Annotated in this window: 106 protein-coding genes, 2 tRNA genes and 4 pseudogenes (2 of these 112 running past the window's edge); 44 read left to right on the forward strand and 68 right to left on the reverse strand. The window is 60.6% G+C overall.

Going from position 1 to position 115,343, the window contains the following annotated elements; genetic code table 11:
- Nucleotides 1-104: the 3' portion of a TonB-dependent receptor gene (locus RM533_RS03380; protein WP_311339805.1), read on the forward strand. It extends 2,368 nt beyond the left edge of the window; the window shows 104 of its 2,472 coding nt (coding positions 2,369-2,472); its start codon lies off the left edge, out of view; the stop codon is at nt 102-104.
- Nucleotides 105-387: 283 nt separating this feature from the next.
- Here RM533_RS03380 and RM533_RS03385 read toward each other — a convergent pair.
- Nucleotides 388-642, reverse strand: a pseudogene (locus tag RM533_RS03385) (transposase); the annotation flags it as partial.
- A gap of 1,112 nt (nt 643-1,754) precedes the next feature.
- Here RM533_RS03385 and RM533_RS03390 point away from each other — a divergent pair.
- Together RM533_RS03390 and RM533_RS03395 are read left to right on the forward strand one after the other, a co-directional pair.
- Nucleotides 1,755-1,928, forward strand: coding sequence for a hypothetical protein (locus tag RM533_RS03390; RefSeq protein ID WP_311339806.1), 174 nt, complete (start codon nt 1,755-1,757; stop codon nt 1,926-1,928).
- A gap of 754 nt (nt 1,929-2,682) precedes the next feature.
- On the forward strand, nt 2,683-3,657 hold the full coding sequence (locus RM533_RS03395; protein ID WP_311339807.1) for a GGDEF domain-containing protein: 975 nt from the start codon (nt 2,683-2,685) through the stop codon (nt 3,655-3,657).
- 38 nt (nt 3,658-3,695) lie between these two features.
- Here RM533_RS03395 and RM533_RS03400 read toward each other — a convergent pair whose 3' ends face one another.
- Nucleotides 3,696-5,486 (reverse strand): AmpG family muropeptide MFS transporter, encoded by a 1,791-nt coding sequence (locus RM533_RS03400; RefSeq protein ID WP_311339808.1) that lies wholly within the window; start codon nt 5,484-5,486, stop codon nt 3,696-3,698.
- Nucleotides 5,487-5,629: 143 nt separating this feature from the next.
- Between RM533_RS03400 and RM533_RS03405 the strand changes: the two genes are divergently transcribed.
- Nucleotides 5,630-6,502 (forward strand): pseudouridine synthase, encoded by an 873-nt coding sequence (locus tag RM533_RS03405; RefSeq protein ID WP_432265018.1) that lies wholly within the window; start codon nt 5,630-5,632, stop codon nt 6,500-6,502.
- On the forward strand, nt 6,499-7,050 hold the full coding sequence (rsmD, locus tag RM533_RS03410; protein WP_311339809.1) for a 16S rRNA (guanine(966)-N(2))-methyltransferase RsmD: 552 nt from the start codon (nt 6,499-6,501) through the stop codon (nt 7,048-7,050). Before RM533_RS03405 ends, rsmD begins: the two co-directional genes overlap by 4 nt.
- A gap of 134 nt (nt 7,051-7,184) precedes the next feature.
- On the opposite strand, the gene RM533_RS03415 is transcribed toward rsmD, so the two are convergent.
- Nucleotides 7,185-7,781 (reverse strand): hypothetical protein, encoded by a 597-nt coding sequence (locus RM533_RS03415; protein ID WP_311339810.1) that lies wholly within the window; start codon nt 7,779-7,781, stop codon nt 7,185-7,187.
- A 180-nt stretch (nt 7,782-7,961) separates the two neighbouring features.
- Between RM533_RS03415 and RM533_RS03420 the strand changes: the two genes are divergently transcribed.
- On the forward strand, nt 7,962-10,232 hold the full coding sequence (locus RM533_RS03420) for an ATP-dependent helicase (protein ID WP_311340154.1): 2,271 nt from the start codon (nt 7,962-7,964) through the stop codon (nt 10,230-10,232).
- 126 nt (nt 10,233-10,358) lie between these two features.
- Here RM533_RS03420 and RM533_RS03425 read toward each other — a convergent pair whose 3' ends face one another.
- Together RM533_RS03425 and RM533_RS03430 are read right to left on the reverse strand one after the other, a co-directional pair.
- On the reverse strand, nt 10,359-11,753 hold the full coding sequence (locus RM533_RS03425) for a DEAD/DEAH box helicase (protein ID WP_311339811.1): 1,395 nt from the start codon (nt 11,751-11,753) through the stop codon (nt 10,359-10,361).
- A gap of 227 nt (nt 11,754-11,980) precedes the next feature.
- Nucleotides 11,981-12,478, reverse strand: coding sequence for a hypothetical protein (locus tag RM533_RS03430; protein ID WP_311339812.1), 498 nt, complete (start codon nt 12,476-12,478; stop codon nt 11,981-11,983).
- 171 nt (nt 12,479-12,649) lie between these two features.
- Here RM533_RS03430 and RM533_RS03435 point away from each other — a divergent pair, with 171 nt between their 5' ends.
- Both RM533_RS03435 and RM533_RS03440 read left to right on the forward strand, forming a co-directional pair.
- Nucleotides 12,650-14,140, forward strand: coding sequence for an FAD-binding oxidoreductase (locus RM533_RS03435; RefSeq protein WP_311339813.1), 1,491 nt, complete (start codon nt 12,650-12,652; stop codon nt 14,138-14,140).
- 158 nt (nt 14,141-14,298) lie between these two features.
- Nucleotides 14,299-15,084 (forward strand): SapC family protein, encoded by a 786-nt coding sequence (locus RM533_RS03440; protein ID WP_311339814.1) that lies wholly within the window; start codon nt 14,299-14,301, stop codon nt 15,082-15,084.
- 200 nt (nt 15,085-15,284) lie between these two features.
- Here the strand turns inward: RM533_RS03440 and RM533_RS03445 are convergent, their stop codons facing one another.
- On the reverse strand, nt 15,285-16,157 hold the full coding sequence (locus RM533_RS03445) for an N-formylglutamate amidohydrolase (RefSeq protein WP_311339815.1): 873 nt from the start codon (nt 16,155-16,157) through the stop codon (nt 15,285-15,287).
- A gap of 225 nt (nt 16,158-16,382) precedes the next feature.
- Between RM533_RS03445 and RM533_RS03450 the strand changes: the two genes are divergently transcribed.
- Nucleotides 16,383-16,760 carry a response regulator gene (locus tag RM533_RS03450; RefSeq protein ID WP_311339816.1) on the forward strand — a complete coding sequence of 126 codons (378 nt, stop codon included), beginning with the start codon at nt 16,383-16,385 and terminating at the stop codon, nt 16,758-16,760.
- Nucleotides 16,761-16,873: 113 nt separating this feature from the next.
- Nucleotides 16,874-16,948: transfer RNA gene (locus tag RM533_RS03455), tRNA-Val, on the forward strand.
- Nucleotides 16,949-17,347: 399 nt separating this feature from the next.
- On the opposite strand, the gene rpmA is transcribed toward RM533_RS03455, so the two are convergent.
- Together rpmA and rplU are read right to left on the reverse strand one after the other, a co-directional pair.
- The gene (gene rpmA / locus RM533_RS03460; protein WP_311339817.1) at nt 17,348-17,617 is read right to left on the reverse strand and encodes a 50S ribosomal protein L27; all 270 of its coding nucleotides are present in this window, start codon (nt 17,615-17,617) and stop codon (nt 17,348-17,350) included.
- Nucleotides 17,618-17,642: 25 nt separating this feature from the next.
- Nucleotides 17,643-18,032, reverse strand: coding sequence for a 50S ribosomal protein L21 (gene rplU, locus RM533_RS03465; RefSeq protein WP_311339818.1), 390 nt, complete (start codon nt 18,030-18,032; stop codon nt 17,643-17,645).
- Between the two features lie 269 nt (nt 18,033-18,301).
- Here rplU and RM533_RS03470 point away from each other — a divergent pair, with 269 nt between their 5' ends.
- Nucleotides 18,302-18,802: a hypothetical protein gene (locus RM533_RS03470; RefSeq protein ID WP_311339819.1), complete on the forward strand. Its 501-nt coding sequence runs from the start codon at nt 18,302-18,304 to the stop codon at nt 18,800-18,802.
- Between the two features lie 19 nt (nt 18,803-18,821).
- On the opposite strand, the gene RM533_RS03475 is transcribed toward RM533_RS03470, so the two are convergent.
- The 15 genes and pseudogenes from RM533_RS03475 to coxB all read right to left on the reverse strand — a co-directional run bounded on the left by RM533_RS03475 (nt 18,822) and on the right by coxB (nt 30,509).
- On the reverse strand, nt 18,822-19,310 hold the full coding sequence (locus RM533_RS03475; protein ID WP_311339820.1) for a molybdenum cofactor biosynthesis protein MoaE: 489 nt from the start codon (nt 19,308-19,310) through the stop codon (nt 18,822-18,824).
- A gap of 4 nt (nt 19,311-19,314) precedes the next feature.
- Nucleotides 19,315-19,557 carry a MoaD/ThiS family protein gene (locus tag RM533_RS03480; protein WP_311339821.1) on the reverse strand — a complete coding sequence of 81 codons (243 nt, stop codon included), beginning with the start codon at nt 19,555-19,557 and terminating at the stop codon, nt 19,315-19,317.
- A gap of 4 nt (nt 19,558-19,561) precedes the next feature.
- Nucleotides 19,562-20,605 carry a GTP 3',8-cyclase MoaA gene (gene moaA, locus RM533_RS03485; protein WP_432265019.1) on the reverse strand — a complete coding sequence of 348 codons (1,044 nt, stop codon included), beginning with the start codon at nt 20,603-20,605 and terminating at the stop codon, nt 19,562-19,564.
- A 77-nt stretch (nt 20,606-20,682) separates the two neighbouring features.
- Nucleotides 20,683-21,054 carry a Rossmann fold domain-containing protein gene (locus tag RM533_RS03490; protein WP_311339823.1) on the reverse strand — a complete coding sequence of 124 codons (372 nt, stop codon included), beginning with the start codon at nt 21,052-21,054 and terminating at the stop codon, nt 20,683-20,685.
- A complete protein-coding gene (locus tag RM533_RS03495) occupies nt 21,054-21,425 on the reverse strand; it encodes a dihydroneopterin aldolase (RefSeq protein ID WP_311339824.1) in 372 nt (123 codons plus the stop codon). The genes RM533_RS03490 and RM533_RS03495 overlap by 1 nt, the downstream gene beginning before the upstream one ends.
- A 2-nt stretch (nt 21,426-21,427) precedes the next feature.
- The gene (locus RM533_RS03500; RefSeq protein WP_311339825.1) at nt 21,428-22,357 is read right to left on the reverse strand and encodes a class I SAM-dependent rRNA methyltransferase; all 930 of its coding nucleotides are present in this window, start codon (nt 22,355-22,357) and stop codon (nt 21,428-21,430) included.
- On the reverse strand, nt 22,357-23,769 hold the full coding sequence (thrC, locus tag RM533_RS03505) for a threonine synthase (protein WP_311339826.1): 1,413 nt from the start codon (nt 23,767-23,769) through the stop codon (nt 22,357-22,359). The genes RM533_RS03500 and thrC overlap by 1 nt, the downstream gene beginning before the upstream one ends.
- An 11-nt stretch (nt 23,770-23,780) precedes the next feature.
- Entirely contained in the window at nt 23,781-24,371 is a 591-nt protein-coding gene (locus RM533_RS03510; RefSeq protein WP_311339827.1) for an SURF1 family cytochrome oxidase biogenesis protein, read from the reverse strand.
- Between the two features lie 152 nt (nt 24,372-24,523).
- Nucleotides 24,524-24,799 (reverse strand): annotated as a pseudogene (locus tag RM533_RS03515) (DUF983 domain-containing protein); the annotation flags it as partial.
- Nucleotides 24,800-24,909: 110 nt separating this feature from the next.
- Nucleotides 24,910-25,731, reverse strand: coding sequence for a cytochrome c oxidase subunit 3 (locus RM533_RS03520; protein WP_311339828.1), 822 nt, complete (start codon nt 25,729-25,731; stop codon nt 24,910-24,912).
- Nucleotides 25,732-25,859: 128 nt separating this feature from the next.
- A complete protein-coding gene (locus RM533_RS03525) occupies nt 25,860-26,411 on the reverse strand; it encodes a cytochrome c oxidase assembly protein (protein WP_311339829.1) in 552 nt (183 codons plus the stop codon).
- A 64-nt stretch (nt 26,412-26,475) separates the two neighbouring features.
- Complete coding sequence (locus RM533_RS03530) at nt 26,476-26,661, reverse strand: cytochrome c oxidase system small membrane protein (protein WP_311339830.1); 186 nt, start codon at nt 26,659-26,661, stop codon at nt 26,476-26,478.
- An 11-nt stretch (nt 26,662-26,672) separates the two neighbouring features.
- Complete coding sequence (locus RM533_RS03535) at nt 26,673-27,593, reverse strand: heme o synthase (RefSeq protein ID WP_311339831.1); 921 nt, start codon at nt 27,591-27,593, stop codon at nt 26,673-26,675.
- A gap of 99 nt (nt 27,594-27,692) precedes the next feature.
- Nucleotides 27,693-29,390 (reverse strand): cytochrome c oxidase subunit I, encoded by a 1,698-nt coding sequence (gene ctaD, locus RM533_RS03540; protein ID WP_311339832.1) that lies wholly within the window; start codon nt 29,388-29,390, stop codon nt 27,693-27,695.
- 24 nt (nt 29,391-29,414) lie between these two features.
- Nucleotides 29,415-30,509 carry a cytochrome c oxidase subunit II gene (coxB, locus tag RM533_RS03545; RefSeq protein ID WP_432265021.1) on the reverse strand — a complete coding sequence of 365 codons (1,095 nt, stop codon included), beginning with the start codon at nt 30,507-30,509 and terminating at the stop codon, nt 29,415-29,417.
- A 232-nt stretch (nt 30,510-30,741) separates the two neighbouring features.
- On the opposite strand from coxB, the gene pyrE reads away from it, so the two are divergent.
- From pyrE to ruvX, 7 genes and pseudogenes are all read left to right on the forward strand, one after another.
- On the forward strand, nt 30,742-31,323 hold the full coding sequence (pyrE, locus tag RM533_RS03550) for an orotate phosphoribosyltransferase (RefSeq protein WP_311339833.1): 582 nt from the start codon (nt 30,742-30,744) through the stop codon (nt 31,321-31,323).
- A complete protein-coding gene (locus RM533_RS03555) occupies nt 31,320-32,063 on the forward strand; it encodes a pyridoxine 5'-phosphate synthase (protein WP_311339834.1) in 744 nt (247 codons plus the stop codon). The genes pyrE and RM533_RS03555 overlap by 4 nt, the downstream gene beginning before the upstream one ends.
- Before the next feature lie 64 nt (nt 32,064-32,127).
- Nucleotides 32,128-32,523: pseudogene (gene acpS, locus RM533_RS03560) on the forward strand (holo-ACP synthase); the annotation flags it as partial.
- Nucleotides 32,524-32,623: 100 nt separating this feature from the next.
- Complete coding sequence (gene lepB, locus RM533_RS03565; RefSeq protein ID WP_311339835.1) at nt 32,624-33,580, forward strand: signal peptidase I; 957 nt, start codon at nt 32,624-32,626, stop codon at nt 33,578-33,580.
- Entirely contained in the window at nt 33,555-34,643 is a 1,089-nt protein-coding gene (locus RM533_RS03570; RefSeq protein ID WP_311339836.1) for an AI-2E family transporter, read from the forward strand. The genes lepB (RM533_RS03565) and RM533_RS03570 overlap by 26 nt, the downstream gene beginning before the upstream one ends.
- A 43-nt stretch (nt 34,644-34,686) precedes the next feature.
- Nucleotides 34,687-35,778: a DUF3089 domain-containing protein gene (locus RM533_RS03575; protein WP_311339837.1), complete on the forward strand. Its 1,092-nt coding sequence runs from the start codon at nt 34,687-34,689 to the stop codon at nt 35,776-35,778.
- The gene (ruvX, locus tag RM533_RS03580) at nt 35,775-36,245 is read left to right on the forward strand and encodes a Holliday junction resolvase RuvX (protein ID WP_311339838.1); all 471 of its coding nucleotides are present in this window, start codon (nt 35,775-35,777) and stop codon (nt 36,243-36,245) included. The genes RM533_RS03575 and ruvX overlap by 4 nt, the downstream gene beginning before the upstream one ends.
- Nucleotides 36,246-36,386: 141 nt before the next feature.
- Here ruvX and RM533_RS03585 read toward each other — a convergent pair whose 3' ends face one another.
- The 5 genes from RM533_RS03585 to argH form a co-directional block, all read right to left on the reverse strand.
- Nucleotides 36,387-36,614, reverse strand: coding sequence for a hypothetical protein (locus RM533_RS03585; RefSeq protein ID WP_311339839.1), 228 nt, complete (start codon nt 36,612-36,614; stop codon nt 36,387-36,389).
- An 89-nt stretch (nt 36,615-36,703) separates the two neighbouring features.
- Nucleotides 36,704-37,480, reverse strand: a complete 777-nt coding sequence (locus RM533_RS03590) for a precorrin-2 dehydrogenase/sirohydrochlorin ferrochelatase family protein (RefSeq protein WP_432265023.1) — start codon at nt 37,478-37,480, stop codon at nt 36,704-36,706.
- A 37-nt stretch (nt 37,481-37,517) separates the two neighbouring features.
- The gene (lysA, locus tag RM533_RS03595) at nt 37,518-38,774 is read right to left on the reverse strand and encodes a diaminopimelate decarboxylase (RefSeq protein WP_311339841.1); all 1,257 of its coding nucleotides are present in this window, start codon (nt 38,772-38,774) and stop codon (nt 37,518-37,520) included.
- A 3-nt stretch (nt 38,775-38,777) separates the two neighbouring features.
- Nucleotides 38,778-39,032 carry a hypothetical protein gene (locus tag RM533_RS03600; protein ID WP_311339842.1) on the reverse strand — a complete coding sequence of 85 codons (255 nt, stop codon included), beginning with the start codon at nt 39,030-39,032 and terminating at the stop codon, nt 38,778-38,780.
- A complete protein-coding gene (gene argH / locus RM533_RS03605) occupies nt 39,029-40,411 on the reverse strand; it encodes an argininosuccinate lyase (protein ID WP_311340156.1) in 1,383 nt (460 codons plus the stop codon). Before argH ends, RM533_RS03600 begins: the two co-directional genes overlap by 4 nt.
- A 43-nt stretch (nt 40,412-40,454) precedes the next feature.
- On the opposite strand from argH, the gene RM533_RS03610 reads away from it, so the two are divergent.
- The 3 genes from RM533_RS03610 (at nt 40,455) to RM533_RS03620 (ending at nt 42,400) form a co-directional block, all read left to right on the forward strand.
- A complete protein-coding gene (locus RM533_RS03610; RefSeq protein ID WP_311339843.1) occupies nt 40,455-41,078 on the forward strand; it encodes a TlpA family protein disulfide reductase in 624 nt (207 codons plus the stop codon).
- Between the two features lie 244 nt (nt 41,079-41,322).
- On the forward strand, nt 41,323-41,748 hold the full coding sequence (gene rnk, locus RM533_RS03615) for a nucleoside diphosphate kinase regulator (protein WP_311339844.1): 426 nt from the start codon (nt 41,323-41,325) through the stop codon (nt 41,746-41,748).
- Between the two features lie 43 nt (nt 41,749-41,791).
- Nucleotides 41,792-42,400 (forward strand): uracil-DNA glycosylase family protein, encoded by a 609-nt coding sequence (locus RM533_RS03620; protein ID WP_311339845.1) that lies wholly within the window; start codon nt 41,792-41,794, stop codon nt 42,398-42,400.
- Between the two features lie 55 nt (nt 42,401-42,455).
- Here RM533_RS03620 and RM533_RS03625 read toward each other — a convergent pair whose 3' ends face one another.
- Complete coding sequence (locus tag RM533_RS03625) at nt 42,456-43,256, reverse strand: META domain-containing protein (RefSeq protein ID WP_311339846.1); 801 nt, start codon at nt 43,254-43,256, stop codon at nt 42,456-42,458.
- Nucleotides 43,257-43,522: 266 nt separating this feature from the next.
- On the opposite strand from RM533_RS03625, the gene RM533_RS03630 reads away from it, so the two are divergent.
- Nucleotides 43,523-43,684, forward strand: a complete 162-nt coding sequence (locus RM533_RS03630; RefSeq protein WP_311339847.1) for a DUF1328 family protein — start codon at nt 43,523-43,525, stop codon at nt 43,682-43,684.
- Between the two features lie 696 nt (nt 43,685-44,380).
- Here RM533_RS03630 and RM533_RS03635 read toward each other — a convergent pair.
- The 4 genes and pseudogenes from RM533_RS03635 to pgi all read right to left on the reverse strand — a co-directional run.
- Nucleotides 44,381-44,587, reverse strand: a pseudogene (locus RM533_RS03635) (hydroxyisourate hydrolase); the annotation flags it as partial.
- A gap of 12 nt (nt 44,588-44,599) precedes the next feature.
- Nucleotides 44,600-44,782: a peptidase associated/transthyretin-like domain-containing protein gene (locus RM533_RS03640; protein WP_311339848.1), complete on the reverse strand. Its 183-nt coding sequence runs from the start codon at nt 44,780-44,782 to the stop codon at nt 44,600-44,602.
- 37 nt (nt 44,783-44,819) lie between these two features.
- Complete coding sequence (gene gor, locus RM533_RS03645) at nt 44,820-46,166, reverse strand: glutathione-disulfide reductase (protein WP_311339849.1); 1,347 nt, start codon at nt 46,164-46,166, stop codon at nt 44,820-44,822.
- 99 nt (nt 46,167-46,265) lie between these two features.
- On the reverse strand, nt 46,266-47,798 hold the full coding sequence (gene pgi, locus RM533_RS03650; RefSeq protein WP_311339850.1) for a glucose-6-phosphate isomerase: 1,533 nt from the start codon (nt 47,796-47,798) through the stop codon (nt 46,266-46,268).
- A 92-nt stretch (nt 47,799-47,890) separates the two neighbouring features.
- On the opposite strand from pgi, the gene lepB (RM533_RS03655) reads away from it, so the two are divergent.
- Genes lepB (RM533_RS03655) through era form a run of 3 tightly spaced genes read left to right on the forward strand, consistent with a single transcriptional unit; the run spans nt 47,891 to nt 50,320 of the window.
- On the forward strand, nt 47,891-48,742 hold the full coding sequence (lepB, locus tag RM533_RS03655; protein ID WP_311339851.1) for a signal peptidase I: 852 nt from the start codon (nt 47,891-47,893) through the stop codon (nt 48,740-48,742).
- The gene (rnc, locus tag RM533_RS03660) at nt 48,742-49,416 is read left to right on the forward strand and encodes a ribonuclease III (protein ID WP_311339852.1); all 675 of its coding nucleotides are present in this window, start codon (nt 48,742-48,744) and stop codon (nt 49,414-49,416) included. The genes lepB (RM533_RS03655) and rnc overlap by 1 nt, the downstream gene beginning before the upstream one ends.
- A complete protein-coding gene (gene era / locus RM533_RS03665) occupies nt 49,409-50,320 on the forward strand; it encodes a GTPase Era (protein ID WP_311339853.1) in 912 nt (303 codons plus the stop codon). Before rnc ends, era begins: the two co-directional genes overlap by 8 nt.
- A gap of 3 nt (nt 50,321-50,323) precedes the next feature.
- On the opposite strand, the gene RM533_RS03670 is transcribed toward era, so the two are convergent.
- The 4 genes from RM533_RS03670 to plsY form a co-directional block, all read right to left on the reverse strand.
- The gene (locus RM533_RS03670; RefSeq protein ID WP_311339854.1) at nt 50,324-51,802 is read right to left on the reverse strand and encodes an MFS transporter; all 1,479 of its coding nucleotides are present in this window, start codon (nt 51,800-51,802) and stop codon (nt 50,324-50,326) included.
- Between the two features lie 87 nt (nt 51,803-51,889).
- Complete coding sequence (gene topA / locus RM533_RS03675) at nt 51,890-54,577, reverse strand: type I DNA topoisomerase (protein WP_311339855.1); 2,688 nt, start codon at nt 54,575-54,577, stop codon at nt 51,890-51,892.
- Nucleotides 54,578-54,668: 91 nt separating this feature from the next.
- Nucleotides 54,669-55,778, reverse strand: coding sequence for a DNA-processing protein DprA (dprA, locus tag RM533_RS03680; RefSeq protein ID WP_311339856.1), 1,110 nt, complete (start codon nt 55,776-55,778; stop codon nt 54,669-54,671).
- Nucleotides 55,775-56,395 carry a glycerol-3-phosphate 1-O-acyltransferase PlsY gene (plsY, locus tag RM533_RS03685; protein WP_432265029.1) on the reverse strand — a complete coding sequence of 207 codons (621 nt, stop codon included), beginning with the start codon at nt 56,393-56,395 and terminating at the stop codon, nt 55,775-55,777. The genes dprA and plsY overlap by 4 nt, the downstream gene beginning before the upstream one ends.
- A gap of 141 nt (nt 56,396-56,536) precedes the next feature.
- On the opposite strand from plsY, the gene murI reads away from it, so the two are divergent.
- The gene (gene murI, locus RM533_RS03690; RefSeq protein WP_311339857.1) at nt 56,537-57,379 is read left to right on the forward strand and encodes a glutamate racemase; all 843 of its coding nucleotides are present in this window, start codon (nt 56,537-56,539) and stop codon (nt 57,377-57,379) included.
- 142 nt (nt 57,380-57,521) lie between these two features.
- Nucleotides 57,522-58,736, forward strand: a complete 1,215-nt coding sequence (hemA, locus tag RM533_RS03695) for a 5-aminolevulinate synthase (RefSeq protein ID WP_311340158.1) — start codon at nt 57,522-57,524, stop codon at nt 58,734-58,736.
- A 136-nt stretch (nt 58,737-58,872) separates the two neighbouring features.
- On the opposite strand, the gene RM533_RS03700 is transcribed toward hemA, so the two are convergent.
- The 3 genes from RM533_RS03700 to RM533_RS03710 all read right to left on the reverse strand — a co-directional run bounded on the left by RM533_RS03700 (nt 58,873) and on the right by RM533_RS03710 (nt 62,108).
- Nucleotides 58,873-59,424: a hypothetical protein gene (locus RM533_RS03700; protein WP_311339858.1), complete on the reverse strand. Its 552-nt coding sequence runs from the start codon at nt 59,422-59,424 to the stop codon at nt 58,873-58,875.
- A gap of 126 nt (nt 59,425-59,550) precedes the next feature.
- Entirely contained in the window at nt 59,551-60,744 is a 1,194-nt protein-coding gene (locus tag RM533_RS03705; RefSeq protein WP_311339859.1) for a type III PLP-dependent enzyme, read from the reverse strand.
- A 191-nt stretch (nt 60,745-60,935) separates the two neighbouring features.
- Nucleotides 60,936-62,108: a carboxynorspermidine decarboxylase gene (locus RM533_RS03710; protein WP_311339860.1), complete on the reverse strand. Its 1,173-nt coding sequence runs from the start codon at nt 62,106-62,108 to the stop codon at nt 60,936-60,938.
- A gap of 26 nt (nt 62,109-62,134) precedes the next feature.
- Between RM533_RS03710 and RM533_RS03715 the strand changes: the two genes are divergently transcribed.
- The gene (locus tag RM533_RS03715; protein WP_311339861.1) at nt 62,135-62,443 is read left to right on the forward strand and encodes a hypothetical protein; all 309 of its coding nucleotides are present in this window, start codon (nt 62,135-62,137) and stop codon (nt 62,441-62,443) included.
- Between the two features lie 86 nt (nt 62,444-62,529).
- On the opposite strand, the gene RM533_RS03720 is transcribed toward RM533_RS03715, so the two are convergent.
- A complete protein-coding gene (locus RM533_RS03720; protein ID WP_311339862.1) occupies nt 62,530-63,741 on the reverse strand; it encodes a saccharopine dehydrogenase family protein in 1,212 nt (403 codons plus the stop codon).
- 110 nt (nt 63,742-63,851) lie between these two features.
- Here RM533_RS03720 and RM533_RS03725 point away from each other — a divergent pair, with 110 nt between their 5' ends.
- A complete protein-coding gene (locus RM533_RS03725) occupies nt 63,852-64,268 on the forward strand; it encodes an MAPEG family protein (protein ID WP_311339863.1) in 417 nt (138 codons plus the stop codon).
- Between the two features lie 56 nt (nt 64,269-64,324).
- Here RM533_RS03725 and RM533_RS03730 read toward each other — a convergent pair whose 3' ends face one another.
- The 6 genes from RM533_RS03730 to RM533_RS03755 form a co-directional block, all read right to left on the reverse strand.
- Nucleotides 64,325-65,539 carry a class I SAM-dependent RNA methyltransferase gene (locus RM533_RS03730; protein WP_311339864.1) on the reverse strand — a complete coding sequence of 405 codons (1,215 nt, stop codon included), beginning with the start codon at nt 65,537-65,539 and terminating at the stop codon, nt 64,325-64,327.
- A gap of 10 nt (nt 65,540-65,549) precedes the next feature.
- Nucleotides 65,550-66,932: an NAD(P)H-hydrate dehydratase gene (locus tag RM533_RS03735; RefSeq protein WP_311339865.1), complete on the reverse strand. Its 1,383-nt coding sequence runs from the start codon at nt 66,930-66,932 to the stop codon at nt 65,550-65,552.
- A 31-nt stretch (nt 66,933-66,963) separates the two neighbouring features.
- The gene (gene ilvD / locus RM533_RS03740) at nt 66,964-68,685 is read right to left on the reverse strand and encodes a dihydroxy-acid dehydratase (protein ID WP_311340159.1); all 1,722 of its coding nucleotides are present in this window, start codon (nt 68,683-68,685) and stop codon (nt 66,964-66,966) included.
- Between the two features lie 76 nt (nt 68,686-68,761).
- Nucleotides 68,762-69,523, reverse strand: a complete 762-nt coding sequence (locus RM533_RS03745; RefSeq protein ID WP_311339866.1) for an N-formylglutamate amidohydrolase — start codon at nt 69,521-69,523, stop codon at nt 68,762-68,764.
- Nucleotides 69,481-70,293, reverse strand: a complete 813-nt coding sequence (locus tag RM533_RS03750) for a 4-(cytidine 5'-diphospho)-2-C-methyl-D-erythritol kinase (RefSeq protein ID WP_311339867.1) — start codon at nt 70,291-70,293, stop codon at nt 69,481-69,483. Before RM533_RS03750 ends, RM533_RS03745 begins: the two co-directional genes overlap by 43 nt.
- Before the next feature lie 12 nt (nt 70,294-70,305).
- Nucleotides 70,306-71,952 (reverse strand): electron transfer flavoprotein-ubiquinone oxidoreductase, encoded by a 1,647-nt coding sequence (locus RM533_RS03755; protein ID WP_311339868.1) that lies wholly within the window; start codon nt 71,950-71,952, stop codon nt 70,306-70,308.
- Between the two features lie 350 nt (nt 71,953-72,302).
- Between RM533_RS03755 and RM533_RS03760 the strand changes: the two genes are divergently transcribed.
- The 3 genes from RM533_RS03760 (at nt 72,303) to moaB (ending at nt 75,421) form a co-directional block, all read left to right on the forward strand.
- Nucleotides 72,303-73,037, forward strand: coding sequence for a uracil-DNA glycosylase family protein (locus RM533_RS03760; protein ID WP_311339869.1), 735 nt, complete (start codon nt 72,303-72,305; stop codon nt 73,035-73,037).
- A gap of 79 nt (nt 73,038-73,116) precedes the next feature.
- Entirely contained in the window at nt 73,117-74,904 is a 1,788-nt protein-coding gene (locus RM533_RS03765; RefSeq protein ID WP_311339870.1) for a lytic transglycosylase domain-containing protein, read from the forward strand.
- Nucleotides 74,894-75,421: a molybdenum cofactor biosynthesis protein B gene (gene moaB / locus RM533_RS03770; protein WP_311339871.1), complete on the forward strand. Its 528-nt coding sequence runs from the start codon at nt 74,894-74,896 to the stop codon at nt 75,419-75,421. Before RM533_RS03765 ends, moaB begins: the two co-directional genes overlap by 11 nt.
- A 21-nt stretch (nt 75,422-75,442) precedes the next feature.
- Here the strand turns inward: moaB and RM533_RS03775 are convergent, their stop codons facing one another.
- Genes RM533_RS03775 through RM533_RS03785 form a run of 3 tightly spaced genes read right to left on the reverse strand, consistent with a single transcriptional unit; the run spans nt 75,443 to nt 82,382 of the window.
- Complete coding sequence (locus tag RM533_RS03775) at nt 75,443-75,718, reverse strand: hypothetical protein (protein WP_311339872.1); 276 nt, start codon at nt 75,716-75,718, stop codon at nt 75,443-75,445.
- Entirely contained in the window at nt 75,718-79,983 is a 4,266-nt protein-coding gene (locus tag RM533_RS03780; protein WP_311339873.1) for a translocation/assembly module TamB domain-containing protein, read from the reverse strand. The genes RM533_RS03775 and RM533_RS03780 overlap by 1 nt, the downstream gene beginning before the upstream one ends.
- Complete coding sequence (locus tag RM533_RS03785) at nt 79,983-82,382, reverse strand: autotransporter assembly complex protein TamA (RefSeq protein ID WP_432265030.1); 2,400 nt, start codon at nt 82,380-82,382, stop codon at nt 79,983-79,985. Before RM533_RS03785 ends, RM533_RS03780 begins: the two co-directional genes overlap by 1 nt.
- Nucleotides 82,383-82,466: 84 nt before the next feature.
- On the opposite strand from RM533_RS03785, the gene RM533_RS03790 reads away from it, so the two are divergent.
- Nucleotides 82,467-83,480, forward strand: coding sequence for a YihY/virulence factor BrkB family protein (locus tag RM533_RS03790; protein WP_311339875.1), 1,014 nt, complete (start codon nt 82,467-82,469; stop codon nt 83,478-83,480).
- Nucleotides 83,481-83,603: 123 nt separating this feature from the next.
- Here the strand turns inward: RM533_RS03790 and mmsB are convergent, their stop codons facing one another.
- The 9 genes from mmsB to RM533_RS03835 all read right to left on the reverse strand — a co-directional run bounded on the left by mmsB (nt 83,604) and on the right by RM533_RS03835 (nt 95,378).
- Entirely contained in the window at nt 83,604-84,512 is a 909-nt protein-coding gene (gene mmsB, locus RM533_RS03795; RefSeq protein ID WP_349254668.1) for a 3-hydroxyisobutyrate dehydrogenase, read from the reverse strand.
- The gene (locus RM533_RS03800; RefSeq protein ID WP_311339877.1) at nt 84,475-85,257 is read right to left on the reverse strand and encodes an enoyl-CoA hydratase-related protein; all 783 of its coding nucleotides are present in this window, start codon (nt 85,255-85,257) and stop codon (nt 84,475-84,477) included. Before RM533_RS03800 ends, mmsB begins: the two co-directional genes overlap by 38 nt.
- Nucleotides 85,254-86,300: an enoyl-CoA hydratase/isomerase family protein gene (locus RM533_RS03805; protein WP_311339878.1), complete on the reverse strand. Its 1,047-nt coding sequence runs from the start codon at nt 86,298-86,300 to the stop codon at nt 85,254-85,256. Before RM533_RS03805 ends, RM533_RS03800 begins: the two co-directional genes overlap by 4 nt.
- 31 nt (nt 86,301-86,331) lie before the next feature.
- Nucleotides 86,332-87,477 carry an acyl-CoA dehydrogenase family protein gene (locus tag RM533_RS03810; protein WP_311339879.1) on the reverse strand — a complete coding sequence of 382 codons (1,146 nt, stop codon included), beginning with the start codon at nt 87,475-87,477 and terminating at the stop codon, nt 86,332-86,334.
- 78 nt (nt 87,478-87,555) lie between these two features.
- Nucleotides 87,556-88,986, reverse strand: a complete 1,431-nt coding sequence (locus RM533_RS03815; protein ID WP_311339880.1) for an aldehyde dehydrogenase family protein — start codon at nt 88,984-88,986, stop codon at nt 87,556-87,558.
- A 141-nt stretch (nt 88,987-89,127) separates the two neighbouring features.
- The gene (locus tag RM533_RS03820) at nt 89,128-89,886 is read right to left on the reverse strand and encodes a Crp/Fnr family transcriptional regulator (RefSeq protein ID WP_311339881.1); all 759 of its coding nucleotides are present in this window, start codon (nt 89,884-89,886) and stop codon (nt 89,128-89,130) included.
- A 149-nt stretch (nt 89,887-90,035) separates the two neighbouring features.
- Nucleotides 90,036-90,644, reverse strand: a complete 609-nt coding sequence (gene folE / locus RM533_RS03825) for a GTP cyclohydrolase I FolE (RefSeq protein WP_311339882.1) — start codon at nt 90,642-90,644, stop codon at nt 90,036-90,038.
- A 78-nt stretch (nt 90,645-90,722) separates the two neighbouring features.
- The gene (gene uvrC / locus RM533_RS03830; protein ID WP_311339883.1) at nt 90,723-92,675 is read right to left on the reverse strand and encodes an excinuclease ABC subunit UvrC; all 1,953 of its coding nucleotides are present in this window, start codon (nt 92,673-92,675) and stop codon (nt 90,723-90,725) included.
- 81 nt (nt 92,676-92,756) lie between these two features.
- On the reverse strand, nt 92,757-95,378 hold the full coding sequence (locus RM533_RS03835) for a TonB-dependent receptor (RefSeq protein WP_311339884.1): 2,622 nt from the start codon (nt 95,376-95,378) through the stop codon (nt 92,757-92,759).
- Between the two features lie 175 nt (nt 95,379-95,553).
- Between RM533_RS03835 and infA the strand changes: the two genes are divergently transcribed.
- The 6 genes from infA (at nt 95,554) to RM533_RS03865 (ending at nt 98,944) form a co-directional block, all read left to right on the forward strand.
- Nucleotides 95,554-95,799 (forward strand): translation initiation factor IF-1, encoded by a 246-nt coding sequence (gene infA / locus RM533_RS03840; RefSeq protein WP_311340160.1) that lies wholly within the window; start codon nt 95,554-95,556, stop codon nt 95,797-95,799.
- Between the two features lie 12 nt (nt 95,800-95,811).
- A complete protein-coding gene (locus tag RM533_RS03845; protein ID WP_311339885.1) occupies nt 95,812-96,411 on the forward strand; it encodes a Maf family protein in 600 nt (199 codons plus the stop codon).
- A 60-nt stretch (nt 96,412-96,471) separates the two neighbouring features.
- A complete protein-coding gene (locus tag RM533_RS03850; RefSeq protein WP_311339886.1) occupies nt 96,472-97,458 on the forward strand; it encodes an Rne/Rng family ribonuclease in 987 nt (328 codons plus the stop codon).
- Entirely contained in the window at nt 97,455-97,640 is a 186-nt protein-coding gene (gene yacG, locus RM533_RS03855; RefSeq protein WP_311339887.1) for a DNA gyrase inhibitor YacG, read from the forward strand. Before RM533_RS03850 ends, yacG begins: the two co-directional genes overlap by 4 nt.
- Nucleotides 97,641-97,762: 122 nt before the next feature.
- Nucleotides 97,763-97,838 (forward strand) — tRNA-Phe (locus RM533_RS03860).
- A gap of 212 nt (nt 97,839-98,050) precedes the next feature.
- Nucleotides 98,051-98,944 (forward strand): zinc-ribbon domain-containing protein, encoded by an 894-nt coding sequence (locus RM533_RS03865; protein WP_311339888.1) that lies wholly within the window; start codon nt 98,051-98,053, stop codon nt 98,942-98,944.
- Between the two features lie 102 nt (nt 98,945-99,046).
- Here RM533_RS03865 and RM533_RS03870 read toward each other — a convergent pair whose 3' ends face one another.
- Nucleotides 99,047-101,407, reverse strand: coding sequence for a TonB-dependent receptor (locus tag RM533_RS03870; protein ID WP_311340161.1), 2,361 nt, complete (start codon nt 101,405-101,407; stop codon nt 99,047-99,049).
- Nucleotides 101,408-101,651: 244 nt separating this feature from the next.
- Here RM533_RS03870 and RM533_RS03875 point away from each other — a divergent pair, with 244 nt between their 5' ends.
- Complete coding sequence (locus RM533_RS03875) at nt 101,652-102,881, forward strand: hypothetical protein (protein ID WP_311339889.1); 1,230 nt, start codon at nt 101,652-101,654, stop codon at nt 102,879-102,881.
- 14 nt (nt 102,882-102,895) lie between these two features.
- Here the strand turns inward: RM533_RS03875 and RM533_RS03880 are convergent, their stop codons facing one another.
- The 3 genes from RM533_RS03880 to RM533_RS03890 all read right to left on the reverse strand — a co-directional run bounded on the left by RM533_RS03880 (nt 102,896) and on the right by RM533_RS03890 (nt 105,603).
- Nucleotides 102,896-103,588 (reverse strand): HAD family hydrolase, encoded by a 693-nt coding sequence (locus RM533_RS03880; RefSeq protein WP_311339890.1) that lies wholly within the window; start codon nt 103,586-103,588, stop codon nt 102,896-102,898.
- Nucleotides 103,585-104,409, reverse strand: coding sequence for an NTP transferase domain-containing protein (locus tag RM533_RS03885; protein ID WP_311339891.1), 825 nt, complete (start codon nt 104,407-104,409; stop codon nt 103,585-103,587). The genes RM533_RS03880 and RM533_RS03885 overlap by 4 nt, the downstream gene beginning before the upstream one ends.
- Nucleotides 104,410-104,556: 147 nt before the next feature.
- Complete coding sequence (locus tag RM533_RS03890) at nt 104,557-105,603, reverse strand: ribonucleotide-diphosphate reductase subunit beta (RefSeq protein WP_311339892.1); 1,047 nt, start codon at nt 105,601-105,603, stop codon at nt 104,557-104,559.
- Nucleotides 105,604-106,270: 667 nt separating this feature from the next.
- Between RM533_RS03890 and RM533_RS03895 the strand changes: the two genes are divergently transcribed.
- Nucleotides 106,271-106,528, forward strand: a complete 258-nt coding sequence (locus tag RM533_RS03895) for a DUF2171 domain-containing protein (RefSeq protein ID WP_311340162.1) — start codon at nt 106,271-106,273, stop codon at nt 106,526-106,528.
- A 151-nt stretch (nt 106,529-106,679) separates the two neighbouring features.
- On the opposite strand, the gene ubiA is transcribed toward RM533_RS03895, so the two are convergent.
- On the reverse strand, nt 106,680-107,591 hold the full coding sequence (gene ubiA / locus RM533_RS03900) for a 4-hydroxybenzoate octaprenyltransferase (RefSeq protein ID WP_311339893.1): 912 nt from the start codon (nt 107,589-107,591) through the stop codon (nt 106,680-106,682).
- 54 nt (nt 107,592-107,645) lie between these two features.
- On the opposite strand from ubiA, the gene RM533_RS03905 reads away from it, so the two are divergent.
- Both RM533_RS03905 and RM533_RS03910 read left to right on the forward strand, forming a co-directional pair.
- Nucleotides 107,646-108,449, forward strand: a complete 804-nt coding sequence (locus tag RM533_RS03905) for a 16S rRNA (uracil(1498)-N(3))-methyltransferase (RefSeq protein WP_311339894.1) — start codon at nt 107,646-107,648, stop codon at nt 108,447-108,449.
- 92 nt (nt 108,450-108,541) lie between these two features.
- Nucleotides 108,542-109,915 (forward strand): glutamate--cysteine ligase, encoded by a 1,374-nt coding sequence (locus RM533_RS03910; protein ID WP_311339895.1) that lies wholly within the window; start codon nt 108,542-108,544, stop codon nt 109,913-109,915.
- A 71-nt stretch (nt 109,916-109,986) separates the two neighbouring features.
- Here RM533_RS03910 and RM533_RS03915 read toward each other — a convergent pair whose 3' ends face one another.
- From RM533_RS03915 to RM533_RS03930, 4 genes are all read right to left on the reverse strand, one after another.
- Complete coding sequence (locus RM533_RS03915; RefSeq protein ID WP_432265024.1) at nt 109,987-111,372, reverse strand: outer membrane protein assembly factor BamB family protein; 1,386 nt, start codon at nt 111,370-111,372, stop codon at nt 109,987-109,989.
- A gap of 11 nt (nt 111,373-111,383) precedes the next feature.
- Nucleotides 111,384-112,250: a tetratricopeptide repeat protein gene (locus RM533_RS03920; RefSeq protein WP_311339896.1), complete on the reverse strand. Its 867-nt coding sequence runs from the start codon at nt 112,248-112,250 to the stop codon at nt 111,384-111,386.
- Between the two features lie 93 nt (nt 112,251-112,343).
- Nucleotides 112,344-113,456, reverse strand: a complete 1,113-nt coding sequence (locus RM533_RS03925) for a glycosyltransferase family protein (protein WP_311339897.1) — start codon at nt 113,454-113,456, stop codon at nt 112,344-112,346.
- A 2-nt stretch (nt 113,457-113,458) separates the two neighbouring features.
- Nucleotides 113,459-114,460, reverse strand: a complete 1,002-nt coding sequence (locus tag RM533_RS03930) for an alpha/beta fold hydrolase (RefSeq protein ID WP_311339898.1) — start codon at nt 114,458-114,460, stop codon at nt 113,459-113,461.
- 50 nt (nt 114,461-114,510) lie between these two features.
- Between RM533_RS03930 and RM533_RS03935 the strand changes: the two genes are divergently transcribed.
- Nucleotides 114,511-115,343, forward strand: partial view of a protein adenylyltransferase SelO family protein gene (locus tag RM533_RS03935; RefSeq protein WP_311339899.1) — the 5' portion only. 592 nt of this gene lie beyond the right edge of the window; the window shows 833 of its 1,425 coding nt (coding positions 1-833); its start codon is at nt 114,511-114,513; the stop codon falls past the right edge of the window.

The raw sequence follows: 115,343 nt of genomic DNA on the forward strand, positions 1-115,343 counted from the left end.
AGGTGCATGAAGAGCGGGCAGTCGATTTTGGCCAGCTCGGCTATGGTGGCTTCTACTTTGGCCGCGATCGCTCCTATGGCGTGACGGTAGGCGCAAGCTTCTGAATTTTCAGGGAAGCGCTGGAGATCACAGGAGAGGCCCGGCCATGCTGCCGGGCCTTTTCCATAGGAGCCGACCGCGCAGCTCGGAAGATTGCTGCCAAAGGGGCTCTACTCCGTGATGACGAACGGGATTTACGATCATCGCGAGCTCTGGATCAAGCCAGCTTGTGGGCGGTTTGTTTTGTCGCGGCTGTCGATGGAGGATGCTGAGTAGGGATTCCTCCAAGCTTTGTGATGGCGGTTGGGGGGCGAGGCAGTGGTCCCGCCTTTAGCGCGTTTTCCGTTCAGTCCGCTCGCCGGCCTTGCGGAGCAAGGCCATAAGGCGGGCGAACGCCTTCTCGATCTGGTTGAAGTCGGGGCTTTAGAGCGGGAGGAATATGAGGCGGGCACCGGCCGCCTCGATCAGGTCGCAGACGCTGGCGCGCTTGTGACTGGACAGGTTGTCCATGATCACAACATCGCCGCGCCTGAGGTCGGGAACGAGCACCTGGTCGATAATGATCCAACGGCTCGCGTATTTGTGACCGTCCAGGACTGAGGGACCGGATCTGTAAAAACAATTGCTGCGTGCGGCGCAACATCAGTAACCCGGGGCAGGGCCAATAAAAAAGCCGATGCCGCACGACACGGTCACTTATGCTTTGCAAAGCCGCCTCGAAAGTTGGCAACCGCTTGCCACAACGCGCTGGCTGGAGGCGCGGTGGTTGGACGAGGCGTAGTGAGACGCTCTGCCAAATACACGCGATTAGAAGCAAACAGGACTTCATCTGCATCAATCTTTTCGGGGTGGATCACGCATTGTGTCCGAAGCCGACAGCCGTGGTGGGTCTCATGCCGGCCGAGCGATACGAGACTGCTCAACCAAGGCGCTCCTGATCATCGAGGGATATCTTGAAGATGCAACGACGCATGATTGCGGGCATCGACTTTGCCATTACCGCTCCGCTGATCGCCATCTGAAACAAGGTGGCATACCTTCTCCCATGCTGCGGTCGCAGGCTGATTATTCTTCCGGTCGCGTATTAGGAGTGAGACAGCGCTCTTCAAAAGGATTGGCCGCATGCAGAAGCATGGGATGGCACATGCTGGCAGCGCTGCCGCGGCTTTCAAACGCTGCAAGGGTATTGCCCGGCAAGTTCTGTCTGGCACGTCCAGCTACCCAGCTGCAAATTCGATGCGATCCTCACCTTGAACAAGCGCAGCGATGCGCCGCCCTGCGTGACCCAATGGGTGGGCAAATACACATTATCAACATTGGATCAGGTCAGACTAAGCCGATCGCAGCAACGCTTGTCCATCATCTGCTGCAACCCGGTAGACCCCCGAGGGATCAGTGCTGGTCACGTGTTGAACCGGCGGCAGTTGCTATATGTCAGGGTTCCAGATGACCCGCAAACTCATGGAGGCATACGCATACACAGGAGATTTTCGGCGGCAAATTAGCATGTAATATCTTGGCAGATCGGTTTTCCAGCGCGAAGGCAGGAAACTGGATCCTTGCTTCGTTTGGGCGCGTCGTATCATCCGCGAATGAACCTTGAAACGCACGCGCCGCTGACCCTTACGCAACCGCTTCTGCAAATCCATGGCCTGAACCGCAGGCAGATACCCGCTCTTATCGGTAAAACATGTCTGACGAGGAACACCGCATGATTGCAGCTCTTCGAAGAATGGCTGCACCATGCAAGGTTGATCATGCCGCGCGTCTACGGCTCCGCGCCTTGGCTTGCCCGCAAGATGCTGTATGGCTTTTCACTTCACCACTCGGATGTGATGCCTGTCGCGCTGCCGAAACCAATTGCCAACATCGATTTACATGTCCGTTAAACCATCAACAAGAGGGATGCTGCAACCTGGCAGACCACTTCGCGGTCCGTTCGCGCCATGGCTGCTGTTAAAAATCTTGGAACGGGTGGGGTAGGCCAAGGCCGCAACACAAGCGCATCTGCAGGATTAAGTAATCGACTGGTTACGAGGAATGCAAGCTGATGGCTGACTGGCCACCGGTCAAGGCAAGGTGTCGCGCGTTATATGGTTTGCTGCGGCGTCAGTCGCAAAGTCGCGCACACGCGATCGTCTGCTACCTTCACCGCGTTCGAGGCCAGTCCGCACATTCGCCGCCTGCCCGACCAGATAACCGACTCAATCTCGGCAGATACACCTGAAGCCCCATAGCGTCATACGCCTTGTCGTTGCGCTCAATTGCCGCGGGAGCACCGCCATCGGACAGGATGTGTGGGGCAGCCTGCCTGGCAGGACTCCCCCGAGCGGCCGCCCTTCCATGAGGACGTGGCATATGGTCACTGCCGCAAGTTGTTCGACGATAAGCTACCCATGTCGCTGTCCGAACCGTGCAGCCTCTGAAACCCATGTGATTGTTGCCAATCTGCGCTCGACCATCTCGCATCCGGGCAGGGTTTCTCCGTCGATTTCGAAGTGTGGAAACTTGGAGGCGCCAGGCCGTCCCTGCATACCTCGATTGCAGATGATGTCGAAGTGAGCATAACAAAGGTTTATTTATCCGCTGATTATTATTTAGGCACTACAGCATGGATGCATCACATCCGTCAGGATCGATATCATGCAATCAGACAGCATCCGCCAAGCCGAAAAGGTCATTGCCTTTCTCGCCAATCAGAAACTTCCTGCCACGCCGCGCAACTACTCGCTGGCATGGCTGGCACAAGAAGATGACCACTCGCCACTTGGCCGGGCGATACAATTGGCCACTGACAATGGCATGCGCCTGCGTCAGAAGGAGGCGGACGATCTCTTCAATCGCCATGTCATCGGCGTGTTGGCGCAGCCACCGGAACCGGGCGACAGCGAACGCGATGCGCTGCGTTACATCGTCCTGAAAATCGCTGAACTGGCCGTCGGCGTTGCCGCCGCAGCAGGCGAAGCAGGTCGCGATCTCAGTGGCGAACTCGCCGCACTGGGAACCGCGGTGCCGCAGATTACCTCCATCGTCGGCAGCCTGGTCGAGCGCACCCGTCAGGCCGAACATCAATTCAACAATGCCGCCTGTGACGTCGAACGGCTAAGGCAGGACCTTGACGCGGCCCGTGACGATGCCAGCCGCGATGCGCTTACCGGACTTGCCAATCGCCGCGGCATCGAAGCACATCTGCGCCACCTGGCTGAAATGGACACGCCGCGTGTCCTGGCCCTGTGTGACATCGACGCCTTCAAATCCATCAACGATCGTTACGGCCACGCGGTTGGCGACCGGGTGCTAAGAATGGTTGCAAACCTGCTGCAGGAGCAGTGCTCCCCGCATTTTGTCGGCCGCTGGGGCGGTGAGGAATTCATGGTCGTGATCGCCTTTGCCGACATCGAGCAGGCGCGCAAGCTGGTGGCTGGTCGCGGCGCAGCTCTGGCTTTGAGGGAGTTCCGCGTGCGGGAGACCGACGAGTTCATCGGACGGATCACGTTTTCTGCCGGACTTGCTTCTGCAACAGGCAATCACGACGCCAGCCTGGTTGCCCTCTCTGCTGCCGATGAAGCGCTTTACCGGGCAAAGGCAGCTGGTCGCAACCGGGTGCTGACCGCCTGACACCGCGACCGGACCCGTATCGGCGCCTGTGTTTGTAACTAAACCTGTGATACCATGGATGGATCGGCTGCCTCAGACGCTGCAGGCGAGGCTTCTTGCCGCGCAACTCGGCTCTGACGCGCGGTGCGAATCCACTCAAGCACGCACAGCACCACTGCCAGCAGGCCGATACCCGTGGTGAGTAGGAACACCGGGTAATAGCCCTGCTCCTCGATCATGCGACCAAGCGCACCCCTGCCCAGGGTACCAACCAGGAAGGTAAGCGACGACAGCAGCGCATATTGGACTGCGCTATATCCTTTTGCAGTAATAGAGGAAAGATACGCCACGAGTGCCGCCCCGGCGATCCCGCCTGCAATATTTTCGCCGCCGATCGCCAGCATCAGCCGGGCAAGCCGCGCGTCGCCGCCAAGCTGCTCCACCAGCCAGGCGAACCCGCTCAGATGTGCCGCTGCCTGCATTACATGTCCGCCCAGCGAAAGGTCGGCATACAGAAGATTGGTGGCAGCAGCAGCTGCAGCACCGATCGTCATGACTGCCATGCGCCCGATGAAGGTAAACAACGCACCTCCCAGCGCAATGCCCAGCATCAACGCTCCGACGCCGAAGAACTTGGAGGCAATTGCCACCTCGTCCTTCGTGTATTGCAGCTCACCCAGGTAGAACGGATAGGCAAAGCTGCCCCAGATGGTGTCGGTGATCCGGTAGGAAAGCACAAGTGCCAGTACCAGCACCACTGCCCACCCCAACCTGCCGACAAACTCGGTCAGCGGCAGGATCAATGCCCGGTAGCCGTGGTCAACAAGGCTGTCCAATGTGCCGGTACTCCGGCTGTCCTCCTGCAGGATATGGCGTCCGCGACGACGCATCGCTTCAAGCCAGCCGGCAATGGCGGCAGGGATGATGACCGTGGCAATCACGATTACGGGCCCGGTTTGTGTGACGAATGCAACCGAATCCGGACGGAACGACGGATCGCTGCCCAGCGACCGAACCATGAACACGCCAACCGTGATCAGCGCCCAGGCCCACAATGCAGCCACAAAGGCAAGCGCCCAGCCACGCACCTGCGGCCGGATCTGTCCAGCCATACGCAGATCGGCCAGGTGGCGCGCATCTGTCGCTAGGCTCGTTTCACTTTGCCCCGCCTCAGGTGCAAACAGGGATGCCACTGCGATGCAGAACATGATCCCGGCCATTATCGCGTAAACAAAAGGCCAGCCCAGCCGCTCTGCCAGAAACAGCGCCAGCGCACCGCCCACCAGCACCGCCGAACGCCAACCAAGCTGATAGACAGTCGACAGGATGTCGATGGTCGCAACCTCATCGGCCACATCCACGCGCCATGCATCCATCACCACATCCTGTGTCGCAGAAGCAAAGGCTCCTGTTCCGGCAAGCAGGGACAGCATCCCTATGGCCCCGGCAGGGTCAAGCGTGGAAACAATTGCCAGAATGAAAGCCAGAGAGAATTGCGCAACCACGATCCATTGCTTGCGATGGCCGAGCCGCTTTACAAAAGGGATGTTCACCCGGTCGAGAAGCGGCGACCACAGGAACTTGAACGCGAACGCGAGCCCGATCAGCGAAAAAACACCCACGGTCTCCAGATCGACCCGGGCATCCGACATCCACGCATACAACGTGGACAGCAGAAGCGTATAGGGAAGCCCGGAAGCGAAGCCGAACAGGAGCATGAACGCCGTCTTGCGGTTGCGCAGCGATCGGATCAACCTGCGCCAGCCCGGCTTGCCAGGTGATCCGGTATCCCTTGAGTCCTCGCGGTCCGCGACATTTGCCGTCTGCGTCCCGGCGGTCTGCTGTGTCATCCCCACTCCTTATGGCTCGCCCTGCATGGGTGCCGGCAAGGCACGCCGGATCGGCGCACTTGCCGGACAACGCTGCCGCCATTTGCGTCCTCCATGCCATCTGCATGCTTGTGCAACAACAGGCGATGAAGCATGGCTGATCCGTGAACGACAAACGACCAGGACGACCCCGGCAGCGCCCGGCTCGAGCAACGGCATTGGACCGAAAGGCGCCTTCTGCCTCAAAGGCAGGAAAGCAACCACAGACCGGCGCCCTGCCCGATGGCCGGCCGCGCGAAGGAGACCGGATCGCAAAGCTGCTTGCCCGTGCCGGAGTGGCATCGCGCCGCGAAGTGGAGCGCATGATTGCCGATGGCCGAATTGCTATAAATGGAGAGCGGCTGGACACTCCTGCAGTGGTGCTTTCCTCCCTTGCAGGCGTCACGGTCGATCAAAGACCGGTGGCCGCAGCGCAGCCGACCCGTCTGTTCCGGTTCAACAAGCCCGATGGCCTGTTGACGGCAGAGCGGGATCCTGGTGGACGGCCGACCATCTACACCGCCTTGCGCAACGCTCTGCCAGCCGGAACCCCGCGGATGATGCCGGTTGGCCGGCTCGACATGAACACAGAAGGGCTGTTGCTGCTCACCAATGATGGCGAGTTGAAGCGCACCATGGAACTGCCCGCAAGCGGCATCGTGCGCACGTATCGTGCACGCACCTTTGGCGACATCAGCCAGGCACAGCTCGAAACGCTGATGGACGGAATTGAGATCGATGGCATGCGCTACGGCAGCATCGATGCCAATCTGGAACGGCGCACGGGCCGCAATCAGTGGATCGAGCTTACCTTGACCGAAGGCAAGAACCGGGAGGTTCGCCGGGTGCTTGAACATCTGGGGCTACAGGTATCCCGGCTGATGCGGCTCGCCTACGGACCATTCGTACTTGGCAATCTTGCCCGCGGAGCGACCGAGGAAGTTCCGCAAATCGAGGTCGAGCGGTTCTGCAAGCAGGTCAGCCGCCGCAGGTCATGAGGATCATCGCCGGCAAATGGCGAGGCCGCGCTATTGTAGCGCCGGCAGGGCCGCACACCCGACCAACGGCAGACCGCACGCGCGAAACGCTGTTCTCCATGCTGACAAGCCGCATCGGCAGCTTTGACGGACTGACCGTCGTCGACCTGTTTGCAGGGTCCGGTGCACTCGGCCTTGAGGCACTGTCACGCGGCGCTGCCCACGCCTTGTTCGTAGAGCAGGAGCCCGCCGCGCTGCACGCGTTGCGGCAGAATGCCGTCTCGCTAGCCGCGGGGAAAACAAGCGAAATTATCGCAGGATCGGTGATGACGCTGGGACCTGCCAAACTCCAGCCGGAGCTCGTCTTTCTTGACCCGCCTTATGGAACAGGTGCAGGACCTGTGGCGCTTGATCGGCTTCATCGGCTTGGCTGGATATCGTCAGGTGCATGGATCGCTCTGGAAACGGGTCGCGACGAGAAGGTCAGTGCAGCGGCCTTCGAATTGGATGCGGTGCGCGACAGCGGTCGGGCTCGACTGCATCTGATGCGCTTGAAAGCGCGGATGTGACGCTGATATGGAATATCTCGCCAAATGCCGGGTCATGCTCTGATCCCGACCGGGCGATCAGCAATTCATAACGTAACGGGCGGCCTTCCTTGTGGAAGGCCGCCCGTCATGATGTGCGTCATATTACGTTTGGCTTACCTGTTGGGCACCGCACGCGGATTGATGCAGCTATCGGTAATCTGCGCGGTGCAGACCGGATATTCGCTCGGCTGAACTGCGTTCACTCCACTCTGCAGGATCTGGCGGCTGACGTAGCGCACCTGCGAATTGCTGTTCATGGAAGTGCCCATGGAAGATCCGGCCATTGCCGAACTCTGGCCCATGCTGTTCTGGCCCATGGTGTTCTGGCCCATCGTATTCTGGCCCGCCATGGAATTGTTCATCGGCGTGGCACCGTTCATCTGCTTGGCAATCGCCTGCCAAGCCATCGTTCGCTGCTCGGGAGCCATGGAATAGATCCGCATTCTCTGGTCAGGAGTAAGGATCATGAACGCTTGCTGCTGAACCGGATCGAGTGTCCAGTAGTACGACTGCTGATCAGCTGGCCAGCGGTCATAATCGGCCTTCTGATCAGGATTCCAGCTATCATACATGGCCTTTTGCTGCGCGTCCATCATGCCAGTGCCGCGCTGGTTCATTGTGTTGGTCTGGGTATTCATGCCCTGGGCAGTGGCTGCAATCGGCGCCGCACCAAGCATCAGCGCCGCGCCGGCCATCAAAATCGTTTTCATAAGAACTTCCCTCTTTTTCTATCTCGCTCGACACTTCTACGCAAAGTGCAGCAAATCGTTCCACGGTCGCTCTTGCGTACAGCCTCACCGTTCCCTAGCTGTTCTCGAGTGACGCAATCAGCATCCACCTCTGGCGACAGTTCTCCACCCGTCTACACCAATTCCGGCGGCGATCAGGTGATGCCATGGCTGAGCGGTCTGAACTCTCCGCAGACAGAAGCCGTGCTGACGACAGAGGGTCCGGTGCTGATGCTGGCGGGCGCCGGCACTGGCAAGACCGCCGCGCTGACGGCGCGAATGGCGCATCTGATCGCGACCCGCAAGGCATGGCCAAGCCAGATCCTGTGCGTGACCTTCACCAACAAGGCGGCACGGGAAATGCGCGACCGGGTGGGCGGCCATATCGGTCCCGCGGTTGAGGGAATGCCGTGGCTGGGCACCTTTCACGCCATTGCTGCCAAGATGCTGCGGCGGCACGCCGAACTTGTCGGCCTGCAGTCCAATTACACCATCATCGACACCGACGATCAGCTGCGCGTGCTCAAGCAACTTATCGTTGCCGACGGACTGGATGAAAAGCGATGGCCGGCAAAGCAGCTTGCTGGCCTGATCGACAGATGGAAGAACCGGGGGCTCAACCCCGCCGACCTCGGCGCTGACGAGAACGAGGCGTTTGCGAACGGTCGTGGCGAACAGTTTTACCGTCTTTATCAGCAGCGCCTCAAGGCGCTGAATGCTTGTGACTTCGGCGATCTCCTGTTGCATATGCTCAACATCCTGCGGCGCGAACAGGATGTGCTCGACGACTATCGGCAGCGGTTCAAATACATCATGGTCGATGAATACCAGGACACAAATGTCGTCCAGTATCTCTGGCTCAGGCTGCTGACCCAGGCAAAGGGTCCGGCCGGGCACAACATCTGCGTGGTTGGCGACGATGATCAGTCGATCTATTCGTGGCGCGGCGCCGAGGTTGCCAATATCCTGCGTTTCGAACGGGACTTTCCCGGCGCCAAGGTCATTCGGCTGGAGCAGAATTATCGGTCTACGCCGCAAATTCTGGCGGCCGCTTCGCAGCTTATCGATGCAAACAGCGAGCGGCTGGGCAAGACCTTGTGGACTGACATCGCCGAAGGCGAGAAAGTCCGCGTGATCGGCGTCTGGGACGGACCGGAGGAGGCACGCCGCATCGGCGAAGAAGCTGAAGCTCTGATCCGAGCCGGAATTTCGCTCAACCACGCCGCTATCCTCGTTCGCGCGCAATTTCAGACCCGCGAGTTCGAGGACCGCTTCATTCAGATCGGTCTTGATTACAAGATCATCGGCGGGTTTCGCTTTTACGAACGGGCCGAGATCCGCGACGCGCTCGCATATCTGCGGGTCATTGCGCAGCCAAGCGACGATCTCGCCTTTGAGCGCATCTACAACACACCGAAACGCGGGCTGGGACAAAAAACGCTTGAAAAGCTGCATCGCCACGCACGTGCAGAGGGTGTGCCCCTGTTTGCGGCCGCGATGCAAGTCGTGGATAGCGACGAATTGCCGGCCCGGGCGCGGAACACTCTTCTTGCATTGGTGCGGGACTTTGCACGTTGGCGCGATGGTGCTGCGTCTCTTTCGCCGGCGGAACTTGCCCGCACGGTACTGGACGAATCCGGCTATACCGACGCCTTGCAGAATGAGCGCAGCGCCCAAAGCGCCGGCCGACTGGAGAACCTTTCAGAACTGGCCCGGGCGATGGAAGAATACGAGACGCTCGGTGCCTTTCTGGAGCATGTCAGTCTCGTCATGGACAATGATCGCGCCGAAAGCGGCAACCCCATAACCATCATGACGATCCATGCGGCCAAGGGACTTGAGTTCGATCATGTATTCCTTCCCGGCTGGGAGGAAGGTGTATTCCCATCGCAGCGCGCTCTGGACGAGGGCGGCTTGCGCTCGCTGGAAGAAGAACGACGGCTTGCCTATGTTGCGATTACGCGTGCACGCTCCAGCTGTACAATCCTGCATGCGGCCAATCGCAGGATATATGGGCAGTGGACAAGCGCCATCCCCTCGCGCTTCGTCGGCGAACTGCCTGATGCCATGATCGACGCGGAAACTTCCATGACCGGCGGGGAATCCCTGTGGCGGGCAAACTGGTCCGAACAGAGCGACCCGTTCGCACATCTGGCCAAAGTGCAGCCATCGCGTGTTACCACCCGCGGACCAGGCTGGCAGCGCGGAACCGCCGCACAATTTGATGCAGCACCAAAGCGGATCGTGGAGGCAGGGCGGAGCGCGGCAAGCTTCGCAGCCAAGCCGCGCAAGGACATCGGCGTTGGCCAGCGGGTTTTTCACGAGAAGTTCGGTTATGGCACCGTACTTGGTCAGGAAGGCAACAAGCTGGAAATCGCGTTTGAAGCGGGCAGCACCAAGCGCGTGATCGACAGCTTCATCCGACCCGCGTAACCGCTGCAAAGAGTGTCCGGCTCCACATGCCGAACGCTTCATGAACCCGAACAATGGTGATGATGTGGCTTGAAACGCTGCGCTGATCTTGCTGGCGCTGCGGACATGCGGCAATCGCAGGCGTAATCAGGAAAGTGCTGACACGCCCAGGAACTCGGGCACAGGACCGTTCCAATCACCGGCGGCCACCGGCTGCTTCGCCGACTGACGATGCTCGGTCACATCTGGCGAGGTCGGCTTAGCCGCAGGTCGTGCCGGCTTGTTCTCGTGGCTTGCTTCTGCCGACTGATCTTTTGCTGTCCGATGCGGTTTCTCAGCATGTTTCGACCTGGATCTCCTTGCAGAGGGATCACCAGCCGTTCTGGTCGCGGACTGACTGTCTCCCGACGTGCTCGGGGCGTCGTTGTCCTTGACTTGCAGCTCCGGCAGTTTGTCGCCAATCAGCTTTTCTATGCCGGCAAGGGCCTCGGCGTCGTCGGACGTCACGAAGGTCACTGCCCGACCCGACGCTCCAGCCCTGCCCGTCCGGCCTACCCTGTGGACATAATCGTCAGGATGCCACGGAGTGTCATAGTTGAAGACATGACTGACCCCCTTCACATCCAGACCGCGCGCTGCGACATCGCTGGCGCACAGCAGGTTGATCTCACCATTCTTGAACCGATCAAGCTCGGCAACGCGCGCGGATTGTTCCATGTCGCCGTGGATCTCGCCAGCGGCAAAGCCATGACTTTTCAAGTTCTTCGCAAGTTCGCGAACCGTGGTCTTGCGATTTGCAAAGATGATTGCCGTGGATACGGCATCGTCTTTCAGCAATTTGCGCAGCGTTCCACGCTTGGCTCGAGGCGTCACGGGTACCATGAACTGAGCGATATTGACGTTGGTAGAAGCCGGCCGCGCCACCTCGATATATTTGGGGTTCGACAGGAACTTATCCGCCAGCTTCTTGATGGGCGGCGGCATGGTGGCGGAAAACAGAAGCGTCTGGCGCTGCGGCGGCAGCTTGGTACAGATATGCTCGATGTCGGGGATAAAGCCCATGTCAAGCATGCGATCCGCCTCGTCGATGACCAGAAGATCACAACCGGTGAGCAAGATCTTGCCGCGATCGAACAGATCCATGAGCCGGCCAGGAGTTGCGATCAGGACGTCCACCCCCTCGTCAAGCGCCTTGACCTGGTCGCCCATCTGCACGCCACCAATAAGCAACGCCATGCTGAGATTGTGATTTTTGCCGTATTTCTCGAAATTTTCCGCGACTTGCGCGGCAAGTTCACGCGTTGGTTCCAGGATAAGCGAGCGCGGCATCCGCGCACGGCGGCGTCCATGAGCCAGGATGTCGATCATCGGCAGCACAAAGCCGGCAGTCTTGCCAGTACCGGTCTGCGCGATACCGATGATGTCGCGCATCATCAGCACGGAGGGTATTGCCTGCTCCTGAATAGGGGTCGGCTCATCGTAGCCGGCAGTTTCCACCGACTTCAGCAATTCGGCGGACAGGCCAAGATCGGCAAATTTCATGCAGGCACTCTGGCAAGGATTGAACAGGATTTCGGCACAGGCCAACAACGAAGAGCAACGGGAACGGCACCGTCCCAACAAAAGCCAGAGCTGTTAAAGCAGCAGTCGCAGCGCGCCGATATGCGGCTATGCAGCTATAAGCCAAACAGCGCCTTTAATCGCGCATCGCTATAAAGTCAAGGAATGACGCCCGGGCGGCGTGCAGGTCCCGCCCGCCTGCCGTCAGATCAGCGTGCCGGGATCATCTCGGCAAAGCTGCCAACCAGGCAATCGCCTCCCGAACGCGCATGCAGCCGGTCACGACCTGCACACAACATGCCGTCGGAGGACCGCTCCATGTAAAAACCGGAGTAAAATCCCTGAACCGGGCAAGCTTGTTCAAAAGCTGCACTGTAGATGCGCTTTGCACGGGTGAAGAACAGAAGGCCGCGGGCGCTGTCAACTTGCACGCCTGCAATATCACGCACCGGGAGGCAGGAGCGGGCAGGTTCTGCAACCGGGCGCAAGGCAACGATGCGTGTGCGCTGTTCGCGCTCTGGCTTGGCGGCGCCAAATGGCATGATCCGGATGATCAACTGCCGCCGGACCTGTCGCAGCCGATCATCCGGCAGCAGTTCGCCTTCTGCAGGTTGCCCTGGTATTATGCGTTGAACCACCGATCCTGCAGGGGACATGGCCAGCGCTCCACCCAACAGGGCAGCAGAAGCAATCCAGCCAATCGTCACTCCCGATATCGCCTGCGCCGCTGTTGCACTATCATGTCTGCATCTTGCCCGCAGGCCCAAGCTTTATCAAATTCAAACATGAGGAGAATATTGCGCCGGGCGGTTTAACAGGCGCTTAACTGCAGCGTGCCAGCCGGGACATCTGCAGGATCTTGTGCCACAAGACGCTTTATGAACACCCACGACACCTCCCGCTCCGCGCCACCTGCCACCTTCTCGTCTCCGGAGAGCCACGACGACCAGTCATTCGATCAAGAGAGCTTTCTTGGACAGGCGCATGCCATCCTCGGCAAAAAAGGGCTGATTATCGATGATGAAGCAATTGATCCGTGGCTTACCGACTGGCGCGGGCGCTACACCGGTCGTGCGCTTGCCCTGGCCCAGCCAGCCGATACAGCCGAGCTGAGCCGGCTTGTGGCATTATGCGCCAGCAATGGCGTTCCCGTCGTGCCGCAAGGGGGGAACAGCGGCATGGTCGGCGGGGCGACCCCCGATGCAAGTGGCCACTCCCTGCTTTTGTCGACGCGCAGAATGACAGCGCTTCATGTTGACGCTGACACCATGACCGCACGCTGCGGCGCAGGGGTTATCCTGCAGACCCTGCATGAGGCAGCCGCAGCAAGGCAGCTTCGTTTTCCACTGTCGCTTGGCGGCAAGGGATCGGCCACAATCGGCGGTCTTGTCTCCACCAACGCCGGCGGCACACAGGTGCTGCGCCATGGCGTGATGCGGGCGCAGATACTGGGGCTGGAGATCGTGCTGCCGGATGGTCGTGTGCTCGACCTGTCGGCACCTTTGAAGAAGGACAACCGCGGCTTTGATCTCAAGCAATTGTGGATCGGATCGGAAGGGACGCTCGGCGTTGTGAGCACGGCTGTATTGCAGCTTTGCCCGGCCGTTGCCGAACGCCGCGTGGTGTGGGCAGGCGTGGGTGATCTGGATGCTGCGCGCCGTCTGCTACTGCACAACCAGCATGCGCTTGACGATGTGCTCGAAGGGTTCGAGGTGTTGCCGCAGGCCTGTCTGGATCATGTAGTCGATTTCCTGCCCGACGCGCAGCGTCCGCTCGAACAGCCGCATGCCTGGCATGTGCTGCTTGAATGTGTCGCAGACGCTTCAGGTGCTGCTGCACTGGGTGAACGGGTCGAGGAAGCGATGATGACGGCATTCGAGGACGGTCTGGTTGAAGATGCGGTGATTGCCGCCAACGAAACGCAGGCGGAGGCGTTCTGGCAGCTGCGCGAAAGCATTTCCCCTGCTGAAAAAGCGCGCGGCCCTGCGGTGCAGCACGATATTTCAGTGCCGGTCGCAGCGATGCCCGCTTTTCTGCAGGCAGTGACTGACCAGATCGAGAAAAATTACGCCGGGCATGAGGTGCTGGGCTTCGGGCACCTTGGCGACGGCAACATCCATCTGCACGTCATCGCACCACCGGGTGCCGAGGCCATCGAGTGGGAACAGCGTTCCGGCAAGGCGATCAGCGCGGAGGTTTACGAGATGGTCACGCAATGGAGCGGATCTATTTCGGCTGAGCATGGCATCGGACAGGACAAGCGAGAGATGCTTTACGCCACCCGCGATCCTGTCGCGCTGGACGTGATGAAGGCAGTGAAGCATGCACTGGATCCCAAAGAGCTGATGAACCCCGGCAAACTGCTCTAGGCCGGCAGCTTGCCTTGCGCGCACCTTCCGCCACGGCGGCTTGTGCAGCCGGGTTGCGTCGCCTAGACGCACAGGCACCGCGTCCGCCCCGGATCCCCGGATCACGAGCGGCGCACGCTTTGCCAATCTGATGCGAATTTCGATGGGAGACACAAGTGATGGCCAGCGCGCCCAAGGATCCGAACCTGCCGCTATTCTACAGCGGCCTGGTTCCGCTCAACAGCAATGAACATGCCGGTTACAAGGCGCGCAGCACTGACCGGGCTGCCTGGCTGGCAAAGCAGCATGCCATTCCGCTGACCGTCGAGGAATTTCCGATGGCCCAGCGCGCCTACCCCATCATCTTTTCCCAGGGGAGCAGCCCGGTACCGCTCGCGCTGATGGGGTTGAACGAAGGCGTGAACACGTTTTTTGACGAAACCGGTTTGATGACCACACCTGCCTATGTGCCAGCGTATGCCCGTCGTTATCCGTTCCTGCTGGCCCGGCTTAACGCGGATAACGACCAGTTGTCCTTGTGTTTTGACCCGACCAGCGACCTTGTCGGAGAGTTCGAGGAAGGCGATCCGCTGTTCACTGACGGGGAGCCGAGCGAAAGCACCAGGGCCATCCTGAAGTTCAACGAACAGTTCGAGCAGGCCGGGCACCGCACCGCCACTTTCATGGAGGAGCTGGGCAAGCACAAGCTGCTGATGGACGGTGAAGTGGCGATCCGGCGTGAAGACAACGACAAACCCTTTGTCTACCGCGGATTTCAGATGGTCGATCAGGAAAAGCTGCGCGAAGTGCGTGGTGACGTCTTGCGTGGGTGGAACCAGAACGGGCTGCTGTCACTCGTCTATGCGCATCTTTTCTCGCTCGATCTGATCCGCGACATTTTCTCGCGTCAGGTTGCCCAGAACAAAGGTCCCACCGCCACAGCAGCAAATGAAGAGACTGTCTGACAGGCGCTGCTTGCAAACCCGGGCCCAAAATGAGGATCGAGAACTGTAAACTTGCGTGATGCAGCCTTGCAACACCGACGTCGGCTGCTTATCTTTGAATCGTTCGGCGTGGCTCCCCTCATGGTCCGCCGGGCAGATGCTTTATGCATCAACCTCCCTGAACCTTGACCACCTCGCGTATCCTCGCGAGGTGGTTCTTTCTATTCAGCCGCCATCGCTGTTGCGCGCCTGCGGGCATGAAGCAGGTCTTCCAGTCGGTTGACCATCCGGATAACGATCGCAGCGTGGTGGCTTGCGCGCCGCTCATCGAGGTGGGTCCTGTCATCAAGATAGCAGGCGCGATCGATTTCCAGCTGGATGGCGTGAATTCCTCCCCTAGGATTGCCATGCCTGTCCAGCACATAAGCTCCGGCATAGGGCCGGTTCACCGTGCAAGATACGTGATCTCGAGCAAGGCTGTCCAAAGCAGCGTCAGCAAGATCGCTGCCACAGCTTGATCCGAAACGGTTTCCCAGCACGTGAGTTGGTATTCCCTGCCCCGCTATCGCAGCCCCGGCAGGCAGGCTGGGCATGGAGTGCAGGTCCAGCAACAGTGCCTCGCCAAAGTCATTTCGTTTTGCAGCAAGAATGTTCGACACCGCTGCGTGATAGGGTGTGTGCACCTGTGTGATGCGATGCTCTCCTTCTGCCCTGCTCATGCGGTCGTCCCATAATTCACCCTGCCCATGAACATACCTCGGGAACAGACCCAAGCCCCGAGCGGAACGATGCCCGATCGGCAATTCGGACCCGCGCGCCTTGTCCGACGTCGCTTTATCGTAGAACATTGCCGGATCAAGATCATCCGGCGCACGGTTCAGGTCGATCAGGGCACGTGGGGCGCGAGCAACCAGGAGATCAGCTCCCGTGGCGTCCGCAACCATTTTTCCGACCGCATCGATGTGCCTGTCCTCCAGCACGGAAAGATCAATGCGTTCATGGCGTCTGCGGGACAGCAACGCCGGCCGGTAATCACGTCCGGCATGCGGCACGCAGATGAGCACCGGCGTTGATCCGCCGGCCTGCTCATGCACAAACGCTGGATGGACGTCCCTTGCAGCGGGATTGCATCGGGTCACCCAGCTCGGCCTTGCATTTCCATGACATCTGCGAAGGTGCACTTACCCATTATGCGCTTTCCTGCCTGTTTCAATGTTGCACATGCTGCGCAAGCGGCGCGCAATGCAGCGCTTCTTCTGCAAGGGGATGGAGAGCGAAGCTTCATGCCGCAGTAACGAACCAACAGCACCGAGGGCAAGATGATCCGAATTCTTCTGGCAGAAGACGATGACATGATGCGCAGCCACATCACGCGCGTCTTGCATTTGGCAGGACACGATGTCGTGGCGGTCCGCTGTGGAACAGAAGCGCTTCCGCTGTTGAAACGCGGATGCTTCGACCTGCTCCTTTGCGACATCGTCATGCCTGAAATGGACGGCATCGAACTTGCGCAGCGATGCGGGCGCATTTCACCCGAAACCAAGATCGTCTTTATCACCGGCTTTGCCGCAGTCGCAATGCGGGCAAACCGCTCGGTCCCCAACGCCAAGGTGCTTTCCAAGCCATTTCATCTCAAGGATCTGGTGCGCCATGTAGAAGACATGTTCAATCCCGGAATGGCAAATGCCAGCCTTTAGAGCCGGGTAATCGATTTACCCCATCGAATGGCTTGCACCGGCCGCTGCCCCGCGTTAAAGGCTCCCACCTGCCGGCGACCGGAACCAACGGGAGCCACAGAATCGAAGAGCGTGGGCGTATAGCTCAGTGGTAGAGCACTGTGTTGACATCGCAGGGGTCGCAAGTTCAATCCTTGCTACGCCCACCACTTCGGTTCAGGATGTACCGCTCTTGTGCTTGTCGCAGCGGCGTTGATTTCAGAACATACCAACCCGGCTACGGCCGCGCGCGTGTCGAGGCGTTGATCGGCGCATAACAACGCGCTAATTCTCCCGGCTTGTTCCAACATGCTGATGCGCAGTCAAGCCTTGGCGAGAGAGCTACCTGGGCAGCAATCAATCAGCATCTGTCACAATCAACATGACTTGCAGGCCGCGCTTGCCCGACGCCACGTGTCACCATCAGGCGATAAACGCGACTTCAGAAAATTCCTGCTCTCATGCGCAACCGGGGCAAGAAAAAGGCGGCCAATCAGCCGCCCCTTTCCCGATGATCTGGCTCAAATCAGCAAGGCATCTGTTTGCCTCTCGACCTTTACCGCAAATTATTACTCGGCCGCCTGCAGGGGAGCTTCCACCGACACATATTTGCGACCCAGCTTGCCATCATGGAACCGGACACGGCCTTCGCCAAGAGCGAACAATGTGTGGTCCTTGCCCATTCCAACATTCGAGCCGGGATAGAACTTGGTGCCGCGCTGGCGCACGATGATGTTGCCGCCAATCACTTCCTGACCGCCGAACTTCTTGACGCCAAGGCGCCGACCTGCCGAATCACGACCATTGCGCGATGATCCGCCTGCTTTTTTATGTGCCATAAAGAACAGTCCTTCAAATGATGGATCAGGCTGCCGAGACGGCGCCGTCAGTCGGTCCAGTGTCTGCCGCCATGGAGGCCGCCGAAGTCCCGCGGGTGCCTGCTGCGGCATTTCCCGTTCCGACCGAAAGAATGCGAAGCAGCGTCATCTGCTGGCGGTGGCCCTGCTTGCGCCGATAATTATGCCGGCGGCGCTTCTTGAAGACCACGATCTTCTCGGACTTTGCCTGAGCAATGATCTCGGCCGAAACCGACACGCTGGCCGCATCTGCAATCTCAGCGCCGTCTGCTGCGAGCAACACGTCGCCCAGCATGATCGTATCGCCAGCTTCACCCGCCAGCTTTTCGACCGCGATCTTGTCTCCCTCGGCAACGCGATATTGCTTGCCACCCGTGCGCACGATTGCGAACATCATCAAATCCGTTTCTGCTTCCCGGTTCGATCTTGTTTCCGCGCAGGCGATCGATCGTCCGCAGGAAAGCCATCAAACCAGGCAATGAACCGGCCACGCCACACGATCATGACGTCTCCGGAATGAGAGCAGGCCGATAGGAGATCGGGTGCATGCTGTCAACGCCCGACCGGGTACACAAGGCTGGTGCGCTGGCCTTTGCGAGGAGCCATCGCACCTACCTGCAAGTGCGCCGGTTTCAATGCTGGTTAGCCGTGCTATGGAACATTGCCATGAAGCGCGTGCTCCCTTGCATTCTCCTGCCACTGCTGGCCAGCTGTGTGACCGATCCTGACCGGTACGCCTCTATTGCAAAGCGCGATGTGGAGAACTTTACCATCGCTGATCCGGCGGGCGATGTCGCCGCGCTTGGGATGACAGCGCCCTCGCCGCAGCTTCTGCGACGTCTGCAAACCATTGCCGGCGGTGCCCAGAATGCACAAGCCGAGTTTAATTCATCGGCAGCCCGGGCACGTCGCCTTGCAAAAGCTGCAGCCGGCGCTGCTCCCAGCGATCGCCGTTGGACCGAAGCGCAAGTCGCATTTGCCACGCTGGCCGCAGCGCACAGCAACACGATGTCTGCGCTTGCCGAACTCGACCTGCTGCTTCTGACGGGAGAAGATCAGCCGACGTCAGCAGCAGACATCGGGCGCATCGTTGCCACGAGGCAGGATGTCTCCATGATGGCGACAGCGCAGCAGACGGTGCTTGAACAGGTCGAGGCCCTGTTCTGACCTGCTACGCGTCGCAACTCTAGCTGTGAGCCGCTGGAGCCCAGCGGGCCAGGTCAGTCCGGTCCTGTTCGCGCGGTTCGATCCACTGCCAGCCGGTAGCGGTCTTCTCGCGCTTCCAGAACCATACCCGGCTTTTGAGATGATCCATGAGAAAATCCACCGCTGTCAAAGCCGGTCGGCGATGCCGTGCTGCACAGGCTACCAGAACGATAGGTTCTCCGGCACACATGATCCCGATACGGTGCAGGATCAGCAGGCCCGACAGCTTCCAGCGCTTCTGCGCCTCCTCACCAAGCGCAATCATCGACGGCAGCGTCAGCGGCTCGTAATGCAGCAATTCCAGAGCTTGTCCGTCATCTACGTCATCACCGCAGCCAACGTCATCGCCACAACGGACCTGGCCAAGAAAACTGGCCACTGCGCCCGCATCGCGGTGCTCGGCCGCAAAACCGGCGAGCCGCGCAGCAGGATCAAAGGCCCCCACGACAAGCGCAATTTCGCCAGGCATCGCCTTATCCGCCGCTGACCGGCGGAAGGAACGCCACTTCATCACCGTCGCTTACGGAACAGTGCCGTTGTACCAGCGCTCCGTTCAAGGCGAATCTCACGTCTTCTTTCAAAAGAGCGGCACACAAATCCGGCTCCAGGCTTTGCGCGATGTTCGCGATACAGCTTGGCGGTTCGACGGCGATGATGCGCTGTGCGCCTCCGGCCGCATCTTCCAGCCGACCCAGAAATACCAATGTGACTTCCATGTCACTAACCCCCGGTCATGGACATGTGCCGGGCAATCTTTGGAGCTGCGCCCTTGGTGCCAATCGCGAAGTGATGGCGCTCGGGCTTGATCGCCATCGCCTCGTCCATTGCAGCTTCAAGGGCAGCGTTGACAGCCTTGGAGTCGGGTAGCGCAGCTGTTGTGCCACCAGCGCGAACCGCCGCGCGCAGATCTACCTGTTCACGGCCGCCGAGGCAGGCAAACAGCTGCCCGGTGGCAGTAACCCGCACGCGATTGCAGCCCGCGCAGAAATTCTGGGTCAGAGGCGTGATCATCCCCAGAACGCCGCCCGTTTCGCAAATGCGCCAGTATCGTGCCGGTCCGCCAGTGCGTTTGTCGATCGGCTCCAGCGTCCAGCGACTTTCCAGCGCCTCTTGCACGACGGTAAGCGGCAGATGCTGATCAACCCGCTCGCCGTCCACTTCGCCCAGCGGCATGACCTCGATGAGGGTCACCTCATGCCCTTCGCTGTGCGCCCACCGGATGATCTGCGGGATTTCAGCCTCGTTTACGCCTTTCAAGGCAACGACGTTCAGCTTGACCCTGATGCAGGCCCGTTTTGCAGCAGCGATGCCGGCAAGCACATCATGCAGCGAGGATCGCCGGGTCAGTGCTGCAAACCGGTCCGGATCGAGCGTATCAAGCGATACGTTGATCCGCCGGATACCCGCCGCCGCCAGCGGCTCGGCAAACTGCGCCAGCCGGGTGCCGTTGGTCGTCATGGTGAGCTCGGAAAGTCCGCGACCGATACGGCGACCCAGCGCACGCACAAGGTCCAGAACATCGCGTCTCACCAGCGGCTCGCCACCTGTCAGCCGGATTTTCGTCACGCCGCGCGCGATGAACGCATCGGCCACCAGCATCAATTCCTCCAGACTTAGGATATCACGTCGCGGCAGGAACTTCATGCGCTCCGGCATGCAATAGAAGCAGCGCAGATCACATCGATCCGTTACCGAAAGCCGCAGATATTCGATCTGTCGGGCAAATCGGTCGACCAGGAGGTTGGGAGGGGCCGTCATTACCATCCTTGTGACACAAGTGCCGCTGCGCGCAAAGTCCAGTCGAACTGTCCCTGTCGACAGGAGCAGCCGTTCGTTACAAGTCAGTCCACAAGGATTAACTGTCCGGTCAACGCCGCGTTCCTGCACGCAAAGGAGATCGTGGGCGTAAGCCGGTCCGGACTGCTGCTCGCCCGAGCCGGCGCGACCCCGTTGATGCGGACAGGCGCATATCTACGCGCAAGGTCGGCGATTGTCTGCTGCCGCCAGCGATGCGGTTTTTCCTCTGCATGGTCGAAGCGCAGGATCAGCACTGACGCTCCTTTTACCAGACGTTCGATCCGGGGCAGATAATGCGTGTGGAAGCAAGCGGCCGCCGCCAGCGGATCAGCCGCCGCCATGTCGCAGGCAAGCAGCCTCACCGTGTCACGCGCTGCAGGTCCGGTTTGCCCGTGCAGCGGGTCTGTTTCGTCCATCAGCGCCGGTCCCGCACCAGCGTCATGCCGATCTCCTCGCCATGCTCGGCAATCGCCAGCTTTGCGATCGTGACGGTGACCTGTTCAACTCGCTCATCCTGCAGGAAAAGCGTGTCGCAGATATGCTCCGCAACCGCTTCGATCAGCTTGAAATGCACGCCTAGTGGCAGACCATCGGTGGCGGCGAATTTGAGATCCATGTAGTTCTTGCTGGCATCGAGCGGCGTGTCGGGAGAAAACCGATCTGGCGCCCCCATCCTTGCCGCGATCGCAATTCGCAGCGGCTGGGGCTGACCTGTTTCTTCCGAATAGATGCCCGTGAGCACATCTGTTTCCAGGCCAGAGACCTGCAAGACAAGACTGTCGGCCACCATTAACTCCCGTTTGTCCATCGTGCAAAAATCGCAGTTGGCAAGATGCGCCCGTCCGGCCCTGCTTCACGGATTGCAAGTTCGCCATGTTCGATTCGCCCGGGAAGCGCGGCGAACGCCTCATGCAGGAGGCCTGCCAAGGCAAGTGAGGACAACCGCACGGCATAGGCAGTCAGAAAAAGAAATCGTGACTGTTCATCAAGCAGGCGGCGGCAATCGGCGACCAGAGCGGGCAGGCCGTCCTCGATCCGCCACACCTCGCCGTTGGGACCGCGGCCGAATTTGGGCGGGTCAAGGATGATGCCGTCATAGCGCCGGCCCCGCCGAACCTCCCGCGCGGCAAATTTGCCAGCATCGTCAATGAGCCAGCGCACTGGCCAGGGTGCGGGTCGCTCTGATCCATCACCCGCCAAGCCGCTGAGTGCGGCATTCGCCCGCGCCTGAGCCACCGATTTCTTCGACGCATCGACGTGGGTTACAGCACCGCGTCGGCCGAGCGCAAGCGACCCTACTCCGGTATAACCGAACAGGTTCAGCGTTTCCGCTTTGTCGAGACCATCAAGCTGGTCATCCATCCAGTCCCAGACCGGCGCCATATCGGGAAAGAAGCCAAGATGGCGGAACGGCGTGCATTGCGCATTGAAGCGCAGATCGCGCCAGCCAAGAACCCATTGGTCCTGCAACATCGCGTTACGCGCGGCCACGTCAGCAAAATGCCAGCGGCCGCCACCATCCTCGTCCGAGCCAGGAACGAACTCCGCGTCCGCCAGCCAGTCCGTGCAGCGAGGGCTCCACATTGCCTGAGGCTCCGGCCTTATTACCCGGCGCGTTCCGTATGCTTCCAGCTTGCGGCCATGCCCGCTGTCCAGGAGGCAGTAATCGCTCCATCCCTCGCCGACCAGCAAGGTAGAGGGTTCAAGCAAGCGCGCCATCAGTGTATCGGGTCGGCGCAGACCTTCGCCCGCGCCGCAATGTATCGCGAAACGGTGTCGTAATCACCCGGCAATTCGTCGAACCGCTCCTCCCGTTCCAGAAGATCGGCAAGCCTGTCGGGCAGCGGCGGGTGAATGCCTGTTGCTGCCTTTACCGCCGGAGCGAATTTTGCAGGATGCGCGGTGGCGAGTGTCACTACAGGCACATGCGGCGGCAGGGCGACCGACCGTGCTGCGTGCAGACCAATTGCCGTGTGCGGGTCGACCAGCTCGCCGGTAGTCTCAACCGCCCAACGCATCGCGGCGTCCATCTCGTCGCCGGTCGCCCGGGCGCTGGTGAAAAGCGCGCCTGCCCTCTGATGCTGAGCGGGTGTCAAGCGCATCGCCTTGGCCTGGTCGAACTCCCGCATCTGACCGGCCATGGCTGCACCGTCGCGATCACCCAAATCAAACAGCAGCCGCTCGAAATTGGAACTGACCTGAATATCCATCGAAGGAGCAGCCGTTGGTGTCACACCCTGAGCCGAATAATCAGCGGTCGTTATCGCGCGATGCAGGATATCATTTACATTGGTTGCCACGATCAGCCGTTCGACCGGTAGCCCCATCCGAGCCGCAACATAGCCTGCGAACACATCGCCAAAATTTCCAGTCGGAACAGAAAAAGCAATCTTGCGATAGGGTGCGCCCAGAGCCACGCCGGCAGCGAAATAATACACCACCTGCGCCATCAGCCGAGCCCAGTTTATTGAATTCACCGCGCTGATCCGGAACCGGTCTGTCATTGCGCGGTCCTGGAACATCCGCTTTACCATTGCCTGGGCATCGTCGAAACTGCCGTCGATCGCAATGTTGTGGATGTTGCCCGCCAATACCGTCGTCATCTGTCGGCGCTGCACTTCCGACACGCGGCCCTTTGGATGCAACATGAACACGTCGACGTGAGGTCGCCCCGCCAAGGCGTCGATCGCGGCAGATCCGGTGTCGCCTGATGTGGCACCCACCACAGTCAGGTGCCGGTCGCCATCTTTCAAGAATTCCTCGAACAACAAACCGAGAAGCTGGAGAGCAACATCCTTGAACGCCAGCGTCGGGCCATGGAAAAGTTCCAGAAGCCAATGCTGCGCATCAAGCTGTCGCAGCGGCGTTACCGCACCATGTGCAAAGCGGCCATATGCCTGCTCACACAACTGCAGGAGGCAAGCAAAATCAAGCGATCCTGCAACAAAAGGCGCCATGACTTCAGCAGCCAATTGGCAGTAAGGCTTACCTGCCATTGCAGCAATCTGCTCAGCAGTAAACTGCGGCCAATGGCGCGGGACATACAGGCCGCCATCACTTGCAAGACCCGCAAGCGTGACCTCGCGGAACTCAAGCGCCGACGCGCTGCCTCGGGTGCTGACATACTCCATGACAATGGCGGTTAAACGTGCTCATCGCGCCGCGCAAGCCGTGCTCTGACGGCGAGGCCGTAGATTATCAGCGCTGTTGCCGCAAAGAAGAACCACTGAACCATATATGTCATGTGATTGTTGGGCAGATTACGTGGATCAGGCGCGGCCAGCGGCCGCAACCCGGCCTGCGGCGGATCGGACATCAACCTGACATTCCGTCCCGCAGGCGCCACGATGCCCGACACGTCTCCGCCCTGCCAATTGGTCAGCGTGGGCTCCGACATCCAGCCCAGCATGACCTGCGCCTCGCTCCCGTCCGCAAGCCTGCAATTTGCCGTCTGCCCCCAACCTCTTGTTCCATCGGCAGCCGTTGCACCGATGGCGCCCATCTCCAGCACAGTGCGGCAACTGAAGCTGCTGCGGCGATAAAGCGATGCCTCGTTTGCCGCGTCCGTTGTGGGAAAGGCAACCGCGTCAACCCGGTCGCCAGCAGCTTTGTAATACTGGATCAGCGCTGTCTTCTCTCCTGCCCGCTGATACTGCCAGATACCCAGCCCCACCATGATCAGCGCAGCAGCGAGGACTATGATCGTCGGAAGGATCGGCAGCCGGCGGATCAAATCGCGTCATCCCGCGCGGACGATGGCTGGTCTTGCGTGAGGTCATGCACCGGCTTCTGATCTTGCGAAGCGGATCCCTGCAGGATTTGCGGGCGAATCGCCCCTGCATCTTGCGGCGCAAGGCTTGCCGCATTGCTCGCGCGTGACGTCTGCTCACGTGCATCCCGGCGAGATTCGAGCGTCAGCAACATGCCCTTGGCAATCCGCAAGCCGTAAACAACCAGACCAACAGTTACCGGCACCCACAAGATGATCTGCAGCCAGAAAGGCGGATGGACCATCTGATCAAGTATGATCGCAAGCACAGCCAGAACTGTCCCAATGATCAGCGTCAGAAAAGCCGCTGGACCGTCACCTACATTAAACCTAGTATAGTCAAGTCCGCAGGCCTTGCACGCGTCGCTGAAACGGACCGGACCAGCGAACATGGTCCGGGTTCCGCACTGCGGACACTCACCCAGCGCGCCAGCGCGGAGCAGCGGCAGAAAGGCTATACTGTTTACCTGCGACCGCTGCTCACTATGGTGGTCTTCGCTCGTCAATGGATCTCCGCGCCCCATCCACCCCACACATAGATGGCAATGAAGAGAAACAGCCAGACCACATCAACGAAGTGCCAGTACCATGCGGCAGCTTCAAACCCGAAATGCTGACGCGGCGTAAAATCACCCTGATAGGAGCGGACCAGCGCAACAATCAGCATGATCGTGCCGATAATGACGTGTGCACCGTGAAATCCCGTCGCCATGTAGAACGAGGAACCATAGGTATTCTCGCCAAAAGGGAATGGCGCATGAGAATATTCATAGGCCTGCACCGCCGTGAACACGACCGCGAGAATAATTGTCAGCCATAGCCCTGTCTTCAGCCCTTCCCTGTCGCCATGGATCAAGGAGTGGTGCGCCCAGGTGATGGTCGTACCCGAACACAGCAGGATCAGCGTGTTGAGCAAGGGCAAATCGAACGGGTCCATGACCGCTTCGATTGCAGCGGGGGGCCACTGACCATCAACCACTTCGGCAAGTGTGCTGGGGAACAGCGCGAAATCAAAAAATGCCCAGAACCACCCGGCGAAAAACATGACTTCTGATGCAATGAACAGGATCATCGCATAACGCAGATGCAACTGCACTACAGGCGTATGGTCACCCGCACGCGCTTCCTTGATGATCTTGCCAAACCACGCAAACAGCGCCACCGCGACACCGATACAACCTGCGATGAGCACCAGGCTGCCAAATGCCAGGTCGTGCATGTAAAGCGCAAGCCCGGTCGTCGAAGTCAGCAGCGAGGCCGACAGGATGAACGGCCACGGATCAGTCGGCAAGATGTGATAATCGTGGTTCTTTGTGCCGGCCATTGTCAAACTTTCCTCTGCACTTGCAGTATTTACCGATCGAGCGACCACAAGGCACGCCGGGTGATACCGCAGCCCTTAGCTTTGCTAAAGACTCCGGTCCAGAGCCTTTGCGACACCATCACAACGTTCTATCCAGCCACATCGTGCTGATAAAAAGTGTAACTCAACGTAATCTGCTCAAGATCCTTCGTGTCGGGATCATCCAAGATGGCAGGATCAACGAAATAGAGCACCGGCATACGCATTTCCTGGCCCGGCTCAAGCGTCTGGTCGGTAAAACAGAAACACTGGATCTTGTTGAAATATTTGCCGGCCTGCGTCGGAGAGACATTGAAAGTCGCCGTTCCGGTCACTGGCTGATCCGAATCGTTTCGGGCCAGGAACACCGCCATGTCCCGCGCGCCCACTGCAACATTATCGGTAGAATGTTCAGGCCTGAAGCTCCAGTTCATGCCGCGCTCTACGTTGCCATCGAAACGGATCGACATCATGCGTGTGCTGACCGCCACAACGTCAGCTTCGGCCTGTGTGGCCTGCTGGGTCGTGCCACCGAGGCCCGTAACCTGACAGAACATTCTGTAAAGCGGAACCGCCGCATAACCAAGACCTAGCATTGCTGCTGCAATCAGCAGGGCTATGACGCCGACACGCCGGTTGTTGGCGATTGCAAGCGCAGTCATTTACCTTCCTTCCGGATTGGCATGGGCCAGAATGGCACCGACCAAAGTGTCGTCGCGCAAACTGTCATTGCAGCATTACCCCATCCTGCTCTGCAGCAGCAGCGCTCCGCTCCTCAGGTGTCGGGAAGCGCACAATCGTAAGGGCATAGAACATCACCACAAGCCCGATCAGCACGGCGCCAAGAACGAGGTTCCTGCTTTTTACCCGATCCTGGGGGGTTTCGTCACGGCTGTCACGGTCATCTTTCATGATCCAGGCAATTACCTCAAAACCCCATGATAAGCAATCAGCCGATCAAGCACGAGAATGCCAAACAGAGCAAAAAGATAGACGATCGAGAAGGCAAACAGCCGCTTTTCAGGCCGCATCCCATCTTCGGGAGACGACGTGCGCAGCCCCACCGGAAGCGCAAGCGCAAAAAACAGCAGCGATAGCACGGCAGCTCCTGACAAATAGATCAGCCCCGCTCCGCCGATGAACCATGGCATCAACGCCATTGGCGTCAGAATGACTGTGTAGGCGAGGATCTGGCGCCGCGTCGCCATCTCTCCTGCCACCACCGGCATCATGGGAATCCCGACATTGGCGTAATCACTTTTGACAAAGAGCGCCAGCGCCCAGAAGTGCGGCGGGGTCCACAGGAAGATGATTGCAAAAAGCACCAGCGGCATCAGGGTCACGTCGCCAGTAACAGCCACCCACCCGATCAGCGGCGGAAAAGCTCCCGCTCCGCCGCCCACCACGATGTTCTGCGGCGTGCGCGGTTTCAGCCAGATGGTATAGACAACCGCGTAATAGACGATGGACACCGCGAGCAGAACCGCCGCGAGCCAGCCAACACCCAGACCCATCACCATGACAGATCCTGCTGACAGGATAATGCCGAAGTCGCGCGCGCTTGCCTGATCCATCCGCCCGGCGGGCAGCGGGCGCTGCGCCGTGCGCTTCATTCCAGCATCAATTTCGGCCTCGTACCATTGATTGAGCGCTGCTGCACCGCCTGCTCCAACAGCGATACACAAAATAGCGACGAAGGCGATGAACGGATGAATTGTTCCAGGTGCTGCTAGCAGGCCGCAAATGCCAGTGAACACCACCAGCGTCATAACCCGCGGCTTTGTCAGCGACAGGAAATCGCGCCAGTGCGTCGGCAGGATCAGTCCGTGATTGTTGGTGATCATTGCATACCCATAGCCTGCCGCTCGCTAGCCGGCAAAGGCTCTATGAAAAAGGCTCCGGAGGCATGCTCCAGAGCCTTTTTTCATGCCGACAACTGCCGATCAATGTGCCGTGGCACGATCGTCAATTTCCGGCAGCGTCTCGAACTGGTGGAAAGGCGGCGGGCTGGACAAGGTCCATTCAAGCGTCGTCGCCCCTTCACCCCAGTAATTCGGCGCCGCCTTCTTTCCTGCAACAATCGTGTACAGGATGTTGAGGAAGAACACACCGATGCTGATGGCCATGATGACATAACCGATCGAAGCGATATGGTTCCAGTAGGTGAACGCGGGCGTATAATCCGGATAGCGGCGCGGCATCCCCTGCATTCCCAAAAAGTGCATTGGGAAGAAGATCAGGTTCACACCGATGAAGAAGATGACGAACTGGATCTTTGAAAGCAATTCGGAATGCCAACGACCGAACATCTTGGGAAACCAGTAGAACCAGCCTGCAAAGATTGCGGTCACCGCTCCAAGTGACAGCACATAGTGGAAGTGCGCCACGACATAATAGCTGTCATGCAGATTGTCGTCGACTCCACCGTTTGCAAGCACAACCCCGGTCACACCGCCAATGGTAAACAGGAAGATGAAGCCCAAGGCCCACCACATGGGCGATTTGAACTCGAGGCTGCCTCCCCACATCGTGGCGATCCAGCTGAAGATCTTGATGCCGGTCGGCACGGCGATGATCATCGTCGCTGCGGTGAAATACATCTTTGCGTTTACGGACAAGCCCACTGTGTACATGTGATGAGCCCATACGACGAAGCCGACTACGCCGATTGCTACCATGGCATAGGCCATGCCAAGATAACCGAACACGGGCTTGCGGCTGAACGTCGCGATGATCTGGCTGATCATGCCGAAACCGGGCAGGATCATGATGTACACCTCGGGGTGACCGAAAAACCAGAACAGATGCTGATACAACACCGGATCACCGCCGCCCACCGGATCGAAGAAGGTGGTGCCAAAGTTACGATCGGTCAGCAGCATAGTGATGGCCGCTGCGAGCACAGGCAGAGCCAGCAACAACAAAAACGCAGTGACAAGCACGGACCAGACAAACAACGGCATCTTGTGCAGGGTCATGCCCGGCGCCCGCATGTTGAATATGGTCGTAATGAAATTGATCGCGCCCATGATGGAACCTGCGCCCGCAAGGTGCAGCGCAAAGATCGCAAAATCAACGGCCGGGCCCGGCGAACCTGAGGTCGACAATGGTGCATAGACCGTCCAACCAGTGCCTGCCCCCTGCGCCGTCCCGCCCGGAACAAACGCCGAGATCATCAGCGAACAAAAGCCCATGAAGGTCAGCCAGAAGCTGATGTTGTTCATGCGCGGGAACGCCATGTCGGGCGCGCCGATCATGATGGGCACGAACCAGTTCGCGAAGCCCCCGATCATCGCCGGCATCACGACGAAGAACACCATGATGAGACCGTGCGCGGATATCAGCACGTTCCACAGATGCAGGGTCTGGTCAAAATCGGCCGGCTGCCCATGCAGAAATTCAGCCCACCAGCCAAGATATTGAATGCCCGGAGCCGCCAGTTCGGCACGCATGATGCCCGAGATTGCACCACCGATCACGGCAGCGAAGATCGAGAAGATCAGGTAAAGGGTGCCAATGTCCTTGTGATTGGTGGACATGAACCAGCGGGCGAAGAAAGACGGCTTGTGATCGGCATGCGAGTGCAGGTCATGCGCTTCGTCATGGATCGGCAGGCTTTCCGGATTTGCGGTAGTGGCCATTGCTCAGATAACCTTATTCATGTCTCAAATAGTCGGAACCGGCTCACCGGCCGCGCCCTCGGGAGCCGGAAAACGCGTGCCGGTCGCACCGGGAATTGCGGATTCGGGCTGCTGTATTCCAGCTGCAGTTGGCGGGCCCGCAGGCTCACCGGCAGAAAGCGTACCGCCTGGCTGCGTCAGCACCCACTGCTCGAACTTGTCGCGCGGAAGAGCTTCGACAGCAATCGGCATATAGGCGTGCCGCGCACCGCAAAGCTCCATGCATTGTCCATAATAGACACCAGGCTCCTTGATGAACAGCATCTTCTCATTCAGCCGTCCAGGCACGGCATCGAGCTTGAACCACAAGGATGGTACAGCAAAGGAATGGATCACGTCCGCACCCGTGGTCTGGATGCGAATGGGCTCACCGACCGGCAGAACCATGCGCTTGTCTGCTGCCAGCTGCGCCGGTTCACCATTTGCAATTGCCTCGTCTTCGGGAAGCATGTTTGAAATGACCTCGAAGTCGCCATAATCGGGGTAGGTGTATCCCCAATACCACTGATACCCGGTCACTTTCACCGTCAATGCGTCGGCAGGAGCTGTCTCGTATTGCTTGGCAAGAAGATCGATCGACGGGACAGCAATACCAAGCAGGATCAGGACCGGAAGCAATGTCCAGATTACCTCGACTGTCGTGTTATGCGCAGTCTTGGAAGGCACCGGGTTGGCTGCCCGACGATACCGCGCCACCACCCAGATCATCAGAAACAGCACCAGGAGCGAAACCAGAGCGATCACCGGCATCAGGATCGCATCGTGCATCCACAAGCCGTATTCACCAATGGCCGAATATTGATCCTGAAAGCCCAAAGCGCCGTCGATTGGCTGGCCCTTGCCCGGCGTCGGCGCCATTGGCACATAAGAGCCTGCCGGCACCTGGGCCACCGCAGTTGCTCCGGCGCCTGCATCAGGAGCCGTCATCACTGCTGCATCGGCAAGCGGTTCAGCTCCGGGCGCAACAGCTGCAAGCACCTGTTTGGGCAGAATGGCCATACCTGCGGCAATTCCGACTCCGGTAAATGTGATTTGCTCAGCCGCGCGGCGCAATTTGCTCACCAGTTCGCTCGCTTTCATGCCAGTATTCCATTGATCCATATGAATTTATTTATATCATCAGTGCCTCGGCAACATGCCGGGAGCGCCGAATATCATCCACATGTGTGACTGCCTATACGCATGCTTGCAGACAGCCTCAAGCATCTCTAGAGAAAAAAGGCTGATCGCCCGCAGGATATCGCCTGTTGGCCGGCTGTTCTGCGGCTTTGCGCCTGTAGCGTCACAATGTACGAAAAGAGGTCGCACGCCCATGACAGATGATGAGGTTCTGAACGAGTTTCGTGCTGCCGGCGCTCTTCTGGAAGGGCACTTCAAACTGTCCTCGGGCCGTCATAGCGGTCATTACCTGCAATGCGCGCGGGTGCTGATGAATGCGGCGCGGGCAGAGCGGCTCGCGGCCGCACTGGTCGAACGGATGCCGCAAGATCTTGTCTCGGCGATTGGCGCGGTCGTGTCTCCTGCGATGGGCGGCATCATCTTCGGGCACGAGATCGGGCGTGCTCTTGGCAAGGACGCGATGTTCGTGGAACGCCCGACCGGAACATTCGAGCTTCGTCGCGGCTTTGCGCTCGCGCCGGGTCAGAAGGTGTTGATGGTCGAAGATGTGGTGACTACCGGCCTGTCGAGCAGGGAAGCGATTGCTGCGATCGAAAGTGCTGGTGGCAGCGTCATAGGCATGGCCAGCCTGATTGACCGGTCCGCTGGTCAAGCGGTATTCGATATGCCCTATTTTGCCCTTTTGAAGATGGATTTCCCCACCTTTCCCGCTGACGATCTGCCGCCAGACCTTGCAGAGATCCCGCTGAGCAAGCCGGGGAGCCGCAACGCATGAACGCCGCGGGACAGCCAGGACCACTTCGCCTCGGAGTGAACATCGATCATGTCGCGACCATTCGTAATGCGCGCGGCGGCGATCACCCTGATCTGACGCGCGCGGTAAGGATCGTGTCGGACGCAGGTGCAGACGGGATAACAGCGCATCTTCGGGAAGATCGCCGCCATGTGCGTGATGCCGATCTGGATCGCATCCGCGAAGCAACCGACCTGCCGCTCAACCTCGAGATGGCAGCCACGGAGGAGATGCTCGAAATAGCCCTGCGGCACCGGCCAGCCGCTGCTTGCCTGGTCCCGGAAAAGCGGGAGGAACGCACGACCGAAGGCGGGCTTGACGCAGCAGGGCAGCAGGAACGGCTTGCGGGCACTGTGGCGCGACTGCAGGACGCGGGCATCCGCGTCAGCCTGTTCATCGAGGCCGAGGAACGGCAAATCGCCGCCGCCATGAAGCTTGGTGCGCCGGTGGTGGAACTGCACACTGGCCGCTATGCACATGCAACAGGCCCAGCAAGAACGCGCGAGTTGCAGCGGATCTGCGACATGGCGGCGCTTGCGGCGAAAAACGGGATAGAGCCACACGCAGGACACGGGTTGACCTACGACAATGTCCAGCCGATTGCTGCCATCCCGCAGTTGCGGGAACTGAACATCGGTCATTTTCTTGTTGGCGAGGCGCTGTTCAAAGGTCTGGACGAAGCTGTGCGGCAAATGCGCAGCATCATGGATGAGGCGCGCTGATGCCGATGTGCGGATCGCACGCGATCATTTTTGCGGGTCGCCTCGACAGCGGGTGCGCAGCGTCATGATCATCGGAACAGGGTCGGACCTGTGCAACATAGAGCGCATTGCCAATTCGCTCGAGAGGTTCAAGGAACGCTTCGAGCAACGCGTGTTCACCCCGACCGAGCGGGCCAAGGCACAGCGACGGCCGCGCACGCGCGCTGGAACCTATGCCAAGCGGTTCGCCGCCAAGGAGGCGTTTGCCAAGGCTGTCGGCACTGGATTCAGCCGCGGCGTGTACATGAAGGACATTGGTGTGGTGAACAGCCCGTCTGGCGCGCCGACCCTGCATCTTGAGAACGGCGCTGCCAGTCGGTTGGCGGACCTCACCCCTGCGGGTCATGAAGCGGTGGTCCACCTGACGCTGACGGACGATCATCCCTGGGCACAAGCATTCGTGATAATAGAAGCGCGGCCCAGTGCCCCTGCTTCTGGCGCTTCCGCTGCCCGTATTCCCGCCGGCTCCAGGCCTGCCGCACTGCACTCCCGAACAGAAGGTGCGGAATGATCGGCGCAGCATGACCGGCATCACTGCAACAGGACCGGACCCGCTCGTTTCCCCTGCCTCCGGCAGTGGGGATGAAGCAGGACGGGGTTGGTTTGGTGAGCTTGCCACCCTGGTTGCAATGCTGCTGGCGGTGCTGACCTTTCATTCGCTTGTTGCCAAACCTTTCTACATTCCGTCCATTTCGATGATGCCGAACCTGCTGGTCGGGGACCGGCTGATCGTCAGCAAATATCCCTATGGCTGGTCCTGGGTGTCGGCGTCGTTCCATGTTCTGCCAAGGTCGGACCATCGGATCATGCCGGGGATGCCGGAATACGGGGATATCGTTATTGTGTCGCCGCCGCATGCCGAAGAGGACTGGATCAAGCGTGTGGTTGCCCTGCCCGGAGATCGGATTGCCGTGCGCAACGGGCAGATTGTCCTCAATGGCAAGGCTGTACGCCAGGAAGTGGAACCCGCCATTCGCCTTGCGACCGACGATGCACAATCTTGTGACGGGATGCCGTGTTTTTCGGCATTCGAAAGCTTCCGGGTGAGGACACCAAGCGGAAAATGGGAATATGAGTTGCCGTCGTTGCGTGAAACGCTGCCCAATGGTGCGTCCTATCTGATCATCGACCATCGTGAACAGCCGCTCGACAACCAGGCTGAAATCACGGTTCCGGCAGGTCACCTTTTCCTCATGGGCGACAATCGCGATCATAGCGCCGACAGCCGGGAACAGCGGTTCGGTATCGGACTTGGCGGCCCCGTTCCGCTGGCCGATATCGGGGGCCGGGCCGAGTTTGTCACTTTCTCTCTGGACGGCAGCGAACAGTGGAACCCGATGACATGGTGGCCGGCCCTTCGAAGCGGGCGCGCATTGGCGAACCTGCGCCCGCCGCTACGGCAATCCCCGCAGCCGCAACCGGCAGCAGAACCGCTTCTGCAAAATCCAGCTCATGAGAGCGACAATCATGGGATATGATGACAAGAGCTATGCAGAAGCGCGCAGCCCCTCCCGGATAGCCGACCCGCGCCTGCGGCTCGAGGCGCGCAAGGCGTTCGTCTGGATCGGCATTGCCGTTCTGATCGGTCTGGCGCTTTACATGGCGCAGGCTCTGTTGGTGATCTTTGGCGGTTTGGTCTTTGCCGCGCTTGTAGATGGCGGTGCGCGCCTGCTTGGTCGGATCCTCCCGGTTCGCCGTGGTTTTCGCATCGCCATTGTAATGATCCTGACAACCGCATTCTTCGTCTGGTTGCTGTTCTTCGCCGGATCACAGCTGGCGCAGCAAGCCGCGCAATTTCCTGCTCTGATCCAGACGCAGGCGGATCAGCTTCTGGAATGGGTGCAATCGCAGGGTCTGGCGCTCAACACGCCTGATACCAGCACCATCGTGCGGCAGGTGGTCGGCGGGCTGGGCGAGCTGACGCGGATCGTAGGCGGTGTCGTCGGCGGCTTCACGACCATGTTCCTCATCATCATCCTCGGTATCTATTTTTCTGCGGAACCTCGCCTTTATGAACGCGGGCTCGCCTGGTTTGTCCCGCTCGATCATCGGGACGGTTTTGTCACCATGATCAACTCGATGTCCGACGCCATGCGAAGGCTGATGTTCGGACGGATTATCGGCATGGCGTTCGAAGGTGTGCTGACATGGATCGCGCTCACGCTTTACGGAGTGCCGCTTGCGGGATTGCTGGGACTTCTGACCGGTCTGCTGGCTTTCATCCCCAATGTCGGAGCGATCATTTCCGGGTTGCTGATGATTCTGGTCGGATTTTCAGGCGGTACGGACATGGCACTTTATACGCTGGGTGTTTATGCGGTGGTGCAGACGTTCGACGGGTACATTGTCGTGCCGATGATCGCGCGCAAGACAGTGGATCTCGCTCCTGCACTGGTGCTGGCGGTGCAGCTTATCCTTGGCGTCCTGTTCGGCATTCTTGGGCTGGCGCTTGCAGATCCGCTGGCGGCAATGATCAAGACCATGCTTGAACATCGATCGAAGACAGCGGCCGAAGCCGGGCCGTGGGCTGCGGAGGGCTGATCTGTTGGCACGCAAGTTCCTATACATTGTCGCAATTTTGATTGTGCTATTCCTGGCCGGCGCACTGGCATTCAGCTTCTGGGCCAAGGAACTGACTGCGTTCACCTTTGTCCCGCGCACGGCCTTTGTCGAACCGGACCCGCTGGGCGACAATGCCTATGACGATACGCAGTTCTGGATCAGCCGTCCCGGTACCGGTCAGGCAGACGCGGCAAACTGGGTGCCTGACAATTTCAAGCGTGGCAGCCGACGCACTGATGCCGCAGTGTTTTTTGTCCACCCCACTAGCTTTCTCGAGAGTTCGGCCTGGAACGGCGCCATCGGCGATGCAGCCTCGCAAGATCTCGCCGGCTTGTATGTCCGCGCGATGGCCAGTCCGTTCAACAGTTCTGCCAATATCTGGGCACCGCGTTACCGGCAGGCAGCGATCGGCGCCTTCCTGACGCAGAAGTCCGAAGGCAAAAGAGCCATAGACACAGCCTATGCCGACGTGGAGCAGGCATTCGATTATTTTGTCCGCTCCATCGATGCAAATACGCCGATCGTCCTTGCCGGCCACAGTCAGGGCGCGCTTCACCTGCGCCGGCTGCTGAAGGACCGGATTGCCGGAACGCCACTCGTCGACAGGATTGCCGCGGCTTATCTGGTGGGCTGGCCGCTGTCGCTTGCCAATGATTTGCCCAGCATGGGATTGCCTGCCTGTGCCACGCCGGACCAGAACGGCTGCATCATGAGCTGGTCCAGCTTTGCAGAACCTGCTGAACCTGAACCGCTGCTGGAGGCGTTTGACAGTTCCCGGGGACTGAACGAGCGGCCCAACGCCGGCGGGCGCTTCTTGTGTTCAAACCCCCTGACTGGCACGGCGGGCGGCGCTGCGCCTGCTACTGCAAATTTGGGCACGCTGATCCCGAACGACAGTTTCACCGCAGGCAGGCTCGTGCCTGCAGCGGTTCCGGCCCGCTGCGACGGACGTGGATTGCTGCTGGTGGGTGATCCGCCAGAAATGGGCAACGCGGTTTTGCCGGGTAATAATTATCATATTTATGACATACCGTTGTTCTGGGCCAATCTGCGGCAGGATTTCGAACGGCGCGTGTCCAGCTGGCAGTCAGAGGACGCGCAGGCGGCCCGATGATTACCGACGACTGCCGCATTTTTTCAGATGCTGTTGCCCCCGGTGTGCTGATCGGGCTTGATCCTGGCACAAAGACAGTCGGGGTGGCGACCTGTGATGCCGGCTGGCACTATGCAACCGCTGGCAAGACGCATCTACGCTCCAGCTTTGCGGCTTTGCGTGAAATGCTGGTGCAGATCGTCACCGAGCGCCGGGCGACGGGCTTCGTCGTGGGCCTCCCCCGTAACATGGATGGCAGCCAGGGGCCTCGCGCGCAAGCCAGTCGCGCGCTCGCTCGCAATCTTGAGGAGGCTTTCGATCTGCCCGTCCTGCTGTGGGACGAGCGCATGTCGACCATCGGAGCGGAACGCGCGATGATCGAACAGGATTTCAGCCGTGCAAAGCGCGCAGCGCGGATCGACAGCCATGCTGCTGCAGTCATTCTGCAAGCCGCGATCGATGCGCTCAGCAATGACGGACTGGACTAGCCGCGCGGCGTGCCGAAAACATGTTCCTTGTCTTCACCACTGCGCGGCCTTCACCACTGCGGGGCCTTCACCACTACAGGCACAAAAAACCGGGTGCGGACACGCCACACCCGGTCTTGATAAATTCAAACCGAAGATCGATCAGTCGACCGTGCTGGCATCTGCCGGCTCGGTTTCGATCACCGGCACTTCGACAACGCGCTCTTCAGTGGTCACGTCGACATCGGCGGTGTCGACGTTGTATTCAGGAAGCTGACCTGCTTCGACATCAACTTCGGGCAGTTCACCATCCTGCGTCTTTTCGACGTCGCAAGCCGAAAGACCAAGCGCCAAAACGCCGCCAACTGCGAAGATTGCAAATTTCCTCATCATACATCCCTTGATTATCAGTAAAAACCCTGCATCGCGCCTGCTCTGCCATGCGCCACACTTAAGCCGCAATTTACGCACTTAAACTGTCAAGGCAAGCAGATTACCACCGTCAGCAATCCCGGCTCGGGTTGTGCAGGCTCAGGCAGAAGGAGTGTGAAGGCCGCATCTGCCCGTGCACGGGTCAGGATCGCCGGGGGCACAGCCGCATCGTGCAGCACGACATCCGCACTGCCCAGCATGCGCGCTTCACGCAAGGTCAGATCATCAGGATCCTCACTGCGCAGCCTGATCGTGAACACGCCGGTTTGCAGATTACGGTTGGGCTGCTGCAGCCAGTCCGACACAGCCTGGGCGCCATGTTCAACCAGCGGATCGAGCGCGCCTCCTTCGGCGAGCGCAACGTCGAGCGCCCTGCGGCGCGCAGTAGCGTCAGTCCAGCGGGTACGGATCGCCGCGCGCTCCTTCGACAGCATCGTGGCGAGACGCCCCAACTGTTGCGGCAACATCCGCTCCAGCCGCAGCCGCAGCATCTTGGCCAGTCCCGCAGAAGCGCCGCCGGTTCCCACAGCCACAATCACCGGATCCCGGTCGATCAGCGACGGAACGGTAAATTCGCACAGGCTGGGACGATCAGTAACGTTAACGATGAGACCGCAAGCGCGCATTCGCTTCGCAGCAGCGATAGCCTCTCCCTCGTCTTCAATGGCCACAAACGCCAGCGATGCGCCCTTGGCATCAGCTTCGCCGACGCAGACACCGCCTGCGCGTTCCACCAGGCGCCGCTTGGCGCGTGCGGCATCGCCATGGCCGAGCACGACCACAGGCAGGTTCGTCACCCGGTGGAACAATGGCAGGGATTGCATTATGCCCGCTGTCTGCGCTTGACGGAAGAAAGCTGCATCAAAGCCAGTCCGGCACACGTTCGGCGGCCAGGATCGTGGCAGGCTCGATCCGGTCCGCGACCACTGCGAACCGATCTTCATGCACCAGCACCTCGGGAACCAGAGCCCGGCTGTTGTAGGTATTTGCCATGGTCGCCCCGTAAGCGCCTGCAGTGCGGAAAACCGCCAGATCGCCTGCCTCTAATGCGGTGATGTCCCGTGCCATTGCAAAAGTATCGCTGCTTTCGCAAACCGGACCAACGATGTTTGCCGTCATCCGCGCCGGGCCAGCACGCACTGGCACGAAATCATGCCATGCATCGTAAAGCGCCGGTCGTGCAAGATCGTTCATGGCAGCATCGACCACAACAAAAGGATGCACCACGCCCTGCTTTACCCGGATCACTCGCGTCAGCAGCACTCCTGCATTGCCGGCAATCACGCGCCCGGGTTCAAACATCAATGTCACGCCCCAGTCGCGCGTTACACGCAGGATCATCTGCGCGTAATCAACAGGATCGGGGAAGCTTTCCCCGTATCTATAAGGAACGCCAATCCCGCCGCCCAGATCCATATGGGTGACGCTGCACCCTAGCGCCCTGATTGCCGCCATAAGCCCACCCATGCGGACGAACGCCGCCTCCAGCGGTGCAAGGCTTGCAAGCTGGCTGCCGATATGCACAGCCAGACCGCGCATGTGCAGACCCGGCAGCAGCGCGAGCCGCGCGTAGATTTCTGCAGCCGCGTCATACGGCACTCCGAACTTGTTTTCTGCCTTGCCGGTGGAGATCTTGTCATGCGTGCCGGCTGAAACGTCGGGATTGATCCGCAAGGCTGCCTGCGCAATCCTTCCACGCGCAGCGGCCAGCCTGGCAAGTTCCAGCCCCTCTTCTTCGGACTCGATGTTGAACTGCCCGATACCCGCGTCGAGTGCAGCCAGCAGTTCGGCATGCGTCTTGCCCACGCCGGAAAAGACGATGTCCTGCGCCGCCATGCCAGCGGCAAGGGCGCGCTGCATTTCACCGGCGGACACCACATCGGCGCCAAACCCGTGTGCCTGCAATACACGCAATATAGCCAGATTAGGATTGGCCTTGACTGCAAAGGCGCAGCGGGCATCCGGCAGGATCGACAGTGCGTCGCGAAAAATGTTCGCGTGCCGCGACAAGGTTGCATGGGAATAGACGTAAACTGGTGTCCCGACCTCCTGCGCAATTTGCGTCAAAGGGACATCCTCTGCATGCAGCAAGCCATCGCGATAGGTAAAATGATCCACCGTTTAAAGCTCCGGCGGCAGGTCGAAGGGATCGGCTTCGCGCGGCTCCGAACGGGTGCGCAGCTCGATGTTGCGTTCCGGCGCGGCTTGTGGAAGCCGCTCCAGCAATTCCTCTGCCTGGGGGCGGCGCGTCTCACCATAGACCGCTACTGGCAGAGTGTTGCCGGGCGCGGGTTGAAGCGCGGTCTGTTGCGCACAGCCAGTCAACACCGCCATGGAAAGCGCAAGGACGATCATTCGCTGCTTGCGTGCGTTCATCTGCTTTCCTCCAGGCGAAGTGCCTTGCGTGCATCCCTGACCCGCGCCCGCACCTGATCAGGCGCAGTGCCACCATGGCTCGTTCTTGCGGCAACCGAAGCATCGATGCTGAGCGCCTGATATACACGGCTGTCGATGCGCGGGTCGATGTCAGTGAGGTCCTCGATGGTCAGCTGGTCTAGCGCCACGCCACGTTCCTCCGCCAGCCGGACTGCTGCGCCGGTGATGTGGTGAGCCTCGCGAAAGGGAATGCCTGCTTCGCGCACCAGCCAGTCGGCAAGATCGGTCGCGGTGGCATAGCCCGCTTCGGCTGCCTCGCGCATCCGCGATGCCCGAAAGCTGCTTTGCGCAACCATTCCGGTCATTGCCGCCACGCTGAGCGCAAGCAGCGATGCCGCTTCGAATACCGGCGGCTTGTCATCCTGCATGTCTTTGGAATAGGCAAGCGGCAGCCCCTTCATGGTAACCATCAAGGCAGTAAGACAACCCACGATGCGTCCACTGTGCCCGCGCACCAGTTCGGCGGCATCGGGGTTCTTCTTCTGCGGCATGATCGAACTGCCCGTGGACAGGGCGTCCGGCAGAGTGACAAAACCGAATGGCTGGCTTGCCCACAGGACGAACTCTTCTGCTAGCCGGGAAAGATGCAGCGCGCATTGTGTTGCGCAGGAGAGGAAATCGAGCGCAAAATCGCGATCGGAGACGGCATCCAGACTGTTGTCTGTCGGCCGGTCAAAGCCAAGCGCTGCGGCCGTACGATCACGGTCGATGGGAAACCCGGTGCCTGCCAGCGCAGCGGAACCCAGCGGACATTCGTTCATCCTGGCTCGCGCATCGGCAAAACGCGATCGGTCGCGTCGGATCATCTCGTGATATGCCATGAAATGATGGCCCAGAGTAACCGGCTGCGCCGTTTGCAGATGGGTGAAGCCCGGCATGATCGTGGCTGCATGCTCCTCCGCCCGTTCAACAAGCGCCTCCTGCAAGGCAGCCAGCGACAGATCGATACTGTCGATGGTGTCGCGCACCCACAGACGGAAATCCGTAGCGACCTGGTCGTTGCGGCTGCGTGCGGTGTGCAGCCGGCCGGCCACCGGACCGATGAGCTGTGTCAGCCGGTCTTCGGTGACCATATGGATGTCTTCGAGGTCCCAGTTTTCCGGTACCCCGTTCGTCGCATATTCCGCAGCGATCGTATCCAGCCCGTCTGCAATGGCGCGCGCGTCCCTGGCCAAGACAATCCCCTGCGCCTCCAGCATGCCGACATGCGCCTTGGAGGCAGCGATATCCTGACGCCACAAGACCTTGTCGAACGGGATGGAGGCATTTATCTCGCGCATGATCGCCGATGGACCGGCCGCGAAACGCCCGCCCCACATCTGATTCGCCTGATGGCTTGCCTTGCCTTGATCGGAGCTTGTGTTGTCGTTCATCGATCCCAATCCGCCGCTGTTCATAACGGGCGGCGCCCGCCGCAAAGCGCTGGCAAGCGCTTTTCTGGCTGCGTATGCGCTCGTCGTCAGCGGCTGCGATAGGCAAAGCGCCACGCCTGTGCAACCGGATGTCGCGACCAGCAGCTCAGGCACCGCGCTCGCAGGTGTACTCGACCGATCACATGCCGGCACACCGCTTCCCAAAGCCATGCTGGCCCTTCCCGATGGCAAGCAGCGGCAGCTTGGCGACTTTGCAGGCGAACCGCTGCTGGTCAATGTTTGGGCGACCTGGTGCGCGCCCTGTGTCGTGGAGATGCCGATGCTGAACACGCTGGCGCAGGATCGTGAAGGACACCTGCGGGTGATTACCGTCTCTCAGGATCTTGGCGATCCTGCCAAGGTACAGGCGTTCTTCACGTCGCGCCACCTTCGCAATCTGGAGCCATGGCTCGATCCTCAAAATACGCTCGGCTTTGCGTATGGGACAGGCGTTCTGCCCACGACTGTGCTTTATGACGCAAACGGCGAGGAAGTATGGCGGATGATCGGCGGACATGACTGGTCGTCCGCATCGGCAGCGCAGCTGCTGAACCTGAAGCCGCAGGATCGCTAGCTGGGCACTCGCACCCACGCCATGCCGACATCTGTTGACGGGCAGGAGAGCGACGGGCATTGTGAAACATCCGACGCTGATTTGCCAGGCGGCCCGGACCTAGAACGTGTTTCGCTATGAAGGCTGTGGCAAACCTTCGTCCGATAGGGTGGGTCTGCAGTTTAGATGTGGTGCTCTGGCCCTAATCAGCTGCTCAGGCACTCGGCCCGGCGTACTTACCTTGGTTCTAACGAGTTTCAAGATCATGTCTCAGTCTGATCCACGTCCAGCTGTCCACCTTGTCGATACAGAGGCGGACATCCTTTCCGAACTGGCCATGAGCGTGGAGGAACGCCTGCCGGAAGTTGCAGCGATGCTGAGCCAGGAAATCAATCGGGCCACGCTTCACAAGCAGGGCAGTATTCCTGCCGATATCGTCACGATGATGGCGACGGTCGAGTTCGTCGATGACAACAGCAATGCAACCCGCACGGTGCAGCTCGTCTATCCGCGCAATGCCGATATTCAGCAGGGGCGTATTTCAATCCTGACGCTGGTGGGCGCCGGATTGATCGGAATGCGCGAGGGGGCGATCATCGAATGGCCGGATCGCAATGCCCGCACCCGCAAATTGCGCATTGGCAAGGTCATGCAACCGGACGCAGCAGCAGCGGATGTGCAGCCCGCCTGAAGCGGCCCTTGCCAACGATGCGGAACACGGCAGACCGACGATAATGGAACCGGGCATCGGCGCAGGAGATGAGGAACACAGCGCGCTTGCAACCTTGCTCGGCGATGTGCGGGCGTGCCGACGATGCAGCGAATTCCTGCCGCTCGGGCCTCGTCCGTTGCTGCAGGTTTCTTCGGATGCGCGCGTTCTGGTGTGCAGCCAGGCCCCCGGCAGCAAGGCTCATGCGTCCGGCATCTGCTTCGATGATGCGTCAGGAAACCGCCTGCGCGAATGGATGGGCATCACACCAGGCCAGTTCTACGACGCACAACGTGTCGCTATTCTGCCGATGGGTCTGTGCTACCCGGGAAAGGCGAAGGCCGGAGACGCTCCGCCCCGGCCCGAATGTGCGCCCTTGTGGCGACAGCGGCTGCTACAGTCGATGCCCGGCATATCTCTGACCCTGCTGGTGGGCGGCTATGCGCAGGCTCATGTGCTCGGCCCCGGTCGAGTGTCGGATCGCGTGCGAAACTTTGCCAGTCAACCAGGCTATCTGTCGCTGCCGCACCCATCCTGGCGTTCGACTGGCTGGATGCGGCGCAATCCGTGGTTTTCGCAAGAGGTGTTGCCGCACCTACGGAACAGCGTGCGTCAGGCGCTACAGATAAACTGACGCATGCTGTTCCTTGAGCGGGGCCAGTCATGACGCGGCCGATGCACAGGCTGCTTCAGCGGCTGCGCTCTGCAACCATCTGCTTGCCATTGCCTTCAAGCACGAGCCGTCCGTCAGCATCAAGCGTCACCCGGTCAATGCCGTTCAGCACGTCGAGAAAGCGGCGCTCCTGCTGCATCAGACCCGGTTCGCAAGCGCGTTGTGTCACGGCAATCGCCGTCTTCGAGATTGCGCTACCATCCAGCTTGTATTCCGCAGAAAAATTGTTGCAGCCGGTATCGCCATAAAGCCTGCCGTCGAGTGCGAAATTGATGGTCGGTGCGGTAGGCTGCGGGGCTACATCATAGCCAATCTGCGTTATCCTCCAGACGCCGTCCTGCACGTCGATTATCCCTTCAGATCCTGCGTCCTGCGCCGATGTCATGGTCAGCATGATCGATCCGACTTCGTTGCGCGCATCACGCAGGTTGAGCAGGAACGGGCTGCTGGTCCTGAACATGGTTTTGCCATCCGGATCCTTGATGAACGCACGCAGGCCATACAACGGACCTTCGGAAATGTTGAGCGTTGACACATCAATCGAGAAGGGCACCGGTGGGCCGCGCCGTTCAATGGATGTTTGCGAGCGGGCAAGCACCAGTTCCCTGTCAGCGCCATTGGTAATGTCGCTGACAATGATTTCCATCTGTGCTCCCGGCGGCAGCGCAATTCGTTCGCGATACACAAGGTCGCCGCTTACGCTGATCGGATTGCCAACATTGGCCGTGGGCTCGTTTTGACCGGCACCCATGGTTGCACAGCCCGCCGTGCCAAGCGCAAGAATAGCGGCAGATATGCTTAGTGCAACTTTGTTCATCATAATCCTTTTCTGCATTCCTCAAGCATTCGACCGGCACTTCGCCGACAGTCTTTTCGGCATTGAAGAGGAAATGCTGCTGTCGGTATGAAATCTCGCGCAGCGGCTTTGTTCCATCGGCATGGAAGATCCTGATAGCAGGGACCGACCTTTGTGGGTTCTGCGATATCAGATGATCACATCAGCAGCAGGTGACAAGTTGATCCGGAACATAAATCCTGCTTGTCGGTTTTACACTTTTGAATAATCACTTTGGAGGGCAAATCATGCTTACATGGATCCTTATTCTTCTTGCAGTTGCTGCAATTGCCGGCCTGCTCGGTTTCGGCGGCCTTTCGGGCACTGCGCTAACCGGCGCAAAGATCCTAATCGGCATCGCGCTCGTTGTCTTCATTCTCGTGGTGTTGGGCGTGATCGCCATCGCATAATCCGCCCAGCTTCATGCGAACAGCCCGGTGCAGCAATGCATCGGGCTTTTTCGTACCTGCTGATCGGCTGCGGCGTTCGTTACGCAAGACAGGCACCATTTGCTCATTCCGCGTCGGCGCAAGCGCACCAATACGCTATGACAAGCAGCGCTATCGCGACCGCCAACTCGCCGAAAACACCTTCTGCCCTCTCCGGCACTTCCATCGTGTTGCCACCCGCTACGACAAGTTGGAGTCAACTTCCGCCCAGACGTCGCGTCAGCAACCACTTTGGGAGCAAGCGTTATCCCGTTCGGCACGCTGATCGGGCAGGTTCGGGTGCTGCCCCCCGCCCCTCCGCGGCTCACGCCTCATCCTGCGCCCGCTATCGCAGATCAGGGCAGTGCGTCGTTCCACCGTTCTATGCCATGGGTCACCACCGGTGTTCTTGTCATAAGAGCGGTTCGGTCGTTGTGCCTTTCCGGTTGAGCCGTCCTCCATTCAGCTGCCAACACAGCGCCATGGCTAATTGTAGTTTCAATGGCTGACCCGGATCCTGCAGTGGCTGTACGCATCGTGTTGGAGGCCAGCAGGTCCGTCACCGCGGCTGTGGCGCTGACGTTTTTCGGAGTGATTGTCGTTAGCTGACGGGTCACCCACAGCGCCAGCCTTTCACCCGCTGCACTCCTCAGTCGGAATAACTCCATCAAAGCCTGATCAATTCCCGCGATATGTCGAATAACCAAAGGGGCTGACAATGACGGGAACGTGATATTTGCCATCTGCATCGGCCACGTTGAATACCACCGTGATCTCGGGAAAAAACGCTGGATTGCGCATGTCCCGATAGCCCGTCATGTCGAAAGCCAGACGATAGGTTCCCGCAGGCAGCGTCGATGGATTGGCGAAGCGTTCCACTCTGCCGTTCGGTTGCGTCTACACTGTCGCCACCGGCATCCACCCGCCGCCATCAACGCGCCTCGACAAGGTGACGGGTACCCCGCCGCCGCCTGTTCCACTTGTGATGTCGAGCACATGCGTAGATATTTCCGCCGCACCGACTGGCATTGCCATTACCGCAGTCATGATTGCAACGCATGCCGCCAAGGTCTTGTTCATAGTTTTTCCTTAGATGTTTGCGGCAGGCGAACTGTCTTCATTTCATCAAGACCAGCTCTTCTGCCATGGTTGGATGAATAGCGACCGTGGCATCGAAATCCGCTTTGCTCAGCCCTGCTTTCACTGCCACTGCCGCGCCCTGCATGATCTCGGGTGCTTCAGGGCCGATCATGTGCAGACCAACCACCCGCTCGCTGTCACCTTCGCAAATCATCTTGTACAAGCCGCGTTCCTGCCGGCCGGCAACCACGTGCTTCATCGGTCGGAAATCGGACTGGAAAACCCGGATCGATCCAAGCTGCTGACGGGCCTCTGCCTCGGTCAGGCCGACGCTCGCCAGCGGCGGATGGCTGAACACCGCACTGGGAATGCAGTCATGAACTACAGAGGTTGGCTTGTTGCCAAAAATTGTGTCGGCAAACGCCTGGCCCTCGCGGATGGCGACGGGCGTAAGCTGGACCCTGTCCGTCACGTCGCCGACAGCATAGATATGGTCGATGTTGGTCTTGGAGAAGCGGTCCACCTTCACCGCTCCTTTGTCGCTCGTCTCCACACCGATATGATCAAGGCCAAGCCCCCTGGTGTTGGGGAGGCGTCCTGTGGCAAACATCACGCAATCGACTTCCATGTCTTCATGGTTCGTCATCGAGACGCGCAAACAGCCTGCTTCGGTTTTCTCGATACTGCGGAACTCTGCATTGAACCGGAATTGGATGCCCTTGGTCAGCGATATCTGCAACAGCCGGTCGCGCAGACTTTCGTCATATCCGCGCAACAATTGGTCCGACCGGTTGATCAGGGTAACCTTGGCGCCGAACTGATGGAAAATACCGGCAAATTCATTGGCGATATAGCCCGCGCCCGCAATCAGCACGCGTCGAGGAATGGCATCAAGGTGGAACGCCTCATTGCTGGTGATGCCCAGTTCGTGTCCGGGGAAGTCAGGCACATGCGGATGCGCCCCCGTCGCGATCAGAATATGCGCTGCCGTGACGACTTCGCCGCCTGCCAGAGTGATTTCATGTTCGCCAGTGAGTTCGGCACGCTCGTTGATGATCCTGACGTCGTGATTTTCCAGCGTCTGCCGATAAAGGCCGTTCAGCCGATCCACGTCGGCAAGCACATGGTCGCGAAGCCGCACCCAATTAAAGCGGCATTCTCCTACCTCCCAGCCAAACTGCCGGGCATCTTCAAGATCCTCTGCGAATTGCGCGCCATAAACGAGCATCTTTTTCGGTACGCACCCGCGAATCACACAGGTGCCGCCGACCCGGTACTCCTCTGCCACCGCGACCTTTGCGCCATGTGCGGCGGCCACACGGCTTGCCCGCACCCCGCCAGAACCGGCTCCGATGACAAAAAGGTCGTAATCAAATTTCGGCATGCAAAACTCCTGTAAGGTTCCGCGCCCTGATGGGGTGACTGCGCCTGCTGGATGATTCCTCCCCAATCAGGCATCTGCTGTAAATATCTGACCACATAATCAGGTTGTTAAACCCGATTTCTCAAGCAGCGCCTGAGTGCTGGGATCGAAACTGCCACCTGTCCCGCTTTCCATTTCCTTGGCAATCTGTTTGCCCAGTTCGACGCCGAACTGATCGAACGGGTTGATGCCAAGGAGGACCGCGTTGCAGAAGGTCCGGTGTTCGTGGAATGCAATGAGGGCACCCAGAGTTCCGGGCGTGAGCGCATCGCACAGGATTGTGGCCGAAGGGCGGTTGCCGGGATAGCGCCTTGCAGGATCAGCACTCTGCTTTCCTGCCATCAGCGCAGCGCCTTGTGCAAAACAATTGGTCAGCAAGATCCGCTGATGCGCAGGGTCAAGGTCATGCCCCGGCTGCTTCACTGCGATGAAGTCCACCGGCACCTCGACCGTACCTTGATGCAGCAATTGAAAGACGGCGTGCTGCGCATCGGTTCCGGTTCCGCCCCATGTGACAGGCGCAGTCGGCCGGTCGAGCGCTGCACCGTCGGCGGCAACGCGCTTGCCGTTGGATTCCATCTCAAGCTGCTGAAGATAATCGGGAAACAGGGCGAGCCGTTCATCGTAGGCAAAGACGGCCCGGCTCTGGCATTCGTGGACTTGAGTATAAAGAAGATCGGCAAAAGCTGCCCGCAGGGGAAGATTGTCGGCCGGCTCACTTTGAGCGAAATGCCGGTCCACTGCGGCAGCCCCGTCCAGCATTGCGGCAAATCCCTCGTAGCCCAATGCCATTGCCACGGGAAAGCCGATCGAGGACCACAGCGAATAACGGCCACCCACCGATTCGGCAAAAGGCAGCACACGCGTTTCATCGACGCCCCATTCGACAGCTTTGTCCGGGCTGGCGGTCAGTGCCACAACCCGGCCAAACGCATCCTCGACACCTGCTTCCTGCAACCATTCAACAGCGCTGCCAGCGTTCGTCATCGTCTCGATGGTGGTAAAGGTCTTGGAGGCAATTGCGATGATCGTGGCGGCCGGGTCGCAGACCTCGAACGCGGCTTCAAGCGCATTGCCGTCGATGTTGGATACCACGTGCACATCCACCAGCGGCCGGAACTCGGCCGTCGACCGGGCAAGTGCATCGATTGCAAGCGCCGGACCCAGCGCGGATCCGCCGATGCCGATATGGATGAGGTGCTTGACAGGCCCCATGGCGCCTTCGTGGACGGCCTCTGTCAGCAGGCGCATGCGCAGGTGCAGCGCCGCTGCCTCCTCGACACTGGCCGGTGCACCTGTACCGCGCTGCGCCAGATGTTCTGCTGCTCGTCCTTCGGATGGATTGACGATCCCGCCCGTCAGCAGAGCCTCGCGTGCGCTGGCAAAATCCATCGCTTCGGCAAGTTGTGAAAACAAGCCGACAAGGTCCTGATCCAAATGCGTTTTGGACCAGTCGAACAGAATTGCGTTGCCTCCAATGTCCAATGTGTCTGCAAACCGTGTGACGCGATCGGCGTCCTGGTCGAACAATTCGCGCAACGTGGGCTGCGGCAGTTTTGCAATGGCGTTCCAGATGCTGTCCACATTGGGCATGTTCGTGCTTCACCCTTCCTATTCGCTTTGCTTGCGCCGGTTCCTGCCCTATGCCGCCGTGCGTTACCAGCACGAACACAGATGAAACCGGCATGAGCGACGAAGTGACCCCTGCACACCGCAAGGACAAGAAGGATAAGAAACAGGATGAGGGTTTTTTCGCGTTCCTTCTGAAGCTTGTTGTCATCGTCTTCATCTTTCGCAGCTTTTTCTATTCTCCGTTCAATATTCCGTCGGAATCCATGCTTCCGCGCCTTTTGATCGGTGATTACCTGCTCGCGGCAAAATGGCCGTATGGCTACACGCGCTATTCCCTGCCATTCTCGATGCCGCTCATTCCTGGACGTATCCTGCCGGACAGTCCGGAGCGCGGCGATGTGGCGATCTTTCGCGGCACGCAAGCCGATTTCGATCTGATCAAGCGGGTGATCGGCCTGCCCGGTGACCAGGTGCAGATGCGCGAAGGCCAGCTCTTCCTAAATGGCGAAGCTGTGCCCAAGCGTCGGATTGCCGATTTCCTCCAGCCGGTCACACAGAACATGCTCGAAGCAGCGGCACAGAACATGCGCTCATCTCCATGCGCGGACGCGACTTTCGAGGAACGAGGCAGCAATGGATGGATCTGTCGCTACCCGCGATTTGTGGAAACCCTCCCCAACGCCGTCAGCTATGAAGTGCTCGACCTTGGCATGACGCAACCCGACAACACCGCAGTGTACACAGTGCCGCAGGACCATTTCTTCGCCATGGGCGATAATCGCGACAATTCGCAGGACAGCCGGTTTCCGGCCACACCAACCGGCGGCCTTGGCTACATCCCGATGGATCATCTGATCGGCAAGGCGCATGTCATGATGTTTTCAACCGACGGATCGGCAGAATGGATCAAGCCCTGGACATGGTTCACGGCTGCGCGTTGGGATCGCATCGGTCACACTTTCTGATGGCGCCCTTGTCACCAGGCACAAAGGAATGGATCGGACAGCAGGCGGGCAGTGCACCTGTGCACGAACGGCTCTGGGCAGAGGCCCTCACCCACGGCAGCGCCGGCAGCGCGGTGGATTATCAGCGGCTTGAGTTTCTGGGTGATCGGGTGCTCGGCCTTGTGATCGCCGATTGGCTGTATGGCAGCGACAACGCCGCCGAGGGTGCGCTGTCGCAACGGCTAAACGTGCTGGTCAGTCGCGAAATATGCGCGCGCATCGCCCGCGACAGCGGGTTGCCTCCGCATATCCGGCTCGGCAAACAGGCCATGGCCGATGGCGGCCTCAACAGCGACAACATCCTTGGTGATGTGGTGGAGGCAGTCATCGGCGCATGCTATCTTGACCACGGTTTCGACGCGGCAAAAGCGCTGGTGCACAAATGGTGGGCAGGCGTAGTCAGCGGCAATGCAGGATTAACCAAGCACCCCAAGTCAGCCCTGCAGGAATGGGCGGCTGGCAATCAGCGTCGAATGCCCGAATATGAACTTATCGGGCGATCCGGTCCCGACCATGCCTTGCGGTTTACCGTGCGCGTCTCGATCAGGAACGTTGGCGATGCGACCGGAACGGGCGAAAGCAAGCAACAGGCGGAAACCGATGCCGCCGCAGCATTCATGGATCAGTATGGCTGATAACGAAGCGGACATTCTCAAATGCGGTGTCGCTGCCGTCATTGGTGCGCCCAATGCAGGCAAATCGACACTGGTAAACCAGCTGGTCGGGCAGAAGGTGGCCATCACCAGCACCAAGGCACAGACCACCCGCGCACGGTTGATGGGCATTGCACTTGCCGGCAAGACACAGATCATGCTGGTGGATACGCCGGGCATCTTCGCGCCGCGCCGCAGGCTGGACCGGGCGATGGTCGCAGCCGCCTGGGAAGGAACCGATGCCGCTGACGCAATTCTGCTGGTGGTGGACCCCCTGAAGCAACGGCGACATGAACTGCTGCCGTTGCTCGACCAGCTCAAGGATCGGCCGGAACGCAAGCTGCTTGTCTTGAACAAGGTCGATGCATCTTCCAAGGAACCCTTGCTCGCCCTCGCGCAGGAGCTTGCTGCGATCGTGGCATTTGACGAGGTGTTCTTTGTCTCTGCCCTTACCGGAGATGGCGTTCCTGAGCTCAAGACGCATGTTGCTGCGATGATGCCACCAGGACAATGGCATTATCCCGAAGATCAGGTGTCGGATGCAAGCGAGCGGCTGCTGGCGGCCGAGGTCACGCGTGAACAGCTTTACCGCCAATTGCACGAGGAGCTTCCGTATGACAGCATCGTGCGTCCCGAACGCTACCTGCATCGCAAGGATGGCTCGGTTGAAATCCACCAGCAGATCGTCGTTGGCCGCGATAGCCAGCGCCCGATCGTGCTGGGCAAGCGAGGGCAGAGAATCAAGGCGATCGGTGAGGCGGCCCGTACGGAACTTGCCGCAATTCTGGGGCACAAGGTGCACCTGTTCCTGCATGTCCGGGTGGAATCAAACTGGGATGAGAACCGCGAACTGTACGAAGACATCGGGCTTAACTGGGTAAGATAGGCTTCAGACGCCTGCCTCCCGGGCTTCAGCAGGTACGGTTTGCGCCCTCACCGTGCGGAACCGCACCATGCTGCACAAGGCGGCCACCAGCGCGAGGCCTGCAGCCAGGAACATCGGCGTCGGACCCAGACCCAGCCCAAGCGATAGCAGCAGGCCTACGAGCGCTGCCGCAGTAGTCTGGCCAAACAGGCGCGCAGTGGAGATTAGCCCTCCTGCCGCGGCTGTCCGGTCTTGCGGCGCATTGGCGATGAGAAGCCGGGAATTGGGTGCAAAGAACAAGCCAAAGCCAAGCGCCACGATGGTCAGCCGCCAGGAAATGCCAAACACTCCTGGCTGCGCCGGCATGAACGCCATCAGCAGCAGGCCCAGAATTGCAATCGCCATGCCGGTCACGCCCAGTTTGGTCGGCGCCACCCGGTCAGAAAGCCAACCCGCAACCGGAGAAACGATCAGCAGAGTGAGCGGATAAGGCAGCAGCAACAGGCCGACCTCGTCCGGTGCATAACCCATCGATTGTTCAAACAGGAATGGCAGAGCCAGGATCACCGCACCGCTGGCGCAAAACACCAGCACCGCGGCAAGCACGCTGAGCCCGATGACAGGCTGCGCCATCAGGTCCACAGGGACAATCGGCCGATCCTGCTCCCGTTCCCGGTGGACCAGGAAGAACGCTGAAACGATGCCTGCGACAAACAGCGCGACGCCAGGCAACACGCTGCCTGCATGCGCGGCCACCTGGACGCCGCCGATCAGCAGCGCCACGGTCGCCGCGCTCCATCCTCCACCAAGCCAGTCCGCCTTGCCGCCCTGCGGTTCAGGCGCTGGCAAAGCCCGGCCCAGCAGCAGCGAAACAAGCGCCAGCGGCGCGGCCACTACGAATACGAGCCGCCAATCGTAGTCTGCCACGATAAACCCACCCAGAGTCGGCGCAATGGCCGCCGCCGTTGCCACCACCACCGAGTTCAGTCCAAGCCCGCTGCCCAGACTTTTGGCGGGGTAGATCCGGCGCAGCATCGCGACTGAAACCGACAGCGCCAATCCCGCGCCGACCGCCTGAACCGCCCGCAGCATCAGCAGGGCGGCAAAATTTTCGACAAAGAAACACAAAGCCGACGCAAGGCAGAACACCACTTGCCCAATTTGGTAGACGGTGCGGTGGCCGATCCTGTCACCCAGCTTGGCAAAGGGCAGCAATCCCATCACCATCACCAGCTGGTAAACGGTGACGACGTTGGTCACAGCGCCTTCGCTTACGCCAAGCTTGCGTGATATCGTCGGCAAGGCAACATTGGCGATGCTGCCGTCGATGACGAGAAGCGCTATACCGAAGCTGATGGCACCGATTGCCACCAGCCGCTGCGGCATCGGCAAGCCGTCGTCCACCGGACGCTGCGACACGGCGCTGGCCGCTGCCGCGCTGCTGCTCTGCACGGTTTCGTCGGGATCCCGCTGTGCCGATGCGTGCTGTGCCTCATCCTTCAAAGGCAGGTCACCCCCGCCTGCCTTGCCATACAGGCACCAAGCAGCAGATCGGCAGGGTGGCAGATGCTTGGCCACACATGACAACTGTCACGCCTTGGCAGCCGCAGGGTCCGCCGCAGAAGGGTCCGCCAAGGCATCTGCTTTCGAACCGGCCGGTGCGTCGGCACTTTTTTTCCGTGCTGGCGCGGCTGCCTTCTTTGTCTTGGTGACCGGCTTTGCATCAGCCTTTGTCTTGGCTGAATTTTTTTCAGACGAAGCTTTGTTCTTTGGCGCAGCTTTCTTTTTTGTTGCAGCCTTCTTTTTGGCCGGAGCCTTCTTTTTCGTCGGGCCCTTTGCAGCCCGTTCGTCGATCAACCTGATCGCATCGGCCTCGCTGACATCCTCTGGCTTCATGTCGCGCGGGATCGTCGCATTGGTCGTCCCATCGGTAACATACGGACCATAACGACCCTGCATCAGCTTCATCTCGCCACCGCTGACCGGATGCGCGGCAAAGCTCTTGATCGGCTCTGCCGCAGCGCGGCGCCCGCCCTTGCTGGCGGCTGCCTCGGCAAGCAAGGTAACCGCAGCATTCATGCCGGTGTCGAACACGTCGGCCGTACTGCCAAGCCGTGCGTATTTGCCTTCATGCACCAGGTATGGCCCGTAACGCCCGATGCTGGCGGCAATCTGCTTGCCGCTTTCCGGATGGAGCCCGATGATGCGCGGCAGGCCAAGCAGCTTCACAGCCATGTCAAGATCGAGATCCGCTATATCCTTAGGTATCGATGCACGCACAGCTTCCTTGCCTTCGCCCGTCTGCACGTAAGGACCAAAACGCCCCGTCTTGCGCACGATGTCCTCGCCGGATTCGGGATGCTGTCCAATGACGCCGTCCTCGCTGCCCTGCTCGTCCGCTCCGCCTGGCTGGCCAAAGCGGCGGGTGTACTTGCATTCCGGATAGTTGGAGCAGGCGACAAACGCCCCGAAACGGCCCCCACGCAGCGCCAGCCGGCCCGCTTCACAAGATGGGCAAAGGCGCGCATCGCTGCCGTCCTCCTTTTGAGGGAAGAGATAATCCTGAAGGAAGATGTCGAGTTCTGCGGTCACCTCACTCGGCTGCCGCTCCATGACTTCGTCGGACTTCGGCTTGAAATCCTTCCAGAACGCTTCAAGCACTGCTTTCCAGGCAGCGCGGCCACCCGACACATCGTCAAGCTGGTCCTCCATGCCGGCGGTAAAATCATAAGCGACATACCGTTCGAAGAATCGTTCAAGAAAGGAGGTCAACAATCTGCCGGAATCTTCAGCAAAGAAACGATTTTTCTCCATCCGGACATAGGATCTGTCCTTGAGCACCTGCAATGTCGCGGCATAGGTGGACGGTCGTCCGATCCCCAGTTCCTCCAGCCGTTTCACCAGGCTTGCCTCGGCATAGCGTGGCGGAGGCTGCGTGAAATGCTGCGTCGCGTTCACTCCGGTCTTGGCAGGTCGGTCGCCCTTGCTGACGAGCGGCAGCAAGCTGGCCTCGTCATCGTCTGCCTTATGGTCGAGACCTTCTTCGTAAACTGCCAGAAATCCGGGGAATTTGACCACCTGACCGGTAGCGCGCAGCTCATGCTGACCAGTGCCATCAACAAGCTTTATTGTCGTGCGTTCAAGTGCAGCAGAGGCCATCTGGCTGGCCATCGCGCGCTTGTAAATAAGGCTGTAAAGCTTGGCCGCGTCGCCATCGCCGCCACGATCTTTGGAAAAATCAGTTGGCCGAATAGCTTCGTGTGCTTCCTGCGCGTTTTTTGCCTTGGTCTGATAATGCCGCGGCTTTTCCGGAAGATAATGACCATCATAACGGTCGCTGATCGCCTTGCGTGCAGCAGAAATGGCGCTCGGATCCATCTGCACACCGTCTGTTCGCATGTAGGTTATGGCGCCTTGCTCATAAAGGCCCTGTGCAAGCCGCATGGTATGGCTGGCCGAATAGCCAAGCTTGCGCGCCGCTTCCTGTTGCAGCGTGGACGTGGTGAACGGCGGTGAAGGATGGCGCTTCTGCGGCTTCGTCTCCGTTTCTTCGACGGCAAAACTGCTCTGCTCCACCGCGGATCTGGCGCGCATCGCAATGCCCTCTTCGCCGAGGGTGAGCTTTTCCAGCCGATTGCCTTCGAACCGGACAAGACGAGCATCGAACGGCATGCCATCCTGCTCCAGCCGGGCGATCACCTGCCAGTACTCCTGCGGCCTAAATGCCTCGATTTCGCGTTCCCGCTCCACGATCAGGCGCAAAGCGACCGATTGGACCCGCCCTGCCGATTTGGCACCCGGCAATTTGCGCCACAGCACCGGCGACAGGGTAAAGCCGAACAGATAATCCAGCGCCCGCCGCGCCAGATAAGCATCGATCAGGTCGGCATCGAGCTCGCGTGGCGCCTTCATGGCGTCGGTCACTGCCTGCTTGGTGATCGCGTTGAACGTGACCCGCTCCACCTCCTTGGGCAATGCCTTGCGCTTGGCGAGCAGTTCGCGGACATGCCAGGAGATCGCCTCTCCCTCGCGATCGGGGTCGGTGGCCAGGATCAGCCGATCAGCCTGTTTGGCAAGGTCGGTAATCGCCCGCACCTGCTTTTGCTTGTCGCCGTAAAGCTCCCAGTCCATGGCGAAATCATCGTCCGGCTTGACCGATCCATCCTTGGGCGGAAGGTCCCGGACATGACCGTAGCTGGCAAGAACCTTGTAATCCCTGCCAAGGTATTTTTCGATGGTCTTTGCCTTGGCGGGCGATTCTACGATGACAAGCTGCATGCAAATTCCTGTAGGTACCGGTTGGGCGAGGCGCCCTGCCCGTGTGCACATGAAGTGGGGATCGCGACAGCGCTTCGTCAAGCAGCTTCGATCAATTGACGATGCTTACCTTTGCACCGGCATGCCGTTCCAGCCGACCGGCGAGTTCCAGCTCCAGCAGCACTGTGTGCACGGCAGACGCGCTAGTGCCACTGGTGCGGATGAGTTCATCAACCCCGACAGGTGCGGCCGAAAGCAGGTCCGTGATTGCGCCAAGCGCGTCATCGCGCGGCATGGACGCTTCTATTCCGACCTTGGGCTGCTCGCGAAAGATCATCCGGGCGGAACCTGTAAAGCTGTCAAGCAGTTCTGCCACCTCTTCAGGTGTCTGGATCAGGGTCGCGCCTTCGCGGATCAGCTGGTTGCAGCGACGCGCCCGCCCGTCAAGCGGCGAACCGGGCAGGGCCATGACTTCCCGCCCTGCTTCTGCTGCCATGCGCGCGGTGATAAGGCTGCCGGAGCGCGGTGCCGCTTCGACGACGAGCGTGCCTGCGCACAAGCCGGCAATGATGCGATTGCGACCCGGGAAGTGGCGTGCCTGCGGCTCCACGCCGGGAGGATGTTCTGCAATCACGATGCCTTCTTCGGCGATACGGCGCTGAAGATCGGCATGTTGCGGCGGATATATGACGTCGATCCCACCGGCGATCACAGCGCAGGTGCCGCCCTGCCGCCCTGCACCGCCGCTGAGCGCTCCTGCATGCGCAGCCCCGTCGATCCCTCTCGCCAGACCTGAAACGACCAGCCGCCCCTGCGTGGCAAGTGCATGGCCGAAGTCGCGCGCCAACCGCAGCGCAGCTGCCGAGGCATTGCGCGCGCCCACGATCGCGACCGATGGACGGGCCAGCAATGCTGCATCCCCCAGGTAAGTAATAATTGGCGGACCACCGGTATATTCGTTCAGCAAGGCGGGAAACAGCGGATCATCATGGAACAGATATTTTGCGCCAAGCCCTCGCATCCGCTCTACCTCGCGGTGGATCTGTTCCGACGCAGCCACGGTAAGCTTGCGGCGGCCTTTTGCGGTCAGCAGGGGCGCAGCATCAAGTGCTGCCGCTGCTGTTCCGAAACGCGTCAGCAACTGGCGGTATGTAACAGGGCCGATGTTCGGCGAACGCAGCAGACGAATGCGCGCGAAGGCCTCGGCTTGTGACAGGGTCAAGGCATGGACCCTTCTGCACTACCTCTGCCTCCGACCCGGGGCTCGGTCCCCTGCAACAACCGCACAATATTGGCACGGTGCCGCCACAGCACCAACACGGCAAGCCCCAGCAGGACCGGCACAATCATGCCTTTACCAAGCATCCACGCGGTCAATGGTGCGGACGCCGCCGCTCCCATTCCGGCGATCGACGAGATACGCGTCGTTGCCAGCAGAACCAGCCAGATGGCCGCAAAGACCAATCCCACAGGCCATGCCAGTGCAAGCACCACCCCCATCAAGGTTGCAACCCCCTTGCCGCCGCGAAAGCCCAGCCAGACCGGATAGCAATGGCCCACAACCGCCCCTGCCCCTGCCGCCATTGCTGCGACGAGCGGCGCCTGCGAAAAGAGTGCGCTTGCGATCAGAACGGCCGCCGCCCCTTTCAGCAAGTCCAGCAGGAGTGTCGCTGCGGCCAACCATCTGCGCCCTGTACGAAGCACGTTGGTTGCACCCGTGCTGCCCGACCCGATCGTGCGCAAATCGCCCGCGCCGGTTACACGGGTAAGCACAACTCCCCAGGGAATGGACCCGACAAGATAGCCAAGCGCCAGCGCGATGATCAGGTCTGCAGAAATGGCGCCGTGCTCCTTGAAGTCCCACCTGTTTCGTAGCGACTGTATGCAACCTGCTCAAGCATACCACACGCATGGCTTGTTCATGGCGGTATCATGAAGCTTTGCTTGCAAAACACCGATGATGCGCAATATGCGCGTCCGATGGCCACCCGCAAGATTGACCTGGCGCCCGTGCGCGCGGATGCGCCGATCCTGGTCTTTGATTCAGGGATTGGTGGATTGAGCGTGCTTGACGCGATACGCCGCCATCTTCCCGGCGCACCGGTTATCTACGCCGCCGATAATGCGGGATTTCCTTACGGCATCCGTACCGAGGCCGAAATTGCCGCGCGCGTAGCCGGATTGCTTGGCCGGATCGCCGAACGCTTTGCCCCCCGCCTTGCCTGCATCGCCTGCAACACGGCTTCGACCATCGCGCTGGGGATGGTGCGCGAGGTTCTGCATATCCCTATCGTGGGTACCGTTCCAGCGATCAAGCCTGCAGCCACCCTGACCAGAACAGGCATTATCGGGCTGGTAGGAACAGAGGCCACGATCCGGCAGCCTTATGTCGACCAGCTTAAAGCGGATTTTGCGCCTGCGTGCACGCTGATCCGTGTGGCAGCGCCGCAGCTGGTGGTCGCGGCCGAGGAAAAGCTGCGCGGCAGGCAAGTGGACGGGGCGCTGGTGGCAAACGTCGTCAATGACCTGCGCGCTCGCATCAGCGCGCCCGACATCGCACAGGACAAATCCATGGACGTGCTGATCCTTGCCTGCACGCATTTCCCGCTGCTCGCCGAAGAGTTTGCCGCCGCCCTCGGCCCCCAAATCAGGCTGGTGGACGGCGCCGATGGCATCGCCCGGCGGATTGCAGCATTGACAAAGGAACAGCAGTTTTCGCGCAGTGGACCCGACATTGCCCTGTTCACCGGCGCTGATAGCACGCTTGATGATCTGCGTCCCGAATTGTCGCGGCGCGCGCTGGAGACAATTCAGATTTTCTGAAAGCCGCCGCGAACACAAATAGTCTTTTGCATCAAGAGCAATGATGGGTTATGCAGATAGCCACGCAATCCAGTCCGCACCGACGGGCGAGGCCGTGCGCTCGTGGTGCAGGTCGGGGCACAGGCCATGGAACATTCGCTACGTGAACTACAACGAGATTTTTGACCAGGCGATCGATCGGCTCCATTCGGAGGGTCGATATCGGGTCTTCATCGACATCCTGCGCAACAAAGGTGCATATCCCAACGCTCGGTGCTTTGCCGGGCATAACGGGCCAAAACCGATCACCGTCTGGTGTTCCAACGATTACCTCGCCATGGGTCAGCACCCAAAGGTAGTCGAAGCGATGGAGCAGGCGCTGCACGACGTTGGCGCAGGGTCAGGCGGGACGCGCAATATCGGTGGAAACACCCATTATCACGTCGATCTGGAAAGTGAACTTGCCGATCTGCACGACAAGGAACAGGCGCTGCTGTTCACGTCGGGATATGTTTCCAATGACACGACGCTCGCCACTTTGGGTAAGCTGCTGCCGGGTTGCGTGATCTTCTCCGACGAGTTGAACCATGCCAGCATGATTGCAGGCATCCGTAATTCCGGGTGCGAAAAGCGTGTGTGGCGGCACAATGATCTTGCTCATCTGGAAGAACTGCTGGAAGCGACTCCGCTCGACACGCCCAAGCTGATAGCGTTTGAATCGGTGTATTCCATGGATGGTGACGTTGCGCCCATTCATGCAATCTGCGATCTTGCCGATCGTTACAACGCGCTGACCTATCTTGATGAAGTGCATGCCGTTGGCATGTACGGGCCGCGTGGTGGCGGGATTTCGGAACGGGATCAAGCGGCGGACCGCATCACGATCATCGAAGGTACGCTGGGCAAGGCGTTTGGCGTCATGGGCGGCTATATCGCGACCGACGCCAAGATCATCGATTGCATCCGTTCCTATGCCCCCGGATTCATCTTCACCACTTCGCTTTCACCCGTGCTTGTAGCCGGCGTGCTTGCTTCTGTGCGCCATCTGAAATCTTCCAGCGTGGAACGTGAAGGACAGCAGGCAGCGGCGGCAACCTTGAAGACCTTGATGCGTGAAGCCGGCTTGCCCGTCATGGACAGCACCACGCACATCGTGCCGCTGATGGTGGGTGATCCTGTGAAGGCAAAGCGGATCAGCGATATCCTGCTGGCAGAATACGGCGTCTATGTGCAGCCGATCAATTTCCCGACCGTGCCACGCGGCACTGAACGGCTGCGCTTCACGCCCGGTCCGGCTCACAGCGAAAGCATGATGCGCGACCTCACCAGCGCCCTTGTCGAGATCTGGGATCGTCTGGAACTGCGTCTCGCCGCCTGATCGGCAGCAATCGCGTCATTTTCGCTGACGGTGCGGCCGAAGCCGAACGAAATCAGGGCACGCCGACTTTCTGTCAGCGTGCCCCGTTTTTCAGAAGCGCATCTTCAACGCCGAAACGTTGCCGATGCCATCTACGTCAGCTGGACTGCAACACGCGTGAGGCGTAGATGAACTGGCTGACGCCCTCAGGCAGCGGCTTTGTCGGGCCGGGAATGGCGGCGTCAGGTGGCGAACCTGCATCGGCGCTGCGCACTGTGCCGACGATATCGACGCGATCACCCTTGTCCACGTCTACGCGGCCTTCGATAGGCGTGTTCGGCGTGCGTACTTCGTCAAGTACGACCCACATCTTCTGGTTGTTGTCACCCATGATCCAGAAACCTGCATCATCGGGAACATCGCCAGCAAGAACGTTGGTAAGCTGCACATCACGGCCGACCAGCGAACCGTCCGTCGCTGCCAGCAGGGTCGACAGGTCCGTAATTGCACCATCCGCAACGACCGGTGCAACCGTATCTTCCGTCACCGATGGCTCGACAGGCGCACCGACCACAGCGGCATTGTCGACCACCTCGACATCGTCATCGTCGCTGAACGCCCAGATCAGCAGCGCCACGATAATTGCCGCCAGCAGCAGCCAGACCCACCATGGAATGCCACCTTTTTTCTCAACAGGAATTTCAGCCATACATTTTCTCCTTCAGCTTTTTGCCGCGACGAGAAGTAAGTTGAAAATTCTCAGACGTCCATGCCGGATCAAAAAGATTTGAATTTTGCGTGACTTGACAGGTCGGCATCTATCGCGGGTGTGGCCTCAGCGCAGACTGACCACATTGTCGGACACGCGCGGATCGGCACGGTCACCGCGGTAAAGGCTGTCCATTGGTTCATCCTCTACCGTTGCCACAGATCCTGAACCGAACCCGTTGAAGCCGGTGCGCATGGCCGCGCCATAGGCACCCAGCATGCCGATCTCGATGTAATCCCCTGGCGCAATGTCACAAGGCAGGCCAAACGGCCCCTTCATGTAATCCGCATCGTCACAGGTGGGGCCATAGAAGGCAAAATCGCACAGCGGCGCATCCGAAGTGCTGGCATCAACTCTGCGGACAGGAAACCGCCAGCCGATGTGTGCAGCATCAAACAACGCTCCATAAGAGCCATCGTTGATGAACAACTCATCGCCGCGGCGCTTCTCCACCCGCACCACCAGCGAGTTGTATTCCGCACACAAGGCGCGACCTGGCTCGCACCACAGTTCTGCATTGTAGGCAATCGGCAAGGCGTAGAAATGGTGGTGAATGATGCGGAAATAATCCTCCAGCGGCGGCGGCTCCATGCCGGGATAGATGGAAGGAAATCCGCCGCCGACATCCACCATGTCGATCAGCACGGCGGCCTGAGCAATGGCGGCACGTACCCGCTCCAGCGCCTGCACATAGGCAAAGGGGGTCATGGCCTGGCTACCCACATGGAAGCACACGCCCAGCCAATCGGCCACTTGCCGGGTTGCCTGCAGCAGCGCCGGTGCCTCGGTGAGATCAACACCGAACTTTGCCGCAAGCGACAGCTCTGAATATTCCGACGATACCCGCAGCCGCACGCACAGGCGCAGATCACGCGCGCCGCGCGTGGCCCGGCTGATCTTTTCAAGCTCCTCGATCGAATCAAGGCTGAAGGTCTTGCAGCCGTGTTTGAAATAAGCCTCTTCGATTGCGCGCTCTGTCTTGACAGGATGCATGAAGCACAAGGTTGCTTCAGGCAGCGTTTCGCGCACGAGGCGGACTTCGGCCAGCGAAGCGGTGTCGAAATGCGTTATGCCGGCTTCCCACAGGACGCGGAGCAGGGCAGCCGACGGATTTGCCTTCACCGCATAGAGCGATTTGCCCGGGAACTTGTCCACGAAAAAGCGCGCCGCGCGTCGTGCCGCATGCGGGCGGTTGAGGATTACCGGTTCATCGGGCGCGGTTGCGCGGATTACAGCCAGTGCGTCAGGATGGATGGACAATGCAAGGGACCCCCAGAACTGAAACTTCGAGAAAAGCTGCCTTGCGGTTTGGAAGTCCCCATGGGGCAGCGGGGGGCGGATATACGGTCATGAGCCTGGACCGCAAGTGAAATCGGCATATCCTTCCTGGCAGCAACCGCCCGCGTTGCAAGCACGACCGGGTGACATGTGGCACAGGTGCGGCAGCCAGCTCACGACAAGCGGTCACGGAACGTCTCATAGCCAAACTCGCGGATCTTTTCCAGAAGGCCCGTATCGCTGTCCCACAACCAGATGGACGGCAGTGGCACGCCGTTGAAGGTGTTGGTCTTGACCATGGAATAATGCGCCTGATCCAGAAACGCGATGCGTTCGCCAGGTTCTGCAGGGACCGGCAGGCGGTAATCGCCAATCACGTCACCTGCAAGACAGGACGGTCCGCCAAGTCTGGTCGGTTCGCCCCCTGCCGCCTCACCCAGCATGGCCGGACGATAAGGCGCCTCGATCACGTCGGGCATGTGGCAGGTCGCGGAAATGTCGGTAATCGCCAACGGCATGCCGTTCCAGTGTGCATCAAGGATCGTGCCCACAAGAATGCCGGCATCCAGTGCGACCGCCTCACCCGGTTCAAGGTAGATTTCGCAACCCGTTGTATTTCGCACGTCGATGAGAAACGCGACAAGCTCGTCCCGCTGATAATCTGCGCGGGTGATATGATGTCCACCGCCGAAATTCAGCCAGGTGAGGTCGGGAATGAAATCCTCGATTTGGGGCAGCAGTGCGTCCCATGTGCGTTTGAGCGGCCCCAGATCCTGCTCGCATAAGGTATGGAAATGCAGCCCGGCTACGCCTTCCATGTGCTCCTCGCGCAGCTGGTCAACGGGGAAGCCGAGGCGGGAAAATTGCGCACACGGGTCATAGCGCGGCACTTCGCCTTCGGCATGCAGGGGGTTGATCCGCAAACCGATGTCGAACGCCTCCCCACGCGATCGGGCACGGGCAATGCGGTCAGACGCACGTTCCATCTGCATGGGCGTGTTGAAGATGACATGATCGGACAGGCGCAGGATCTCGTCCATGTCGCCCGGCTTGTAAGCGGCGCAATAGGTGGCGATCTCGCCGTCGTACCGTTCGGCGGCCAGCAGGGTTTCGTAAATACCCGAGGTGCAGACGCCGTCCAGATATTCGCCGATCAGCGGCGCGACCGACCACATGGAAAACGCCTTCAACGCGGCGAGCACCTTGATCCCTGCCCGATCGCGGATGTCGGCGAGGATGCGCAGGTTCTGGCGCAGCCGTGCCGCATCGATGACAAAGGCGGGGCTGTCGACCAGATTCAGATCGAAGCGGGCAAATGCTCCGGGATCGCCGGCCTGCGTTTCCATCAGTCCACGCAGATCGCGCGTACACGATGTCCGTCGACGACTTCGGCATAACAGCCGAACAAGGCGTCATCGGCCTGGCATTGCCCAGCAATTCCCATCATTTCTTCTCCTTCATCCGCAATGCACTTGCCATTGCATTGCTGATTGTCGGTGCACCGTTTGCCAGCGTCGGAATAGGGGTGCACGCATATGGCAAACTGCCCCCTGCCGCGCCTGTCAATCGTTCCGCCGCTCGCCCGACAGGACGCTGCATCAAATGGTGCTGCACCCGTCGCGACCGCCGTGGCCGGCTCCTTCCACGCACTGGATGCAGCACCATCCTGCAGACCAGATGAACAGCCTGCCAGCGCGAGGGCCAGCGCAACAGGAACGCAACGCAGCAGTGTCATTGTTTGCAAGCTCTCGGCAGCCATAAGGAACTTCAGAAGCTCAAGGGCGCCGGCAGTTCCAGCACCTCCCAGGGCAAGCCTTGCGTGTTCAGCATGTCCATGAACGGATCGGGATCGAATTCTTCCATGTTGAACACGCCATCGCCGTCCCATGTGCCGGTCAGCAGCATGGCGGCGCCGATCATGGCAGGGACGCCGGTGGTGTAGGACACCGCCTGGTTGCCGGTTTCCTCATATGCCTTTTCATGGTCGCAGATGTTGCGGATGTAGAACGTCTTTTCGCCCGATCCGTCCAGCGTCTCTCCGGTTGCGATGTCGCCGATGTTCGTCTTGCCCTTCGTGGTCGCGCCAAGGCTGGACGGTTCGGGAAGGACGGCTTTTAGAAATTGCAGCGGAATGATTTCCTTGCCTTCGTAGAGTACCGGATCGATCCGCGTCATGCCCACATTCTGCAATACCGTCAGATGCTTGATGTATTCATCGCCGAACGTCATCCAGAACCGCGCCCGCTCCAGTTCAGGGACATGCCGGGCAAGGCTTTCCAGCTCTTCATGATACATCATGTACATGGTCTTTTCACCGACTTCGGCAAAGTCGAAGCGCTGCTTCACCGCCATGGCCGGCGTTTCGACAAACTGGCCATCTTCCCAGTGCCGCGCCGGCGCGGTCACCTCGCGGATGTTGATCTCGGGATTGAAATTGGTCGCAAACGGCTGTCCATGATCACCGCCGTTGCAGTCGAGGATGTCGAGCAGGCGGATGGTCTTCAACCGGTGCTTCTTCAGCCACATGGCAAAGACGCTGGTGACGCCGGGATCGAAGCCTGAACCAAGCAATGCGGTCAGTCCGGCCTGTTTGAACCGTTCATGGTAATCCCACTGCCACTTGTATTCGAAGCGTGCTTCCTCGCGCGGTTCGTAATTGGCCGTGTCCATGTAATCGACGCCTGCGGCAAGGCACGCGTCCATGATGGCAAGATCCTGATAAGGCAGCGCAAGGTTCACGACCAGCCTCGGCTTTACCTCGCGCAGAAGCGCGGTGGTTGCCTCGACATCGTCAGCGTCGATCTGGCGCGTCGTGATGGTAACGCCGGTACGTTCCTGCACGCTGCGGGCGATCGCGTCGCATTTGGACAAGGTGCGGCTGGCAAGCGTGATATCGCTGAAGATGTCGCGGTTCTGAGCCATCTTGTGCACCGCGACGGAACCCACGCCACCTGCGCCGATCACCAGAACCTTGCTCAAATCCGTTCTCCTGTCTTGACCTGTTCGGACATCCATATAGGTGTTTTGTCGATGATCGAAACCCTGCACCATGATGGCTTTGCAGAACACGCATGATTGCGGAACGTGCCATGCTTCTTCCTGCGGCCGTGTTGCTGCTATGGACGATCGGGGTAATGGCGTGGATGTTCATTGATCGTGGCCGCGCATTTCGCGCGCATGACATTGATCTTGCCCGCACGGCCCCGGGAACGCGCGGGTCAGATCTTGCATCTGTCCTGCCGGCCGGGAGCGACTGGCCCGCGCATAATTACGCGCATCTCATGGAGCAGCCGACGGTCTTCTATCCGGCGGTCGTCATGCTGTCGCTGATCAGCGCCGCCGGTTTCGACATCGCTCTTGCATGGATCTACGTCGTGCTGCGGATCGGTCATTCCGTATGGCAGATCACCGTCAACACCATAGCCGTGCGTGCAGGCATCTTTCTTGCCTACAGCCTCGTGCTGGCGATCCTGGTCATCAGGGTGCTGTTGGCGCTTCTCACATGATCAAAGAGATTGCGTGACGCGCTTGTCTGTTGAACACGCTTACCGGACAAAAAGACTTACCGGACAAATAGACTGGCGAGTTCGACATGCGTCGACCAGCGGAACTGGCCCACCGGGCGCAGTTTTTCGAGCCGCCACCCTGCCGCGACGAGCACGGCAGCGTCCCGTGCCCAGCTCGATGGATTGCAGCTGATATAGCAGATGCGTTCGACCCGGCTTTCTGCCAGCCGCTCCACCTGTTCGCGTGCGCCTGCCCGAGGCGGGTCGATCAACACGGCTGCAAACCTGTCCAGTTCGTCGGGAAGAAGAGGATTGCGGAACAGGTCGCGGTGCTGGCAAAACACGCGCGCACCATGCCGGTCCGCTGCCTGGCGGCAGGCAAGCGACAGGTCCCGCGCCGCTTCGGCTGCCAGCACTTTTGTACCTTTCGCCGATTGAGGGGGAGATAGTGCAAAGGCAAATGTGCCAAGCCCGGCGAACAGATCCGCCACCGTACCGGCACCGTCGAGATAGCTTGTCGCCGCAGAGGTCAGCGCCTGCTCACCCTCCCTCGTCGGTTGCAGAAAAGCGCCGGGCGGCATGGGCACAGTCACACCTGCAAGGGTTATCGTCACACGATCAGGTTCCCAGTGCGCCTCGGCTCCGTAGCCGTCGTCGAGCGTCAGCCGGGCAAGACCATTGGCTTGCGCGAAGGCGATTACCTGCTCTGTCTGCGCCAGCCCGTCAGGACGCCAGCCCTTGATACCACAGTCGACCCCCTGATCCGCCTCTGCAAGGTTGATATCGCACGCCAATCGGCGCAGGCGCAGTTCCCTAAACATCTGGCGCAGAGGCGCTATCAGAGCAAACAGGTCAGGAGTCAGGATCTCGCACTGCATCATGTCCACGATGCGATGCGATCGCGCCTGCCTGAAGCCGATGCGCACATCCTTGCCGCGCCCCTCCACATGCAATGTGGCCCGGCGTCTGCTTCTGGGCGGGGATAATGCGGCTGGCTCCAGCGTGACCGGTTCGACCCCTTGCCCCTGCGCTGCGTTCACGACGCGATCGGTGACAAAGCCGCGCCAGCTTTCCTCGTCCAGCTGCTGCAACTGGCACCCGCCGCATTCCGGAAAATGCCGACAGGGCGGCTGCTGGTGGTGAACGCCGGCAATGACACTGCCGTCCGCCGCGATGTTATCGCCGGGCGCAGTCAGCGGCACATGCCTCCCGGTTTCAGTTACGCCGTCGCCCTTGGCGGCGATGCGCAGAATGGTTTCGCTTGCACTCATCTGCGTCTCTTTACAGTGCGCAGGCGAGCGCGTCTTGCACCTTGTGCGCCAGCGTGCCGGCGGTGAATGCAGGTCCGCATATACGCGCCGCTTCGCCATGCAGCCACACTCCTTGTACCGCAGCCTTCCAGGGATCGCCGGTGACGGCCAGACGGGCTGCGACAATCCCGGCCAGCACGTCACCGGTGCCAGCGGCAGAAAGCCAGCCAGACGCAGGCGGAGCATGGGCAATGCGGCCGTCAGGCGCGGCAACCACGGTGTCCGCTCCCTTGAAAACAACCACCGCGTTCAATGCCCGCGCCACCTCAAGCGCACGAGCCGGTTTTGTACAGCCTCCGTCAACGTCAAAGCGGTGTTCCAGCGCCTGCATCTCGCCAGCATGAGGGGTCACGATCAGCGGCGCTGTGCGACGGCGCAACATTTCTGGTGCAAGGATCGTCAGCCCGTCTGCGTCAAGCACGGTCGGACGATCAGCGGTAAGCGCCTGCTTCAACCGTCCGCGCGCGTGCGCATCGCGTCCCAATCCCGGCCCCGTCACCAGCGCACTGATCCGTTCGTCGTCGATCTGCTCGCCCAGAGAGCTATCGCTCGAAGTGTCCATTGTCACCAGATCGGCAGGCGGCGCGATCATGCGTTCTGCAGCCAGCAGCTTTACATAGCCGGCACCGGCATGCATCGCTGCTTGTGCCGCCAGCAGACCTGCCCCGCTCATCCGCCCGGCGACTACCACAACAAGCCCGCGGGTGTATTTGTGCGCGTCCATGGCCGGAGTGCAAAGCTGCGGCTTAACAATAATCGATGCGATGCTTTCCTGCAGCGTGATCCCAATATCGACCAGCCGCATCGTCCGCCAATGCGCAATTGCCGGCATCAGGAAATGCGCCGGCTTCCACGCACCCAGTGCAAGGCATAGCGCGGCTTGCGGCAGGTGGTCTGTCAACAAGGCCCCGCTGTCCGCGTCGATGCCACTGGGCAGATCAATTGCCACGAGCCGGTCATGGCCTGCCGAAAGCCTCGTCAGCAGCGTGTGCAGGTCACTTTCGAGAGGCCGGTTCAGCCCGCTGCCGAACAGGCAATCCACCAGCAGCGCGCCGGTCGCATCACCGTCCTGCACCACCGGCCCTGCATAAAGAGCAGCCGCCCGCTGCGCCGCATCGGTTGCAGGCGGCATCGCGGCGACTACGCGAACCTGATTGCCTGCCTCGCGCAGCGCCTGCGCGATGACATAGCCGTCTCCGCCATTGTTGCCGGGGCCGCACAAAACCGTGACTGACGCGCCTGCTGCCATGCGCCGCACGTATTCCGCCGCGCCGCGCCCCGCCCGCTGCATCAATGTGTGCACATCGGTGCCGCTGTCGATCAATTGCTGTTCCGCGCTGCGCATCTGCGCCACACTCAACACCTGTTGGCGTGCGGCGTGCCGATCAGATGTCGGCATAGACATGCGATTCTGCCGCCCCGCCGGGATGTGTCACCGCACCTTTGGCAGCCGGGCCGACATTCTGGGCGAATCGCCAGATCGCACCGGCATTGTAATCATTCCCGCGCGGGCTCCATGCAGCGCGGCGCTGGTCCAGCACGCCTGCCTCCACCAACAGGTCGATGGTCCCGGCCGCAGCATCAATGGCGATGCTGTCGCCGTTCTCCACCAACGCAATGGGTCCCCCTTCTGCGGCTTCCGGTCCGACATGACCAATGCAGAAGCCGCGGGTCGCCCCGGAAAACCGGCCATCGGTGATGAGCGCAACCTTTTCGCCCATGCCCTGGCCATAAAGCGCCGCGGTCGTGGACAACATTTCCCGCATGCCCGGCCCGCCCTTCGGCCCTTCGTAGCGAATGACGATGACGCTGCCTTCGGCAATGTCGCGGCTCTCCACCGCGGCAAACGCGTCTTCCTCGCAATCGAACACGCGCGCTGGGCCGGTGAATTGCAGCCGGTCCATCCCCGCGACCTTGACGATGGCGCCATCGGGGGCAAGGCTGCCTTTCAATCCCACGACGCCGCCGGTTGGCGTGATCGGAGTGCGAATGTCGTAGATCACCTTCTGGTCAGGGTTCCACACGACTTCGTCGATGTTCTCCCCCAAGGTGCGGCCCGTCACTGTCATCGGTTCAGGGTCGAGGAACCCACCGTCCAGCATGGTCTTCATCAACATGTAAACGCCGCCTGCGTCATGCATGTCCTTGGCTACATATTGTCCACCCGGCTTCAGATCGGCGATATAGGGCGTGGATTTGAAGATCTCGGCGACGTCGAACAGATCGAACGCGATCCCGCATTCATGCGCCATCGCCGGCAGATGCAGCGCCGCATTGGTGGAGCCGCCTGTTGCCGCCACCACGCGTGCAGCGTTTTCAAACGCGGCCCGGGTGCAGATATCGCGCGGGCGGATATTCTTTTCCAGCAGGTTCATGACCTGATGCCCGGCCGCAACAGCGATTTCCTCACGCGACCGGTATGGTGCGGGCGCCATGTTGCTGTTGGGCAGCGACAGGCCGATCGCCTCGCCGACGCAGGCCATGGTGTTGGCGGTGAACTGCCCCCCGCATGCACCATGGCCCGGGCAGGCAACCTTTTCCAGAGCTTGCAACTGCGACAGCGGGCAGTTGCCGCTGGCATATTGGCCGACCGCCTCGAACACGTCGACAACGGTCACATCATGATCGTGAAACCGGCCCGGCAGGATCGATCCGCCATAGACAAAGATTGACGGCACATTCAGCCGCAGCATTGCCATCATCATGCCCGGAAGCGATTTGTCACACCCGGCAAAGGTGACGAGCGCATCATAGCAATGGCCACGCACCGACAGTTCGACCGAATCGGCGATGACTTCGCGGCTGACGAGCGAGCTTTTCATGCCCTGGTGGCCCATGGCGATGCCGTCGGTTACGGTGATGGTGTTGAACCGGCGTGGCATACCGCCATTGTCGATCACACCCTGGCGGCAGATATCGGCCTGGAAATCGAGCGTGGTGTTGCACGGCGCGGAATCATTGCCGGCCGACGCGATGCCGACGAACGGTCGGGCAATTTCCTCTTCGGTCAGACCCATGGCGTAATAATAGCTGCGATGCGGTGCCCGATCCGGCCCGACGGACACATGGCGGCTGGGCAGACGGGACTTGTCGAAACGGGCGGTCATGGCAAAGGCTCCGGCATTGAACATGGATCCGCGTCCACAGCTTTACCGCAGCGGGCGCAACCTGTCGGTCCTGCCGTCACGCCGGACGCAAGGCAACCCCGTTGGCAACTTCTGCAATCAGCCTTGCCCAGCGCTGCTGCCCCGCAGCGGTTGCAATCTGGTCCTGCCGCACCTCGATAGCGAGATAGTCGCGGCCATGTGCCTCGGCATGGCGGTTCATAGTCGCGTTGAGCAGCTTGCCGGAATAAGGCTGGTTGTCGCCCACGGTCAGCCCCTGCGCTTCGAACAGACGGATCGCGCGTCTGGCCGGGGCTTCATTGCGATTGTACAAAAGTCCTACCTCCCACGGGCGCGTTTCGGCAGGATTGCTGGCAAGTTCGGGCGTAAAGCTGTGCAGCGAGATGATGAGCGATGGTTGCGCCTGCTCCAGCCATCTGGCCAGCGCCTCATGATAGGGATGGTAGAACCGCGCGATCCGCATGGTCCGGTCCGCGCCGATGTTGCCGGGGATGACATGACCATCGCTGTGGGTGGGGATCAGCTTTTCATGATCCTCCTCCCGGTGCAGATCCACGATCAACCGGGAGAGACATGCCAGATGCGCAGGAATTTCATGGAAGCGGGCCATGCGTTCGGCAACGCCCGCCACACCGATGTCGATGCCAATATGGCGTTCAAGCAGTTCAGGCGCGATACCAAGCGCCATGTCGTCAGGCACTGCATTACCCGCGTGATCGGCAACCAGCACGATGCCGCCATGACGAGGCGTGCCGATCTGCCTGAACAACGCCATGCTCATCGCAGCCGCCCCGCCATCTGCCACCATTGGGGTTCGCATGCGCGCAGATGCTTCGCAGCATCGCGGCAGGCTTCTGCATCATCGAACAGGGCAAAGCACGTCGCCCCTGAACCCGACATGCGGACGAGCCACGCGCCCGTTTGCCGCAGGCGGGCGAGCACGTCGTCAATTGCGGGGCACAGACGCACTGCTGCATCCTGAAGGTCGTTGCGCCCGTGCGTGGCGATGTGACGTGCATCGCCTTTGGTCAAGCCGCCGGCATCATGAGGCTCCCACGCGGCGAACACCTCGGCGGTGGACAGGGCGGCGCGAGGATTGACCAGCAATACATGGGTGCCCGCCAGATCGTCAGGCGCAGGTTCAAGTTCGGCACCGTTGCCGCGCCCGATGCACGTGCGGCTTTCCACGCAGGCTGGCACATCGGCGCCCAGCCGCGCTGCCTTGGCCCTCCAGCGTTCCGGCAAGCCACCCTGATCGCGCACAATACGGAAAATGGCGCCTGCGTCGGCGGATCCGCCACCCAAACCGGCAGCGACCGGCAGGCGCTTGTCGAGCGTGACGTGCCAGCCTTGACCCCGCGGCAATGTCGTCAATGCCTGCGCCACGATATTGCCGAACGGATCGGTCAAGGCCGGAGCAAACTCGCCTGTCACTGTCAGCCGATCCGCATGGCTGCGGCTGACGGTCAGCCGGTCACCGTCATCGACGAAGGCGAACAGCGTCTCAAGCTCGTGATAGCCATCCTCGCGCCGCTTGCGGACATGCAGCGCGAGGTTGATCTTGGCATAAGCAGTTTCGGCAAGCGCCAATTGGCGGCACCCTTACATGTTGGGGTAGTTGGGCCCGCCGCCGCCTTCGGGCGTGACCCAGTTGATGTTCTGCGTCGGATCCTTTATGTCGCAGGTCTTGCAATGGACGCAGTTCTGCGCGTTGATGACGAATTTGGGATCGCCCTCCTCGACGCCGACATATTCATAAACTCCTGCCGGACAGTAGCGCGCAGCTGGCCCGGCGAACACCGGCAGGTTGATTGCGACCGGAACATCGGGATCCTTCAGCTGCAAATGGCAGGGCTGATCCTCGGCATGATTGGTGTTGGACAGGAATACCGACGACAATCTGTCGAAGCTGATCACATTGTCGGGCTTGGGATAGACGATTGGCGTGAACTTGTCGGCCCGCTGCAACTGGTCGCAGTCGCGATGATGGCGCATCCGCACCGGCAGACCGATCTTCAGCGTGCGCATCCACATATCCGCGCCTGCCACGATCGTGCCCAAGGTGCCGCCGAACTTCGCCACGGCAGGCTCTGCATTCTGCACCTTGATCAATTCATCCGCGATCCAGCTTGCGCGCAGATTGGCTTCATACTGCCAGACTTCATCGTGCTCGCGTCCCGCCGCAAGCGCGTCAGCCAGCGCCTCTGCCGCCAGCATGCCCGACTTCATCGCGGTGTGGCTGCCCTTGATGCGCGGAACGTTCACGAACCCTGCCGAACAACCGATCAGCGCGCCGCCCGGAAAACCGAGCTTGGGCACTGACTGCCAGCCGCCTTCATTGATCGCGCGCGCACCGTAGGAGACGCGCTTGCCGCCTTCGAGCAGGGGGCGAATGTCCGGGTGCTGCTTCCAGCGCTGGAACTCCTCGAACGGATGCACATAGGGGTTCTTGTAATCGAGCGCGGTGACAAAGCCGATCGCGACCTGATTGTTGGCCTGATGATAGATGAACCCGCCGCCCCAGCTGCCCGATTCGGTCAGGGGCCAGCCTTGTGTATGCACGACCCGACCAGGCACGTGCTTGGCAGGGTCGATGTCCCACAATTCCTTGATGCCGAGGCCATAAACCTGCGGTTCGCAGTCCGCCTCAAGGTCGAAGCGCGCTTTCAACTGCTTGGTCAGCGAACCGCGCACGCCTTCGGCAAACAGCGTGTATTTGGCGTGCAGTTCCATGCCTTGCGCATAATCTGCCTTGTGCGTGCCATCAGCCGCCACGCCCATGTCACCGGTCGCAACACCGCGCACCGCGCCATGTTCGTCATACAGCACTTCGGAAGCGGCAAAGCCGGGAAAAATTTCCACGCCCAGCGCCTCTGCCTGTTCGCCAAGCCAGCGCGACAGATTGCCGAGGCTGCCTGTGTAATTGCCCTTGTTGGACAGGAGCGGCGGCATCATGGCATGCGGCAGGCCGGTCTTCTTGCCCTTGGTCAGCACCCAGTGCCAATTATCCGTGACCGGCACTTCGGCCATCGGGCAGCCGTCGTCGCGCCATGTCGGAAGCAGCTCATCAAGTGCGCGCGGATCGACGACCGCACCCGACAGGATATGCGCACCGATCTCGGAGCCTTTTTCAAGAACGCAAACCTCAAGTGCCTCATTGACCTGTTTCAACCGGATCGCGGCCGACAGACCGGCAACACCGCCGCCGACAATGACGACATCATAAGGCATGGATTCGCGTTCGCTCATGTCAATGCTTCCTTCAGCGGCTGGATCGCGCGCCCGTTCGTTACATTTCGACACCAGCCATGACCGGTGTGCATACACGGTCATTGCCGGTTAAAGTCAAGACCGGCAGGATCGTGACAAGGATTTGCCCAGACGCCGTTGCCGGCTGTAATGTAACGAACCCACACCCGACCCGGCCTGCTCGATCTTGCCCAATTCTCCCGATATGTGTTGCGGCCAGCGCTCTTGCAAGCCAACAGGTTCACAGACGCCAAGCAGGATGAACGTACATCACCCAGTCATCAGATCCTGATCCGGGCTCCATGCACGCGCTGCTTGCCAGCACGGCAGATTGGTGGCGCCTTGCAGGCGTGGACCTGGATTTCGTCGACCAGCCGCTCGACTGGGCATCCCCACAGCACGGCGGCGCAGACGCAGCACCTCCTGCTGCTCCGCAGCGCCTGACCAGCGAACGCAGCACCAGAACCCGACCACAAGAGCACCGGCGCACACTGCCTGGTGAACGCGATGGTGTTGTGGCATTGCCGATCGGTGGCGATCCGGCACGGTGGCCTGTCACGCTTGCCGAATTTGCACCATGGTGGCTTGCCGAGCCAGGCCTTGACACCAGTCGGGGGCGGCGCGTTCCGCCAGCCGGTCCGGCCAAGGCTGCCATCATGGTGCTGGTCGCTGACCCCGAACGTGACGATACTGACAGATTGTTGAGCAATGATGATGGCGCCATGCTGAATGCCATGCTGCAGGCCTGCGGGCTGCGACGTGACGAAGTCTACGTGGCTTCTGTCCTGCCGCGTCATACACCAGCGGCAGACTGGGAGGCGCTGGCGCAGACGCAGCTTGGTGCGGTGCTGCGCCATCATCTGATGCTTGCCGCGCCGCGCCGGCTGTGGGTATTCGGACGCGAGGTGATGACGCTGCTTGCCCCGGAAATGCTTGACAGGAACGGCGTTGGCGCTGTGTCACCTGGTGGTCCGTCGCATGATTTGCAGGTCCCCGTGCTCGGCGGCTACCCGCTTGCGGCCATTCGCCGGCGACCCGCTCTGAAGCGAAGCTGGTGGGAACGGTGGCTGGCATTCTCATCTTGATGCTTGACCCGCGCGGCGCACGCTTTCAGGATTGTGGCACATCGCACGGGCAGCAGAGCGCAGGTTAAAGGGAGACATCATGATCAAGGCGCGCGCGCTGCTTGTTGCGGCAATCCTGCCACTGGCCGGTCTGACCTGCCAGCCTGCTTCTGCCGGGACGACGACAGCCCAGACCGACACAGCACCCCGACAAAATGTTCCGGCACAGCTCGATGCTGCCCAGCGCGCGTTCTATGCCGATGTGTTTAGCCGCATCGACGCGCAGGACTGGGGCAATGTCACAGCCCTGCTGCAATCCGTGCAGGGCGACCCGCTGCACCAGCTGGCGCTTGCCCGTTACTATCTTCATCCCGACAGCCCCGCGATCGATCTCGACACGCTTTCGCGCTGGCTGGCCGTGGGAAGCGATCTGCCGCAGGCGGAGCAGATCGGCCGGCTTGCGGTAAAGCGCGGGCTTGCAACAATGCCGAACCTGCGCGGAGCCCGGCGGCTCGTTCCCTTGCGTGCACCGGCAAAACGTAACCGTCCACCTGCAGGCAATGACGGCTCCATGCCTCCTGAACTTTCTGCGGCCATCCTTGAGCGCATCAAGAACGACGACCCGGCAGGTGCGCATATCCTGCTCGATGGCATCGATGCCGTACTCACCCCGCAGGCCAGGGCTGAATGGCGCCAGCGTGTTGCCTGGAGCTACTACATAGAAAATGACGATGCCAACGCGCTTTCGCTGGCGCGACAGGTCGGCGCAGGCGGCGCAGGTCCATGGATCGGCGAAGGCTATTGGGTTGCAGGACTGGCCGCCTGGCGGCTGGGCGATTGCGAATTGGCAGGTGACGGTTTTGCCCGCGCTGTCCGAGACACCACGAATGACGAACTGCTCGCCGCTGCCCATTACTGGCACAGCCGCGCGCTTGTCCGCTGCCGGCAACCCGAAGCAGCCGCGCCGGCGCTGCGGTCCGCAGCACAGCTTGATGAAACGCTATACGGCATGCTGGCGGCAGAACAGCTCAACATGACGTTGCCACAAAGTTCGTCCGGACAGCCTTTCACAGCAGCGGACTGGCGCCAGCTATCGGGGCAAGCCAATGTGCGCACCGCCATAGCGCTGGTGGAAATTGGACGTGAGGCTCTGGCAGACGAGGTGCTGCGCCATCAGGCGCGCATCGGCGACCCAGAGCAATATCCGGCATTGTCGCGGCTGGCCCGCGCTCTGCAGTTGCCGGCAACACAGCTTTACATGGCCTACAATGCTCCTCGCGACGCGCGCGCCGATCCGGCGACGCGCTACCCGGCCGCCAAATGGCAACCGCTTGCCGGCTGGAAAGTGGACCCCGCCCTTGCCTATGCGCACACGCTGCAGGAATCGAATTTCCGTGCCGATGCGATCAGCCCGGCAAATGCAGTCGGCCTCATGCAGATCACGCCCATTACGGTGCGCCAGCACGCGCCCTCGTTGGGAATGGACGCACTGCAGGTCGATCTGGCCGACCCGGCCACCAACATGGCGTTCGGGCAGCGCAATCTGGAAATGCTGCGCGACGCTGCCGGTACGCAGGGCCTGCTGCCCAAGATAATGGCGGCGTACAACGCCGGGCTTGCCCCCATCACGCGCTGGAACACCGAGGTGCGCGATGCCGGCGATCCGCTGCTGTACATGGAATCGATCCCCTATTGGGAAACCCGCGCCTATGTCGCCATTGTGACCCGTAATTACTGGATGTACCAACGCCAGCAGAACACTATCGGGCTATCACGTAACGCCTTGGCGCAAAACCTGTGGCCGCATTTTCCAAGCGTTACCGGCAGTGGTGCATTTGCCATGCATGGCAAGCCGGTGCTGTCTGTGGGATACGACCATGGCGGTTGACGAAACCCGCCGCTTCATCCCCATCCGGCTGGCGTTGCTCACGGTATCGGATACCCGCGGGTTGGCCGAAGACACGTCGGGAGACATCCTTGCCCAACGCATTGCGGATGCCGGTCATGCGCTTGCCGACCGCACGATCCTCAAGGATGATACAGACGCAATTGCAGCGCGGCTGCAGGATTGGATCGACCGCGCTGATGTGGACGCCGTCGTGATCACTGGTGGAACCGGTCTGACCGGCCGCGATGTGACACCTGAGGCGCTGGACCGCGTAAAAACCAAGGAGATTTCCGGCTTTGGTGAGCTGTTCCGCTGGCTCAGTTACCAGACAATCGGCACCAGCACGGTACAGTCGCGCGCATGTGCAGTGCTGGCAAAATCGACCTACATCTTTGCACTGCCCGGATCGAACGGGGCAGTCAGGGATGGATGGGACGGCATCCTTGCCGAACAGCTCGACAGCCGCAACCGGCCCTGCAATTTTGTCGAGCTGATGCCGCGGCTGTCCGAACGCTGACCGGCGCAAGGCGCTGCTCCCTCAAGGCTGCCGCGCTGCCGGCGGTTCGTCGCTGAAGGGTGCGGGGTCGCTGTCTGGTACTGCGTCACTGGCCGGTACTGCGTCACTGGTCAAAGCTGCGCCCTCAGCCGAGCTTGCCGCCCCTGCCTGAGCTTTCTGCCGGGCGAGGATCTGCGCATCGATCTCCTGCGCTGTCTGGCCAACCTTGCCCTGCGCGGCGCGGAACCGTTCGTCGAAGTTCGGTTCCTGCTGACAGGCTGTCGTGAATGCAAGTGCGATGAGCAGCAGGGCTCGCATCAATAATTCTTCCGGTAGCGGATGTTGAAATCGGTGTCTCCCGATCCGCCGGCCTGCGTGAGAATGGAAAGCGCTGGCGTCAGGCTGATTTCCAGCTGGGTTGCGGTGAACCCCTTGGCATCGGTGATGATCTCTACATAGATATCGTCGGTGATGTATTCGCCGGCCGCGAGAGCAGTGCCGCGCCCGTTCTGTTCGTCTGCGCCGAGAATTCGCAGCCGGTCAATACCTGCTACCGTGCGCAATGTGCCAAGCGGGTTCAGCCCGCCTCCCGAACCACGCAGGGAATTGAGCGACGCGGCAAGCTGCACCGCCTGGATGGTGGACAGATTACCAATGGAGCTGCCAAACAGAATACGGGACACGATTTCGTCTTCGGGCAGCCCGGGGGTCGATGAAAAGGCAATCTGCGGGTCAAACGCACGACCGGTCACATTGATGTTGACGGTTACATCCTCAATGTCGTCGCTCGCACTGATGCGAATGGTTGGATCGATGGCCTGACCGCCAGTGAAGTTGATACGACCATCGGTGAGTTCGAAAGAACGCCCTGCAAATCCGAGCGTGCCGCGAATGAGCTCTATTTCGCCTGCCAGGGTCGGCTGTGCGCTGGTGCCGCCAATGCCGAGATCAGCACTCCACTCCGATTCCAGTCCCATGCCCGAGACATAAAGCTGCTCATTTGCCTTCAGGTCAATATCAAGCCTGAGCAGCGTGAATACGCCGGCACTGCGGTCTGGCAACTCGTCGCCAGTGATCCGGGCAGCGGCGCGCCTCTTTTTGAACCGAACGCCGGTAAGCTGCGGGACCTCGGCAGCTGCCTGCCGGATGATTTCGTACCGCGCTTCGGGAAGCCGCAACTCTCCCGAGAGCAGGGCTGTTTCGCCCGGATTTTTGGAAAGGCGCATCTGACCGGTCGCGCTGGCGCTGATCATCTCGCTGCGGGCAAGCCGCGCGTCGTCGAGCGTGACGGCGATGTCGATGGGATAACCGCTTTCGGCAGACAGGCTGACCGATCCGCTGGCGCTCACCTCGCCGCTGCCGGCACGGGCTTGCAGGCGTTGCACCTCAAGCCGGCTGCCGTCGAACCGCGCTTGTACGGACATGTCGGTCAGCCGGGTACCGTAAGTCAGGTTCTCGTAGGTGAGGCTGTTTGCCCGCACCACGCCATTAAGCTGCGGAGCAGACAGGCGACCCGAAAAATCCGCTGCGATACCGATCGGTCCGGCAAATTGCTGATCCGCTAGGCCGCTGAACGAAAACAGCGTATCGGCAGGGCCGTTGTACCGGATACCGCCTGAAAGCGGCGCGCCGAGCAGGCGCTGCGTCCAAGGGCCTGCGCCCGGCGGCAAGGGTCGGAGCGATGCCACCATCCGGCCGATCGCGGTGCCGCGTCGCCGCAGAACCGCACGCGCTTCGCCGCCATCATTCAGCAGCTTGCCAACAAAGTTGATGTCCACAGGATTGCTGATCAGGGCAGCGGTGCTGCGCGTGAAGTTCCTGATGGTCATCCGTGCATCGGCACGCGGAAATGCCGCCGCGCTGCTCTGCGCAAAGTCGAGACTTCCCGTCGCGGTCCCGCCGATGCCCAGCCCTTCGGGTACGAAGCTGTTGATGATGGCAAGATCAAGCGCATCGAGCCTGCTCTGGACTTTCAACCCTTCTCCATAGGTGCCGGCCAGCCGGATGCTGCCCTTGCCCAGATCAATCTTGGTGGGCAGCAATTCGTACCCATCCTCACCGGGAATGATCCGCGCAGGATTGACAGTGCGGAACGTGACACCACGCGTGCGGCCCTCGATCGCCGCACGCCAAAGCTGCGGCTGAAGATCGAGATTGCCCGCAATGCGGAAAGGCGCGCCTCGTGCACCTTCCACAAGCAATTTGGCCTGCCCCCGCCCGTCACGATAATTGATGAGCGCGCGCGCTGCGGCAATATCGAAGCCGCCATAACGCGCCTGCGCCAATTGCACATCGGCTACCACATAGGGCAGTTCATAAAGAACGACACGCCCATCGATCTTGGCAGAGCCAATGGCCAGGTCGGCAGGACCATCGAGCTGTGCATCGCGAGCGCGCAGGTTGAACAGCGCTTCCTGCACGCCATCTGTCGCCGCGAGCCGCACCACTCCTGCCAACCCGCGTCCATTTGCCGTCAGACGGCCAGCGAAGGGGCCCGACGCAGTTTGCCGCAGGGATCCTGCAAAATCGATGCCGCCCAGATTGGCCGTATTGATGTCGAGAGTGAGGGCCTCCCCCGTGCCCAGCACCACGTCGGCGGTGAGAGGACCATAATCGGTGTCAGCGGCCAGATCGAGGCGGTAGCCTGCGTTGCCGGTGCCGTTTATCTGCGCCGTAACATTGGCAAGGCCGATGCCAAGACCGGGGCGCTCGGCAGTAACACGGGCGCGCGGATTGGCGATCGTACCGGCAACACGCACTCCCACCCGTCCATAGGCATTGGTGATCGCATCAGCGTTGAGCATGATCTGTCCGCCCGGCCGATAGCTGCCACTGCCGCTGACAATGCGGGCAAGCGGCGCCTCCAGCCTGAGAGCGGAAAAGCGGACCAGACCGTCAGGCGTGTAGCGTATCGTGGCCGATCCCACCGCATTGCCGCCCAGGAAATCGCGCACGCTGTCATTTGCCAGCCTGGTCGACCGCGCGCGAACCTTGCCCGCCAGCGCAACGCCGCTTGCGCTCGTCTGAAAATCAACATCCGCCCCGATGTTCAGAGTGCCGACGCTTTCCAGCCGATAATCGTCGATCCTGCCGTCAATGGCGCCGGAATAGGTGCCTTTCGACAAATCTGCGAGCAGGACCACACCGGCATCGATCCTGTTTGATCTGATGCGTAGATTGTCCGCCAGCACGCGCCCGTCCTTGATGGCGATGTCGCCGGACAGGTTGAGATTGACAAGCGTTCCACCAGCCACGCTGTCAAACCCGGAGATCCGGGCTGCTCGCGCGCGCACCGGAATGACGATGCGCTCGGCGCTCACTTGCGCGCTGCCATTTGCGGCAAGGCCTACGACCCCTACACCAGCGATGGCAACGCGGCTGGCTGAAAGCGCGTAGGCAACCTCAGGTGTGGCAAAGGATCCGTTCAGCACGAGGTCGGCACGAAGTCCGCTGCCACGCAGATCTGGCATCAGGACAGAAGGTTGCAGCAGGAGAAAATCCAGTTTCAGCGCATCAAAGGCGTTGTTTGCCAGATCCACCGCGCCATTCGCCGCCAGCCGGAACGCATCGCTGCTGATTGTTCCGGCAAGCTGGGCGCGGCGGTCCTGCACGTCGGCCACAAGGTCGACATCGGTGACATCGCCAAGCAGTGCTGCGACCTGTCCTTCCATCAGCCGGGCAGCACGCACGGGGCCTTTTACCGCAAATGTACCATCTCGAGCGGCAAGGCTCAGCCGGGCAAACTCCGCCCCGCCAAGGTCAGCGGCAACCGTGCCGTTCCATGACTGCCACGTACCCTGGCCCGCAAGCTCGATCATGACTGCCTGATCGAGCCCGGCCAGGCTGGTGATTACGCCTGTCTGCGGCGATTGCAGCTTGAGCGCTATGCCCAGTCTGTTCTGCTCCGGCACGGCATCGAGCTTGAGCGCGAGCGTATCGCCAAACGCTGCATCGCCCTCGCCGATCGTTCTGGCATTAAGATCGATCAGCGCCCGGCGGTCGGCAATGTGCGCTTCGCCTGCAACAGTGGCAATCCGCCGTTCGCCAGTGACCGGGGCTTCCACGATCAGGCGATCGACGCGCAGCCAGTTCACATCGATGTCGAGATCAGGCAGCAGCGGCGATCCGTCATCCGCGACCTCGTTGAATTGCGGCAGCCGCTCCAGCACGACACGCTGTGCAGCAAGGTCGCGAATATCGATGTGGTTTTTGAAGAAAGCGAACGGCCGCCAGTCGACAGCGACTTGCGGCGACCTGACGAAAACTCCGCGCGGATCGGCCACCGCGAGATCGTGCAGTGTCATCTCGCCGTACAGCGATCCATCGATGCGGCCGATGCGGATCTTCATGCCGCTTTCAAAGGTCAGTCCCGCAATCTGGTTTGCGACAAGCCGGCGACCCGGCTGCGTATCAAGCCCGAAAATGACGAGCGCCACCAGCAACACAAGCCCTACCACCAGGATCGCGGCACCCTTGGCAAGCTGTACCGGCCAGCGACGGCGAGGCCTTTCCTGCGTCGTCGCTGCAGGTTCCGCTGCACCAGGCGCGGTCAGCTCAGGTTGTACAGCGGCGTCGTTGGTCATCAGAACGCCTGCCCGATGGAGACATAGACGGCAAATCTGCTTTCGCCTTCCTGCCGGTTGATGGGCGTCGCCACATCCAGCCGCAAGGGTCCGAAGTTGGTGTAAAACCTGCCGCCGATGCCGGCGCCAAAGCGAATGTCCGAAGCATCCGGCAAGCTCTTTTCATATACCTGTCCGGCATCGACAAAAGCGACGATCCCGTAATTGCCGAAGCGGTAACGCACCTCTGCCGCTGCTTCGTTGAAACTGCGGCCGCCGATCGGGCGCACACGCAACGGATCGTCCTCATCATCGGGATCTTCGGGATCGAAATTGGGATTTGGTTCCAGCACCTTGGGGCCAAGCTCCTGATAGCCAAACCCGCGCACCGATCCGCCACCACCTGCATAGAAGCGCCGGGACGGGGCCAGGGCAAAGCGGTCGATGCCCTGGATGGAACCGGCAGCAATGCGCCCGGCGAGCACGAACGAGCTGCCGAACGAACGGTATGCGCTCCCGTCAAGGCGGGTGCGCACATAACCCCTGAACCCGTCCTGCAAGGACCCCTCCGGCTCCACCAGAGCGGTGACGCGAAAACCGTCCGTGGGATCGAGCAGACTGTCGGTCGTATCAAACCCGAGCTGTCCGACCAGTCCTGCGATAAAGAAAGTGCGCCGGACGCGTTCGCCGGCAACGCGATCAAAATCCTGCTCGTTCGTGCCAAGCAATTGTGCGCCATAGGCATAGGTGAAGCGTTTTTGCCAGATGGATGTGGAATCGTAGCTTACCCGGGCCGATAGCCGCCCGGTGTAAGCTTCGAAAGCATCGTAGTCACTGTGCAAGGCTTCGCCCACGATCTGGAACGCCCGGTCGCGGCGTCCGGCATTGGACCGGCGGAAAGTGACGCCTGCGCCCTGCTCCTTCGTGCCGGCAACCGCGCCCACGATCAGCGCGCCTTCGGGTGGGAACAGATTGCGGTGGGTCCAGGTCGCTTCCACCCGCACGCCTTGTCCGGTACCGTACCCGCCGCTTCCTGCAATGGTCCGCGGCGGACCTTCATCCTGCGTGACCAGCAATGATGCATATTGCGTGCCGCCGCCAGCTTCCTCTCCGGTCTGTTGCGGCACGACTGTCACGGTGTTGAAAAGTCCCGTCGCCACCAGCGCCTGGCGCAGATCGTCCACAAGATCGCTGTCGTAAACTTCGCCCCGCTCGAACCGGGCAAGTGTCGCAACGTGATCGGCATCAAACGCAAGATCGCCTGCCGTTTCGATCCCGCCGAACACCGACCGCGGACCTGTCTCCACCGGGAGCGTATAAACGCCGTCGGCGGTATCCCGGTCTAGCAGAATGTCGCGCGCGCCCACCTGCGCGAAGGGATAGCCGTTGCGCGGCAACGCCACTGCGACCCGTGCCTCCGCGGCCAGGACCCGCGCCGCGATAATCGGGGCGCCCACTTCAAGCGCCAGATTGTCACGCACCAGATCTGCGGGTTGCGTGGGTCCTGCCTGCACATCGATTGCGGAAAAGTCATACCGCTGGTTGGGCTGCACCTCGATCACGGCTGCAAGAGCTTGGCCACCGTCCTGCTCGCCGCGGTCGATGCGCGTGGTTACAAACGCGTTGAACCAGCCCTGCGATGCCAGGATGTTGCTGATGAGTTCGCCGTCCTGTTCCAGCCGGGCAGATATCTGTGCGATGTTCTGCGCCTTGCCATCGCCATCCTCCAGCACGGAGAGATCATTAAACATGTCGCGCAGATTGGCATCGCTCAGATCATCGACTTCCTCAAGTCCAGTGAGCCGCACGTCATAGGCGATCGTCTGCGTCTCGGAAGCATTGACATCCTCGGCGAACTGCACTGGCTCCACCTCGAAGCTGCCGATCGGCTCAAGTGGAGCGACAAGTTCGGCATCCCTCACAGGCGCATCGCCGATCTCCTCGACCGGGTCGCCATCGGCCAGCGCCGGCACATCGAGCGGGGCTGCATCATCCGCAGGCGTCAATGGCGCAGACAATACTCCATCAGCCAGGCTTTCAGCGCCTTCCTTTTCACCGGCCTGATCCTGACCGACAAAGCCTTCATCGGCGAGCCGCTGCTCGAATTCGGCGATCGTCTCCAGCGGCTCGTCGAGAGCAGGATCGTTCCTTGCATCAAGTTCGGGCACCGCTGCACGCAATTCTTCCCGTGAGATGATTGTCGGCACCTCCGGCAGATCGGCGTCGGCAGGCGCCGGCGGGATAGGCAGCGTATCAAGGTCGACTGCATCGGCAGGATCGGCTGCGGACACAGGCACATCGCCTGTCTGCTCCTGCGCTCCGACCGCCCCTGCAAACGCAAGGACGATCAGCGATGCACCGGCCACGAGACACTTGCCAAAACTGGCGATTTGCGTTTCTGTAACCTGCAACCCATCCATCCCGTCATTATCGCAGGAAGAGCCGCCGCTTTGCCCGACCACCTCGACTATCCTGCAACAGATGCTGCTTGTGAGCAGAACCCATTGCCCATTAACGCGCCAGGCGCAATCGCCAAATCTCCCGTCTCCATTCCCCGCGCCGGCTGGATCAGGATCGTGAAGCGCGTCTATGTCATGGCCGGATTTCACAATCTTACCCTGCTGGCCGGCGGCGTGGCTTTCTTCACCTTTCTTGCCATTACCCCGCTCATCGCTGCGACAGTCATGATCTACGGTCTGCTTGGCAATGTCGATCTGGTCGAGAAGCAGATGCGCGCGGTGGTCGAGGTTGTGCCAAGCGATGCTGCCTCTCTCATCGAGGATCAGCTGCTTGGCGCAGTCACGACCAGTGGCGAAGTGGCAGGGCTGGCGCTGGTGATCGCGCTGTTCTTTGCCATTTATGGTGGCATGCGCGCTGCCAGTGGATTGATCAGCGCGCTTAACGTCATCAATGAAGAGCTTGAGACGCGTAACATCGTGAAGCTGACCCTGCGCGCAGCAACGTTGACGATAGCGGCAATCGGCATTGCGCTAATCGGCGTCACCAGCGGCGCTGCCCTTACCTGGCTGCAACGCCAGACCTCTGTCCTGCTTGGCGGGCCCTGGATCGAATTCCTGATCAAGCTTGCGACTTATGCTGTCGCCGTGGCGTTGGCCAGCGCCGGTTTTGCCATGATCATGCGTTATGGTCCTGATCGCAACCCTGCCAAATGGCGCTGGCTGGCGCCGGGAGCAGTGCTGGCGACTTTCCTGTGGATAGGGGTGTCGTTCGGCTTCTCACTCTACGTTGCCTATGTGTCGGATTACAACGCGACTTATGGTTCGCTTTCGGCCATTGTCGTCTTTCTGATGTGGCTGTTCCTGTCCGCATACGGCATCCTGATCGGCGCATTGTTCAACGCAGAAGCAGAGCGGCAGACGTTGATGGATTCCACAAGAGGTCCCGACCGCCCGGCCGGCGAACGCGGTGCCGTTCTCGCCGACAGTCAGGTGACACAAGGCACCAGCCTCGGCGAAGCGCAGGAAAAGCGGCAACAGCGGGCGCGCCGAACCATTTGAAGGAGCAGGCGGACAACCCGGCCCGCCCTTTGGCAAAAACCCTGTGGCGCCTCATACAAAGTGGCGCGTCATACAAACCGCGTGGATTGCTGGCGATGCCGTCAGTCCAGCAAAGCCACCATGCTAGAATGTCTGGATAATCGAAGAAAAGTCGCGCGCGCCGGCGCCGTCTGCGTCATGTCTTGCAAACAGGTCCCGCGCCAGGTGGGCCATGTCGGTTCTGCTTTCCACCGCGTCCGCCGCCGCGACTGCGAGGCTCAGGTCCTTCAGCATCAGGGCGGTCGCAAATCCGCCCTGGTAGTCGCGGTCGGCCGGGCTGTCGGGACCAACTCCCGGAACCGGGCAATAGCTCGTCATGGACCAGCACTGGCCGGACGAGACAGACGCGATGTCGTAGAACTTCTGCGGATCGAGGCCAAGCCGTTCGGCCAGGCGAAATGCCTCGCACGTGCCGAGCATCTGGATGCCGAGCAGCATGTTGTTGCAGATCTTGGCTGCCTGCCCTGCGCCTGCCTCTCCTGCGTGAATGACTGCTTTCCCCATGTTTTCCAGCACCGGCCGCGCGCCTTCAAACCCGGCCATTGTTCCGCCGACCATGAACGTCAGCGTGCCACCCGCCGCGGCCGCGATCCCGCCCGATACCGGGGCATCCACCATATCGTATCCCGCAGCCACTGCCTGCGCCGCGACATCTCGCGCTGTTTCGACATCGATGGTCGAACAATCGATAAGGATTGCCGAAACTGGCGCATGACCGACAACTTCGTTCAAATAGACGCTGCGCATGATGCTTCCATTGGGAAGCATGGAGACAACGGCGTTCGCGCCATCTACCGCCTCTGCAATGGTGGCGCATGGCATGGCGCCTTGTTCCCCCGCCTTGGCAAGAGCATCGGCTGACAGGTCGAAAGCCCGCACCTCGTGCCCGGCACCTGTGAGATTTGCAGCCATCCCGCCGCCCATGTTGCCAAGGCCGATAAACGCAATCCGCATGTCAGCGACCCTTCCACTGGCCGGGCCGTTTTTCGACAAAGGCCGCCATTCCTTCGGCCTTGTCCTCGGTCGCGGTCAGCACTTGGAACATGCGCCGTTCGGCGAGCAAGCCCTGGTCAAGGGTCGTTTCAAAGGCCATGTCGACCATTTCCTTGCTCATCATCGCGGCAAGTGGCGGCATGCCCGCAACCGTCCTCGCCGTGGCCATGGCATCATCCATCAGTTCAGCCAGCGGCACCACGCGAGATACGAGCCCTGCCCGCTCCGCCTCTGCGGCGTCCATCATCCGACCGGTCAGGCACATCTCCATCGCCTTTGCCTTGCCGACAGCGCGGGTCAGCCGCTGCGATCCGCCCATGCCGGGCGCAACGCCAAGCTTGATTTCCGGTTGACCGAATTGCGCGTTGTCGGACGCGATGATGAAATCCGCCATCATCGCCACTTCGCACCCGCCACCCAGGGCGAACCCGTTGACGGCCGCGATCCACGGTTTGCGCACCGCCTTGACCAGCCTGCTGGTCCAGCCGGCGAAGAAATCCTCGCCGTAAAACGCAGCGGTGGGCTTGTCGGCCATCTCCTTGATGTCGGCACCGGCGGCGAATGCCTTTTCCCCGCTGCCGGTAAGCACCGCGCATCGCTGACCATCATCCCGCTCGAATTCCGCAAACGCCGCGATCAGCTCTTCCAGCACGGTCGTGTTCAACGCATTCAGCGCCTGTGGCCGGTTGAGCGTGATCAGCGTCACCGCGCCATCATGATGGGTAAGAATTGTTTCATAGGTCATAGCGGCTTCCATTCGTCTTGGGCGGGCAGCGGCGCGAACAGCGCCTCTATATCGTCGGTGCTTACCCCGGCGGCCGTCGCAGGTTGCCAGTGGGGATCATTGTCCTTGTCCACCAGCAAGGCGCGCACCCCTTCGGCAAAGTCGGGCCGGGTCAGGATGCGTCCGGCGGCGCGATATTCCATTGTCATGTTCGCGGCAAAATCCGCTGCCTCGGCACCGATCTGCAACTGACGCAACACCGCTTTGCAGCTGGTCGGGCTCTTGGACGACAGCGTGGCCAGTTCCTTCTGCGCCCATTCGCCGTCATCTTCGGTCAGCGCATCGAGGATCGTCTCGTACTCATCGGCAGCGAACAGCCGGTTGATTGGTTCCATATTGCCCGCGATCCGTGGCGGTGGCGCGGTCTGCGCGCAATCATCCAGAATGGCACCGATATCGTCGGGGTCGGCAATGATCCGCGCCTTCGCTTCGGCCAATCGATCGGACGCCATGTAATGCGTTGCGATCCCTGCCCACAGGCATTCCGCGCCATCCAGACGTGCACCGGTCAGTCCTATGAACTGCCCCAACCGGCCGGGAAGCCGCGGCAGATACCATCCACCGCCCACATCACAGATCAATCCGATCCCGGTTTCGGGCATGGCGAACCGGGTCCGTTCCGTCGCGATGCGGTAACGCGACGGCAACGCGATCCCGACGCCGCCGCCCATGGTGACACCATCCATGAACGCCGCGATCGGCTTGTCATAGGTAAACATCAGATGGTTCAGCCGATATTCGACAGCAAAGAACGACCGCCCTTCTGCCCCACCGTCCTCCAATGCCGACCGGCGCAGCAGGGTAATGTCGCCGCCCGCACAGAACCCGCGCCCCTCCGCATGGTCGAGGATGATCGCCCGCACGGCATCGTTTTTTGCCCAATCCTGCAGCGCCACCGTCATTGCCCGACACATGTCCAGCGTCAACGCGTGGATCGCCTTCGGCCGATTGAGCGACAAGTGCCCCACCGCTCCATGCGTGTGGATGTGGATGTCGGGCGTCATGGATAAATCCTGCTGCGGCGGATGATACGGATCAGTCACGGGTCAGGTCACGCCCCACGATCATGCGCATGATCTGGTTGGTCCCTTCCAAGATGGAATGAACACGCAGGTCCCGCCACAGTTTCTCGATCGGGTAATCGCGCAGATATCCATATCCGCCGTGCAGCTGCAATGCCTTGTCCACGATGGCAGAGCCGCTTTCGGTGGCGATCATCTTGGCCATGGCGGCAAAGCGTGTCTTGTCGCTGCTGCCGTTCGTAACCTTGATTGCGGCGAGGTAAAGAAGCGCGCGCGCCGCTTCCAGATCGGCGGCCATCTCTGCCAGCATGAACTGCGTGTTTTGAAAATCGGCAATTGCCTTGCCGAACTGCCGACGCTCGCGCGTATAGCCGATGGTTTCGTCAAGCGCACGTTGCGCCCCGCCCAGCGAACACGCGCCAATGTTGAGCCTTCCTCCATCCAGCCCCGTCATGGCGATGCCGAACCCCTCACCCAAGGCGCCGACCAGATTTTCCTTGGGCACCTTTACTGCATCAAGGATAAGGGCCGCGGTCGGCTGCGAATGCCAGCCAAGCTTGCGTTCCTGCGCACCGAACGAAACGCCCGGCATGTCCTTTTCCACGATCATGCAGGTGATGCCCTTGGGTCCCTCCTCGCCGGTGCGGACCATGCACGTATAGACCTCGTTTTCTCCGCCACCGGAAATGAACTGCTTGGTGCCGGTTACCTCCCAATAGTCGCCTTTGTCCTCGGCATAGGTGCGCAATGCGGCTGCGTCCGATCCGGACGAAGGTTCGGTAAGGCAATAGCTGGCAAAGCTGTCCATTCCGATCAGCGACGGCAGATATTTGTCCTTCACTGCATCGCTGCCGAAGCTGTCTATCATCCATGCTGCCATGTTGTGGATCGAGATGAACGCGCTGGTCGACGGGCAGCCATAGGCCATGGCCTCCATGATCAGCGCCGCTTCCAGCCGGCCGAGTCCGATGCCTCCTGCTTCTTCCGACACATAGATGGCGCCGAACCCCAGCCCGGCCGCCTGCCGGATCGTGTCGCGCGGCAGGATGTGCTGCTCGTCCCACTCGGCAGCGAACGGAGTGATGTTTTCAGCGGTGAAGCGTTGCGCCATGTCCTGAATGGCGAGCTGGTCTTCGGTTAAGGAAAACTGGTCTGTCATCTTGTCTCTGTCACTCAGGTCCGGCGGGCAGAAAGGGCAGCGGTATAAACACAACCACGTCGTGGTGGCAGGTCACCGTCAGATCTTCTCCATGATTTCCTTGCCGAACAATTCCTCGTCGCTGGGCAGGGTCTTTGGCGTCGCCAGCGGTCGGCTGACCCAGGTTTCATTGATCAGATCGCGCCAGGTAATGTTGTTGTTGGTGCCATTGCCGCCCCATGATCCACAGCCCAAGGAAAACGTCTGCCGCATGCCATTGGCCAGATTGCCCGAATTGGACGGCGATTGCGCCTGATTGACCATGACGCGGCTGGTCTTCGTTCCCTCCGCCAGCTTCATGATGTTGTCATCCGACGTGGAATAGATGCCGCAACTGTGCCCCTGCCCCTGATAGGACTGGATGCGATTGGTAAGCGCAATCGCCTCATCGATGTCGGCAACCCGGTAAAGTGCCATGGTGACTGTCATCTTTTCGCCTGAAAACGGATGCTCCGGCCCGGCATCGGTTTCGGGCACGATAAAGAACCGCGTGTCGGCCGGAATGGCAAATCCCGCGTAATCGGCAATAAACTGCGCCGGCTGCGCCACGATCTTGGCGTTGATGTGCCCGTCTTCCCAGATGGCACCCTCCAGTTTGCTCTTTTGTTCATCGTTGACGACAAAGCCGCCCTCTGCCTGCAACCGCGCCAGCATTTCATCGTAAATGGCATCGAACAGGAGCACTGCATTGTCGGATGAACAGGATGCAGCATTGTCCAGCGTCTTGGAAATGCGGATCTTTTGCGCCGCATCGTCGAGGTCTGCGGTATCATCGACGGTGATCACCGCATTGCCGACTCCTACCCCCAGGGCCGGCGTGCCGCTGGAATAGGCGGCGTTGACCATCGCGGACCCGCCGGTTGCCAGCACCCGGTCGCATTGCCGCATCAATTCATTGGTTTTCGCCACCGAAGGTATTTCGATCGCCTGCACAAGATCGGCGGGTGCACCCATCGCGACGATGGCATCGCGCATCAGATCGACGATCATCTTGTTCGTCTGCTTGGCGCGAGGATGCGGCGCGATGATGATCGCGTTGCGACCCTTGACCGCGCTGATCGCCTTGATGACTGGCGTCGCCTCGGGATTGGTGGATGGTGACAGCGCGCCGATGACGCCGACCGGCTTTGCAATCTTCACGATGTTGCGTTCGGGAAGTTCCTCGATCACCCCGACTGATTTGTCGTGGATGATGTCCTGCAACGTGGCGCGCGTCTTGACGGAGATTTTCAGGAACTTGCCCTCGTAATTGCCAAGCTGTGTTTCCTCGACCGTGAGCTGCGCAATCTTTTCGGCAACGCCGGGCTTGGCCACTGCCCACACCATGGCAGTGATCAGGCGGTCGACCTGTTCCTGCGTATATTGAGCAATCTGCTCCTGCGCTGCGCGAGCGCGCTTCATCATTTCTGCAATCTGCGTCAGATCGTCGTCGTTCGCTTCAACAGGGGCCTTGTCAACCATTGTTGCCATCATGCTTCCTTCTCAGTTTTGCTATGCGGGCAGTTCCGCCACCTGCTCCTGTCATCGGCCCGGTCATCATTGCTGCGTGCTCGACTGGTCATCCTGAACGCCGGAAACAGTGGTTGGTTTGCAGAAGCACGGCTGTGCGCTTCAAGATTGGTCCATCTCCCGCCCGACGGCAAGACTGCCAGGACCATACAGATAAGCAGGGTCGAAATCACCTGTCCTTTCGAGTACGCCACGATCGGGAACGCTGATGCGGCCGCTGCGGATGTCGACAATGTTCTGCGTCCGCATCTTGCGGATGATACGGTTCATGTGCACGGCCGTAGTCCCGCAGGTGTCGGCAAGATCGGCCTGCGTCAGCGGAAGCCCGAAACCGTGCCGGTCACCGAGCCCCACCAGTTCCAGCCGGCGCCAGGTTTCGCACAGCAGATGCGCAAGCCGGCCATCTGCCGCAAGCCGCTCCATGCTCATGATCCATTCACGGTGAATGGCGGCATCCAGAAGCGTCGAAAACCACAGCAGGCGGGTCAGATGCGGAAGATCCCTGACGACTTTCGCCAGCGCTTCATGCTCGACATAGGCAACTTTGGTAGGGCCAATCGTCACCACGTCATGGTCCAGCCTTTTCAGGGCAAAACCATGCAGATCAACGAAATCTCCCGGCACCTGCAAACTGACGATATGGCGCCGCGACCCTTCGTTGATGCAGCGAAGGACAAAGCCTTCGACCAGCATGGTCGATCGTTCGATGAGGTCGCCGCGCCGGGCAATCACATGAGGGCGTGAAAACCGTTCGCTGCCGCAGATCATGCGCTCAAGGACGTCTGCCTCGCGCGGGGTCATCGCGTGACGCAATCTTCCTTTCAGAAACAATCCGGTAAGAGGATAATCTTGATTAGCCATCAATCGGCGGATCGCGTGTTTCGATAAGTATCACAGGCTCATTCACATTACGGTTCGCAGTGCTGATGAAACAACTCGTCAGATGGCAGGTTCCAGCCCGCTTGCGATCCGTTTGCCGACGATGCAACTCGATGGCTGTTGATGCAAAATCAAAAACCCATCAGCGACAGCACCTCCTCCCGACTGCGCTTGTCGTCCCTGAACACCCCCATCATGCGGCTGGTGGTCATGGCCACGCCGGGCGTGCGCACGCCGCGCGCGGTCATGCAGGCATGGCTTGCCTCGATCACCACCGCGACACCGTGCGGCTTCAGATGATCCCAGATGCAGTCCGACACCTCGGCGGTAAGCCGTTCCTGCACCTGCAACCGGCGGGCAAAGCCGTGCAGCACCCGCGCCAGCTTGGATATGCCCACCACCCGGTTCCGTGGCAGATAGGCGATGTGCGCCTTGCCGATGATCGGGGCCATGTGGTGTTCGCAATGCGACTGGAACGGAATATCCTTCAGCAGCACGACCTCGTCGTAGCCGCCCACCTCCTCGAAGATGCGAGCCAGATGGATGGATGGATCTTCGGTATAGCCAAGGCAGTATTCCTTCCACGCGCGGGCTACGCGCGACGGTGTATCGCGCAAACCTTCGCGTTCAGGATTGTCCCCTGCCCAGCGGATCAGCGTGCGCACTGCATCCTGCACCTCGTGCGGCACAGGGGGCTTGCCGCGCGGGTCGTCTTCGTCGGGGCCGACAAGGCTGCTCATCCAATCTTCTCCTTCTGCCGCCCGCTCTAGAGACGCCAGCCGGTTAAATCCAGTCCACCCGACTCGACAGCGACAGCGTCAGCCGCCGGGATGGTAGAAATCATAGATCGATTGCGCGACCTGCTGCGATACGCCGGGGACCCGCGCAAGATCGGAGAGCGATGCGGCCCTCACCTTGCCTGCCGTGCCGAAATGCAGCAGCAGCGCACGCTTGCGTGCCGGGCCGATGCCGGGGATCTCGTCCAGCGGGCTGGCGCTGATCGCGCGGCTGCGCTTGGCCCGGTGCGCGCCAATGGCAAACCGGTGCGCCTCATCGCGCAGGCGTTGCAGGTAGAACAGCACAGGCGAATTGACAGGCAGCGTCTTTTCACGCCCGTCGGGGAAGTGGAAGATTTCTCGTCCGGCATTGCGGTCCGGCCCTTTGGAGACGCCAACCATCGCCACATCCTCGATGCCGAGCTCCTCCAGCGCATCGCAAACGCTGCTCATCTGCCCTTTGCCGCCATCGATCAGCATGATGTCGGGCCAGGCAGCGTCATCCCTGCCGACGGTATCACGATCAGGGTCATCCTTCAGCGCGCGAGCGAAACGGCGGGTCATCACTTCGCGCATCATGGCAAAATCATCGTTGCCTTGCGCGGTCTTGATATTGAACTTGCGATATTGGTTCTTGATGAATCCCTCGGGTCCGGCCACCACCATCGCGCCGACCGAATTGGTCCCCTGAATATGGCTGTTGTCGTAAACCTCGATCCGGCGGGGAACGTCGGCCAGCTCCAGGAACTCCGCTGCCTCGCGCATGATCTGCGTCTGCGTGCTGGTTTCCGCCAGCCGCCGATCCAGCGCTTCTGCCGCATTGCGCGACGCCTGGTCGAGCAGGCGGCGGCGATCACCGCGCTGCGGCAGCGAAATCGTCACGCGGCGCTCGGCAAGCGCGGACAAGGCTTCCTCCAGCAACTCATGCTCGGCAAGTTCGCGGTCGATCAGCACCAGCGGCGCAGGCGGCACCTCTTCATAAAACTGCGCCAGAAACGCCGCCATGATCGCTTCGGGCTCTAGCCCGTCGGTATGACGCGGGAAGAACGCGCGATGACCCCAGTTCTGCCCGCCGCGAATGAAAAAGGCCTGGATGCCGATCTGCCCGCCCTTCGCCGCCATGGCGAATACATCGGCATCGCCCACGCCGCTGGCGTTGATCGCCTGACTGCCCTGGATGAACGTGGCGGCGCGCAGCCGGTCGCGCAGGATGGCCGCGGTTTCATAATCCATCGCTTCTGCCGCGCGCGCCATCTGCGTTTCGATCTCCTTCTGGACGGCACCAGATTTGCCACCCAGAAATTCCTTGGCCTGCCTGACAAGGTCGGCATAATCGGCCTCGTCAATGCGGCCGACGCAGGGCGCGGAACAGCGCTTGATCTGGTAAAGCAGGCAGGGCCGATCCCGCCGAGCGAAAAAACTGTCGCTGCACGAGCGCAGCAGGAACAGCTTTTGCAGCGCGTTGATCGTGGTGTTCACCGAACCTGCGCTGGCGAACGGTCCGTAGTAATTGCCCTTGGCACGCCGGGCTCCGCGATGCTTCGTGATGCGCGGAAAATCATGATCGGCGCGCAGCAGGATGAAAGGAAAGCTTTTGTCGTCGCGCAGCAGCACGTTGTATGGCGGGCGATACCGCTTGATGAGCTGCGCTTCGAGCAGCAGCGCCTCTGCCTCAGAATTGGTCGTGACGATCGTCATGCCGCGCGTCTGGCTGACCATGCGGCGCAGGCGGTTCGACAAGCGGTCGATCTGGGTGTAATTTGCCACCCGGTTCTTCAGCGCGCGGGCCTTGCCGACATAAAGGACATCGCCCTTCACATCGGTCATCCGGTAAACACCGGGCTTGGGTTTCAGCGTACGCTGCACCTCACGGATGGCGGCCACGCCGGCGTTGATATCCATATCGCCCGAACCGCGCACGGTGTCGGTCGCGCGATCCTCAAGGAACCGGTCGGCAGCAGCATTGGCAGGGGGAGCGGCAGGAGTACGGGCCATGCGGGCCAGATAGGTTCCCGCAACGCGAAAGGGAACCATCGCGATCGCGCAAAGATTTGCTGAGGGCGGATTGGGCCTCGATCAGAACTGCTTGCGCAATTCCACCTCGATGAACCTGCCCGCGGGATTGGCGAAGTCGGGGCGATAGACAAGCGGCACCTGACCGTCAGCATCGGTCACGCGCTGCTGTGCGGCAAATACATTGTCGATGCGGATTGCCACGCGGCTGTTTCGCAATAAGCTCCAGCGATCGGTCAACCGGCGTTGCTGGCCAAGATCGACGAACAGGCGAGCATCAAGGAGCAGGATCGGATCGAAGGTCAGACCACCACCATCTGCAACAGCGCCGCTTTGCCCTTCGATGCTGCTGCGACCAAGGTAATTGGCCGACAGGCGCAGACCAAAGCCTTTGTGGAACAAGCCCCCTTCAAGATCGAAGGCATGGCGTGCCACGGGATCGTCGGCGATGGCATCGCCGTCCAGCAGGTTGAGCAGCGGCCCATCCGTTGCCACCAGAACATCCTGTACAAAGCGGATAGTGTGATAAAGGCCAAAGGTCCAGCGACCGCCCCGCTCGCCCGATGGCGTCCCGGTTCGGCCACCGCGGTGCCCCTCTCCTGCGCCACCCGGCTGTCTGGCACCGGGCTGTCTGGCGCTGGGCTGTCTGGCATCGGGCTGTCTGGAACTCGGGTGGCTGATCGGATCGGACAGGCTTACCCCGTAGCGAAGCCGTCTGCCCTGCTGTTTGGCAAAGGTGACCGGTCGCCGGTCCACCGCCAGCAATTGTCCCTCATCGTCGCGGATCACCCGGTCGCCAAAGGCAGCTTCGACCGCTGCGGTCAACACGGGGAAGCCAGTTGACACGTTTCGCGATGTCTCGTCGAACAACTCGACGATCACGCGCGACCGGTCGAAGACAGGCAGGTCGTAGTTTACCGCGAATTTCCAGTCGTCCTGCCGCTCCTGCGCCAGGTCGGGATTTCCACCCGTGACCACATCGACAAGCACCGTTGCCTGTGCCGCGTAATCATACACCGTCGCGCCGGCAGTAACCAGTCGCGGGGCGCCAAGCTGGGCCAGCGTCGGCGCCGCCTCGCGGTGGGTGAAGCTGCTGCTGAACGCAAGGCGCGGGGTCACGCCCCAGTTCACGCCGGCGCTTGCCGTGGTAAGCAGCCCGAAATCGGACAGATGCTGCACAGCCGCGGATAAATCGAGACTTATATCGCCGACAGGCTCGAGGAACGCTCTGCGCCTGCTCGTCAACGGGACGCCCAGCGTGACGCCGAAACTCGTATCGCCGCGCACGAGCGCTGCGCCAGTATCGGCGCCAGTATCGGCGGCGGTGTCGGCGGCATCAGCTTCCCGGCCTAAAACGCGGGACATCGCCGGGCTGACAATTGTACGGCTGGCGATATCATTCCAGTCGTAGCCTGCTTTGACGACCATCGTGACCTCGCCGGCGGGAAGATCTGCGGGACGTCCGGTAAGCGTGACCAGTGCTGCGGCAGCCTCTGTATTGCTGAATGCGCGGTTCGCGGGCAGCGGCGTGCCAGACCCCGCTGCCTGCAATTGTGCTGCATCCAGCTCCATTGACACTGCGCCCAAGGGTGCAGCCACAGGCAATCCGGCTGAACCTGCATTGCCAGTGCTCGTGGTGCTGGCTTTTGCATGAACCCACGAAGCGGTGCCCGCAAGGTCCCAGTCACCAAGGCGCCGCGTCATGGCAGCACCAAGCTCGAAGCCGACCGACTTGCTGGCAGTCGTCCTGAGGCTGAACCCCGCCGGAGGCAGGTCGAACGACCTGAACAGGCCAGCATTGCGCACGTCGGTCAGCGTCATTGGAGGCGATCGGCTTGGACCGTTCAGGTTCAGGCGCAGGCTGGCGCTGCGCGTTATGGCTCCTGTCAGCGACAACGTGCCATCTCCGCCTTCGTCACCCAGTCCCGTCGACCAGCCTGCATCCAGTTGCAGGCTGCTGGTGTCGGCAACAAGACTGCGATACGCCGCTGCATCTACATCACCTGCAACTGCGAGCGGGTCGATGGACGAAACGCCGCGCTCTGCCTCGGTGAGGCCGGAACTGTCGCTGGCTTCGATGCCGAACGTGACACGGGCCGGTCCGTCGATACGCAGAACGTTCGCTTCGATTTGGCTGGTGGCATAGCCGCCCTGCCAAGGCACACCTGCGTTCGCTTCGGCGGTGATTGCGCTGTAGTTGTCCTTCAGAATGAAGTTCACCACGCGCTGCGTTGCCGGGAAACCGAACCGCAAGGCAACTTCCTCCGGCAGCACTTCTACCCGGGCAATCGCCTCGGGCGGCAGATTGCGCAATTCGCGAAAGCCGGAAATGCGCTGGCCATTAAGCAGAAAGACGGGTCGGCCACCGCCACGACCGCTGCCCGAGCCGGTGAGCGGCGCAATCGCCTCCACCAGATCGGCTATCGATCCTGCACCATAGCCGGCAATCTCATCCTCGTTCAGGACTGCAATAGGCGGCTGCGGCACGTCAACGGAACCGCGCAGGCGTTGTGCCGTGACGATGATCTCCTGTGCTGCACTGTTGTCCGGGACATCATCGACGTTTGCGGCCGTATTGCTGTCATCGCCCGATTCCGCACGCAAAGCCGGTGCTGCGCAAAACAGCAAGCAGCCTGTCACACCGGCCAGAAGGTCCAGACCAGTTTTGTTCCTCGTACCCGCCATAGTCCGCCCCTTAACGCAGCAGCGGGTTTTGAACAGCGCTTTGCCATTGCCGGTGTTCAGCGCGAGTGCCAGCAGCCATGCTTTGATGGCGCTTCCATTCCGGTGCAAAATTCGCTATGCGCGCGCAATCCTTGTTAACAGAAGCAGCAGAAGGAAGGGCGCAAGCAGCCCGTTTATGGCCAAAGAAGAACTTCTCGAAATGCGCGGCACTGTCGCGGAACTGCTGCCCAACGCGATGTTTCGCGTGAAGCTGGAGAATGACCACGAAATCCTTGGTCATACTGCTGGCAAGATGCGCAAGAACCGCATCCGCGTGCTGGTCGGCGACGAGGTGCTGGTCGAGATGACGCCGTACGACCTCACGAAAGGCCGCATCACCTATCGCTTCATGCCTGGTCGCGGCGGCCCCGGACCGAGTTGATCTGCCTCCACCTTGGCTGAGCCAGGCCCGCCCAGACTGCTGCTTGCTTCGGCAAGTCCGCGTCGCCTTGCCTTGCTGGCGCGACTCGGGATCAAGCCCGACGCTGTTTGCGCCGCTGCAATTGATGAAACCCCCGCACGTGCAGAACTGCCGCGGGCGCACGCACAGCGGCTCGCGCGGCAGAAGGCCGAAGCCGTGGCCGCTCGAATACAGGGCGGCGGCCGAACCCATGTCCTTGCCGGCGATACAGTCGTTGCGGTTGGGCGCAGAATATTGCCAAAGACAGACAATGAGGAAATGGCGCGGGATTGCCTGACCCTGCTGTCAGGACGTAGGCATCGGGTGCTGTCGGCAATTTGCCTGCTGTTGCCCGACGGAGAAAAGCGTGAGCGCATCAGCGAAACTGTCGTGCGTTTCAAGCCGCTTTGCGAGCAGGAAATCTCAAGCTATCTTGCTTCGGGAGAGTGGTCCGGAAAAGCCGGCGGCTATGCCATACAGGGTCGGGCCGAAGCGCTGGTTGCCTGGCTGGCAGGAAGCCATTCGGGCGTGATCGGCCTGCCGCTGTTTGAAACGCGGGCCTTGCTGAAATCCGCCGGTTTTCCCATCGGCTGATCTTGCGATGATGCGCGTCCTGCCATGCTGGTGGCAACGCTTGCGATACGAGCAGCGCCAATGATCTGGTTTGTCGAGGAAGGCATCGGCGAGCATCGCGCCGTCCAGATCAGCGCCGGACGTATTGTGCGCGCAAAGGTGCAGTGGGCAAATGACATCGCGCCCGGCGCAATCGTCGAGGCGGTGCTGATTGCACGCAGTTCGGGATCGGACCGGGCAACAGCGCGGATGGCAAATGGCGCTGAACTGCTCGTTTCAGGATTGCCGCGTACCGCGAGTGAAGGCTCCAGAACGGTGCTTGAAATCACGCGCGGCGCGATCGTGGAAGCGGGGCGCATCAAACGCGCCCAGGCAAGAACGTCGCAGGCGTGTCTTGATCCCATGCCCAGCCTTGTGCATCGCCTTCGAAAAGCAGGCGAGGAGGTTCAGCTTGTGGAGCAATTTCCTGATGAGGCCTCCTGTGGTGCCGGGTGGAACAATCTGCTTGGGGAGGCCTTGTGCGGGTTGGTCGATTTTGACGGCGGCACACTGCAGTTGTCCTCCACTCCTGCCATGACGTTGATCGATGTGGATGGGGGATTGCCGCCCGATGCATTGGCGCTGGCCGCCGTGCCGCGCATCGCATCGGCTATTGGCCGGCTCGACCTGGCCGGCTCGATCGGCATTGATTTTCCCACTCTTCAGTCCCGATCCGCGCGCCAGGCCGTAGACCGTGCGCTTGATGCCGCGCTGGCAGGCTGGGCGCATGAACGCACCGCCATGAACGGATTCGGCTTTGTGCAGATCGTTGCACGCAATGAGGGGCCTTCCATTCTTCAGCGCTGTGCCGTCATGCCACGCACAGCGGCAGTGCACCTTTTGCTGCGACAGGCGCAAAGGGTGCGAGAGCCCGGCGCAATCCTGCTGGTAATGCACCCCACCCTCATCCCGCTGCTCAAGCCAGAACATCTGGCTGAACTTGCCCGGCGTACCGGCCGCATCATCCGCACGTCTGTAAACGAGAGCCTTGCACTTGACGGCGGTTTTGCGCAGGCAGTGACGATATGACAAAGCCACGCAGATGTCCGATGTGCGGCAAGCCCGCCGCCGACGATCACCGCCCCTTCTGTTCATCACGTTGCCGCGACCGCGATCTCGCAAACTGGCTTGGTGACGGTTACGCGATACCCGCAGAACCCGCCATGCCGCACCAGTTGCAGGACGACGATCCCGATGGTGCGGCAAATTGACAATTTGGGGGCTGGACAGCGCCGGCCGGTTTGGCCATAGGCGCTCGTGCTGCGGCGGTCCCGGTGATCTGACCTTTCGTCAGATTTTGATACTGCTGCAGAATATGCTGTGAAGCAGCATGGCCCGAGTAGCTCAGTTGGTAGAGCATACGACTGAAAATCGTAGTGTCGGTGGTTCGATCCCGCCCTCGGGCACCATTTCGCGCCGGTCACCTGGCAGGATTTTGCGGTGACCAGCGCCATCCACGCGCCGTGACTTAGATGGTGATGCTGATTGCGGCCTCGTCTTTTGAATGCTGTGCGGCGCTGCACTCCGGGCTCACGGTCCGCATGTGGACAAAATCACCGTTGCATGACGGATGCACCACTCCCTAATAGCCTTACTGGTAAACTCTGGTTAAGGATATGGCATGATCATAACCTGTCCTTCATGCGACGCACGCTACAATGTGCCTGATGACGCAATAAACGCGAAGGGACGGTCGGTCCGATGCGCGAAATGCGATACCCGCTGGTTTGTTACAGCACCAGAACCGGAGCACGACATCGCTGCTGCTCCCGACGCGCTATCGATCGACAGCCATTCACCAACGGTGCCGCCGCAACATGGTGACGATGCCGTTACGCATCCTGATGCCACGCCGCTGCACGAAGCTGCCACGCTGACGTCCAATGACGCAGAACAGATCCCCACATCTGTTTCAAGAAGCGCTCCTGTATCTGACGAGCCGACGGGCGAGGCTGCGGCTGTGGCTGCATCAACGGCATCGCCGTCGGAGCCAGCAAGAGAACAGCGGTTACGGTCGCCCATCCGGGTGGATGCGGACGATCCCTACGCCACCTTGTCAGAACGCAATGACGAGGTTGCGAAACGCCAGCCAGTTCGCTGGCGGATGTGGATCATTGCCTTGCTGATGGTGCTGGCATTTGGCGCGGTGCTGCTTGCCTTTGCGCGCGAAGGGAGCTTGCCGGGATGGTTGCCGGCTCAGGCTGAGCGAGCGCAGGACATCTCGCCCGATCTCGCACTGGATTTTCCGGCATCGGAACAGCGGCTGCAGTCTGGCCCTGATGGCAAGAACTTTTTCACCGCCAATGGCACGATCCTAAACAAGGGACAGCGCGAACATACCATCCCGCCGTTGCAGGTCGTGTTGCGAGACCGTGAGGAACAGATCGTCCTGAGCTGGGAAATCACCCCGGCCCAACGCGTGCTCGCCCCTGACGAGACGCTTGTCGTGAGGGAAGCAATGACGCAAATTCCGGCGTCTGCCCAAGTGGCCGAGATCGGCTGGAAAGCCGATTGACCAGCTGCCGCCGCTGATTTCGCCGCGGCCGTTGACCAGATCAGCACAGCTGTGCGGGGCCGTCACTGGTGACGATTTGCCCCGCATGCTGCCCCGTTCTGCCTAGAACTGCACTCCTACAGTCAGGCCATAGGTCCGTGGTGCAATCCAGTTGGCTGTGGTTATGCCACCAAAGCTTGCACCGAAATCGATGAACGTAAGCTCTTTGTGTATATCAAACAGATTGCGGGCAAACGCTGTGACGGACAGATCGTTTTCACCAACAGGAATGCGGCTGAGAATTGCGCGCAGATCAACAACCGTGCGCGCCGGAGCCAGCGTGTTGAACGCGTTCTGGCCGCCAGGGCTGGTGCCTTCGAGCGCGAAGGGGAAGATGAAATATTCGTCGGTGTAGTTGACGTCCGTAGCGATGTTCAACCGGGCACCGCTGCCCAGCTCGAACACACGCCAGTCCACACTGGCCGAGGCGGTGAATTCGGGCGCACTGCTGAACGCGCGATTGTCCGCGACATTCTCTCCATTTTCAATGAATTCCTGATATTCCGGATCAAGATAGGCGAACGATCCGCTCACCGTCAGCCAGTCGACAAAATTGCCGGTCGCTTCCAGTTCGAAACCGCGTACACGCGCCTTGCCGGCATTTTGAACGATTGATGAAACCGCGCCCTGCCCGGTAAAGACAGAAAGCTGCAAATTCGTGGTGTCGTTCTGGAACGCTGCCATGTTCAGCCGCAGACGCCCGTCGAGCAGCTCTGTCTTGACCCCGATTTCGTAGCTGGTCAGCTTCTCCGGAAGATAGGGCGTGGCCAGTTCATCGACAGATCCGGACTCACCGTTAAACCCGCCGCTCTTGAAGCCTTTGGCATATTTTGCGTACACATTGACATTGTCCATCGGCTCATAAGCGATGATTGCCGTTGGCGTCAGATTGTTGAAATCCGCATCGGGCGAAGTGCGCACGCGGGTAGGATCAAAGAGCTCAGGGTTGTCGAACTCACCCGGTATATCGTCGATGTTATACGCAAAGCTGTCCGACGGGTCGGCAAAATTACGATAGTAACGTGCAATGGTTTTGGTTTCTTCGGTGTAGCGCAGGCCGCCGGTCAGCGTCAGCCGGTCGGTCAGTTCAACATCCACCTGGCCAAACGCGGCGTAAGAGGTTGTGCGACCACGATAGCGGGAATCAAAGCTTTGCGGCGCGCCAAAGAATGCCTGCGGATTGAAGGTGCTTGCCTTGTCCTTCGAATAATAAGCACCGACAATGTAGTTGAACACGCTCAGATTTCCAGCCAGCTGAACTTCCTGACTGAAGGCGTGGTAATCGGAATCGCGAGAGCTTTGTGCCAGCGGGAGGGGCGAGCCGTCGAGATCCAGGAGATCCTCGAATTTGACGCTGCGATATGCAGTGATCGACTTGAGTTCGCCGATATCGCCAAGGTCAAGCGCGGCGGTAAGGCTGTGGCCAAACACACGCGAATCCTCGTAGACATTGGTGTTGATCAATGCAGTCTTGCGATATTCGCTGGACACATATTTGTCATAGGGGAAGAACGCGCCACCAAACTGGTAAAGCGGCGAACCGGGATCGAAAATGTTGCCTTCGTAGAAGCTGTACGCCTGCGTATAGGCAGGGCGCTGGTCAAGCTCGCTGTAATCAAAGGCGTAGTCTAGTGTGAGACCACCCGATGGCTGGATCCGCGCCTGCAGCATGAAGCTCTGGCTGTCGAGATCCTCGACCGCGTCGACTGACGAATTGAAGGCGGTTACAACCTCCGGGAACGGATTTTGCCCGACCTCATAGATACCGTCGCGCTTGCCGATCTGTCCAGACAGCTTCACGGCTACCAGATCGGCGATCTCGGGGAAGTCGACCGATCCGCGAAACTGCTTGTAGTCGTAATTGCCGTAAGTTGCGCGAAACTCGCCGCCAAAATCGCCGGTCGGCTTTGCAGTGACGATGTTGATCGCGCCAGACAGCGTATTGCGGCCGTAAAGCGTACCCTGCGGACCGCGCAAGACCTCGATTCGCTCGATATCGGCAACATCGAAGAAGCCGCCCTGCGCCTTGCCGAGATACACTCCGTCAAGGTAGATGCCCGCGGTCGGCTCCCACGTAAGCGAAGGGTTGATCGTGGTCGCACCGCGGATGGAGATCTGCGCAACCGAACTGTTGGACGCGCCGCGCTGAATGAGGACGTTCGGAGCGACCGATCCGATCTGGTCGATCGAGGTCACATTGCGCTCGCGCAGATAATCCTCATTAAGTGCGGAAATGGCGACGGGAACGTCCTGCAGGTTCTGTTCGCGCCGCTGTGCCGTCACGATGATCGCATTGCTGCCCAATGGCTGCGCATCATCCACAAACACACCTGCATCATCGTCGGCAGGCGCCGGCGGGATCGTCTGAGCACCCGCACCTTGCGCACTCAACCCTGCGAACGCAATTGCAAGGCCGCTGACCATCTTGTTCAATCGTGACACTTTTCCGTCCTCATCTAACCCCAAGCCATAAATTGGCTCTTATCTCGTTCTACAAAACAGATAGGGCAAACCACGCCATCGGGTCAAATGCTAAAGCCGGGTAGACCTTGTGCGCGAGATTTGCGTATCGTTATGCAACACTCGGTTCGCAAATCAATGATGGCATCTGCAAAAGCAAACCGTGGATGCGCTGGCAAGGCACCGCTGTTAGAAGTGCCGCATGAACATGTCGCGACAAGACCGGCCGTCGACCGCCCGACCAGCCTGTGGCCAGCGGATCGCCTTTCTCTTCAACCACGACCAGATCCATCAGGTGCGTCACGCCCTGCCGATCGCGCTTGCCCTTGCCCGGACGGACTTTCCCGGCGAGATCATTGTTGCCACGACCACGCCAGCACTGGCGGCAGAGGTCGAATGGTTGAGCCATGTCGACGGCTCATCGAACATCCGGCATGTCACGCTGAAAACAGGATGGCTTGCGCGCCTGGCAGGCAGGTTGCTGGGCGCTGCGGCTCCCGCGGCAAAGCTGCTTGTTTACCAGCAGAACCTTGATTTCTTTCGCAGTCTCGACATGCTGGTGGTTACCGAGAAAACGTCGCTCCTGCTGAAGAACCGATATCGTCTCGACAAGCTGTTCATGGTTCATACCCGGCATGGTGCCGGCGACCGGGCAATCGGCTTTGATCCCGCCAGCGCCCGGTTCGACCATGTGCTGTGCTCAGGGCCGCTGATTGCCGATCGCCTGGTCCAGCAGGCTCATGTCGATCCGGACCGGATCAGCATTGTCGGCTATCCCAAGTTCGACACCGTCGATGTTCGGCAGAAACGCCCGGAGAACAAGGCAGGGCATCGCCGCACGATCCTTTACAACCCCCATCCATCGCCGCGTCTCTCCTCGTGGTACAGACATGGACGCAGCCTCTTGCGCGTGCTGGTGGAAGATCGTGATCAGAACGTCATTTTTGCGCCGCATGTGATGCTGTTCGCCCGCCCGATTGTCATAACAGTTGATCCACTGGCGATCGCCATGCCCGGCCGCCTTCCCGCAGACATCACACGAGCGCCCAATCTGCTGATCGACCTCGGCAGCAGAGCTTCGACCGACATGACCTACACCCAGGCGGCGGATATCTATGTGGGCGATGTCAGCAGTCAGATTTACGAATTTATCGTCAACCCTCGCCCCTGCGTGTTCGTGAACAGCCATGGTGTCGACTGGCGCGGCAAGCCGGATTTTGCACATTGGCAGGCAGGTCCGGTTATCGATGAGCCGGCGCAGCTTCCCGCTGCCATTGCCAAGGCAGTGGAGCTGCACGAGGCTGTCTACCGGCCCATTCAGCAAAGGCTGATCGCAGAACGCTTCGATTTGTCGCTGCAACCGTCTTCCGCACGGGCTGCAGCACGGATCGCGCAGCTTGCGGCTGGACTGCGGCGGCAGGAGAATGGCGCCTGCTGACCAGGCAATGATCCTTACCAGTCGAGGATCGCCCATCCGCGCTGCTGCGCCAGTTTACGCAGTGGTTTCGAAGGATTGACGGCAAGGCATTCGTCAGCCCACTCGAAACTCGGCAGGTCGGACAGATGGTCGGAAAAGAACCGGACATGCGTCTTGCTGCGTTTTATCTGATGGTCACGAAGGAAGCGGGTCATCATGTCGCGCTTTGCAGTGCCGTAGCAATTGTCACCATCGATCCTGGCAAGGAGCATGTCGTCCTCCCATCTCGATCGGGTCGCCACTATGTCGTCGATGCCAAGGCGCGCAGCGATTGCATCAAGGTAGAAGCGGTTCGCGGCCGAGGCGAGCACAATCCTGCGACCCTCGGCACGTTCCTGCGCAATACGCTGCACGGCAGCAGGAAAAGTGCCGGAACTGGCAATCCGGTCAGCAAACGCTTCGGCAATCGGCACCACGGCGCTGCGCGGCACCTTTGCGCCGATGAGGAAGCGTTGTTCCCATTCCTTGACCCGCCGCCGGTCGATCAGGCCTGCAAGATATGCCAGCATACCGGCGACAACCACAGGTGCCAGAAACAGCCGCCAAGGCGCCAGCCGCCTGGCCGCAAACAGCATGAAGGCGGTATAGGTCGGCTTGCGCGTCAGCGTCCGGTCAAGATCGAATATTGAAAGCGGCGGAGACTCCCTGACAGAGGGCTCGCCGGTCATTCACCCGCATCCTCTCGAGCGGCAAGAATACCTTGCGCCAGCGCGTGGTCAGCCAGCTTGTCCACATCGACAGCTGCATCCGCGTGGCCAAGTACGACCAACCTTGCCGACAGACCGAGGCGCTTGCCCGCAGTGCGGAGCGCATGCGCAAGGCCGATGGTCCGCGTGACAGCCCGCAGCGCAAGAAAGGGGCCAAAGTGCAGGAACAATCGCCATGCGTGCTTGCGATCCTGTTCGGCGGATGACCACAGATCAAACGCCGGAAGTGCCCGGTCACTGCGCGCAGCGAACAGATTGGCGCCAGTATAGCTGCCGTCAGCGAATTTGAGCCAGGTCCGGCGCGATTGCGGATGGGCCTGCTCCAGCGTGTGACGCGCAACGACGCCCACGCAAAGGTCGCCCTCGTTGCATTGGCTAAGGAAATCCTCGATCATTGGCGGGGTGAGCAGCGGGTGATCGGCAGTCGTGATCAGCACCGGCCATGGCGCTGCCCCGCTGCCCGCCACCTTTGCCACGCTGGCGGCGATGCCGTCACCGCTGTTGCATGTTGCGATCCGGTCATGACTGGCTGCCCATGCCAGCGGACCGTGCAATAGCGACTCTGGCCGCTGGGCAAGAACCACCACCTGCCTGATCGAATGCGAGCCTAGCAATGTGCGCAGCACCCGGTCCAGCATGGGTTGGCCACCAACCTTGACCAGCGCTTTCCAGTGTTCGCCAAAGGCCTGCGCCAGCGGATCTGTGCCCGGCCGCTGTCCGGCAAGGACGATCGCCGTCCAGTCCGCCTTGCCATCCGCGCCCGCAACAGCGGGTTCACGCAAGCTGTCGGGCAATCGGCCGGATGGCAAAGGTTTTGCTGACAAGGATCCGTCAGGACGGTCGGAAATCATCACGACCACGCTTCAGCAGTGGTCGTGGCGATAGCTGCCACAAGCAACATGTCTGCCAACGCGCTTGGTCGACCACCCCTATTCGGCCGCCTGGACAGTGCCGAACAGGCCCGGTCCGTTATCCTCGACAGGCTCGACATCATTGGCTCGCTTGCGGCGATTGTCGAAGCTTGCCCACACTTCATTCCAGTCACCGCGCGTCGCGGCCTTGGAATATTCGGTCGCGCGCGTCTCGAAGAAATTGGCATGCTCCACACCATTGAGCAGCGGCGCCAGCCAGGGCAACGGATGTTCCTCAACCATGTACACTGCCGGCAGACCAAGCTGGCTCAACCGCCAGTCGGCGATGTAGCGGATGTACTTCTTGATCTCCTTTGCCGTCATGCCGACGACCGGGCCTTGCTCGAACGCCAGATCGATGAAGGCATCCTCAAGCCGCACTGTCTTCTGGCACATGTCGATGATGTCCTCCTTGACCGCCTTGGTCAGGCAGCCGCGTTCAGCGCAAAAGGCGTGGAACAGCCGGGTGATGCCTTCGCAATGCAGCGTTTCATCGCGGATCGACCAGCTGACGATCTGGGCCATGCCTTTCATCTTGTTGAAACGCGGAAAGTTCATCAGCATGGCAAAGCTGGCGAACAATTGCAGCCCTTCGGTAAAGCCGCCGAACATGGCCAGCGTGCGGGCGATGTCCTCATCGGAATCGACGCCGAACTGCTGCAGATAGTCGTGCTTGTCCTTCATCTCGGCATATTCCATGAACATGCCATATTCGCTTTCGGGCATGCCGATGGTGTCGAGAAGGTGGGAATAGGCCGCGATGTGGACCGTTTCCATGTTGCTGAACGACGTCAGCATCATCTTTACTTCGGTCGGCTTGAAAACACGGCCGTATTTCTCGTGGTAGCAGTCCTGCACCTCGATATCCGCCTGCGTGAAAAAACGGAAGATCTGCGTCAGCAGATTGCGCTCATGCTCGGTCAGCTTCTGCGCCCAATCCCGGCAATCCTCACCCAGCGGCACCTCTTCGGGCAGCCAGTGCAACTGCTGCTGCCGTTTCCAGAACTCATAAGCCCAGGGGTATTCAAAAGGCTTGTAGGAATTGCGGGCTTCGAGGAGCGACATAGTTAAACCCCTTGGTAGACAGATTGGCCAGGTGGCGTACCGAACCACCACGGCAAAAGCCGGTCCGGATCCGCCAAACGGCAAAGGAAACGCATCTTCATTTCAACGCACGTAGATCGCTTTGCACCAGATACAACACAGCATATGGTTTGTATAGCACCTGCAACACGCAGGATGTGGTAGTTTGTATAGAAGCCAGATCTACAAAATGTCCAGCCTTGGCGCGGCTCTTTCCACAGGCTGGGCAAAAGAGAGCCGGCCCTCGCCCGCTGCGGTGAAAGCAATGTGGCGGTGCTGCAAACGATCACAACTCGGTTTCGTAGTAAGAGTTACCGTCAACTTGAACCCACTCGGTGGCTACCCCACACCGCAATTCCTTTGCCGCTGGTCCGGAACGCTTGTGCGGGTCGCGCCGTTCTTGTGTCAGGTCGCCCGATTGCTCTCCCCCTTCCCGATGCGGTCGGGCGACACTGACCAAGCTTTTGCAAGGAGTACCGCGATGGGCGAATATGAACCGGACGATTCCCGCAAGGTTACCCGCACTGCCACGGCGAGCGGTGGCCGGTGGAGCGCACCGACCGGTATCGAACCCGAACGGACCGGAGTGCATGAGGCAGAGACTCGCAAACACGATACGACGGAGAACAACACAATGGCAAACACCGGAATGACGGATATCAGCGCAGTCAAGGAACACATGAAGATCGTCGGAGCAGACGGCGCGCCTGTCGGCACTGTCGACAGAGTCGAAGGTGACCGGATCAAGCTGACCAAGGACAGCAGCAGCGCCGGTTTCGATCAGCAGACGCATGCCGGGCATCACCACTATATTTCGGTCGGTCTTATCGCCGGGGTAGAGGGTGACACGGTGCGTCTGTCAGCAACAGGTGCCAACGCCGTCCGCATGGAAGAAGAGAAAAGCTAAACCGGACATCAGGCAGCATGTACCCGATGTACAACAGCAGGCGTCGGTCATGCTGCCGCACCGGTCGCGGTGTCCGCTCAACGCGAACGCGCCCGGTCAACTCCACTGCTCGCCGGCTTATGATAAGCTGGCGGGCTTTAGATGTGTGTGCTCAACCCAATCCCGCATTGCCAGCAACAAGGCATGCAAGGGCCACAAGCAACCCGGTCGTACGGTTTGAACGGAACTTTGCCAGGGGATCAGCGGCGTTATCCGGGCGCAACGTCACGATCTGCCAGCCAAGATGGGTAGCTGCCGGAAGCAGCGCCACCAGCACGAGCCATTGTTCCCGCAGCAGCCAGAACGCCAGAGCCCAGAAACCTGCCGCTGCACCATAAAACAGCGTGACGCCGCCACGCACATGCGGCCCCATTGCCCGTGCGCTCGATCGGACACCCACCAGCGCATCATCTTCCAGATCCTGCAAGGCATAAATGGTGTCGTACCCGATGGTCCAGCAGATCGCCCCTGCGTAAAGCAGGCCCAGCACTGCCCAGGCAGGATTGCCGATCTCCACCCAGGCGACCAGCGCCCCCCAGCTGAAAACAAGACCCAGCCATGCTTGCGGCCACCATGTAATGCGCTTCATCAGGGGATAGGCGGCCACCGGAGCCAGGCTCGCCAAGGCGACCAGCTGCGCCTGCCAGCGCAATTGCAACAGCACGAGCAGGCCAATCGCTGCCAGCACCGCAAGCCACAGGAGTGCCTGCCGCGTCCCTATTGCCCCGCTCGCGAGCGGGCGTGATGCCGTGCGGGTAATCTTCCGGTCCAGATCGCGATCGACATAATCGTTCCAGACACAGCCTGCGCCTCGCATGACGACAGAGCCCAGCAGGAACCAGAGCAGCAGCGGCCAACGGTCCTTGCCTCCTGCCAGCAACAATCCCCATGCGCATGGCCAGAACAGCAGCCACCAACCGATCGGCCGGTCGAACCGGGCCAGAATGGCATAGGGCTGCAGCCGTTCCGGCAGGCAGGCAATCAGTCCGCGATGTTCAGTATCGGGCAGTCCGGGTGCAGTCATGCGGCCGGCACCTAGCGGCTTTCCCTGCCGCTGCGAAGGGGGTAGCAGGCAGGCATGTCCGCCACTCCCGCCTGGCCGCCGCGCAGCGCCCCTCGCCTTTTTCTCACCACCCGGCTTGCCGCAGGCGACGTGCAGCGCATCGAAGGGCAGCAGGCGCATTATCTTTCAAGGGTGATGCGGGTCGGACCCGGCGACACAATCATCCTGTGCGACAATGCCACCGGTGAATGGGCCGCGCGGGTGCAAAGCGCAGGCAAACGCAGCGTCATTGCAGAAACCGTCGAATTGCTGCGCTGCCGAGAGGACGTGCCCGATCTGGTGCTGTGCGTCGCCTTGCTGAAAAAGCCGCGCTTCGATCTGGTGCTGGAGAAAGCGACGGAACTGGGCGTGCGCACGATCCAGCCAGTCATTACCCGACGGTGCGTTGCAGATGCGCTGAACGCAGAACGGGCCCGCACCATCATTACCGAGGCGGCCGAACAATGCGCACGCACCGCGCTGCCAGAGCTCGCCTTGCCCGTTACCTTGGCCGGTATTCTGCGCGGGTGGGATCCGGCGCGCACGCTATATTTTGCAGATGAAGCGGGCGGCGCCCAAGCTGCAGACGCTTTTGCCGCCCGCATCGGCCCTGCCGCGCTGCTGATCGGCCCGGAAGGAGGCTTCGATGACGCAGAGCGTGACGCTGTTCGCGCAACGGCTGCTGCCCGGGCCATCACGCTCGGTCCGCGTGTCCTGCGGGCTGAAACCGCTGCGATCGCCGCTGTGTCGCTGTGGATGGGAGTTGCCGGCGATTGGGCAGATGCACGCGCGGACAGCCCTGCTACGCCTTCGGCCGCCTGCCCGCCGGGTCTGCGATGATCTGACCTTGTGATATCGTCAGGCAGGGGCGCCGGAAGAAGCGTTGAAACTTTGCGCTGGCATAGCTCTGGAACGCATTCTAACGCCGCGTGATGAGCACGCGCAGCACATCCTTGACCACCAGCCCGATCATCGAAAACCGGGCGCAACTGACAGAACCCATGATCGCCGGGGAAAAGCGTGCGGACGCCTGGCGTATTGGCACAGAGCATGAAAAATTCGTCTATCGCCGCGCTGACAAGCACGCACTCACCTACGACGAGGAGGGCGGCATCCGCGACATTCTGCTCGCACTGGGCGATTTTGGCTGGAATCGGGTAGAGGAGAACGGCAGGGTCATCGCGATGGCGGGGCCGGACGGAACGGTCAGCCTGGAACCTGCCGGACAGCTTGAACTGTCAGGCGCGCCGTTGGTCGATCTGCACCAGACCTGCGCGGAGACGGGCCGTCATCTTGAGCAGGTCAAGCAGATTGGCGAGCGGTTGGGCGTCGGTTTTCTTGGCACCGGAATGTGGCCAGACAAGGCGCGGACGGATTTGCCAATGATGCCCAAGGGCCGATATGACATCATGCGGCGGCACATGCCGCGGGTTGGCAATCTGGGCCTCGACATGATGCTGCGCACCTGCACGATCCAGGTAAATCTGGACTACGCCAGCGAAGCGGACATGGTGAAAAAGTTCCGCGTTGGCCTTGCGCTGCAACCGCTGGCAACAGCCTTATTTGCCAATTCCCCGTTTCTGGAAGGCAAGCCCAGTGGGTATCTTTCCTACCGCAGCCATATCTGGTCCGACACCGATCCTGCACGCACCGGCATGCTGCCGTTCGTGTTCGAAGATGGGTTCGGTTATGGTCGTTACGTCGAATACATGCTGGATGTGCCGATGTATTTCGTCTTTCGCGACGAGCGCTACATCGATGCGGCCGGGATGAGCTTTCGTGATTTTCTGGACGGCAAGCTGCCTGTCCTGCCCGGCGAGCGTCCTACGCAAAGCGACTGGCAGGATCATCTGTCCACTGCGTTTCCCGAAGTGCGGCTGAAAAGCTTTTTGGAGATGCGTGGCGCAGATGGCGGACCCTGGGATCGGATCTGTGCGCTGCCGGCGCTGTGGGTGGGACTGCTCTACGACCAGAGCGCACTCGACGCTGCTTGGGATCTCGTCAAAGGCTGGGACATGGCAGGGCGCGAACATCTGCGCGCAACGGTGCCGGCGCGCGGACTTGACGCGCCGCTGCCAGGCGGCGGCAGCCTGCGGGACATCGCCGGAGAAGTGCTGACCATCGCGCGAAGCGGCCTGTCCGCGCGCAACAGGTGCAATTCGGGCGGCGATAATGAAACCGGCTTTCTCGAGCCGCTGGAAGAAGTGGTGCGGACCGGGCGCACACCTGCCGAAGAGATGCTGGCGAAATATCACGGCAGGTGGAACGGCGATGTTTCGCACATCTACGAGGAATACAGTTTCTGAACGCGCAGCCCGTTCCTGGCTGAACGGTTACGGCACGCGCGCCAAAATTCGACTGACAGTGCGACTAACTCTTACCGAAAAGCGTTGATCCGGCCGCTGTCATCCAGGACGTAGAGAGTGCCGTTGGCAACCACCGGGGCAAGCGACACCGGCTTGCCAACATCGGTCTGTTGCACCGCCGAGCCGTCAGTGGCATCCACGGCCCAGATTTCCCCGCGTGAATTTACTGCCCACAGCCGACCGCCTGCAAGCACGGGACCGGACCAGAAAATTTCGTCTTCCCGATCTTTCTCATCGCGAAACTGCCGAAGCTGCGCGATCCAACGCACCTTGCCAGTAGCCCGGCTGATTGCGAGCATGCGGGCATCGTCGGTCAGCGTGAATATCCAGTCACCCGCAACTGCCGGAGTGGATATGCCGGCAAGGTTGAGCTCCCAGATGCGCTGCCCGGTGACCAGCTCATAAGCGGCCATGCGACCGCCCTGCCCCAGTGCATACACACGGCCGCTGTCAATGATCGGATCGGCGTCGATATCGGTGAGCGTGCCGACCGAGGTTGAAATGCTGGTCCGCGACAACGCATCGGCCCACAGATTGCGGCCATTTTCATAGCGATAGGCAATGAGCTCGCCTGAACTGTAGCCTGCAATCACGGTGCCCTGCCCGGCGGCGGGAGCAGCAACGCCAAAGACACCCGACTGGCCAAGAGAGCCTGCTTCAAGCCATTGCTGGACTCCGCTTGCTGCATCGAAGGCGATGATGCGGTTGTCCTGCGTCATGACGTACACCGATCCGAATGAAAGGGTCGGTGAACCACGCAAGGGGGCGCCTGTCTGCACCCGCCAGATCTGCGCCCCGGTCTGTGCGTCCAGTGCGGCAACTTCGCCAAGGCCGGTGGTTGCAAATACCCGGCCACCATCGAAACTGACGCCGCCGCCGAACAACGCGTTGCGTCCATCGCCGTCCACCTGCTCCAGCGAGCGCTGCCAGATAGCTGCACCTGTCTGTGCGTCGAAAGCATGAACACTGCCGGCGGTATCATAAACGAACAGCTTGCCTGCGCCGATCACCGGTGCAGCAGCAAGCCGGCGGCGACTGCTCCCGCCCGGGATCTGGACGGACCAGGCGGGCGCGATGCTGGGCGCAAGCGCCAGATGGCCATAGCTTTTCGATGCTGATCCGCCTGCCTGCGCCCATTCCGCATTGCTCTGCTGTGCAGGCAGGACGATCGGCACATCGGCCAGCGTCGGATCGACCTTGGCGCCACTTTCGATGCGCGAGAGGATCGGCGTGCGTTCCCCGATCGTTGGTGTGCTGCTGACATCCTTGTCGCCGAACACCCCGCAGCCTGCCACCGATACGGCAAGCGCGATCAACGCGGTGCCGCGCAATGCCGCACGCATGGATTTGTTGATACTGCGCGCCGGCGCAGCAGAAGCCGTTTTCAGAAAAATCATGGCAATCCTCTTTACCGCTGCTGCGCAGCACTGTTGCGCGCGATGGTGTCCACCACCTCCTGCGCATCGTCGACCGCGTCGGTGCCAAGCACGCCGGCAATCTGCCGGGCACGGGCGCGCAGGGTTTCCGGCGTGTCACTGTCCTTCGCGATCGCCGCGAACAGCGCGCCTGCCGGTTCGGTCTTGCCCTGCTTGAGATAAGCCATCGCCACCAGCTCACCCGCGCTGCCGAAGAATGCATCGCCCGGCGCCGCCAATGGTTGCAGCCGCTGGATCACGACCTGCGGGTCCAGCGTATCGAACCCTGCGGCCATCGCGCGGATTGTCGCAAGATTGCGCAGCGGTTGCGCAACATCCTCGTTCTGCGCGACATTGTCGAACAGGCGCATGGCCTGCGCCGCATCGCCCTGTTCCAGCGCTATTCCTGCACGCGCCATCATGGCGGGCGCGCGATAAGCGGCACTTTGCGTCTCCACCAGAGGCGCAAGCTTCTGTGCCGCTGCATCCAGCTGTCCTGCCTCCAGCCGATCAAGCGCCAGCACCAGTTCGACCGCTTCTGCCTCTGCCGCGGCGGTCTGTTGGGCATGCCACCAGACATATCCGCCAAGGCCCACCACCAGCACAACGGCCAGAATGATCAGCGGCATGCCAAACCGCGCCATCGCACCTTGCAGGCGATCCTGCCGGACGGCATCATCGACCTCGCGCATGAAAACATCCTGCTGCGCACGGTCGCGCTGGGCGATGATCTCCTGCCGGTTCTGGGGATTGGTCGGGCGAAGCGCCAATTGCGAGCCTTTCAAGCGTGGTCTTGCGGGGTTTGCCGCGTGATAGGGGCGTACCGGCGGCTTTTCAACGGCAAAGCCGCCCTGCCTCATGGTCACCCTTGCAGCGTTCCGCAGCTTAACGAAAGATGAAGAACAACCTCCTCGACTGAAGTGCCGGCAGCGCGGTCGGCCGCTCAAGCCGCCTCAGGTAAGTTTGGGAACGCCCAGCAACCCCGCAAGCAGTTGGTGGTATTCCGCCGGTGACGTGTGTGCGGCGGCAAATTGCCCGTTGGACTTGCCCGTAGCGCGCCGTGCCTCCTCATCTGCGCACAACATGACCATTGCCTCGGCGATGGCGCCAGCATCGGGCGAAACGTGCTGCACCATACGTGTGTCGGGCGGCAGAAGCTGCGCCAGAGCCGGTCCGCCGATGGCGATGCAGGGCACTTTTGCCGCCTGCGCCTCGAGCAGGTCGGAAGGGATGCAGCCGTGCGCGCGCACGATTGCAAGTTCGAACATGCCGGCAAGGCTCGTCTGTCCGATGCGAGCGCCCGGCCCATCCATCCGATCGGAGAACAGCAGACGGTCCTGCACGCCTGCTTGCTGGGCTGCCTCTGCAACAGGCGCTGCTTGCGCGGAGCTGCCAAACACCACCATGAGCCAAGCGCTATCAAGCTTTCGCAGGGCTTGCATCAGGCTGTCAGCAAACGGTGCGATGTCGGCGGCCCGTGTGCCGATCCATTTTTCCTGCCGACGCTTCAGCAGCCTTGGTATGGCATCTGGCCTGACACTGTCCCTGGGTGCAGGAGGATAGAGCGGGGTTACAGCATGGATGCTTCCAGCCGCAGGTGACCAGGCGCGGGCAAACTCCTGTGCGCTTGTCAGCGTTGGCACGACGATGATCGGTGTGCGGGAAAATGCGATGCGGTGCCGCAAATCACGGAGCCGCCCCCCGCTGAACCCTTCGAGGCTATCGTGCATGTTTACGAGCGGCGGCAGGCTGAGTGGCTGGGTAAACAGGCTGTGCGCCATGACTGCGTTGATCGCGCGCTCCCCCCACGTCACGACAAGATCGTAACCCCGCATGGTCCGCGCCATACGCGCCATGCGTCCCAGCCCCGCCACGCCATCAAGCGATGGAAAGGACGGTCGATAAAGCTGGAGCCGGGACGCCAACGCATCATCGGCATCTGGTCCATGGTTCTGCATGCCGGATGGCAAGGAGCGGATCAGCCGCATTTTCCAGGGCGCCAGATCATCCTCCAGCCCAAGGTGCAGCACGCGGCGCAGCTTGTGTACGATGATCGGCTTCGCCATGGTCAGTCGGTTCTTTCCAGCATGCGCAGAATGGCAGCTTGTGCCACAGGTTCATTGAGCGTGGGTGCATGGCCGGTATCCCGGACCGTCAGCAATTCCGCGTCAGGCAGGCGATCGACCATGGCCTGTGCGGTCGCGGCGGACAGCACGTCCGAAGTTTCGCCGCGCACCACGAGAACAGGACAGGATGCCAGTGCATCAAGCACGTTCCACCAATCTGCGCCCGCGCCTTGTGCCCGCCCGCTTTGCTCGTTCCGAACGGTCGGCAAGCCATCCTCCATCACATGGAGCTCGTCCCCAGCCCGGCTATCGCAATCAAGCGCGATACGCCCGTTGCCCCCTGCCGACATCAGCCGCTTGGCATGGGCGATCCACTGGTCAAGCTGCCAGCCGGGATGATCCTGCGCCTGCGCCTCCTGCAGCGCGCGCGCTGCATGCATCCAGGTGGGAAAGCTGCGGTTCTGTAACGTGCCGCCGCTGTTGCGCGCCAGCCCTTCGCGGCCCATCACGGGCCCGGCCTCGTTCAGCACCGCTGCTGCCACGAGGAAGGGGTCGATGCGGGCAAGAAGCATCGCCAAGACACCACCCAGCGAGGTGCCGATGATTACTGCGCGCGCTATCCCCTCACGCTCCAGCAATTGCCGAAGGTCATCTATATGCCGATCGATAGTGTAGCCTGTCTGATCGCGCGCCTGCTCACTTGACCCGCGCCCGCGCAGATCCACCGCCAGCACACGGCGCGAAGGAGCGATCCGCTGCGCAAGGTGGTCATACTCCCGGGCATTGCCGACAAGCCCCGGCAGGCACACGATCGGCAGGCGGTCCGCTGTGCTGTCAGCCGCATGATCGCGGTAATGAAGTTGCAGCCCATCGTCGCTTTGAAACACCTTGTCTGTGTACCGCTGGCTGGCTGCCGCGCCAGTTGATGCCGCACCACTTGCCGCCGCGCCAATTGCTGTATCGTCACCTGTCACGCCCAGCTTCTCAACCTGTTGCCGCTTCATATCTGTGCGCGCCGCTTGCAAGCCAAGCAACACAACCCCACTATCGCGTCATGCCCGGCGAACCGCAACAGTCAAGCTACCATCCAGAAACGCCAATGCTGGCAATTGCCGACTGGCTGGCAGACCCGGTCGCCGCCGCCCAGTTTCCACAGCATCGGCTGCGGTTTCGCAACGATCGGGCGGCTGGACAGACCGGCTTGCGGACGCTTGATGACGAAGCCTGGATTGAACATTTCGGTCAGTTTCGTCCTCTGCCAGGCAATCTGCCGCAGCCATTGGCATTACGTTACCATGGCCATCAGTTCGGCAGCTACAATCCCGACCTTGGCGATGGACGTGGTTTCCTGTTTGCCCAATTGCGCGCCGACGACGGGCGGTTGCTGGACCTTGGCACCAAGGGGTCGGGGCAGACACCCTACAGCCGCCAGGGCGACGGGCGGTTGACGCTGAAAGGCGCAGTGCGCGAAATACTTGCTACAGAAACACTCGAGGCGCTGGGCGTTCATACTTCCCGCACCTTGTCGGTCATCGAAACCGGTGAACAATTGCATCGCGCAGACGAACCTTCACCGGCGCGCTCCGCCGTGCTTGTCCGGCTTAGCCACGGACACATCCGCGTCGGCAGCTTTCAACGGCTTGCCGCGATGGGTGAGGACGATCATCTGCGCGCGCTGGTGGATTATGCGCTGGTCTATTATCCCGGCCCGCCGCCTCCCCCGGATGCGCCGGGCCGCAATCAGGCGCCTGCCCGGCTGCTGCATCAGGTGGTCGAGCGGCTTGCCGATCTTGCCGCGTCCTATATATCGGCCGGATTTGTCCACGGCGTGCTCAACACCGACAACATGAATATTTCGGGCGAAAGTTTCGACTATGGCCCATGGCG

Source organism: Croceicoccus esteveae (assembly GCF_031846435.1).
In the GTDB taxonomy this organism is placed as follows: Bacteria; Pseudomonadota; Alphaproteobacteria; order Sphingomonadales; family Sphingomonadaceae; genus Croceicoccus; species Croceicoccus esteveae.

Bases quoted from the DNA above. Each gene is read 5' to 3' on its own strand.
- RM533_RS03395 (WP_311339807.1), top strand. From the start codon at position 2,683: ATGCAATCAGACAGCATCCGCCAAGCCGAAAAGGTCATTGCCTTTCTC.
- RM533_RS03400 (WP_311339808.1), bottom strand. From the start codon at position 5,486: ATGACACAGCAGACCGCCGGGACGCAGACGGCAAATGTCGCGGACCGC.
- rsmD (WP_311339809.1), top strand. From the start codon at position 6,499: ATGAGGATCATCGCCGGCAAATGGCGAGGCCGCGCTATTGTAGCGCCG.
- RM533_RS03415 (WP_311339810.1), bottom strand. From the start codon at position 7,781: ATGAAAACGATTTTGATGGCCGGCGCGGCGCTGATGCTTGGTGCGGCG.
- RM533_RS03420 (WP_311340154.1), top strand. From the start codon at position 7,962: ATGCCATGGCTGAGCGGTCTGAACTCTCCGCAGACAGAAGCCGTGCTG.
- RM533_RS03425 (WP_311339811.1), bottom strand. From the start codon at position 11,753: ATGAAATTTGCCGATCTTGGCCTGTCCGCCGAATTGCTGAAGTCGGTG.
- RM533_RS03435 (WP_311339813.1), top strand. From the start codon at position 12,650: ATGAACACCCACGACACCTCCCGCTCCGCGCCACCTGCCACCTTCTCG.
- RM533_RS03440 (WP_311339814.1), top strand. From the start codon at position 14,299: ATGGCCAGCGCGCCCAAGGATCCGAACCTGCCGCTATTCTACAGCGGC.
- RM533_RS03450 (WP_311339816.1), top strand. From the start codon at position 16,383: ATGATCCGAATTCTTCTGGCAGAAGACGATGACATGATGCGCAGCCAC.
- rpmA (WP_311339817.1), bottom strand. From the start codon at position 17,617: ATGGCACATAAAAAAGCAGGCGGATCATCGCGCAATGGTCGTGATTCG.
- rplU (WP_311339818.1), bottom strand. From the start codon at position 18,032: ATGATGTTCGCAATCGTGCGCACGGGTGGCAAGCAATATCGCGTTGCC.
- RM533_RS03470 (WP_311339819.1), top strand. From the start codon at position 18,302: ATGAAGCGCGTGCTCCCTTGCATTCTCCTGCCACTGCTGGCCAGCTGT.
- RM533_RS03475 (WP_311339820.1), bottom strand. From the start codon at position 19,310: ATGCCTGGCGAAATTGCGCTTGTCGTGGGGGCCTTTGATCCTGCTGCG.
- RM533_RS03480 (WP_311339821.1), bottom strand. From the start codon at position 19,557: ATGGAAGTCACATTGGTATTTCTGGGTCGGCTGGAAGATGCGGCCGGA.
- moaA (WP_432265019.1), bottom strand. From the start codon at position 20,605: ATGGTAATGACGGCCCCTCCCAACCTCCTGGTCGACCGATTTGCCCGA.
- RM533_RS03490 (WP_311339823.1), bottom strand. From the start codon at position 21,054: ATGGACGAAACAGACCCGCTGCACGGGCAAACCGGACCTGCAGCGCGT.
- RM533_RS03500 (WP_311339825.1), bottom strand. From the start codon at position 22,357: ATGGCGCGCTTGCTTGAACCCTCTACCTTGCTGGTCGGCGAGGGATGG.
- thrC (WP_311339826.1), bottom strand. From the start codon at position 23,769: ATGGAGTATGTCAGCACCCGAGGCAGCGCGTCGGCGCTTGAGTTCCGC.
- RM533_RS03520 (WP_311339828.1), bottom strand. From the start codon at position 25,731: ATGGCCGGCACAAAGAACCACGATTATCACATCTTGCCGACTGATCCG.
- RM533_RS03525 (WP_311339829.1), bottom strand. From the start codon at position 26,411: ATGACTGCGCTTGCAATCGCCAACAACCGGCGTGTCGGCGTCATAGCC.
- RM533_RS03530 (WP_311339830.1), bottom strand. From the start codon at position 26,661: ATGAAAGATGACCGTGACAGCCGTGACGAAACCCCCCAGGATCGGGTA.
- RM533_RS03535 (WP_311339831.1), bottom strand. From the start codon at position 27,593: ATGATCACCAACAATCACGGACTGATCCTGCCGACGCACTGGCGCGAT.
- ctaD (WP_311339832.1), bottom strand. From the start codon at position 29,390: ATGGCCACTACCGCAAATCCGGAAAGCCTGCCGATCCATGACGAAGCG.
- coxB (WP_432265021.1), bottom strand. From the start codon at position 30,509: ATGAAAGCGAGCGAACTGGTGAGCAAATTGCGCCGCGCGGCTGAGCAA.
- pyrE (WP_311339833.1), top strand. From the start codon at position 30,742: ATGACAGATGATGAGGTTCTGAACGAGTTTCGTGCTGCCGGCGCTCTT.
- RM533_RS03555 (WP_311339834.1), top strand. From the start codon at position 31,320: ATGAACGCCGCGGGACAGCCAGGACCACTTCGCCTCGGAGTGAACATC.
- lepB (WP_311339835.1), top strand. From the start codon at position 32,624: ATGACCGGCATCACTGCAACAGGACCGGACCCGCTCGTTTCCCCTGCC.
- RM533_RS03570 (WP_311339836.1), top strand. From the start codon at position 33,555: ATGAGAGCGACAATCATGGGATATGATGACAAGAGCTATGCAGAAGCG.
- ruvX (WP_311339838.1), top strand. From the start codon at position 35,775: ATGATTACCGACGACTGCCGCATTTTTTCAGATGCTGTTGCCCCCGGT.
- RM533_RS03585 (WP_311339839.1), bottom strand. From the start codon at position 36,614: ATGAGGAAATTTGCAATCTTCGCAGTTGGCGGCGTTTTGGCGCTTGGT.
- RM533_RS03590 (WP_432265023.1), bottom strand. From the start codon at position 37,480: ATGCAATCCCTGCCATTGTTCCACCGGGTGACGAACCTGCCTGTGGTC.
- RM533_RS03600 (WP_311339842.1), bottom strand. From the start codon at position 39,032: ATGAACGCACGCAAGCAGCGAATGATCGTCCTTGCGCTTTCCATGGCG.
- argH (WP_311340156.1), bottom strand. From the start codon at position 40,411: ATGTGGGGCGGGCGTTTCGCGGCCGGTCCATCGGCGATCATGCGCGAG.
- rnk (WP_311339844.1), top strand. From the start codon at position 41,323: ATGTCTCAGTCTGATCCACGTCCAGCTGTCCACCTTGTCGATACAGAG.
- RM533_RS03620 (WP_311339845.1), top strand. From the start codon at position 41,792: ATGGAACCGGGCATCGGCGCAGGAGATGAGGAACACAGCGCGCTTGCA.
- RM533_RS03625 (WP_311339846.1), bottom strand. From the start codon at position 43,256: ATGAACAAAGTTGCACTAAGCATATCTGCCGCTATTCTTGCGCTTGGC.
- RM533_RS03630 (WP_311339847.1), top strand. From the start codon at position 43,523: ATGCTTACATGGATCCTTATTCTTCTTGCAGTTGCTGCAATTGCCGGC.
- RM533_RS03640 (WP_311339848.1), bottom strand. From the start codon at position 44,782: ATGAACAAGACCTTGGCGGCATGCGTTGCAATCATGACTGCGGTAATG.
- gor (WP_311339849.1), bottom strand. From the start codon at position 46,166: ATGCCGAAATTTGATTACGACCTTTTTGTCATCGGAGCCGGTTCTGGC.
- pgi (WP_311339850.1), bottom strand. From the start codon at position 47,798: ATGCCCAATGTGGACAGCATCTGGAACGCCATTGCAAAACTGCCGCAG.
- lepB (WP_311339851.1), top strand. From the start codon at position 47,891: ATGAGCGACGAAGTGACCCCTGCACACCGCAAGGACAAGAAGGATAAG.
- rnc (WP_311339852.1), top strand. From the start codon at position 48,742: ATGGCGCCCTTGTCACCAGGCACAAAGGAATGGATCGGACAGCAGGCG.
- era (WP_311339853.1), top strand. From the start codon at position 49,409: ATGGCTGATAACGAAGCGGACATTCTCAAATGCGGTGTCGCTGCCGTC.
- topA (WP_311339855.1), bottom strand. From the start codon at position 54,577: ATGCAGCTTGTCATCGTAGAATCGCCCGCCAAGGCAAAGACCATCGAA.
- murI (WP_311339857.1), top strand. From the start codon at position 56,537: ATGGCCACCCGCAAGATTGACCTGGCGCCCGTGCGCGCGGATGCGCCG.
- RM533_RS03700 (WP_311339858.1), bottom strand. From the start codon at position 59,424: ATGGCTGAAATTCCTGTTGAGAAAAAAGGTGGCATTCCATGGTGGGTC.
- RM533_RS03710 (WP_311339860.1), bottom strand. From the start codon at position 62,108: ATGGAAACGCAGGCCGGCGATCCCGGAGCATTTGCCCGCTTCGATCTG.
- RM533_RS03715 (WP_311339861.1), top strand. From the start codon at position 62,135: ATGTCCGTCGACGACTTCGGCATAACAGCCGAACAAGGCGTCATCGGC.
- RM533_RS03725 (WP_311339863.1), top strand. From the start codon at position 63,852: ATGCTTCTTCCTGCGGCCGTGTTGCTGCTATGGACGATCGGGGTAATG.
- RM533_RS03730 (WP_311339864.1), bottom strand. From the start codon at position 65,539: ATGAGTGCAAGCGAAACCATTCTGCGCATCGCCGCCAAGGGCGACGGC.
- ilvD (WP_311340159.1), bottom strand. From the start codon at position 68,685: ATGACCGCCCGTTTCGACAAGTCCCGTCTGCCCAGCCGCCATGTGTCC.
- RM533_RS03745 (WP_311339866.1), bottom strand. From the start codon at position 69,523: ATGCGAACCCCAATGGTGGCAGATGGCGGGGCGGCTGCGATGAGCATG.
- RM533_RS03755 (WP_311339868.1), bottom strand. From the start codon at position 71,952: ATGAGCGAACGCGAATCCATGCCTTATGATGTCGTCATTGTCGGCGGC.
- RM533_RS03765 (WP_311339870.1), top strand. From the start codon at position 73,117: ATGATCAAGGCGCGCGCGCTGCTTGTTGCGGCAATCCTGCCACTGGCC.
- moaB (WP_311339871.1), top strand. From the start codon at position 74,894: ATGGCGGTTGACGAAACCCGCCGCTTCATCCCCATCCGGCTGGCGTTG.
- RM533_RS03775 (WP_311339872.1), bottom strand. From the start codon at position 75,718: ATGCGAGCCCTGCTGCTCATCGCACTTGCATTCACGACAGCCTGTCAG.
- RM533_RS03780 (WP_311339873.1), bottom strand. From the start codon at position 79,983: ATGACCAACGACGCCGCTGTACAACCTGAGCTGACCGCGCCTGGTGCA.
- RM533_RS03785 (WP_432265030.1), bottom strand. From the start codon at position 82,382: ATGGATGGGTTGCAGGTTACAGAAACGCAAATCGCCAGTTTTGGCAAG.
- RM533_RS03800 (WP_311339877.1), bottom strand. From the start codon at position 85,257: ATGACCTATGAAACAATTCTTACCCATCATGATGGCGCGGTGACGCTG.
- RM533_RS03805 (WP_311339878.1), bottom strand. From the start codon at position 86,300: ATGACGCCCGACATCCACATCCACACGCATGGAGCGGTGGGGCACTTG.
- RM533_RS03810 (WP_311339879.1), bottom strand. From the start codon at position 87,477: ATGACAGACCAGTTTTCCTTAACCGAAGACCAGCTCGCCATTCAGGAC.
- RM533_RS03815 (WP_311339880.1), bottom strand. From the start codon at position 88,986: ATGGCAACAATGGTTGACAAGGCCCCTGTTGAAGCGAACGACGACGAT.
- RM533_RS03820 (WP_311339881.1), bottom strand. From the start codon at position 89,886: ATGGCTAATCAAGATTATCCTCTTACCGGATTGTTTCTGAAAGGAAGA.
- folE (WP_311339882.1), bottom strand. From the start codon at position 90,644: ATGAGCAGCCTTGTCGGCCCCGACGAAGACGACCCGCGCGGCAAGCCC.
- uvrC (WP_311339883.1), bottom strand. From the start codon at position 92,675: ATGGCCCGTACTCCTGCCGCTCCCCCTGCCAATGCTGCTGCCGACCGG.
- RM533_RS03835 (WP_311339884.1), bottom strand. From the start codon at position 95,378: ATGGCGGGTACGAGGAACAAAACTGGTCTGGACCTTCTGGCCGGTGTG.
- infA (WP_311340160.1), top strand. From the start codon at position 95,554: ATGGCCAAAGAAGAACTTCTCGAAATGCGCGGCACTGTCGCGGAACTG.
- RM533_RS03850 (WP_311339886.1), top strand. From the start codon at position 96,472: ATGATCTGGTTTGTCGAGGAAGGCATCGGCGAGCATCGCGCCGTCCAG.
- yacG (WP_311339887.1), top strand. From the start codon at position 97,455: ATGACAAAGCCACGCAGATGTCCGATGTGCGGCAAGCCCGCCGCCGAC.
- RM533_RS03865 (WP_311339888.1), top strand. From the start codon at position 98,051: ATGATCATAACCTGTCCTTCATGCGACGCACGCTACAATGTGCCTGAT.
- RM533_RS03870 (WP_311340161.1), bottom strand. From the start codon at position 101,407: ATGGTCAGCGGCCTTGCAATTGCGTTCGCAGGGTTGAGTGCGCAAGGT.
- RM533_RS03875 (WP_311339889.1), top strand. From the start codon at position 101,652: ATGTCGCGACAAGACCGGCCGTCGACCGCCCGACCAGCCTGTGGCCAG.
- RM533_RS03880 (WP_311339890.1), bottom strand. From the start codon at position 103,588: ATGACCGGCGAGCCCTCTGTCAGGGAGTCTCCGCCGCTTTCAATATTC.
- RM533_RS03890 (WP_311339892.1), bottom strand. From the start codon at position 105,603: ATGTCGCTCCTCGAAGCCCGCAATTCCTACAAGCCTTTTGAATACCCC.
- RM533_RS03895 (WP_311340162.1), top strand. From the start codon at position 106,271: ATGACGGATATCAGCGCAGTCAAGGAACACATGAAGATCGTCGGAGCA.
- ubiA (WP_311339893.1), bottom strand. From the start codon at position 107,591: ATGACTGCACCCGGACTGCCCGATACTGAACATCGCGGACTGATTGCC.
- RM533_RS03905 (WP_311339894.1), top strand. From the start codon at position 107,646: ATGTCCGCCACTCCCGCCTGGCCGCCGCGCAGCGCCCCTCGCCTTTTT.
- RM533_RS03910 (WP_311339895.1), top strand. From the start codon at position 108,542: ATGAGCACGCGCAGCACATCCTTGACCACCAGCCCGATCATCGAAAAC.
- RM533_RS03915 (WP_432265024.1), bottom strand. From the start codon at position 111,372: ATGATTTTTCTGAAAACGGCTTCTGCTGCGCCGGCGCGCAGTATCAAC.
- RM533_RS03920 (WP_311339896.1), bottom strand. From the start codon at position 112,250: ATGAGGCAGGGCGGCTTTGCCGTTGAAAAGCCGCCGGTACGCCCCTAT.
- RM533_RS03925 (WP_311339897.1), bottom strand. From the start codon at position 113,456: ATGGCGAAGCCGATCATCGTACACAAGCTGCGCCGCGTGCTGCACCTT.
- RM533_RS03930 (WP_311339898.1), bottom strand. From the start codon at position 114,460: ATGAAGCGGCAACAGGTTGAGAAGCTGGGCGTGACAGGTGACGATACA.